This is a genomic window from Pantoea sp. X-Soil-YNGN-785 (assembly GCF_059730585.1).
This window is the reverse complement of the sequence record NZ_AP035942.1, coordinates 2,754,334-2,869,676: the sequence shown is the minus strand read 5'-3', so window position 1 is coordinate 2,869,676 and position 115,343 is coordinate 2,754,334. Positions and strand designations below refer to the sequence as shown.

Genomic DNA, 115,343 nt, shown 5'->3' with positions numbered 1-115,343 from the left:
TTGCCCAGGATATCTTTATAGGCGATGAAGTTTTCTGACTGCCCCAGTATCAGAGAACTCACGGCGTTGAAAGATTCCAGTTTTCCCATGCCATTCACTTTCGACAGCACGGTACCGATACCGCGGATCACCCACGGCAGGATACGGAAGTGCTGCAGAATACCGATCAGGGCAGAGATAAAGACGATTGGGCACAGTACGTTGAGGAAGAAGAAGGCCAGACCTTTGTCGCTCATGTTGCCGAAGACAAAGTTGGTTCCCTGAGCCGCATACTTCAACAGATGATCGAAGAAGCCCGCGAAGCCTTTGACGAAACCCAGTCCCGCTTCTGAGTTCAGGAAGAACCAGGCGAGCACAATTTCAATCACCAGTAGCTGTATAATGTAGCGAATGCGAATGCTTTTACGATCGTGACTGACCAGCAAGGAGAGTATCCCGACCACCACCAGTGCTAAAAGAAATTGCAAAATATGGGACATGGTTGCTCCAAATTTGAGGAGGGTTGTATTTTGTTGCGTATTCTATGTAACGCGTTACTTAAAAACGAGATCTGAACCACAATATAAGTATTCGCTATCGCTATATTTTCCAGAAAAGTTCCAGAGATCACGTCCTGTTTACAAATTATTCACGCCAGATAACCACATAATTATTGTCTATATTTTACACGGGGCGTAGAGTGACACTATTGCTCACATTTTTAGCAATCACCTCCTTTACTGTAAGATATAGCAATGGCTATACTTTATAGCAGCATCTATTACACCGATAACAATAAACGAATTTCACTTGCACATGCTAACCCCTAAGCTGGCGGGGCAGGCAAATGTTCAGACAGGGTACCGGATATGTTTGAAAGTCGTACCGCCGAGCGCGCCGCTCGCGGAGTCAGAAAAGTCAAACTCGCACTGCTGGGCCCCGCCTTTATTGCCGCTATCGGCTATATCGATCCGGGCAATTTTGCGACCAACATTCAGGCGGGCGCTGCTTACGGCTACAAATTGCTGTGGGTGGTGGTGTGGGCCAACATCATGGCCATGCTGATCCAGCTGATGTCCGCTAAGCTGGGTATCGCCACCGGCAAAAATCTCGCCGAGCATATCCGCGATCGCTTTCCTCGTCCCGCCGTCTGGTTTTACTGGGTGCAGGCAGAAATTATTGCGATGGCCACCGACCTTGCGGAGTTTATCGGCGCGGCGCTGGGCTTCAAGCTGTTGCTCGGTATCTCACTGATGCAGGGCGCGGTGCTGACCGGCATCGCCACGTTCCTGATATTGATGTTACAGAGCCGCGGTCAGAAACCGCTGGAGCTGGTAATTGGCGGACTGCTACTGTTTGTGGCGGCGGCCTATATCGTCGAACTCTTCTTTTCTCAGCCCAATGTCAAAGAGCTGGTGGTCGGCATGGCGCTGCCCGCGCTACCGACGTCGGATGCCGTTTTCCTGGCAGCCGGTGTGCTGGGCGCGACCATTATGCCGCACGTAATCTATCTGCACTCCGCACTGACGCAGGGCAAAAGTGAGGACAGCAAAGGCCAGCGTTACTCTTCAACCAAACTGGATGTGGCGATTGCCATGACCATCGCCGGATTCGTTAACCTGGCGATGATGGCTACCGCGGCGGCGGCCTTCCACTTCAGCGGCCACAGCAAAATCGCTGAGCTTGACCAGGCCTATCTGACGCTGCAGCCGTTGTTAGGTCAGGCGGCGGCGACGGTATTTGGTCTGAGCCTGGTGGCTGCCGGACTCTCCTCAACGGTGGTCGGCACGCTGGCGGGACAGGTGGTGATGCAGGGCTTTATCCGTTTCCATATTCCGCTCTGGGTGCGGCGAACTGTCACCATGCTGCCTTCCTTTATTGTTATCTGGGCAGGATGGGATCCAACAAAGGTGCTGGTGATGAGTCAGGTGCTGCTGAGCTTCGGTATTGCGCTGGCGCTGATTCCGCTGCTCTCCTTTACCGGCAACCGCGAGCTGATGGGCGATGATATGGTGAACTCGCGCCTGATGCAGAACACCGGACGACTGATCGTGTTGCTGGTCATTGCGCTGAATCTTTACCTGCTGGTGGGCGAAGCGCTGGGGCTGTAAGGGTTTCTGGAAACAAAAAAACGCCCGTCATTTGCCGGGCGTTTTTTGTTAGTGGCGATCGTGTCCGTGATGATCGGGACCACCAGGCCCAAAACCACGCGGGCCTGGCCCGCGACGGTCATGACGAGCCCAGTCACGATCGCGGCGATGCTGATGTTCCCAGCGGCGCTCACGGTCGCGCTCATGCCAGCGACGTTCACGCTCCCACTGCTGCTGACGACGCCACTCTTCGTGTCGCCACCAGCGGCGTTCGTTATAGGAATAACGATCATTCCACCAGCGCGGTTCACGCCAGCGACCGCCATCCCAGTAATAACCACGATTGTCGCGATCACCCAGATTCAGCGTAACGCCGGGGGCCAGAGTAATAGAGGCACTGGAGGCCTCAGCTGTGTGGTTTGCCAGCGGCGACAACACCGCCAGCAGGGCAGCAAAAATAAGAGCTCTTTTCATTATATTCTCCTCATCAACAGTCTGATGCTGTTGCGGCGCAGTGATTATGCCTGCGTAATGCTGTCGTTACCGCATCATTGTGTCGGAAGATTGTGAGGAAATTGGGGAGAGAAAGGGGATTGAGACTATTCTGGCGAGAAAACACCCGGCCTGCGCCGGGCAGGGAAAAATTACAGCAGGGCCGCGTCAATCGCCGCTAACTCCGTGTCGCTGAACTGACGTCGGGCGAGCATGGCCACCGCGTCATCGATCTGGGCCGTTTTACTGGCCCCTATCAGCACGGAGGTGACGCGATCATCGCGCAGCACCCACGCCAGCGCCATCTGCGCCAGCTTCTGCTCACGCTGCTGCGCAATCACGTTCAGCTTTCGGACCTTCTCCATCTTCTCATCCGTCAACTGATTCTCCGTCAGGAATTTGCTGCCGCTGGCCGCACGCGAATCTTCCGGAATGCCCTGCAGATAGCGATCGGTGAGCACGCCGCCCGCCAGCGGCGAGAAGGCAATACAGCCGACGCCCTCATCACCCAGCGTCTGAATCAATCCCTGTTCAGGCGTTCGCTCAAACATCGAATAGCGCGGCTGGTGGATCAGACAAGGCGTGCCGAGATCGCGCAGGATAGCAATTGCCCTGGCAGCAAGATCGGCCGGATAATTAGAAAGGGCAGCGTAAAGCGCTTTGCCCTGGCGCACCACATGATCCAGCGCGCGCATGGTTTCTTCCAGCGGCGTTTCCGGATCGGGGCGGTGATGATAGAAAATATCCACATACTCCAGCCCCATGCGCTTCAGGCTCTGATCCAGGCTGGCAACCAGATACTTGCGCGAACCCCAGTCGCCATACGGCCCCTGCCACATGGTATAGCCCGCTTTAGTGGAGATAATCAGCTCATCACGATGGGCACGAAAATCTTCCCGCAGAATACGCCCGAAATTCTCCTCCGCTGAGCCCGGTGGCGGGCCGTAGTTATTCGCTAAGTCGAAATGGGTGATGCCAAGGTCAAACGCATGACGCAGCAGCTCACGACTGTTATCGACCCGGGTGCTGTCACCAAAGTTGTGCCATAGTCCCAGCGAAATGGCGGGCAGTTTAATGCCGCTGCGGCCGCTGCGACGGTATTCCATCTGTTGATAGCGATCGGGATGGGGGAAAGAGGACATTCAGAGCTCCTGAGTAAAAACGGGGATATGTGCCAAAAGTCTATCAGTGTATACGGTTACACTCAGTGACAGCGCGCAGCAGATCGCGTTTTTACAGAATATTCCGCCAGCGTAACGACGGCTTTCCAGCCATTGTGGCTGGCGGAAAGCGTGGCACTCCTCGCTAATTTCATCGGCTGTCAGATACTTAACCCAACTCTTCCCTGAAAGGATTGCGCAATGTCCACATTCACTGTTGGAGACTACCTGCTGACCCGTCTGCAGGAGATGGGTATAAAGCATCTGTTTGGCGTGCCGGGCGACTATAACCTGCAGTTTCTTGACTGCGTTATCGACCATCCGGAAATCAGCTGGGTTGGCTGTGCCAATGAGCTTAATGCCGCTTATGCGGCGGACGGTTACGCACGCTGCAACGGTGCTGGCGCGCTGTTAACGACTTTTGGTGTTGGCGAACTCAGTGCGATTAATGGCATTGCAGGCAGTTTTGCCGAGTATCTGCCGGTGATCCATATCGTTGGCGCGCCAGCGACTTCAGCGCAATTACAGGGTGACTGTGTCCACCATTCGCTGGGCGATGGCGATTTCCGGCATTTCATACGCATGGCTGCCGAAGTCAGTGCCGCAACGGCGCAACTTACTGCCGACAATGCAACTGCTGAAATTGACAGGGTAATAGAGCACGCGTTACAGGCCCGTCGTCCCGGCTATCTGTCGCTGGCCGTTGACGTGGCAGCCATTGAGGTGCAGCCACCTGTTCAGCCCCTGAACCGTCATCAATCCTCTTCGCCCGCTGCGCGCCGCGCTTTCCGCGACGCGGCGGAGCAATTGCTGGCACCGGCAGAGCGCGTTTCACTGCTGGCCGATTTTCTGGCGCTGCGCTGGCAGCAGCAATCTGCCCTGGCCGCGCTGCGTGAAAAGAGTGCGATTCCCTGCGCCAGCCTGCTGATGGGCAAAGGCGTACTGGACGAGCAGCAGCCGGGTTATGTGGGGACTTATGCCGGTGAAGCCAGTGCGAGTCAGGTGTGCGGACAGATTGAGCTGGTGGATGTGGCGATCTGCGTCGGGGTGCGTTTCACTGACACGATTACAGCAGGATTTACGCAGCAGTTTGCGCCTGAGCGACTGATCGATCTGCAACCCTTCAGCGCCAGCGTGGGCGGTGAGCATTTTGCACCGCTGTCGATGGCGGATGCGCTGAGCGAGCTGCAACCGCTGTTTGAACACTACGGCCAGCAGTGGCAGCCCGCCATAGCACCCTCTGCCGTGCAACCGGCTGAACCGGCCGCCGTGATCAGTCAGCAGGCTTTCTGGCAGGCGATGCAGGCTTTTCTGCAACCCGGTGACCTGATTCTGGCGGAACAGGGGACAGCCGCTTTTGGTGCCGCTGCGTTGCGACTGCCCTCGCAGGCGCAGCTGGTGGTTCAGCCATTGTGGGGATCAATCGGCTATACTCTTCCGGCAGCGTTTGGCGCACAGACCGCTGAACCCGATCGCCGGGTTATCCTGATTATCGGCGACGGTTCGGCACAGCTAACGATTCAGGAACTGGGTTCAATGCTGCGGGATGAGCAGCGACTGACACTCTTTTTGCTGAATAATGAAGGCTATACCGTCGAACGGGCCATTCATGGCGCAACACAGCGTTATAATGATATTGCTCAGTGGAACTGGACGGCCTTACCGCACGCACTGAGTCTGCAGGGCCAGTCGCAGAGCTGGCGCATCAGTGAAACGGTGCAGTTAGACGAGGTGATGGCGCGACTTTCCGCACCTCAATGGCTGTCCCTGGTTGAGGTGGTCATGCAGAAAGAGGATTTGCCGCCACTGTTACGAAAAGTCACCGCCTGCCTGAATCAACGCAACGGCGGCTAAGATTCAGATAGTTGCCGCTGTGCAGGGTGGACTATCGCGGTTAGGCTGTAGCACACCTGAGTAAGACGCTCACCAATCGCACCGGTGAGCGTTGTTGTTTTATGGGCAGAAATTTATAGTGTCCTCCAACTCTTAAGACCCCAAGCGGAGCAACAGAAGAATGACAACCTATGCCTTGGTCGGCGATGTCGGCGGTACTAACGCACGCCTCGCCCTGTGTGAGGTGGAAAGCGGCAGCATCACCCAGGCCAAAACATTCTCAACATCAGAATACGACAGCCTCGAAGCCGTCATCCGCCACTATCTTGATGAACAACAGCAGGATGTTAAGGATGGCTGTATCGCTATCGCCTGCCCGATTACCGATGACTGGGTTGAAATGACCAACCATGACTGGGCGTTTTCTACGCGCAAGCTCAAAGAGAACATCGGTTTTGAACACCTGGAAATCATTAACGACTTCACTGCGGTATCCATGGCGATTCCGATGCTGACCGCCGACAACGTGATTCAGTTTGGCGGCACAGCCCCGGTGAGAGACAAGCCTATCGCGATTTATGGTGCCGGTACCGGATTAGGCGTCAGCCATCTGGTGCACGTGGACAAACGCTGGGTCAGCCTGCCAGGTGAGGGCGGTCATGTCGATTTCGCCGCTAACAGCGAAGAAGAAGATCAGATTCTGGAAGTGCTGCGTGAGGAGCTGGGCCATGTTTCAGCAGAACGTATCCTGTCCGGTGCCGGTCTGGTTAACCTCTATCGTGCGATTGTTAAAGTCGATAATCGTGTGCCGGAAAACCTGAAGCCAAAAGATGTCAGCCAGCGTGCGCTGGATGATAGCTGCATCGACTGCCGTCGTGCGCTGTCGATGTTCTGCGTCATCATGGGCCGTTTCGGTGGCAATCTGGCATTGAACCTCGGCACTTTTGGTGGCGTCTACATTGCGGGTGGCATCGTGCCACGTTTCCTGGAGTTCTTTAAGGCGTCAGGTTTCCGTGCCGCTTTCGAAGACAAAGGCCGCTTTCGTGACTATGTTGCCAGCATACCGGTCTATATGATCACGCACGATCAGCCTGGCCTGCTGGGCGCGGGCGCGCATCTGCGTCAGACGCTGGGTCGCATTATCTGATTCAGTTACACCTCGCACGCACGTCCACTTTGCGCGCGTTTGATTTTCCTGGCCTGCCTGCTTCAGCTGGGCGGGTTCGGGAAATCATCCTCGGCTTCGCCACACGTTCTCCTGAAACATTCACCACTCCAGCGCTACAGGCGCATCAGTTGCCGAAACTGCTTCACCTTGCTGCGGCTCACCGGCACCTGAAACTCCAGATCGCGCAGCTTCAGCAGATAGGTGTTGTTAAACCATGGCTCAATTTCGCGGATCTTGCTGAGGCTGACGCAGTAAGAGCGGTGGCAGCGGAAGAACTGCTGCTCCGGCAGACGTGAACAGAATTCGGTAATATTCATCGACATCACGTAAGACTCGCGCCGCGTGTACACAAACGTCAGCTTTTCATGGGCTTCTACGTAGTAAATGTCATTCACGTCCGTGACGATAATGCGCTCATCTTTAATCAGGTTGACCGTCTGCGGGGCTGGCGTGGCGCTGAGATGGCTGACCGCCTGCTGCGCCTGCGCCGTGGCTTCCAGCTTGTTCAGCATGGTGACAATCCGCGACTCCTGATAAGGCTTGAGAATGTAGTCAAACGCCTCCAGCTCAAACGCCTCCACCGCATGCTCTTTCCACGCGGTGATAAAGACAATCAGCGGCTTGTGCGCAAACTGATGGATATTCTGTGCCAGCAGCATGCCATCCAGCGAAGGAATGTTGATGTCGAGAAAAATTACATCGACCCGATGCTGTTGCAGATACTTCAGTACGTCGAGGCCATCGTCAAAGCAGGCTTCAATCTCGATTTTGCTGTGATGCTGAATCATCCAGCTCAGCTCCTGCTGCGCCAGGAATTCATCTTCCACAATAATGGCTTTCATAACAGATTCTCCGCCAGGCGCTGGCCATTCTTACTCAGCGTAAAGGAAATCTCGGTGCCCGGCTGGTGCCGCACAATGTTCAGTCCCTGACCCGACAGAAGTTTTACCCGATGATGCACATTGAGCAGGCCAATTTTGTTACCGGGCATCTCATTGCGTGCTACTCGCTCCATCACCTGGTCACTGATGCCCTGGCCGGTATCCCGAACTGAAACCCGCACCCGATCGCCCAGATCCCGCACGCTCAGCGTCACCACGCCTTTACCTTTACAGGGCTGGATGCCATGCACAATCGCATTCTCCACCAGCGGCTGGATCAGCAGACTCGGCAGCAGAAAATGCAGATCTTCGTCGACGTCATAGATCATCGTCAGCTTATCGCCAAATCGCGCCTGCTCAATGGCGATGTAATCTTTGACCTGCCATAGCTCCTTACGGATATCGATCAGCTCATCATCGTTCAGCTCCAGGTTATAGCGCAGGTAGCGTGACAGGTTAATCACCAGCTGGCGGGCGGTATCGGGATTAAGCCGGATAGAAGAGGAGATGGCATTCAGGGCATTGAACAGGAAATGGGGATTTATTTTACTTTGCAGCGCGCGCAGTTCCGCTTTATTGGCCATCTCACGTAGCTGCTCGGCGCGCGACACTTCAAGCTGGGTAGAGATGATTTGCGACAGGCCGATGGCCATTTCCTTCAGCGAGCCGGTAATACGGTGCGCGCGGCGATAGTAGATTTTCAGCGTGCCGGTGACTTTGCCTTTTTCCCACAGCGGGATGACGATCATCGAATGGATATCTTTGGTGCGGTGCGCTTCGTCGTTGTTTTTAATGATAATTTTACCGCTGGCGATCGACTGCGCCGTGGTGGGGCTGATGCCATCATCCCCATGTTGATAGTTATGTTCGCCATAGCCGACGTAGGCCAGAATCTGTTTTTTGTCGGTCATCGCCACCGCATCGGCTTTGATCTCCCGCCGGATAATGTCACAGATGTTGCGCAGCGAGTCGCTGTTCACCTGACGAAACAGCGGCAGGGTTTTGTTGGCGATCTCCAGCGCCAGCTTGGCCTGACGGGCGGCAATTGCCTCTTTCTCTCCCTCGACGCTCTGCACCAGCAACACAATGATACCGATGCTGGAGGCACCGAGGATCATGGGCAGCGCAATCTCCGACACAATCGCCAGCCCGAGTGAGGTTGGGCGCGCCCACAGGACGATCAGCACCATCGTCAGGGCTTCACACAGCATGCCGCCGACGATACCGGCACGCCAGCGATGCTCTTTCAGCACCCGGCGATTAATGCCGCCCGCGACGATACCGGCGATGATGCTGGTAATCAGACAGGGCACCGAGGTCACGCCGTGAATATCGATCAGAAAACGGTGCAGCCCCGCAATCACACCGGTGGCGATGCCAACCCAGGGACCAAACAGAATGCCGCCCGCCATCACGGCAATCACCCGCACATTCAGCAGCGAACCGTCGACATTAACGCCAGACCAGGTACTGAACAGCGCAAACAGAGAAAAGATGGCCGTTACCGCCACTTTCTCCGCGCGGGTATGTTCATCTTTTTGCAGCAGCTGACGAAACGGGCGGGTGCGCGTCAGGAAGAACAGGCAGATCAACATCAGGGCGGCGCGGTCAAATACTGCCAGTAACATCGTGAAGTGGGAGGACACAGGCGGCTCGTCGGCAATGGAAAGTGTCCCTATGATAAAAAATGTGATCGCGAACCGCTAGCGCCCCGCACAATCACGCCGGGACTTCGTGTTTAAGATCAATTTTTATGGCCTGGGCATAAAAAGAGGAAAGGTTGAGTGCAATAAAGGGGAACACTTTTCATCCTGCCAGTGCTGGTCGCTGTGATGCCGTTTTGCTATGTTGCGCGATGACGCGCGCCAGCGACCGCTGGAAAACCGCGCCCATCGGGAGCAGCAGATGCAACTTGTCACCGCCAGATTAACCCTGAATAAATTACAGCCAGAAGACTGGCAACTGTTTCGTGCCGTCCATGAAGATCGTGACACCATGACCTGGGTGAGCGAGATCCCCGATGAAGCGGATATTCGCCAGCGCTTCACCGAGCGTCTGGCTCCGTGGCAGCCAGGCAGTTTTCATATGCTCTGCCTGGTGGCACGACGACGCGACAGCGGTGAGCCGATTGGCCTGTTTGGCTGCAGCCCGGAATGGGAGCCACACCGTCAGGCCGAGGTGGGTTATATGCTGCTGCATCGCCACTGCGGACAGGGCTATGGCAGCGAGGCGCTGGCGGCGCTGTGTCAGTTTCTGCTCGAAGCCGACTTCCATAAACTCAAGGCGATGGTGGTTGAAGGTAACTGGGCGTCACGCCGGATTCTGGAGAAAAACGGCTTCCAGCTGGAGGGCACGCTACGGGATAATTATCTGCTGAACGGCTGCTGGGTGAACGATTGGCTGCTGGGACGACTGAATCCGCAAAAATAAAAATATTTTCTGCCCCCTCGACAAAATGATCCTCACCGCGTTATGTTCGTAACGGGTCACCGCAGTGACCCGCGTCGCTCGGACGGTCCGGGCGCTTACGTAATCCAGAGGACATCATGGCTGATAACAGCACACCCCGTCGTTTCTCACGTATTGAACGTTTACCCCCTTACGTTTTCAACATCACTGCTGAACTGAAGATGGCTGCGCGCCGGCGCGGCGAAGATATCATCGACTTTTCAATGGGCAACCCTGATGGCCCGACTCCGCCGCACATCGTCGAAAAGTTATGCCAGGTAGCGCAGCGCGACGACACCCACGGTTATTCCACATCACGCGGCATTCCGCGTCTGCGCCGGGCGATCTCGCGCTGGTACGCCGATCGTTACCAGGTGGAGATCGATCCTGAATCTGAGGCGATTGTGACTATCGGCTCCAAAGAGGGGCTGGCGCACCTGATGCTGGCGACGCTGGATCATGGTGATACCGTGCTGGTACCGAACCCCAGCTATCCGATTCATATCTACGGTGCGGTGATTGCCGGAGCGCAGGTACGCTCGGTGCCGCTGGTGGCAGGTGTCGACTTCTTCAATGAGCTGGAACGCGCCATTCGTGAGAGCTACCCCAAGCCAAAAATGATGATCCTTGGCTTCCCATCCAATCCCACCGCACAGTGTGTGGAACTCGACTTTTTCGAGCGGGTGATTGCGCTGGCAAAACAATACAACGTGCTGGTGATCCACGATCTGGCCTATGCCGACATCGTCTACGATGGCTGGAAAGCGCCGTCGATTATGCAGGTGCCAGGTGCGCGTGATGTTGCTGTCGAGTTCTTTACCCTGTCAAAAAGCTACAACATGGCGGGCTGGCGCATCGGTTTTATGGTGGGCAACAAAGAGCTGGTCGCCGCGCTGGCACGGATCAAAAGTTACCATGACTATGGCACCTTTACGCCGCTGCAGGTGGCAGCTATTGCCGCGCTGGAAGGGGATCAACAGTGTGTTCGCGACATTGCAGAGCAGTACAAACGACGTCGTGATGTGCTGGTCAAGGGATTGCATGAAGCGGGCTGGATGGTCGATAACCCGAAAGCCTCAATGTACGTCTGGGCAAAAATTCCGGACCACTATGCGCATCTGGGGTCGCTGGAGTTTGCCAAACATATGCTGCAGGAGGCGAAAGTCTGTGTTTCGCCCGGTATCGGGTTTGGCGACTATGGTGATACGCACGTGCGTTTTGCACTGATTGAAAACAGCGATCGCATTCGTCAGGCAGTACGGGGAATTAAAGCGATGTTTCGCGCCGATGGCGTATTGCCAGGCAGCATGAAAACAGAAGAAGAGCACTGACAGCCAGCAGGGGCGACGCAATGGTCGCCCCTTAGCGGCACTGTCACGCCATTACTTCAGCAGCAGAACAAAGGTTCCGAACCAAAGTAACGCGAAAAAAGATATTCCCATCAAGGCATATTTCACAAAGCAACTCCTCTGAGCGGTTACGATGATGGCGATCCCAAACCAGTGCAACGCGAACAGCTGTGGAAAAGAGATCGCCATTTCAGTAATGGTCTGCTCATTTCCGGGTCGATCTGAATAACTCAGAACAGGATCAGGCGCTAATTTACGCGTAATCCTGCCTAAATGAAATAGGTCCGTTCTGAGATATTGCTCACAATTTTACGGCACCTGGATTTCCGGGATCGCCGACATGCCGACACGTAACTGAGCCAGATGCTGTTGGTCACTATCCAGCACAATTTTAACCGGCAGACGTTGAACGACTTTAGTGTAGTTGCCGGTGGCGTTATCGGGAGCAATTGCGGAAAAAGTTGCGCCGGTGGCCGGTGCGATACTGTCCACATGGCCGGTAAAGGTCTTGCCTGGCAGGGCATCGATGCGGATTTGCACCCGCTGACCCGGACGCACATCGCTTAACTGCGTCTCAAGGTAGTTAGCCGTAATGTAGGTCTGCTGCAGGGGCACTAGCGCCAGCAGACGGGTTCCGGCTGACACATAAGCGCCGATCCGCACTGAGCGCTGACCGACCATGCCGTCAACGGGCGCCGTGATTCGCGTGTAGGAGAGGTTCAGCCTGGCCTGATCGACGCTGGCTTTAGCCGCTGCGACATCCGCTTCCGCTGAACGCACCGCAGCCTGTAACACGCCGACCTGTTTCACTGCCGACGCCAGCGCAGCCTGACTCTGATGCACTGCTGCCAGCGCCGAGCGCTGGTTAGCGCTGGATTTCTGTTGATCGTCGGCGGCTACGGTGCCGCTTTTATAAAGTCGGTTGTAGCGATCGGCGCTCTGTCCGGCATACTGCGCGGACGCCTGGCTGGCCGCGACGCTGGCTTTCTGCTGATCAATCACCGACTGCTGCTGTTCAAGCTGGGCCTGGCTACTCAGCAGTTTCGCCTGACTCACCTGCAGGTCAGCCTCGGCACTCTCCAGCGCCACACGGTAGTCACGGTCGTCCAGCGTTGCCAGCAGCTGACCGGCTTTGACCTGCTGATTATCCTGCACCTGCACATTGCTGATGTAGCCGGAGACTTTTGGCGCGACCAGAGTGTAATCCGCATTGACGTAAGCGTCGTTGGTGCGGTGATCGTTGCCGCTCATCAGTGACCAGACTGCAAAAGCGATGGCCAGTAACACCAGCAGCAGCAGGGTAAGCACCAGAGTTCTTTTCATTTCGAAAGCACGCATATTCAGTTATTCCGGGAGGGGTTTTGAAGCAAAGTTTGAGGCGGCCAGACCCGTTTTGGCAGGATGGCGGTAAGCAATAACAGGCAGGCGGCAAAACCGGTCAGCATCAGCCAGCTGTCGCTCAGACTCAGAACCGTAGCCTGATGACGAACCAGCGTGGCGAATCCGCTGAGGTTATCGCTGGCGCTGATGCTGCCGTCCGGCAACAGCGGCAGGCTGCGACTGGCCTGATCGGCCGCTGGCGCGGTCATCAGCCAGCTGCGGCTGGCGGCCTGATCAATCAGAACACTGGAGTGAAACTGCTCACGGTGGGAGAGGAAAACCTCAACCAGCGTGGAGGCGGTAATGCTGGAGAAGCCGCGTACCGTATTGAACATCGCCGAGGCAAACGGGCCTTCTGGCGGGGCTACCACGCTGGTGGCGCTCATCAGTATCGGCAGAATAATCATCGGTTGCCCGAACGCCTGAAGAATCTGCAGCAGCCAGAAGTTCTGGCGCGCCCACTCACTGGTGATTTGCGAGCCCAGCAGACAGGACGTTACCAGCAGGCCGACGCCCGCCGTCAGCATCCAGCGGCAGTCAATCCAGCGAATATTCAGCAGGGCCGCAATCAGCGGTGCGATCAGCAGTTGCGGCAGGCCGACCGTCAGCGCCAGCGGGGCAAACTCCAGGGTACGAAAGCCGCTGACCTGCGCAAAATAGGCCGACGGCAGGGCGGAGCCTGACAGACCAAGGATGAGCACGCAGGCCAGTCCCAGCAAGCCGTGCGCCAGATTGGGCCGCCGCAGCATCTGCAATTTAAACAGGGGCAGCGGGTGAAACCACTCATTAATCAGGAAAACCAGCAGCAGCGGCAGCGCGGTCAGCAGCATACCGGCGATCAATGGCGAGTTCAGCCAGTCGAGACGCTCACCCTGAGTCAGCACCAGAACCAGCAGCGCAACCGCGCTGCAGCCGGTCACCATGCCAAACAGATCGATCTGCTGAAAGCGTTCCGGACGCAGCGGGTCCTGCGGTATCCCCCAGCTAATCAGCACCATGGCAATGAGCATGAATGGCACGACCTGCCAGAACACCATCATCCAGCTGACATGATCGGTCCATAACGACGCCAGTGAGGCCGCCATATTGGGGCCAAACGTCGCGGTCAGGGCATAGCCCGCCAGGCCAAACAGCTTAAAAGGCGGCGGCAGGAAGCGCAGGGCGACGGTCATCAGCATTGGGGGCAGTGCGCCACCGAACAGACCCTGCAGTACGCGCAGGCTGATAAAAAGCGTCGGATCCGGCACCAGCGGCAGCAGAATGCCGGTCAGCATAAATCCTGCCGATACGCCAAGGGTGAAACGCCGCAGCGACAGAGTGACGGCAAACCAGGGCGCGATCATCATGGCAGCGACTTCTGCCGCCTGATAACCGGAAATAATCCAGCTACCCTGATCGTAACCGATGCCGATAGCAGCCCGGATATCTGCCAGCGCGATATCACTGACGCGATCGTTCAGCCCGGAGGTCAGGGCAGCAATGAGCACGCCGACCAGCCCAAGCGCCAGTCGCAGTGTAAAAGGATGAGGGGCCGGCGCGGCGGCAGGCTTAGCGTTCATTGCAGGCGATCTCGTTATTATGATGCAGTGTACTGCGATGTGATACAGGGCGTAATATTACATCCCGGTATGCTGTATTGCAATGTGGTACAGACTGTAAAAAGTGCGGCTTTCGCGCTACAGTAAGGCAGCTCAAACAGGACGACGCTATGGCACATCAACCCTCCAGCCGTGAGGATGAAAAAACGGGCGGCATTCAGGTCATCGCCCGTGCGGCAAAAATTCTTAACGCGCTGGGCGAACAGCCGGGCGGCATGAGCCTCGGCGAGATAGCTCAGGCAGTAGAACTGCCCCGTTCAACGGTGCAGCGCATCGTTGCCGCGCTCGACAGCGCCGAGCTGGTGCGCAGCAGCGGGGCAGGCGGACTGCGCCTGGGGCCGGCACTGTTAAAACTGATTTCCAGCGTGCATACCGATGTGGTCGATCTGGTCAGTCCGTTGCTGGAAAAACTCTCTTCCGACACCAATGAGACGGTTTCACTGGCGCGTGCCAGCGGCAGCCAGCTGGCGATTATTCATCACGTGGTGGCGTCGCGGGAGCTGCGGGTCGTTCCACATATGGGACTCAATCTGCCGCTCTACAGCACCTCCGGTGGACGGGCACTGCTGGCGCTGGAGTGTGAAAAAGATGTGCGGACGATCGTCGGTGACGCCTGGCAGGAGTTAACCGATATGACGGTGAAAACCCTGCCGCAGCTGCTGCAACTTATCAGGGAAGTGCGCGAAACCGGTATCGCCGTGGATCGCGGTGAAACGCTGGAAGGTATTTCTACCATGGCGTTTGCGCTGGATACGCTGTTTGGTCGCTTTTCTGTCTCTTTGCTGGTGCCCTCTGCACGTTTTCTGCGTCACGAAGCCCGTTTTCGTGACGAGATGCTGAAGTGCAAAGAGGCGCTGGTGCGTGAAATCGGCAAAGTCGCCGCGATAGAAGGATAAGCATCTGATGAAAACCCTGCTGATGGCCATTGATCACTCTCCGGTGGCGGAGAAAGTGGTTGCCTTAACTATTGAAGAAGCGCTGGCGCATCGCGCTGATGTAGTGGTGCTGTGCTGCGTGGATCCTGCCTACTCCTCGTGTAATCAGCCGATGGAAATCGATGCGGGTGAAGATCCGGCCGATTTTGTGGCGGCGCAGGATGAGCAGAATACGGCGGAAATGGTGGTGCGCCATGCGCTGGCACCGTTATTGCGCGCGGGCATTAATGCGCGTGGCATGATCCTGGCGGGGGACGCAGCAGACACCATCGTTGCCCAGTCGCAACAGCTTAAGGCCAGTATGATTATCATGGGACGTCGCCATCTCTCCTCTTTTAATCGGCTATTAAAAGGCTCGGTTAGCGCATCAGTTATTGAGCGTGCTCACTGCCCGGTGCTGATCGATGTGCGTAAGGATTGATCCCGCAGCATGAATTCTCTGCTTTTTATTACGCTGGCTGCGTTTGCGCTGCCGGCGCTGATCGTCATTGTGCTGATCAAAACCACCCGGCTGCGTTTGTGGCAGGGGCTGATCCTCTTTCTGCTGCCACTGATACTGGCAAATCTGCTCTGGTTCAGCTGGGTCGCGCCGCATCAGCAGCAGACTGCTCAGCATGAGCAGGCGGTGAATCAGCTGGCAAAGATGCCTGGCTATCGGGTATTGCAGACGCAGGAACCGGCATTATGGCTGTTGCTGACTCAGGAACTGACCCGGCGGATCCGTGCGGGCGAGCAGCCTGACAGGGCGACAGGTGAACTGCGTGGCTGGCTGATTGAGGTGATCAATCAGCGACTGATGCGCGGAACCGATGCGGCGGTCGTTAACTATATCAGCATCTCGGTGGAAGAGATGCGGGCGCTGAACCACATCGATCCGGGCCTCTGCTTCCGTTATCTCTATCCGCAGGTGAGTGGTGGCATCAATTTGCAGACCACACTCCCAGCGTCGCTGAATCGCAAAGAGGCCGATGCCATGGAGCTGCTGCTGCTCAATAGCCCGCCGCCCGAACAGCCCCTTGATAAGACGCAGGCGCAGGATGATCTGCAAAAGATTGTCGGCCGGCTTTATCTGAAGTGGGGCGACAAACTGCAGCAGCTGAATATGCCTGCCGACACGGCGGTGGATCGCTCTTCGCTCTGTGCCATGTCGATTGACCTCTACAGTGCCATTCTGGCATTACCTGACAAGCGCGCCGCTAACCTGTTACGTAGAATGGTGGCACTGACCGGTCAGTAAACCCGCTCTTAGCAGGCGAAAAAAAGCCCGCTAAGCGCGGGCAGGGAAGAGAGAGGAACAGATTTTTATTTTTGGCATTTCCTGGTGTGGTGCAGTCTTCGTTTGGTCTGATTACATCCTGTCACTTCCGGCATGATAGTGATAGCCGTTTAATCGTATTACATTAATTGGTAAAAGCTTCTCAAGTTTTGATTTTCGCGCATTAATCCTATGGATGCGTGGCATGCTGCGTCATACACTGCGCGGCAACGTGAGGATAACTAAATGAAAAAATTAATTACCGGCGCACTGGCGCTGATTCTGCTGAGTGGATGTACTGCCAGCAAACCCGGGGCATTTGAACGCGTTGATGAAGATCCCAGCTCGAATACCGTGCAGTACCGTTTTGACCCGGCAAAGGTCAATCGGGATGCAATGGATATCGATCTGGCGAATTACTGCAGTAATAAAGGATTTGATAAAGTTGAGGCACTGCCTGCCCAGGAAAGTCATATTCCGGGGCTGAAGAAAGTCTGGTTCCAGTGTAATTATGCGCTGAAAAGCTAAATGAAACGGGCGGGATAATTATCCCGCCCTTAAAGTTTACTGCTTTTATTTTATGCTGTGTGACATCTTTGCCCATTAGTGGCGATGGTGACCGCCATGATACCCACCGTGATAACCTCCGTAGTAGCCCCCATGATATCCGCCGTCCCCCCCGCGGTGCCAGCCATCGTCGTGTCTGGGGCTGATGATACAACCGCTTAGTAATGTCATCAGCGCAACCACCGAAGCGACTTTAATTAATCTCTTCATCGGAAGCCTCTCCTCTTTTTCAATGACTACGACACTACGCTGGAAAAGTGGAGTGAAGATGCAGGCTTTGTAGAGTTATTTAAGAAGATATGACGGAATATTTCAGCGTGCTGTATTTTTCCTCGGCGGGAATTAAGAAAATCGGAATGAGCTGAATAATAAATACTATCAAAGAGAATAGTCTTAAAATCAAGCGAAAATAATTCTCATTTGAAAGTTTTTACCACTACATTATTAGCATGTCATTTCAATGGGAGAGAAACATGGCGCATAACGTAAAAAATATTCTGGCGTTACAGGCTGAACTGGGGGAATGCCCGCTCTGGTCATCAGAAGAACAGGTGCTCTATTGCGTCGATATTCTGGCGCCGGCCATTCACCGTTTTGATCCGGTCAGCGGTGAATTGCAGACCTTCCCGCAGGCGGAAGAGGTAGGGTGCATCGGTCTGCGTGAGCAGGGCGGGCTGATAGCCGCATTGCGCAATGGTGTCTGGCTGCTGGATGCGCAGGGTAAACCAGAGAAAAAGATCGCAGAGAATCCCGGTGTGGCCGCGCAAAGTCGCTTTAATGATGGCCGTGTGGATCCGTGGGGTAACTTCTGGTGCGGCAGCTTGTGGGAACCGCAAGATAAAAATGGCGGTCTGTTATGCCGCGTGACGCCTGACCTGAAGCTGGAAGTGAAGGCGCAGGACATTAAAATTTCCAACGGACTGGCATTCTCTCCGGACCGGCAATGGATGTATCACAGCGATACGCCGAATGAGGCGCTCTATCGTTATCCGTTAAGCGAGCAGGGCGAACCGGGTGAGCGCACGCTGTTCCGTCGTTTTGACGCGAAAGGGGGTTTACCGGATGGTGCCGCGGTGGATAGCGAAGGTTTTTACTGGTCAGCACAGTTTGATGGCGGACGCGTGGTACGTATCGATCCGCAGAGCAGCGAAATCGTTGATGAGATCCTGCTGCCGGTGAAGTGGCCAACCATGGTGGCCTTTGGCGGTGCCGATCTTAAAACGTTGTTTATCACCAGTTCACGGGAAGATCGCACGGAAGAGGAACTGGCACGCTATCCGCAGTCAGGCGATATCTTTGCCGTGGACGTCGCGGTGGCGGGAATAGCAGAGCCGCTATTCCGCGGCTGAATGTTAACGGGCCGCGCAATGGCGGCCCGTGGTCGTTGTCCGTGAAGTTAGTGGCGCTGCAACACCGGCTCTGCTGTGACGGAACTCTGTGGCAGTCGGATGGTGAGCGACAGGAACAGGGAGATGACCAGCAATGTCATAATCAGGCTGAAGGTGACAGTGAAACCACCAAACAGTGAGGCGACCAGCGAACCCAGCACGCTGCCGATACCAAAGCCCAGGTAGAGCAGGCCATAGTTTTTTGTCAGGTTGTTGAGGCCGAAAAAGTCACTGACCAGTGATGGGAACACCGTGATGGTCCCGCCAAAGCTAAAGGCCACACAGGCGAGTGACAGGAAGAAGGTGACCTCATTCATCCGGGTAAACAGCAGCACACTCATCCCGATCAGCGACACAATTTGCGCCAGCGAAATGACCCGGATACGCAGCATTTTGTCGGAGAGCACACCCAGCACCAGACGACCACTCAGATTGGCAATCGCAATCACCGTTACCGCGCTGGCAGCAGTCTGCGTGGAGAGATGCACCAGACCTTCGCCGATATCTTTGGCAACCCCTATCACATAGAGGCCGCTCATACAGGCGGTCAGGAACATCAGCGCCAGCATCCAGTACTGCGGCAGACGCACTGACTGTGCCAGCGTGTAATCCCGCACATGTTGCTGACCTTGGGCGGTGGTCCCGGTCTGCTGCAGTGGCGCTTCACGCATCAGCAGCGCACCGAGAATAATCATCGACATGGCCAGCACGCCCCAGATCATAAAGGTCTGCTCCAGACCGACCGTTGCCAGCAGTGCTCCGCAGATAAACTTGAATCCCAGACTGCCAAGGCCGTAAGCGCCAATTGCACAGGCCGAGATCATCCCCTTACGTTCAGGGAACCATTTCACGCAGTTTGACAGCGTCATCAGGTAACCGGCACCATCGGCCAGACCGACCAGCAGCCCGGCACTGAAGTAGAGCATCATCAGGTTATTTGCGTGCGCGGTGAGCCAGAAGCCCAAAGCCATCAGTACACCCGCACCAATTGTGACGCGGCGTACGCCAAAACGTTCCTGTAATTTTCCGGCCAGTGAAGAGGCGATAGCCAGACCTAAACTCAGCAGGCCAAAGGAAAATGCGACCTGACTGATCGGTGCATCAAGCTTCTGTGACAACTGGCCGTTGAACAAACTCCATGTATAAACTGACCCCAGCGCAAACTGAGTGATTACCGTTCCGAACAATGTAAGCCAGCGGGAACGCTGGTAAGACGCCTGTTGAGTCTGGTTCATAATTTATCTCTCCCGTTCGGGAATCTGGAAACTGCGGTCAGAATAAAGCAGTGGTTCGCGCGCGTGAGCAACAAAGGTATGAACGGAACGTCTCAGGGAATGAAATGCCATTCAGGCGGTATGAATGACACAACGCAGGTCTGCAGCAATAACGCAGCGTTGCGTTAAAAGTAACCAAAGCGGCAGCTTAATAAATAAGCGTAACCACCCGTAATAGAATGTTTCAGCGAGCCGGTTATGTGAGCAGCCTTCCGGATCTTTTGCCAGGCTGATAGTTCACTTATCAGGAGGAAATATGAAAGACCGGACATATGAATCCACCACCAGTGAGGACGAAGTTTGCTGCATCATCGGTCAGGCGGTGATTGAACTCAGTACAGAACAACAGCCTGTGACCAAATCGACGCTGGCATTAAAACTGCTGTCGATGGCCGATCGTGATAGTGACGATGAGCGTGTTCTGCTCTACTGGATTGCGCGTAAAGCGATCAATCAACCACAGAAACTTCTTCAGCAGCAGTGGGCATAATGCCTGTTCGGACGCGGGCCGGAGCCCGCCTCCGCGTCAGATGATTATCCGGCGACGGCTTGCCGGCCAGCGGGCAAACATGACGATATTGCCCAGCAGAATCATGACAAGGCCAGGGATGGCGCTGACATGCCACTCATACCCCTCAAAGCGGGTCGAGAGTGCCAGCGCAACCAGTGGAAACAGAACCGTTGTATAGGCAGCCCGACTGGCGCCGATACGTTCCACCAGTGTAAAGTAGGCACCGAAACCCATCACCGATCCCACGATAGCCAGATAGGTTAATGCGCCAATCCACTGGACATTCCATATTGGCTGTAGTGAAACACCCTGTAGCAGTGAGACCAGTGCCATCATCAGCGCGCCATACAACATGCCGTAGCTGTTAGTTGTCAGTACGTCGCGTTGCAGACGCTGATGCCGCTGACTGATCATATTGCCAAATGAAAATCCCAGCGTGCCCAGCGCACTTAAACCAATGCCCCACATCAGCCCGGCAGAGGCCTGCGTGCTGCGCAGATCGTGCCAGAACAGCGCAACGATGCCTGCCATACCCAGCACGATCGCCGGAATCAGACGCGGGGAAGGGCGCTGATGGAAAAAGATCCAGCTGTTTATCGCATTGTACATCACCGCCATAGAGAAAATGACCGACTCCAGTCCGCTGCTGATATAGCCTGAAGCGTAATAGAAACAGACAAAATTGAAGCCAAAGACGCAGCAGCCTTGCAGCATGCAGAAAAGATGATCGCGCAGCGTCAGCCTGTGCAGTCGTTTTATCAGCTTAAGCAGCAATAACATGACCAGTGAAGCCAGTAAAAATCGCCAGAACACGGCAACAGTCACGGCCCCCATGCCAGCAGTCTGTTGTGCATAGATCGCAATCCAGGTTGTGCCCCAGATGAGCACGACAGAGAGATACAAAAACAGGTTCATTGCCAGGTTCTCCACCACAAAACGCCGAGTCTGCACTGGTAACGCGCATGGGTCTTGCTGCGGATTGCGCCGGGTTTGCAAAATCTTGCGCATTTTTATCCTCCGTCCCGATGTGACCTGTTTTCTGTCCCCTGTAATCCGTAAACTGGCCCTCTGTTTATCTGAACTGATACATCCGATGCGTACCTATCAGACCTTTGAAATGCTGCAACGCCACAAAGCACAACTGCGCGATCAGGTACAACTCAATAATGGCATTCAGCTGGCCGCCTGGTTTAATAGTGGCGATCGCGTTACCAACCTGAGCGATCATCACACGCTGAGTCTTTATGTGGCGGGCGGCTACGATACCTGGCATAAAACAGTGCACGGCTGGCGTAACGGTGGCGCACCGGATCGCTTCTGTCTGATGCCCGCAGGCACGGAATCAACCTGGGATTTGCGTGCCGACCTCGCTTTTGTTCATCTCTATTGCAGCGAGGATCAGCTGCGGCATCTGGCCGAACAGGTCTGGGACCGCAGCCCGGCGCAGTTAAATCTGCATGAGAAAGTCTTTTCCGCTGATGACCGCATTACCCAGCTTTATCGGCACTTTCTGCTGAGCAGCGACTGGCAACAGCCTGCCAGTCAGCTGACGCTGAGCAGCGCATCAACCCTGCTTCTGACCCATCTGTTGCAGCACTACAGTGAGGTTAAATGGCAATTGCCACAGGTGCGGGGCGGACTGGCTCCTGTGGTGTTACGGCGTGTTCTGGAATTTATTGAAACCCATCTCGACCAGCCATTAACCCTGTCTGTGCTGGCGCAGGAAGCGGCATTGAGTGAGTTTCACTTTGCCCGTATGTTCCGTCATACCACTGGCGAAGCGCCGCACCAGTTTGTGATGCGTCGTCGTATGGATCGTGCGCGAACATTGCTTGCTCGGCCCGACCTGACGCTGACTGAGATAGCGCTTCAGTGTGGTTTTCACTCTTCTGCGCATTTCAGCCATCGTTTCCGGCAGGTTTATGGCATGACGGCTTCGGTGTGTCGGCGGGGGAGTCGATGAAATTTCTGAACTTGCCGTTATAAATACTGATATCAAGCCGAATAAACTATCTGATTTTCGAATTAACATTGAACCATTGTTCAATGACTTTTTCAGAGCATAAAAATTTATTCTAACTTTGTCCTAATATGTTATTTTTAACTTTTATAATGATTAATAAATTTCTTTAAGGCTGTCTTATCGTATTAATAATTATAATTTTAGAGACGTAATTACTGCCTGATAAAATACGAAGGTGCCATTTTTTTAATGACACCTTAAATAAATAACAAGATTTAGCATGAGCTAAAATACCCAGCGTTCCTGAGATATTACAGTTCTTTGTTACCTTTAATATCCCACCCTGACTGAGTTTCAGCGCCTTTGCCGCCACTCGCTGACTGTTCCCAATACTGTGTCCTGACTTTTGATGCCTGGAACTGATATGAGACTCCGATCAGATCACGATTTGTAGTGCCATTGAAAACCACATTGGTGATGAGGACGTCTTCAAGCGTAATGCGACAGTACTCAATTTGGCTTCCTCCGGCTTTACATACCGAAAGCTCAACCTTGCCTACATGCTTGCCGTTGGATACATAGCGCATAATTGCTGGAGTAGCTTTGTCAATGAGTGCCTGAACTGATAGGTCGCGATACTGAACCTTTCCTGCACCACCGCCACCCCCAACCGACATGTTCCCTGGCTGGTTTGCACCCCACGTGAAAGATTCAATAGCAATCCAGCCTTTATGGTTGCTGTCCTGTGATTCGCCTGTAATGCCGTCGATTTTTAAGAAGAGATCTGTACTCATAGCTGGCCCTTTTGCTTTCCCTGAGAAGGGTAATCTGATTAAATAAACTTAATGATACTTATAATGACATAAAGGCACAGTCATGGACTACTGGAAACCAGACCGATTCAAGGATTACTTTCTGACTATGGCTAATGCTGAGGCTAATCAGCTGCTAAGCAATGCTAATCACCTTTCTCACATCTACCTTAAAGACGGATTTAATAGGTTACAGTTCCAGGATAACGTTAAAGCTTTTGTTAACGCTCAGCTTAACGTCATACGTTCTGACTCAACTGATGATCAATGCCAGGAGTGCATCCAAAATCTCAAAAAGGAAAACGAGTACCTTACGATTCAGGACAGAATGCTCAGAGCAGGGACAGCTGCGGTTCACGCTTCGGTACAGTTGGTCAGGAATGGAGATTTTTGGGGCTATGTGATTAATGGCGTTGGGGTAGTGCTAAGCGGTATGCAGGTAATAGCCGGTGTATCAGTGATCGGTGCTTCCCTTGCGTCAGGGACAATCATAGGTTCTGCCTTTGGAGGAATGTTGGTTCTGCATGGACTCAACGGCTTTCAGGAGTCTGTTGAGAACCTGGTGTATGGCAAAACTGATAGTGTTGGGTTACTCAAACAGGGTTATGTAGCAACAGCTGAGTTTTTGGGGTTCGATCAGAGGGTTGGGCAGTTAGCATACAGTTCAATGGACCTGGCACTGTCTCTCTATGGCATCGTGCGTCTGGTACAAAAACCTGAGGCCTGGCGGCTCTACTATTTTCTTAATACCGACTACGTTCGCGGTATTAAGGAAATGAGCAGAAAAGAGCTATTCATAGAAGTCTATAATGACGCTTCAGCCATTAAATCAATCTCTGATACTTACAAAGAGTGACCATGTTTTTTCATGAATCTGTAAGCTTTAAATGCAGGTTTCAAAGGTACAAATATATATAAAATAACGAAACCTGCTACAAGCGTGATTGAATACGAAACAAGGTTTTCTTGTGTACCACTGCGAATGGTATAGATGAGTCCTGCGAGAAGGATTGCTATTAATATCATTGCAACTATGAATCTTTTCTTTAACTGTGAAAGGAGCCAGGGATAAGGATAGCCGTCTTTCTCAGCATGCTGACGTATCACAGAGACTTCTTTTGGTGTAAATCCCTCTTTTACAAGCATTTCTTCGATTTGCATTTTGTTCATAATAAGCGTCATTCATTTGTCTTACGATAATCTGATTGTAACTCATTACCTCAGCCCTATACAAACCGGACAGGCCTATGAAAGGCGCCTTGTTTTTTTATTTTTTAGAAATGCTTCCCTTACGCTAATACTTGAGCTCAAAGTATGAACTTTGAAGTTTCGATGAAAACTTAGCGTGTTAATTATTGGACTTAATTAAGGTGACACTTTCCAGTTACCATGATTTTTAGTGAATTTGAATTTAGCTATAGTGTGCTTTTCTCCATGTTATGGCATGGTAACGTCTGTATCAATTTTACAGAAGTATATATGTAAATATCCCTGCATTATCGAACCAAACATACCAACAATTGTACCAGCATGACGCTATGGATTTTGTGAGCCTGCTGGAGACTCAGGTGAGTTATGAAACTAAGTTAAATGACTGGATGTAATAGATAAAGCAGACTTTGAGAGACTAATATTTGGTGTCCCCTGCAGGAATCGAACCTGCAACTAGCCCTTAGGAGGGGCTCGTTATATCCATTTAACTAAGAGGACTGCGGCGCGCAGTATAGCGCAAACAGGCTATGAGATTCACTACATCGCCGTCTGTTTGCTCATTCCGTCAGCAATCCGGCTTTCTGAACTCGCGAACATTACGTACAGAAAGCGGAAAGCAGTTAGTCTGAAGTCCAGGATGCCACCCAGACTGAAGCGGCACCCCGGCTCTGAATCTTCACTTCCGGTTACAGCAGACACTCCAGTAAACGTTTTTCAGCCGCCCGCATAGCATATTGCCTTTAGCCAACAGACCTGAAAGGCAGACAGAGTTAATTATCTGCCTTGCCATCTACTCCGTGCCTTCCTGCTCTTCGCGCTGGCGGCGTTTCTCCTGCTTGCGCTTTTCAGCTTTCGCTTTCGCTACCGCCGCTTCACTCATGTCATTGCGAATCTGCGCATGGCTGATCAATGCAAAAATCAGGGTGCCGCCGGTAATGTTGCCGAGCAGCGTCGGCAGGGCAAACGGCCACAAAAATTCATGCCAGCTGATACTGCCGTTAAACACCAGATAGAGCACTTCGACCGAGCCCACCACGATATGCGCCAGATCGCCCAGCGCAACCAGCCAGGTCATCATCACAATGACCAGCAGTTTAGCGCCGCCCGCAGACGGGAACATCCAGACCATGGTGGCGATAATCCAGCCGGAAATCACCGCATTGGCAAACATCTCGCCAGGGGTATGTTCCATCACCTTCATACTGATATGGGTAAAGGCCTGACGGGTGGCATCATCAAATATCGGCATCTCATTAAACGCCAGCGCACCCAGCGCGGTACCGATCAGGTTACCCAGCAACACAATGCCCCATAGCCTTAACAGCAGACCCGCATTACTCCAGGTCGGTTTGTGCATCACCGGTAAGACGGCGGTAACAGTGTTCTCGGTAAACAGCTGCTGGCGCGCCATAATGACGATAACAAAACCAAAGGTGTACCCGAGGTTTTCCAGCAGAAACGCACCGGGTACGCCATCAAGATGCACCTGGAATATTCCCTTAGCCATCAGCGAGGCACCCATGGACAAGCCTGCCGCAATGGCTGACCAGAGCAGCGCCATCCCGTCGCGCTCCAGCTCCTTTTCACCATCCTGACGAATCTCTTCATGGATCGCCGCAGCGCGTGAGGGTAATGCCTCCTCATCGACTTCGATGTCAGTGCCCTTGTCCTTCTCTTCGCTCTCTACGTCGTTAGGACCCTGTTCATTACCTGATGAAGGCTTCATATTTTCTCCTGGTGATAGTGCTGTAGCGTAATAAGCGTAGCCGTTTTTTATTTGCTGATAATGTAACGACCAGTGCGAATAAGCGTAACAACGTTTTTCGGAACTGCATTTTTATTCAGACTTCCGTCGATACCGCACGAATAAGCTACTGACAGCGAAACTGAGCGTTGGCTCACACTTCGGCCCACAGCAACATTGTGGTAATATCCCGGCCACTTTTAGCTGGTGCGATTCCCCCCTCGATGCTGGAAATCATTACGCTTACTTGTGCATACGACGAACGATCGCTGTTTCGGCGGCTCTCTTTTCGCGTCTCTGCTGGTGACATTGTGCAGATTGAAGGCCCCAACGGTGCCGGAAAGACCTCGTTATTGCGCCTGCTGGCGGGTCTGAGCCGTCCGGAAGAGGGTGAAATACGCTGGCAGCAGCAGTCGATCCTGCGACAGCGTGAAACCTGGCATCAGGCGATGCTCTATCTGGGCCACTGTCCCGGTATCAAAGGCGTGCTCACGCCGCTGGAAAATCTGCGTTTCTACCATCCCGATTGCACTGATGCGCAGATCTTTGCAGCACTCGAAAGTGTCGATCTCACGGGCGATGAAGAGGTACCAGTCAGCCGCTTGTCGGCAGGTCAGCAGCGTCGGGTGGCGCTGGCGCGGCTGTGGCTCAGTCAGGCCCGCATCTGGATTCTCGACGAGCCACTGACCGCCATCGACAAAGCGGGAATTGAACAATTAATGGCGCAATTCGCCCGTCATGCCGATAACGGCGGTGCAGTGATCCTGACAACTCATCAGGATTTACCTGCGGATGCGGCGCGGGTGCGTAAAATTCGCCTTGGCGACGTGGAGACAGAGTGATGCTGTTTCGCCTCATCCAGCGTGAATTGCGCATTGCCTTTCGCGGCGGTGCGGATGTGGTTAATCCGCTCTGGTTTTTTCTGATTGTCATCACTCTGTTTCCATTGGGCATCGGACCGGACCCGCAACAGCTGGCGCGCATTGCACCGGGCGTGGCCTGGGTTGCTGCGCTGCTGGCGTCACTGCTGGCACTCGAGCGGCTGTTTCGCGATGATTTCAGTGATGGCTCGCTGGAGCAGCTGGTACTACTGCCGACGCCACTGCCGGTAACGGTCATAGGAAAAGTGGTGGCGCACTGGCTGGTCACCGGCGTGCCGCTGATCATTCTGTCGCCACTGGCCGCGCTGCTGCTGTCGCTGGATTTTAATGGCTGGCGGGCGATGGCCCTGACGCTGCTGTTCGGCACGCCAACGCTGAGTTTCCTTGGTGCGATTGGCGTGGGTCTGACGGTGGGATTGCGGCGCGGCGGCGTGCTGCTGAGCCTGCTGGTGCTGCCGCTGGCGATTCCGGTATTGATCTTCGCCAGTGCGGCGATGGAGGCGGCCAGTCAGGGATTGCCGATTGGTGGCTATCTGGCGATTCTCGGCGCGATGCTGCTGGGCAGCGCCACGCTCGCGCCGTTTGCCACGGCAGCGGCGCTACGCATTACTTTGCAGTAACCGGCTTGTATCCACCGCGCGTAAAAGACGCGGCAATACTCTTTTATCGTTAATGTGAGCATCTGATATGTGGAAAGCGTTACATCAGCTGGCCAGGCCCGAACGGCTTTATCAATTTTCGGGGCGACTGGTGCCCTGGTTTGCCGTTGCAGGGCTGGCATCGTTGCTGCTGGGCTGGGTCTGGGGATTCGGATTTGCCCCTGCTGACTATCAGCAGGGCGACAGTTTTCGCATCATGTATATTCATGTACCCGCCGCGATGTGGTCGATGGGCATCTATGCCTCCATGGCTATCGCCGCCTTTACTGGTCTGGTGTGGCAGATGAAGATGGCCGATCTGGCCTCAGCCGCCATGGCTCCCGTAGGCGCGGTTTTTACCTTTATTGCGCTGGTCACCGGTTCCGCATGGGGCAAGCCGATGTGGGGCACCTGGTGGATTTGGGATGCGCGTCTGACGTCGGAGCTGGTGCTGCTGTTCCTCTATATGGGCGTGATCGCGCTTTATCACGCTTTTGATGATCGCCGCACCGCAGGCCGGGCCGCCGGAATTCTGATTCTGGTTGGCGTGGTCAATCTGCCCATCATTCACTTCTCGGTGCAGTGGTGGAATACCCTCCATCAGGGTTCGTCAGGCATTCTTCAGCAGGCGATTGCGCCGGTCATGCGCACGCCGCTACGCTGGTCGATCCTCGGTTATCTGCTGCTGTTTATTACGCTGACCCTGATGCGGCTGCGCAACCTGATCCTGTTAACTGAACGTCATCGTCCCTGGGCGATAGATGTGGCGAAGCAGGGAGAGCAGGCATGACCCCGGCATTTACCTCCTGGCACGCCTTCTTTGCGATGGGCGGTTACGCCTTTTACGTCTGGCTGGCGGTTGCCTGCACGCTGCTTCCGCTTATCGGTCTGACGCTGCATACCCTGTTGCTGCGCCGACGCCTGCTGGCTGAGATCCGCCAGCGTGATGCACGGGAACGTCGCATCCGGGCGGCGAAAACGAAAAAAGCCGCGGCTGAAGCGGCAGGAGAGACACTGTGAATATCCGTCGACGCAACCGCCTCTATGCGGCAGTGGCGATCCTGCTCGGCCTTGGCCTGGCGACTGCGCTGGTGATGTATGCGCTGCGCTCAAACATCGATCTGTTCTATACCCCGGGTGAAATCCTCTACGGCAAAGGCGAGGCGCACGAGAAGCCTGAGGCGGGCCAGCGACTGCGCGTCGGTGGCATGGTGATGCCCGGCAGCGTCCGGCGCGATCCCAATACGCTGGCGGTATCGTTCAAACTTTATGATGCACGCGGCGTGGTCAGCGTCAGTTTTGAAGGCATCCTGCCGGATCTGTTCCGGGAAGGGCAGGGCGTTGTCGCGCAGGGCGTGCTGACGACGGGCAACCAGGTTATCGCCAAAGAAGTGCTGGCGAAACATGATGAGAAATACACGCCGCCGGAGATTGAAGACGCGATGAAGAGTAATCACACCGACCCGCAGTCGCTCTATCAGGCGGGAAATAAATCATCATGATGCCTGAAATCGGTACCTTTCTGCTCTGCCTGGCGCTAGGGTTTTCCCTGTTGCTGAGCAGTTATCCGCTGTGGGGCGCAGTACGTCAGGATGCCCGTCTGATGGCGATGGCCCGTCCGCTGGCCTGCGGCTTATTTATCTGCATCGCGGCGGCGTTTGCGCTGCTGGTCTGGGCTTTTATCAGCAACGACTTTACCGTTGCTTATGTCGTCACGAACTCCAACAGTCTGCTGCCGGTCTACTATCGCATCGCTGCCACCTGGGGCGCACACGAAGGTTCACTGCTGCTGTGGGTGCTGCTGCTCAGCACATGGACACTGGCGGTAGCGATCTTCAGCCGCGGGATGCCGCAGGATGCGCTGGCCCGCGTGCTGGCCGTCATGGGAATGATTAATCTTGGCTTCCTGCTGTTTATCCTGCTGACCTCCAATCCGTTTGGCCGCACGCTGCCGGACTTCCCGATAGACGGGCACGACCTGAATCCGATGCTGCAGGATATCGGCCTGATTTTCCATCCGCCGCTGCTCTATATGGGCTATGTCGGCTTTTCGGTGGCGTTTGCCTTCGCCATCGCCTCATTAATGGCCGGACGGCTCGATACCGCCTGGGCGCGCTGGTCGCGTCCCTGGACGACGGCGGCCTGGGTCTTTCTGACCATCGGGATTGTCCTTGGATCTGCCTGGGCCTATTACGAACTGGGCTGGGGCGGCTGGTGGTTCTGGGACCCGGTTGAAAATGCTTCGTTTATGCCATGGCTGGCGGGCACCGCCCTGATGCACTCGCTGGCGGTCACCGAAAAGCGCGGCACCTTTAAGGCCTGGACCGTGCTGCTGGCGATTACGGCATTTTCGCTGAGCCTGCTCGGGACATTCCTGGTGCGATCCGGCGTGCTGGTGTCGGTGCACTCCTTTGCCTCCGATCCGGCGCGCGGCATGTTTATCCTCGCATTTCTGGTGATTGTCATCGGCAGTTCACTGCTGCTCTACGCTATTAAAGGTGGGCAGGTGCGTGGCCGGGTTCAGAATGAAACCTGGTCGCGGGAATCGTTCCTGCTGGGTAATAACGTGCTGCTGATTGCCGCGATGCTGGTGGTGCTGCTCGGCACGCTATTGCCGCTGGTACACAAGCAACTGGGGCTGGGCAGCATTTCGGTCGGTGAACCCTTCTTCAACACGATGTTCAGCTGGCTGATGGCACCGTTTGCGTTGCTGATGGGGATCGGGCCGTTGGTGCGCTGGCGTCGCGATGAACCGCAGAAGCTGGCAAAACGGCTGGCGCTGGCGCTGATGGTGACACTGGCCTGTTCCATGATCATTCCGTGGTGGCTGCAGGATCGTATTGAAGCGATGACGGTGGTTGGTCTGCTGATGTCACTCTGGATTATCGTGCTGACGCTGCTGGAACTGCATGAGCGCGCCACCCATCGTCATCCGTTCTTTGCGGGTTTACGTCATCTGTCGCGCAGTCACTGGGGCATGGTGCTGGGCCATCTGGGGGTCGGTGTCACGGTGATTGGCATTGCGTTCAGCACGCAGTACAGCGTCGAACGCGATGTGCGGATGAAGGCGGGCGATAGCGTCGATATTCATCATTATCACTTTGTCTTCCGTGGCGTGCAGAATCTGCAGGGGCCAAACTACAGCGGCGGCATGGGTATCATTGATGTCACGCGCAATGGCAGACATGAAGCGACGCTGCAGGCGGAAAAACGCTTTTATACCGCCGCCCGCACCATGATGACCGAAGCGGCGATCGATGGCGGTTTCAGCCGCGATCTCTACGCGGCGCTGGGCGAAGAGCTGGAGGATGGCGGCTGGGCTGTGCGCATCTACTACAAACCCTTTGTCCGCTGGATCTGGTTCGGTGGCGCGCTAATGGCGGTGGGCGGGCTGTTCTGCCTGTTTGATCCCCGTTACCGTTCGCGCAAAAAAGCAGAAACGGAGGTGCGGACATGAACAAGAAAATTCTGTTTATTCCCCTGATGCTGTTTCTGCTGCTGGCGGCGGCGCTGCTGTGGCAGCTGACGCGCAATGCCGATGGCGACGATCCGACCCGCCTCGAATCGGCCCTGATTGGCAAACCGGTGCCGCTGTTCCGGCTGGAAGCACTGGATCAGCCGGGCAAAACTTATGATCAGCGCGTGCTGACCGATGGCAAACCGATATTGCTCAACGTCTGGGCGACCTGGTGTCCGACCTGCCGCGCTGAGCATCACTATCTGAATACGCTGGCAGAGCAGGGCATTCGTGTCGTCGGGCTGAACTACAAAGACGATCGTCAAAAGGCGGTTAACTGGCTGAATACGCTGGGTAATCCGTATGCGCTGAGTCTCTACGATGGCAACGGCATGCTGGGACTGGATCTCGGCGTTTATGGCGCGCCGGAAACCTTCCTGATCGACGGTAAAGGGATCATCCGTTATCGCCATGCGGGCGATCTGAATGCGCGCGTCTGGGAGCAGGAAGTGAAACCCTTGTGGATGAAATACAGTGCGGAGGCGGGATCATGAGAATGCTGTTACTGCTCTGCGGCCTGCTGTTCAGCATTAACCTGTGGGCAAGCATCGACACGCTGCAATTTGACTCGGAGGCCCAGGAAGAGCAATACCGCGACCTGACCGCGTCACTGCGCTGTCCGAAATGCCAGAACAACAGCATTGCCGATTCGAATGCGATGATTGCCGCCGATATGCGGCTGAAAGTCTATCAACTGATGAAGCAGGGCCAGAGTCGCCAGCAGATTATCGGCTACATGGTGGCGCGCTATGGCAACTTCGTCAGCTATTCGCCACCGGTCACGCCTTCAACCCTTATTCTGTGGGCGGGTCCGGCGCTGTTTGCGCTGCTGGGTGGCGTGGTGATCATCCTGCGTAGCCGTCAGCGCAAAACCCGCAGTGAGCTGGATGAAGATGAGCAACAGCGTCTTAATGCGCTACTGAATTCAGACAGGAAGCCGTAATGAGTGCATTCTGGATCACCCTTTTTCTGTTACTGCTGGCGGCCTGCACGCTGTTCCTAGCGGCGGGCTGGCGGCAGCGTCAGGCCAGCGCAGGCGATCGCGATCGCCTTAATCAGCGTTTCTACCATCAGCGGATAGAGGAGCTGGCGCAGGATGAAGCGCAGGGCGTCGTTGCTGAGCGTCCGCTGATGGAACGGGAACTACAGCAGACGCTGCTGGCAGATATCCCGCCGGCACAGACGCTGCAGTCACACAGCAGCCGCCGCTGGATTCTGCTGCCAGGCCTGATTGTGCTGGTTGCGGTTTCGCTGGGCACTTATCTGAAAACCGGCGGCCTGGCACAATTCACCGGCTGGATGCAGGTGCAGCAGGCGTATCCTGAGCTACGTGCCCGCCTGATGGATCCCGGCGCAAAACCGCTGAGTATGGAGGAGCTGGCGCGTTTACAGCTCGGATTGCGTACCGCGTTGCAAACCGAACCGGATAATCTGGCCGACTGGACGATGCTGGGACGGCTCGGCATGGTCCTGAATAATGCGGAGATCGCCAGCCAGGCCTTTGAGCGTGCACTTCAGCTGTCGCCCAACGATCTGGCGCTGAAGCAGGATTATGCAGAGGTGCTGACAAGATCCTCCGATCCGCAGGATAACCGTCAGGCATCACTGTTGCTGCAGTCATTGCTTAAAGTGGATCCGCAAAACCTGCGGACGCTGAGCCTGCTGGCGTATAACGCTTACGGACAGCAGCACTACGATCAGGCTATCAACGCATGGCAGACCCTGCTGGGTCTGTTGCCTGCCGGTGATTCGCGACACGCGATGATCGCCCGCAGCATTGAAAAGGCCCGAAGTGATGCGGGGCAGCAGAGTCGTCAGCTGGCGCTGACAGTGACGCTGACGCCAGAGGCAGAAAAAATGTTACCTCAGGACGGAGTGTTGTATATTTCGGTTTCTGACGGGGATTCACCGGTACCGGTTGCGGTTAAGCGTATACCGCTCAGCCACTTCCCGCTGTCGCTGACGCTGGATGACAGCAATGCCATGATGCCGGATCGCCTGCTTTCGGCGCAGCATCAGGTTGAGGTTCGGGTGCGGATTTCCCGCGATGGCAGCGCCAATCCGCAGCCGGGTGACTGGCTGGGTCTGAGCGCGGTGACGCCATGGGATGGCCATCAGCCGATCGCGGTGGAGATCAATAAGCAGCTACCCTGAACGTCAAAATTGATAACGTTAAAAATGATGCGTGCCATTGCCTGCTGCCTCTGGCACAAAGTCAGCTATGCTCATCGGATAAGCCGATACGACAGGGCGGTGACCTGAACGATGGGCTGATCTTTTTCATCCGCACAGGGAGATTGGAATGAATTATCGCCTGACCAGCCTGGCTATGGCCAGCGTCCTTCTGGTGGGTTGTGCCAGTTCAAAGCCGGCGAATAGCGATCCTGCGCAGCGCAGCGATCCATTCGAAGGCTTTAACCGCACGATGTTTAACTTTAACTACAACGTGCTGGATCCGTACGTGCTTCGTCCGGTCGCTGTCGCATGGCGTGATTATGTGCCGGTCCCGGCACGTACCGGCCTGAGCAATTTCCTCGGCAACCTGGAAGAGCCAGCCAGTATGGTCAACGCCATTCTGGTCGGCAACGGACGTGATGCGGGCATTCACTTTACCCGTTTCTTCCTGAACAGCGTGCTGGGACTGGGCGGTTTCATCGACGTTGCCGGTAAAGCCAACCCGGAACTGGCGCGTGAAGAGCCGCATCGTTTCGGTACCACGCTGGGTCACTATGGCGTCGGCTACGGGCCTTATGTTGAACTGCCTGCTTACGGCAGCTTCACGGTTCGTCAGGATGGCGGCGACTATGTTGATACGCTCTATCCGATCCTCGGCTGGCTGACCTGGCCAATGTCGATTGGTAAATGGACGCTGGAAGGTATCGAGACCCGCGCTCAGTTGCTGGATTCTGATGCCATCCTGAAACAGCAGAGCGATCCATACGCCTTTATCCGTAACGCCTACTTCCAGCGTCACGACTTCCTGGCGCGTGGCGGTAAGCTCAAGCCGGAAGACAATCCTAACGCAGCCGCGATTCAGGATGACCTGAAGGATATCGATTCGCAGTAAGCGATCCGCAGTGACAAAAAGGGCGACTTATCATAGTCGCCCTTTTTGATCCCGCCCGACAATCAGAACTTGTAGTTAAAGTTCGCGCCGTAAAGCCAGGCCTTACCTTCAGAGGTAAAGGTATAAGGACCTTCTTTCACCGTCACTTTCTGGCCATGCATATAAGAGATGCCCAAATCGACCGAGGCATCATCGTTAAAGGCATAGGATGTACCGGCACTCAGCCATAAACGATCCTGGTCCGGAATAGAGATAGAACGCTTGTCAGCCGGTACCGGGCTATCATCAAACGCGATACCGGTGCGGAAAGTCCAGTTCTTGTCGTAGGAATAGGTGGTGCCCAGGGCAATGCGATAAGCATCGCGGAAGCTTTCATCTTTATAGAATAGCGTCTGGCCATTTGAACCCGTGGCTTTCAGCTCCTGGAACTGGCTCCAGCTGGTATACGCCATGCTGTAGTGAACCGCCCACTGCGGAGCCACTTTATGCCAGCCCGATACTTCCCACATCTCTGGCAGATTCAGGGTTAATGCACCTGGAACGGTGGTGCCGTTGGTGCCAAACGGCACGCCTGATACTTCCGGGTTATTCACCGCATTCAGCCGGGATGAAAGGCTGCTCTTGTAATCGCCATCAAAGTCGACTTTCACTTCGGAACGATAGGTAAAGCCGAAGCGGTTATTCTCATCTACTTCATAAAGAATACCGGCGTTCCAGCCATATCCCCACTCATCGCCTTTCAGATGGGCAACCTGCGTATCAGCCGGAACGCCCAGTCTTGCGCCTGACTCACCGGCATAGCGTTCAATTTTAGCTTTCGCATAAACCGCATCAAAACCGACGCCAAAACTAAAATGTTCATTTAAGCGGTACGCGGTGCTGAGATTAAAATTGCCGGTTACCAGATCGGTTTTACCGCCGTAACCCCCCGCGGTGTAACCATTATTAAACTCTGTTGCTAAGCCATAGTTAGAGGTTGCAGACGCGCCGATCCACCACTGATCGTTGATGGGCTGAACATAATGAATATTGGGGACCCACTGATTCGGTGCAATATTATTAGCATCCAGGCTGCGTCCGCTGGGACTGCGACCACTGATATTGACGTCTGGCGCAATATAAACCGCACCGATAGAAAATTCCGGACGATCCATCAACGCCATCGTCGCCGGGTTACGGCTGGCTGATGCCGCCGTATCACCCATTGCCCCTTCGCCTGAATATGCGCGACCTAAACCAATCGTAGAAAACTCATTTAACTGAAATCCAGCTGCGTAAACGTGTGAAGAGACAAGCGCCACTGCAGCCGCCACGGCTGACTTTGCAAACAGGTTTTTATGGTTCATGACCACAACCTCATGTGAATTATTATTTAACGCTATAACGTCGCGTAACAAAGGACGGCGGATTGTAGGGACTGATGTAAAACGCACATATCAGACCAGTGCGGAGAGTATAGGTCCGACCTGTGTGCATGTTGCAATATTGTTTTTAAAATATTTCAGGGTTGATCGCTTAAAATTCGATCTGCATAACAAAACTGCCCTGATTCTGCACAGCATACCGATTCCAGTTTGTTCTGGATCAATTTTTATTGTGATATTCGTCACTTAGCGCCGTGTACATGGCGCATCTTTACGCGAGCAGGTAAAATTTCGGTCATAAAATCGCTCAACCCACCAGATCGCTGGTCAGGAGAATGAAATGACTGATGCCATTAAAAAATGCAGTGCGACCGAAACAGCAGCCTGCTGTTGTGTTGATGTGGGCACGGTAATGGATAATACCGATTGCACCGCCAGCTGGTCGGAGTGGTTTGCTCAGCGTGCCGATGCGGAAGCCAAATTAGCGCTCCTCACCGAACGTGCACGTGAAGTTGAATCGGAACCCTGTGTGATTGAGTCGCGCTTCAGTGAAGTGGATCAGGGTATGCAGCTGGATATCGATTTTACTTTCAGCTGCCAGGCTGAAACGTTGATTTTTCAGCTCGGTTTGCGTTAAGTCTCATAACGCCGCGTTAATGCGGCGTTTTTCATTTTCGTGTCTCCCTTCGCACTTTTTCCTTTCCGGTATTGGCGGCTCACCCGCTTGTGGTTAACACTGATCAGGTCAGACCTCTTCAGGCAATGATGCCACAGTCCCAGCCACAGGTGAGAACAATGAGCAAAGCGCAGCCGCTGCTGACGCGTGATGGTGAACGCATCGCAATAACCCACGGGTTACGCACCCCTTTTTTGCGCCAGGCGACCGGCTTTCATGGCATTCCCGCCATTGAGCTGGGGCGGATGGTAATCAGCGAATTAATGGCGCGCAGTGAACTGCCGGCTGAGGTAATCGAGCAACTGGTCTTTGGTCAGGTGGTGCAGATGCCGGAAGCGCCGAACATTGCGCGTGAGATTGTACTGAGCAGCGGCCTTGATGTGCACACCGATGCCTATAGCGTCAGCCGTGCCTGCGCCACCAGTTTCCAGGCGGTAGCGAATGTGGCAGAAAGCCTGCTGGCTGGCACGATTTCTGCTGGCATTGCCGGAGGCGCAGACTCCTCTTCAGTGCTGCCAATCGGCGTCAGTAAAACACTGGCCCGCGCGCTGGTGGATCTCAATAAAGCCCGCAGCCTTGGGCAAAAACTGCACATCCTTAAACGTCTGCGTCCGCGCGATCTGCTGCCGGTGCCGCCCGCGGTGGCCGAGTATTCAACCGGCCTGCGCATGGGTGACACCGCCGAGCAGATGGCAAAGAGTCATAGCATCACCCGTGAGGCACAGGATGCGCTGGCGCTGCGATCTCATCAGCATGCCGCCCGCGCCTGGCAATCCGGGGTACTCAATCAGGAAGTGATGGCAGCCTTTGTGCCGCCGTGGAAAACCGCTATCGACCAGGACAATAACGTCCGCATGAACGCCAGAGCAGAGGATTATGCCCGCTTACGCCCGGCGTTTGATCGTCAGCACGGCAGCGTCACGGCGGCCAACAGCACGCCACTCACCGACGGTGCGGCCGCCGTGATTCTGATGCGCGAAGGCCGCGCCCGTGAACTCGGTGTCACGCCGCTGGGCTATCTGCGCAGCTACGCGTTTACCGCGATTGGTGTACAGCAGGATATGCTGCTGGGCCCGGCGTACTCCTCCCCGCTGGCGCTGGATCGCGCCGGGATTACGCTGTCCGATCTGACGCTAATCGATATGCACGAAGCGTTTGCGGCCCAGACGCTGAGCAATCTGCAACTGTTTCGCGACGAGCGCTTTGCCCGTGAGGTGCTCAATCGTCCGCATGCGCTGGGCGAAGTGAATGAAGAGCGCTTTAACGTGCTGGGTGGTTCAATCGCCTATGGTCATCCTTTTGCTGCCACGGGCGCGCGTATGATCACCCAGACGCTGAATGAATTACGCCGTCGCGGTGGCGGGTTAGGACTGGTCACAGCGTGTGCGGCGGGCGGTCTGGGTGCGGCAATGGTTCTGGAGGCCGAATAATGGAGCAGAATGCGTTTCACCTGAAGATGCGACTGGATCACGTTGGCATCATTACAATCGATGTCCCTGGCGAGAAGATGAACACCCTGAAAGCAGAATTTGCCGGGCAGATTACCGCCATCATTGCGGAGGCGCGACGCGATCCTCAGCTGGCAGGACTGGTGCTGATTTCTGGCAAAGCGGACAACTTTATCGCGGGCGCCGACATCAGCATGATTGATCGCTGTCAGAGCGCGCAGGAAGCCGAAGCGCTGGCAAAACAGGGGCAGGAAGTGATGGCTGCGCTTGATGCGCTGCCATTCCCGGTAGTGGCCGCAATCCATGGTGCCTGTCTGGGCGGCGGGCTGGAACTGGCGCTGGCCTGCGATGCGCGCATCTGCTCGCTTGATGATAAAACCCGTCTCGGATTACCGGAAGTGCAACTCGGCTTACTGCCCGGCTCCGGTGGCACTCAGCGACTGCCGCGGTTAATTGGCGTGCAGCAGGCGCTGCCGCTGATTCTGACCGGCAAAACGCTGCGGGCGAAACAGGCACGTAAGCTGGGAGTGGTCGATGACGCGGTACCTCAGGCGATTTTGCTGGAGACGGCTATCGCACGGGTGAAAAAGGGCAAAGTCAGCGGTCGAACGCTGCCGCTGCGCGACCGTCTGCTGCACGGTCCGGTGGGTCGTCAGGCGCTGTTTGCGCTTGCGACCCGGCAGACTGCAGCCAAAACTCAGGGTAACTATCCGGCAGCAAACCGCATTATTGAGGTGGTGCGCATCGGGCTGGAGCAGGGCAGCCGGGCCGGACATGATGCTGAAGCGCGTGCCTTCGGTGAACTGGCGATGACGCCGGAATCTGTTGCTTTGCGCGGGATCTTTTTCGCGACCACCGCCATGAAGAAGGAGCGGGGTGGTGAGGCGGAACCCGCTGCGGTGAAGCGTGTCGCGATTCTCGGCGGCGGTCTGATGGGCGGTGGCATCGCCAGCGTCACCGCAATCAATGCCGGGTTGCCGGTGCGCATCAAAGATATCAGCCTGGAAGGCGTTAACCATGCGTTGAAAACCAGCTGGGAACTGCTGAGCAAAAAGGTCAAACGACGCCAGCTCACTCCGGCACAGCGTCAGCAGCAGATGGCCCGGATCACGGGCGGCATCGATTATCAGGGTTTCTCACAGCGCGATGTGGTGATCGAAGCCGTGTTCGAAGATTTAGCACTCAAGCAGCAGATGGTCAGCGAAGTGGAAGCCCACTGTCAGCCGCATACGCTGTTTGCTTCTAACACCTCTTCGCTGCCGATTGAAGAGATTGCCGCCAAAGCACAGCGTCCGCAGAACGTCATCGGGCTGCACTACTTCAGCCCGGTCGATAAAATGCCACTGGTGGAAGTGATTCCCCATCTGAACACCTCCGCCGCAACGGTAGTAACGATTGTGGCGCTGGCACGCAGCCAGGGCAAAACGCCGATAGTGGTGGCGGACAAGCCTGGCTTCTATGTTAACCGCATCCTGACACCTTATATAAATGAAGCGATGCGTTGCCTGCTGGAGGGCGAGCCGATTGACCATATTGATCGGGCGCTGGTGAAGGCTGGTTTTCCGGTCGGTCCGATTCAGCTGCTGGATGAGGTAGGCATCGACGTCGGCAGCAAAATCAGTCCCATCCTGCATCAGGCTTATGGTGAACGCTTTGCCGCGCCCGCTGCTTTTGATGCAGTGCTGAAAGATGGCCGCAAGGGTCGTAAAAACAGCAAAGGCTTCTATCGCTATGACCAGCCGCGCTGGCAGCGTAAAAAGCCGGACACCTCACTGTATACGTTGCTGAAGGTCACGCCGCAGGCCAGGCAGAGCGAAGCGCAGATTGCGGAACGCTGCATGATGATGATGCTGAACGAGGCGGCACGCTGCCTTGATGAGCAGGTCATTCGCTGTGCCCGCGATGGCGATATCGGTGCAGTGTTTGGTATCGGCTTTCCGCCTTTCCTGGGGGGGCCGTTCCACTATATGGACAAACTGGGTGCGGCGGAGGTGGTCAACCGATTAACCCGCCTCACGCAGCAGCATGGCGAGCGATTTACGCCCTGCGAAGCACTGATTGAAGCGACCAGGAAGTAGACGAAATTTTACATTTCTGCTGTAAATGGAATAACCAATCCGATTCAGCGGGTTAGAAAAGCGCCGCCAGAGTGTGCGGCGCAGCATGATTCTGAGAAGCGCTTATTTAATAAACAACCGGTTGACTATACTGAAGCCATTAGGGTAAAACACAGCGTTCATTCGCAGAGTGAAGAGTCAGGCGCCAGGCGTCGGGCGATGTCGACAAACAACAGCGGTGCTTTATGCAAGTTTTTATCATGCGTCACGGCGATGCGGCTCTGGAAGCAGCCAGTGATTCAGTCAGGCCTTTAACCTTATGTGGCTGCAATGAATCACGCCAGATGGCCAACTGGCTCAACAGCCAGACGCCGGACATAGAGCGTGTCCTGGTGAGTCCCTATTTACGCGCGCAGCAAACCCTCGCGACCGTGCGTGAAGCTTTTCCACTGCCGGAAAACCAGGATGTTCTGCCGGAGTTAACGCCGGGCGGCGATCCGGAAATGGTCGGGTGCTATCTGCAGACCCTGGCAAATGAAGGCGTGAAATCGGCGCTGGTGATCTCTCACTTACCGCTGGTGGGGTATTTAGTCTCTGAACTGTGCCCGCAGGAAGCCCCCCCTATGTTTGCCACTTCCGCTATTGCCTGCGTGGAATTCGATCCGGCACAGCATGCCGGTAAACTCCTGTGGCAGGTTAGTCCCAAAAAGCTGGCGAAAGCGATCTGACGTCTGTGGGCCGATCCTCCGGCCCCTTTCAGGGCAACTCAGGCGGTTGCCACTCCTCAATCTCAATCAAAACCAGCAGTGCGGCATCACCGCCAAACAGCTTCGGTGCCTGGTGAAAAGCCATCACCCACGGGTGCTGGGCCAGCCACAGCGGCGTCTGCTGCTTCAGAATATGCTTTCCATGACCGGTCATGACGCTGGCGCAGAACAGATGTTCACGGCGGCAGGCGGCGATCAGTGCGCCCAGTTCCTGCTTGGCCTGCTGCTGCGTTAAGCCATGCAGATCGAGGAAAATCTCCGGCGTATAGTCGCCACGACGCAGTTTTTTCAGCTCAAAGTGGCTGACATCGGCGCGCACATAACGGGTGGCCCCTTCGGTGGAGAGCAGCGGCTGAAACTCATCCGAAAAGTAATGGCTGTTGTCCGCCTGCTCTGAAAGCAGACGTTTTACCGGCAGTTCGCGGGTTTTAACCGGTAATTTGTGCACGAAAGTATCTTGTTTCAACTGACGTGTGCCAGTCATTAACTGTCGGAACAGCGCCTGGTCATCCGGGCTTAAGGGTGTTTTTTTACTCATGACGGGTCAGTTATCTAAGAAAAGTCTGCTACACAGCATAGGCGATACCTTACCGATTAATGTCATTAAATGTCAGCTTTTTCACCTTGCTGCGCTGAATTCTCCCCGGCTTCATGGCACACTACTGGCCGATTTAGCAAAAGGCCTGCGGAGGGCTACGTGGACAAAATTTTCGTCGATGAGGCAGTGAACGAACTGCACACCATTCAGGACATGCTGCGCTGGGCGGTAAGCCGCTTTTCCGCTGCCGGAATCTGGTACGGACATGGCACAGACAATCCCTGGGACGAAGCCGTTCAACTGGTCCTGCCGTCACTCTGGCTGCCGCTGGATATTCCTGAAGACATGCGCAGTGCGCGTCTCACCGCCAGCGAACGTCTGCTGATCGTTGAGCGTGTCATCCGTCGTGTTAACGAGCGTATTCCGGTTGCTTATCTGACCAATAAAGCCTGGTTCTGCGGGCACGAATTCTTTGTCGATGAGCGCGTGCTGGTACCGCGTTCACCGATTGGCGAGCTGATTGAGAACCGCTTTGCCGGTCTGGTCAGCACACCACCGCGTCATATTCTGGATATGTGTACCGGTAGCGGCTGTATCGCGATTGCCTGCGCTTATGCCTTCCCGGAAGCCGAAGTGGACGCCGTGGATATCTCCACCGGTGCGCTGGCGGTAGCCGAACAGAACATTGAAGAGCATGGACTCATCCACCAGGTGACGCCGATTCGTGCTGACCTGTTCCGCGAACTGCCACAGCTGAAATATGATCTGATCGTCACCAATCCGCCGTACGTTGATGCGGAAGATATGGACGATCTGCCGAACGAATATCGCCACGAACCGGAGCTGGGTCTGGCGGCGGGCAGCGACGGCCTGAAGCTGGTGCGCCGCATTCTGGCCTGCGCGCCCGACTATCTTAGCGAGCAGGGCGTACTGGTCTGCGAAGTGGGCAACAGCATGGTGCACATGATCGAGCAGTATCCCGATGTGCCCTTTACCTGGCTGGAATTCGACAACGGCGGCGACGGCGTCTTCACGCTGACGCGCCAGCAGATTGTCGACGCACAACACCATTTCTCTTTTTACAAAGACTAAAAGTGGGGCGAAGCCTCGCCCGCCGAACTCTGACAAGGAAACAGCATGGCCGGAAACAGCATCGGGCAATTTTTTCGAGTAACGACCTTTGGCGAGTCCCACGGTCTGGCACTGGGCTGTATCGTTGACGGTGTGCCGCCAGGCATCCCGCTGACTGAAGCAGATATTCAGCATGACCTCGATCGCCGCCGTCCGGGCACGTCGCGCTATACCACGCAGCGCCGCGAGCCGGATCAGGTGAAAATTTTGTCCGGTGTCTTTGAGGGTGTGACCACCGGCACCTCGATCGGCCTGCTGATTGAGAACACCGATCAGCGCTCGCAGGATTACGGTGCCATCAAAGATCTCTTCCGTCCGGGCCATGCTGATTACACCTACGAGCAGAAATATGGTCAGCGCGACTATCGTGGCGGTGGTCGCTCATCGGCGCGTGAAACCGCGATGCGCGTGGCGGCTGGTGCGATTGCCAAGAAATATCTGCAGATGAAACACGGTGTCGTGGTACGTGGCTATCTGTCACAGATTGGTGATGTCGCCTGTGAGCTAAAAGACTGGAGCATCGTGGAAGAGAACCCGTTCTTCTGCCCGGATGCCGACAAGCTCGAGGCGCTGGATGAACTGATGCGCGGCCTGAAAAAAGAGGGCGACTCCATCGGTGCCAAAGTCACGGTTATGGCAGACAACGTGCCGCCAGGCCTGGGCGAGCCGGTCTTTGACCGACTGGATGCCGATCTGGCGCACGCGCTGATGAGTATCAATGCGGTGAAAGGCGTCGAAATTGGCGACGGCTTTGCGGTGGTTAACCAGCGCGGCAGTCAGCACCGTGACGAGATCCGCCACGATGGTTTCCAGAGCAACCACGCCGGCGGCATTCTGGGCGGCATCAGCAGCGGGCAGACCATCAGCGCTAATCTGGCGATGAAACCAACCTCCAGCATCACCGTGCCAGGTAAAACCATTACCCGCGACGGCGAAGAGGTTGAGATGATCACCAAAGGTCGCCACGATCCCTGCGTCGGGATCCGCGCTGTGCCGATCGCCGAGGCGATGATGGCGATCGTCCTGATGGATCATCTGCTGCGCCAGCGGGCGCAGAACGGTGACGTCAACAGCTCTGTACCGCGCTGGTGATGGCATGAAGGCTATTTTGCTTACGCTGAGTGCGCTGCTGATCAGCGCCTCCAGCCTGGCCGCAACGCCGTGGCAACAGATTCAGCAGCCGATCAGTGGCGCACCGCAGTCAATTGGTGGCTTCGCCAACGGCTGTATCGTCGGCGCACAGGCACTGCCGCTGAATTCACCGCACTATCAGGTGATGCGTCAGGATCAGCGGCGCTACTTCGGCCATCCCGATCTGATTCAGTTTATTCAGCGGCTCAGCACCCAGGTGCATAATCTGCAACTGGGTAACGTGCTGATTGGCGATATGGGCATGGCGGCCGGCGGACGCTTCAGCAGCGGTCACGCCAGTCACCAGACCGGGCTGGATGTCGATATCTGGCTGCAACTGCCAAAAACACGCTGGAGCGCGCAGCAGTTGCTGAAGCCGCAGCCGCTGGATCTGGTCGGGCCGGGTGACAAAAATGTGATTGCCCGCCACTGGCAGCCGGAAATTGACAGCCTGATCAAACTCGCGGCGAAAGATGACGATGTTACGCGCATCTTCGTTAATCCGGCGATTAAAAAGCAGCTTTGTGCTGATGCGGGTAACGATCGCGACTGGCTGCGGAAAGTGCGCCCGTGGTTCGCGCATCGTGCCCATATGCATGTGCGACTGCGCTGCCCGGCGGGCAGTATCGGCTGTGAAGATCAGCCTGCACCGCCAGCTGGCGATGGTTGTGGCGCCGAGTTGCAGAGCTGGTTCCTGCCGAAACAGCCTGGGTCAGGCGCACCGGTGAAACGTGAGCCGCCGCCATTACCGCCTGCCTGTCAGGCTCTGCTGGATAAACATCTACTGTAAGGGATTCCATGGAGTGGTTTGTTGTCAGCCCGCTGCTGGTCGGGCTGCTGTTTTTAATCGCCATGCTGGCTGGTTTTATTGACTCCATCGCCGGTGGCGGGGGGTTACTGACGGTACCTTCACTGCTGGCAGCGGGCCTCTCTCCGGCGCAGGCGCTGGCGACCAATAAACTGCAATCGGTCGGCGGCTCGTTTTCCGCAAGCCTCTACTTTGTGCGGCGCGGTGCGGTCAATCTGAATGAGCAGTGGCTGAACATCGCCATGACGCTGCTGGGGTCCATTCTGGGCGCGATACTGATTCAGCGCCTGCAGGCTGACTTCCTGCGCCAGATGCTGCCGCTGTTTTTGATCGCGATTGGCCTGTGGTTCCTGCTGATGCCAAAACTGGGCGAAGTCGATCAGGCGCGCCGCCTGCATGGCCTGCCTTATGCGCTGGTGGGCGGCGGGGCAGTAGGATTTTATGACGGATTTTTCGGGCCGGGCGCAGGCTCGTTCTATGCGCTGGCTTTCGTTACCCTCTGCGGCTACAACCTGGCCAAAGCGACCGCGCATGCCAAGGTACTCAACTTCACCTCAAACATGGGCAGCCTGCTGTTCTTTATGTTCGGCGGCAAAGTGGTGTGGGGAACCGGTCTGATCATGATGCTCGGTGCCTTCTGTGGTGCGCGTCTGGGCGCACGGCTGGTGCTGAGCCGCGGACAGAAACTGATCCGCCCGATGGTGGTGATTGTTTCTGCCGTCATGAGCATTAAATTATTGTGGGATAGCCACGGCAGCGAAGTTATGGCCTGGCTTGCCACGCTGCATTCGTAACCTGAAACGCGATACCGTCATGAACCCGACCCATCATTATGAACAGCTGATCACGCTGTTTGATCGCTGCTTCAGCGATGAATTTCAGACCCGCCTGATTAAAGGCGACGATGAACCGATCTATCTTCCTGCTGATGCGGAGTCGCCGTGGAACCGTGTGGTCTTTGCCCACGGCTTTTACGCCAGCGCCCTGCATGAGATCTCTCACTGGTGCATTGCCGGTGAAGCACGCCGCAAACTGGTCGATTTTGGCTACTGGTACTGCCCGGATGGCCGCGATGCGCTGACCCAGAGTCAGTTTGAAGCGGTTGAAGTGAAGCCGCAGGCACTGGAGTGGATGTTTTGTATGGCGGCAGGCTTTCCCTTCAACGTGAGTTGTGACAATCTCGACGGAGATTGTGAGCCGGATCGCATTGCGTTCCAGCGTAAAGTGCATGCTCAGGTCATGAGCTATCTGACGTCGGGCATTCCCGACCGTCCCGCGCGTTTTATTACCGCTCTGGCGGAATTTTATGGCAGGCCTTCACTCACCGCGTCGCAGTTTCCCTGGCCGGACGATCTGTGATGCAGGAAGGCATTATTAATAGAGGAATTGAGATGATCGCAGAATTTGAAGCGCGTATTCTGGCCCTGATTGACGACATGGTCGAGCATGCCAGTGACGATGAGCTGTTCGCCAGCGGTTATCTGCGCGGGCATCTGACACTGGCTGTGGCCGAAGTGGAGCAACTGGGCGAACATACGCCAGAAGCGCTGCAGATTCAGGTCTCCCGCAGCCTGCAAAATGCTATCGCTGCCGGAGAACTTTCACCGCGCGACCAGGCATTAGTGGTCGGAATGTGGGACAATTTGTTTGTTCAGGCACGCCAGCTCTCCGCATAACGTTGCAGGGCGGCGTGCCGCCCTCAGCATCGGCTAAACTGCTTTTCCCTTCAGTAATTTCCTCACCCAGTAACGATTCGGATTAAGCGCTGCCAGCGTACTCGCGTCCAGCGGCTGCGGCTCGCCCGTCAGCTGGGCTGCCAGCACTTCGGCTGCCAGCGGCGCACTGCACAGGCCGCGCGATCCCAGCGCACCAAACAGATACAGGCCCGCCAGATCGGGTGCATCAGCGATATCGTGACTTGCGGCCAGCTGAGCCGGTAAATCAGCGTACTGCAGAAGCGTAGCGTCATAATCCGGCACGCCGCCCACCATCGGCAGGTGATCCCGCGTGGCGCAGCGCACACCCATTCTCGCCTCGCCGCTACTGACATCCACGCTCTCTGCCCAGCGACGGTCAGGCAGGCAATCCAGCAGTCGGCTGCGGTTCTCCTGCTGATCCTCTTCCCGGTAATTCGTTGCGGTATCGCCACGATGATAGCTGGCACCAATACAGTGGGTGCCGAACTGCGGGCTGACGGGCGTCAGATAGCCGTCGTAACAGAGCACGGTCTGCAGCGCGTCGAGGCCCGGGGTTGACGGAACATGGCTCACCTGACCGGCCACCGGATAGGTCGGCAGCGGGGCGCTCTGCGCAACGTCGGCAATCGCATGTCCGTTAGCCAGCACCACCGTCGGATGACGGACCGCCGGGCGATCGCTGAACGTCAGCGTCCAGTGATCATCATCCCGTGAAAGGCTGCTCACCCTGTGCAGCCAGTGAATGCGTAAGCCCTGGGTTTCGCCATAAGCCAGCATCGCGGTGGTCAGCTCGGCCGGTGAGAGCCAGCCACCTTCAGGGTAGAAAATGCCGCTACAGCCATGGTCAACATTCGCCAGTTTCTCCGCCTCTGCGACATCCACGCCACGAGCGATGGATTCGGGCAAACCCATCGCCAGCATCTGATCAATCTTCTTACGGCTTTTCTCATCCCAGCCCAGTTGAAGCACGCCGCTCCAGTGATGCTCATAGGTGACGGTTAACTGATCGTAGAGCCGACGGGCGAAGCTGAAGGCTGCCGGGAAAAAGGTGGCGAGCGCCGGGTCGTGCTGATTGAGCAGCGGATAGAGCGCGCCCTGACGATTACCGGACGCGCCCAGCGCGGGGGCTTCGTCGGCACAGTAAAGGGTGACCCGCCAGCCACGACGTAGCAGCGCCAGCGCTAAAGTGGCACTGGCGACGCCGCCGCCAATCAGGGCAACATCACGCTGCTCCGCAGATTGACGATGATACCAGGGCTGCGGGCTGGGTAACGGAGGCGCATCCTGCAATGGTCCGCACAGCATTTCGCGCTTCGGTCCAAATCCCTTGCGGCGGATGACGGTAAAGCCCGCCTCCTGCAGACCCCGCCGGACGATGCCTGCGGCGGTAAAGGTCGCGAAGGTCCCTTGTGGACGCGCCAGCTTTGCCATCATGCCGAACAGTTCCGGCGTCCACATATCCGGGTTCTTCGACGGCGCGAAGCCATCCAGGAACCAGGCATCCACCTGACGATGCAGGCTCTCATCCAGCTCTCCCATCAGCTGGTTAATATCGCCGAGCCACAGGTCGAGCGTGATGCGTCCGCCGTCAAACAGCAGGCGCTGACAGCCGGGCAGGGCCGCAGGCCACTGCGCCTGCAGCGCTTCGGCCCAGGGAGCCAGTTCCGGCCAGTGCTGCTGCGCAGCAGCCAGGTCTTCACGGGTTAACGGAAATTTCTCAAAGCTGATGAAGTGCAGACGTTTTAACGTGGTATCGGGCTGTTCGCGCTGAAACGCATCGAACGCCTGCCACAGCGTCAGAAAGTTGAGGCCAGTGCCAAAACCGCTTTCCGCCACGATCAGTAGATCGCGCGGATGCTCTGCAAAACGCTGGGGAAAACCGTTGCCGCCAAGGAAGACATAGCGTGTCTCTTCCAGACCATTGTCATTAGAGAAATAGACGTCGCCAAACGCTCGGGAAACAGGTGTACCCTGTTCATTCCAGTTCAGCTGTGCATGTTCAACCGGGGTTAATTTCACGGTAAAGGCTCGTTTTTCAGGCAGTGGCGCGATTCTAACGACCCACGTGACATGACGCAAATTTACAAAAGGAAATAGCTGATCGGACTTGTTCGGCGTACAAGTGTACGCTAGAGTGCATGCCAATTAAGAAGAAGTGGATGAGGAAGATTGAATGAAACGTGCTGTGATTACTGGCTTAGGGATCGTTTCCAGTATTGGTAATAACCAGCAAGAGGTGCTGTCATCTCTGCGTGAAGGACGCTCTGGCATCACCTTTTCTGAAGAGATGAAAGATTCCGGCATGCGTAGTCACGTCTGGGGTAACGTTAAATTAGATACCACCGGCCTCATCGATCGCAAAGTTGTGCGTTTTATGAGTGATGCGTCCATCTATGCTTATCTTTCCATGGAAGAAGCGATTAAAGATTCCGGCCTCACCACTGAAATGTATCAGAGCAACCCACGCGTGGGTCTGATTGCGGGTTCAGGCGGCGGTTCTCCACGCTTCCAGGTGTTTGGCGCGGATGCGATGCGCAGCCCACGCGGCCTGAAAGCGGTTGGCCCCTATGTGGTCACCAAAGCGATGGCATCTGGCGTTTCTGCCTGCCTCGCCACGCCATTCAAAATTCATGGCGTAAACTACTCGATTAGCTCCGCCTGTGCCACCTCTGCGCACTGTATCGGTAATGCCGTTGAGCAGATTCAGCTCGGCAAACAGGATATCGTTTTTGCGGGCGGCGGCGAAGAGCTGTGCTGGGAAATGGCCTGTGAGTTCGACGCCATGGGCGCGCTCTCTACCCGTTACAACGACACGCCAGAGAAAGCGTCACGTACTTATGACAATGAGCGCGACGGCTTTGTTATCGCCGGTGGCGGCGGCATGGTGGTGGTTGAAGAGCTGGAGCATGCGCTGGCACGTGGTGCGCACATCTATGCCGAAATCGTTGGTTACGGCGCGACGTCAGACGGTGCAGATATGGTTGCCCCATCAGGTGAAGGCGCAGTGCGCTGCATGAAGATGGCGATGAACGGTGTCGATACGCCAATCGACTATCTGAACAGCCACGGAACCTCTACTCCGGTAGGTGATGTGAAAGAGCTGGGTGCGATTCGTGAAGTGTTTGGCGATAACACGCCTTATATTTCAGCGACTAAAGCGATGACCGGCCACTCACTGGGTGCCGCTGGTGTGCAGGAAGCGATCTACTCGCTGCTGATGCTGGAGCATGGTTTTATTGCGCCAAGCATCAACATCACCTCGCTGGACGCGGCTGCAACCGGTATGAACATCGTCACTGCGCCGATGGAAAAAGAGCTGACCACCGTGATGTCTAACAGCTTTGGTTTCGGCGGCACCAACGCCACCCTGACCATGCGTAAATATCAGGCATAATCATTACGTCAGTACGCTGAAGGGCCGGCTTGCCGGCCCTTTTTGTTTTTCAGCTCCTCTGCGTGACCTCGTTTACCCCTCGGTATTAAGCCTCCCGCAGCAGCAGCCGCAGCAAGGTATCGCATCCTGCCACAATCTCGTCAGGCGTCAGCGCGGCAAAGCCCAGTATCCAGCCTTGCTGCGACACTGATCCTGCATAGAGCGGACTGAGACGCGGCAGCAGCAAACCCTCTTGTGCCGCCAGCGCGGTTAAGCGCGCTTCATCCTTCTGCAATTTCACCGTCAGCTGTAATCCACCGCCGCTGGCTATCGGCGTGAGCCATGGCGAGAGCCGCTGCTCAATCTGCTCAAGTAACCGATCGCGACGGCTGCGATAGAGCTGACGCATCAGCCGCAGATGGCTGGCGAAATGTCCCTGCTGCAGGAAGGCGGCAGTGACGGCCTGTGGCAGCAGGGCGCTATGCCCATCGAGCACGCTGCGTGCCTGACCAATGGGCGTAATCAGCGCAGGCGGCACCACCATCCATGCCAGACGCAGAGAGGGAAAAAGCGACTTCGAGAAGGTGCCCAGCGTGATCACCCGCTGTTGGCGATCCAGTCCCTGCAGCGCAGGAACAGGCCGTTCGTCGTAATGAAACTCACTGTCGTAGTCATCTTCGATTAACCAGCACTGGTTGCGCTGCGCCCAGTCGAGCCATGCCAGACGCCGGGGCAGGCTGAGCGTGACGCCGGTTGGATAATGATGCGAGGGCGTCAGATACATCAGCTTCGGATTGCCGCTGGCAGGGATAGCACCTTCGGCATCGACCGCAATCCCGTGCACCTGTGCACCTGCGGCCATAAAGGCATTACGTGCTCCGGGATAGCCTGGTTCCTCCATCCATACCTCATCACCAGGATCGACGAACATCATCGCCAGCAACTGCAGCGCCTGTTGTGAACTGGTCAGAATGATGACCTGCCCCGGCTGGCACGTTACGCCTCGTGAGAGCGCCAGATAATCAGCGAGTGCGCTGCGCAACGGCAGATAGCCGCAGGGATCGCCGTATCCCATTGCCGCGCTGCCCAGTGAACGCTGCACGCTGTTGCTCAGGCGCCGCCAGGTATCGTGAGGAAAAGCGCGTAACTCCGGTGAACCGGCGGCGAATGCGTGCGGAAAAGGGGGATCCTGACAGCCGCCGGTTGCCAGCACCTGCTGGCCCCGCGCCGAAAAGCGGGCGGGCTGAGGCCGTACCGGTGCGGATAGGGGACTGGCAGGGATAACGATAGCGACAAAAGTTCCTCGGCCGGTTTCGCGTCGCAGGTAGCCCTCACTCTCCAGCTGGCCGTAGGCCGCTTCTACCGTCACACGAGACACCTGCAGATCCTGCGCCAGCTGCCGGCTGGAGGGTAATTGCTGACCGGCGTGCAGATGGTGCCGGTTGATCGCCAGCCGCAGGGTAGAGCAGAGCCGCTCACGCACGCCGCCACTGGCCTGGTGCTGGAAAAGTTGTAACAGTGGTGAAGGCATATGGGTCTTAACCCTGCTGGATAATGGGTATCAGTAAGCAGTCCACTTTGCCGTAAACTGCGACTTCACCACAACAGGAGAATCGCTATGTCATCGGTTTTACAGATTCCGGCCGCCACGCCGCAGCAAAGCCTCGACTATCTGCAGGCAAAACTCGCTTATTACACCGACGCCTGGGATCTGGCGGAAGATCTGGCCCGTCAGGCACCAGAAATTGTGGTGATCGATGCGCGTGCCCCGGAGGCTTATCGCGCCGGTCATATCTGCGGCGCGATAAACTTTCCGCATCGCGGGATGGACACCACCACGACGGCGCGGCTTGACCGCAGCAAAGTGTTTGTCACCTATTGTGACGGCATTGGCTGTAACGGGTCGACGAAAGCGGCCTGGAAACTGGCATCGCTGGGATTTCAGGTGAAGGAGTTAATTGGCGGGCTGGATTTCTGGAAACGTGACGGTCATCCGCTGACCTGGGGTGATGCAGCGGGCGAATGGCCTGCCGCCGCGCCCATAGCATCCTGCGGCTGCTGACTCAGAGTACCAGCCAGAGTAAAAGGGTGATGACAACCAGTGCGACAAAGAATCCCAGCAGGGGACGCTGCGCCAGCGGCTGTATCGCGGGCGGCAGCGATGCAACAAACGGCGACCAGATTGGCTGAGGTTTAATCTCGCTGGGTGCCAGCGGCTGCTCGAGAAGTTTTTCTGCCCGGTCAGCGCGACGGCTGAACAGGAAGTTCAGCAGATCCTGCGTCTGTGCCGTAGTCAGAACCATTTGCGACGTCACCTGAAAACGCTGCTGGCTGTAATCCTCCAGCTGCTGCCGTTCCTGCTGATCGAGCGGCTGCTTCAGGGACGCTTCCAGCAGTTGCAGCGTCGGTGCACTGTGCTGACTCAGCGTCTGACGTACCTGCAGGTATTGTGTCAGCAGCGGGAAGTGGCGTGAGGGAATCGGGTCGCCGCTGGTCAGATTCACCAGTTTCAGCGCCGCCGACCACAGCTTACCGGTGGATTCGCCGGTGGCGGCGGCCAGACGCACCACCTGCTGATTCAGGGTATGGTGCTCGGCAGGCAGCAGCGTGCGATCGCTGACGCGGATCTGCTGCGGCTGGGGAATTGTCATCTGGCCGTTCTGCAGCATCGTCAGCACCTGGCGCAGCTGATCCTGGCTCAGCGCGCTCAGAACGGTCTGACCAAACTGCTGACGGATAAAATCGCTGACGGCCTGGCGGTTATTACCTTTCGGCAGCAGCTCGGTGAGCTGAGTCATCAGCTGGCGGGTGCCATGCCCGTTCTGCGCCTGCGTCAGGCGACTATTCAGATACTGTTCTGCCGCCGGAAAATGACGCGACTGTAACTCGGCTTCACTCTTTACACCCACTTCATGACGGACGCCCGCCCAGAGTTCAGGCGCTTTAAGATTGCTGAGCGATAAGATACGCACGATCAGGCGCTCTAGCGTCGTGCGCTGGGCAGGGGAGAGAGGTTGTTCGCCCGCCACAGAACCGTGACGGGGCACGCCGGTTTGCGGATTGACTGATGAACGATCGACCGGCGCACCGGGGCCGCTGAGAGGTTGCATGGCGGATTCCTTGGGAAAACAGAACAGCGTGGGGTGCGCCGGAAAACGAATAGGCCATGATAGCAAAACCCCCCGGGAAATCCCACGGGGGACTCGCGTTTCGGCGCGAGATTTACGCTTCAGTTGTGAACCTCAGCCGCCTTTATTTACTACTACCTTCAGCTGCATCTTTACTCACCGCAGCCATCTTCCGTCATCCGCAGAGGGTGCGATTCAGGATGGTGGCTGAGTTACCGGTTTATGCCGGGTTAAAGGTGTACGCAGCCGCTGCGCCAGTATCACACCGCCTAGCGTCAGACCCCCGCCAATCCAGTGGTAACTGTGCAGTTGTTCATGCAGAAACAGCACGGCGATCAACGCGGTGAACAGCGGCGTCAGATTCATAAAAATGCTGGTAGTGCTGGCCCCCAGGCGCTGCACGCCGTGGATCCATAAAAAGGGCGCGATGATGGAGGCGAACAGTCCGGCAAATGCCACCAGTGGCAGGTTATGCCAGTTTAGCGACACGTCTGGTGCCAGTAAAAAGCCGGGCAGCAACAGCAGTACGCCAAATACGATCTGCACATAGAGACTCTGCCAGATTGGCAGTGGCAGCGCCCAGCGTTTCGTCAGGACGCCATACAGCGCATAGGAGGTGGAAGCGGCCAGCATCATCAGTTCACCTTTTCCCATGCCGTGATTCAGCAGTTGCATCACGTCACCCTCACTGACCAGCCACACCAGCCCGCAAAAAGAGATGACACTGCCGAGCAGGATACCGAGCGTTGGCGCAATTCGCAGGATAACCACGCTCAGCAGTACGGTGAGCAGCGGGATCAGCGCGCCGATAATGCCCATAAAGAGCGCGCTGACGCTGTGCGCCGCGTAATAGGCGAGGCTCTGATAGAGCACCATGCCGAGCAGCCCAAGGATCGCCAGCCGCCAGAGGTGCGGTCTGATGATCTTACGCATGCGCCACACCCCAGGCAGCACAAAGGGGGTCAGCACCAGCAGCGCCAGCAGCCAGCGATAGAAGGAGATCGCTGCCGGATCGATCGCACTGGCCGACAGTTTGCTGACAATTGAGTTGATCGACCAGATCATCACCGCAAAGAGTGGGTACAGGAAAAACATGCTGACTCTCCATACATCATCACACACCATTAATGAGGCGCAGTGTACGCTTGTCCGGATTTATCCAGATAGTTAATATCGGACAAAATGAGCAAATGAGCGGACAGAATGAGCCTGAAAGTGACCTACCAGCCGCCAGTGAATGCACCGCAGCTACGCTACTTTATGCGCTATGAACAGGCCAATGCCCGCACCGAATATCTGCCACATTCACATGCCTGGGGCCAGCTGATCATGGTGAAAAGTCACGTGCTGGAGATGCAGGTCGAGGGCGAGCGCTTGCTGACGCCCGCCGACATTCCGGTCTGGATCCCGCCAGGTCAGTTGCACAGTAGCTATAACCATCGTCAGGCGCAGTTCCGCACCTTTAATCTGGCGGCCTCGCTCTGCGCCGATTTACCCCGGCGCGCCTGTCTGATGCTGGTGGATCCCATTGCACACGCCATCATGGACGATTTCGCTGAGCAGCAAATCGAGCAACCCGCAACGGATGCGCAGTGGCGGCTGTGCGAGGTGTTGCGCGATCGCCTGCAGGTGGCGCAGGTGCAGGAGAGCTATCTGCCCACCTCGCAGGATAAATTTCTCGCACCGGTGTTACATGCACTGGAAGCGCATCCTGGCGATAACACCACGCTGGCGGGCTGGGCGGCGCGGGTCTTTACCACCGAACGGACGCTGGCGCGGCGCTGCCAGCAGCATCTGCATATGACATTTGGTGAGTGGCGGCAGCGCCTGCGGTTTCTGCGCGCCATCGTGCTGCTGGAGCAGGGAGAAAGCGTGCAGAGTATCGCCCATGAGCTGGGATACAGTTCCGCCTCGGCGCTGATTGTGATGTTCCAGCAACAGGCAGGCACCACGCCCGATCGCTACCGTGCGCGGTTAGGCTAACGCGTCGCTTTGTGCCAGAATAATTGCCTCACATGTAACAGACAGGAAAGCCGTGGTGAAAATTCTGGTCGATGAAAATATGCCTTATGCCCGTGAGTTATTCAGCCGCACCGGCGACGTGATCGCGGTGCCAGGGCGTCCGCTGCCGGTGGCTGAACTGGCCGATGCCGATGGCCTGATGGTGCGCTCTGTCACCCAGGTGAATGAATCGCTGCTGGCTGGAAAGCCGGTGAAATTTGTCGGCACCGCGACGGCGGGCACCGATCATATCGACGAGAACTGGCTGCAGCAGGCGGGCATTGCGTTCTCTGCCGCTCCCGGCTGTAACGCCATCGCGGTGGTGGAATATGTTTTCTCTGCGCTGCTGCTGCTGGCGGAGCGCGATGGTTTTGAGCTGCGTGACCGCACAGTCGGCATTGTCGGCGTCGGTAACGTTGGCGGGCGGCTGCAGAAGCGGCTGGAAGCCTGGGGCATCAAAACCCTGCTGTGCGATCCGCCACGCGCCGATCGCGGTGATGAAGGCGATTTCCTGTCACTGGAGGCGGTGACAGAGCAGGCAGATATTCTGACCTTCCACACGCCGCTGTTTAAAGACGGCCCCTACAAAAGCTGGCATCTGGCGGATGCCGCGCTGCTGATGGCGCTGAAGCCCAACACCATCCTGATCAACGCCTGTCGCGGCCCGGTCGTGGACAACGGCGCGCTGCTGGAGGTGCTGAAAATGCGCCACGACCTCAGCGTGGTGCTGGACGTCTGGGAGCCGGAGCCGGATCTCTCGCTGGCGCTGCTGGATAAGGTCGACATCGCCACGCCGCACATTGCGGGCTACACGCTGGAAGGCAAAGCACGCGGCACCACCCAGGTCTTTGAAGCCTGGTGTGACTTTATCGGTCAGCCGCAGGAGGTGCCGCTCAGCACCTTACTGCCGGAGCCGGAATTCAGTGAAATTACCCTGAATGGCCCGCTGGATCAGCCAACACTGAAACGCCTGGCGCATCTGGTGTATGATGTGCGCCGCGATGATGCCCCGCTACGTAAAGTGGCGGCGAAACCCGGCGAGTTTGATCGCCTGCGCAAGCAGTATCTGGAGCGCCGCGAATGGTCTTCGCTGCAGGTCAACTGTGATGACGCCTCAACGGCTGAGATGCTGAACCAGCTGGGCTTTAACGCAATCTACTCTCCGAAGTAACGGGCGCTGCAGGCATGGCACCGTTTTCTGCACTGAATCAGTCGGTGACCAGAAAACGCGCCTAATCCATGCCTGCCAGTGTGGCGGCAGGTTTCGGGGGGGGATAAATCTGAATCCCTGGGCGGTGAATATCACCGCCTTCTGTTTTTATGTCATTGTCTGGAGTAAACCAACATGTCTGACGGCTGGAATATTGCGCTACTTGGCGCGACAGGCGCAGTAGGGAACGCTGTACTGGAACTGCTGGCGGAACGCCAGTTCCCGGTTGGTGAATTGTATTTGCTGGCCAGCGAAAACAGCGCGGGCGAAATCAAGCGTTACGAGGGCCGCTCGGTGCGGGTCGATAATGCAGAGACCTTCGACTGGTCACAGGCGCAGCTGGCCTTTTTCGTGGCAGGCCGTGACGCCTCGGCACGTTTTGCCGATGAAGCGGCCAATGTGGGTTGTCTGGTGATCGACAGCAGTGAGCTGTTTGCGCTGGAACCTGATGTGCCGCTGGTGGTGCCGGATGTGAACCCGCAGGTGCTGGCCGATTATCGTAATCGCAACATCATCAGCGTGGCGGACAACCTGGTGAGCCAGCTGCTGACCGCAATTAAACCGCTGGTAGATGCTGCCGGGCTGAGCCGTTTACAGGTGACGAATCTGATCTCGGTTTCCAGCTACGGCAAAGTGGCGGTCGATGCGCTGGCGGGGGAAAGTGCCCGCCTGCTGAATGGTATTCCGGCTGATGAACATCACTTTGGTCGTCAGCTCGCGTTTAACCTGATGCCACAACAGGCCGACGCAGAAGGCAGCGTGGAAAGTGAACGCCGACTGATTGATCAGGTGCGCAAAGTCCTGCAGGACGAAGGCTTACCGATTGCGGTCAGCAGCGTTCAGGCCCCGGTGTTCTACGGTAATGCGCAGATTGTGCATATCGAAAATCTGCGCCCGCTCTCTGCGGAAGAAGCACGTGCCGAGCTGGCGCTGGCGTCAGATATTCGTCTGAGCGAAGAAGATGACGTGCCGACGCCGGTGACGGATGCTTCTGGCAACGGCGAACTGAGCATCGGCGCAGTGCGCAACGACTACGGTATTCCGGAGCTGCTGCAGTTCTGGTCAGTGGCGGACAACATTCGTTTTGGCGGCGCGCTAATGGCGGTGAAAACCGCTGAGAAACTGGTTCAGGAGTATCTGTAAGCATGTCCGATGGTCAGACGCAAAAACTGGCGCTCGGCATTGAGTATGACGGCAGTCGTTACTACGGCTGGCAGCGCCAGAATGAAGTCCGCAGCGTGCAGGAGAAGGTAGAGCGCGCGCTGTCGAAAGTCGCCGATCATCCGGTCAGCATTTTTTGCGCTGGCCGCACCGATGCGGGCGTGCACGGCACAGGGCAGGTGGTCCATTTCGAAACCACCTCGCAGCGGCCTGATGGTGCCTGGACACTGGGCGTCAACGCCAATCTGCCGGCAGATATTGCCGTGCGCTGGGTGAAAGCGGTGCCGGATGAGTTCCATGCCCGCTTCAGCGCCACGGCCCGACGCTATCGCTACCTGATCTACAATCAGCGTCTGCGTCCGGCGGTGCTGGCGCAGGGCGTGACGCACTTCTACCATCCACTGGATGCAGAGAAGATGCAGCGCGCCGGGCAATGTCTGTTAGGCGAGAATGATTTCACCTCATTCCGCGCGGTGCAGTGCCAGTCACGCACACCCTGGCGCAACGTGATTCACCTCAACGTGACGCGTCAGGGTCCCTACGTGATTGTGGATATTAAAGCCAACGCGTTTGTGCATCACATGGTGCGCAATATCGTGGGCAGCCTGATGGAGATAGGCTGCGGCAATAAGCCGGAGTCATGGATGGCAACGCTGCTGGCGGCGAAGGATCGGACATTAGCCGCAGCCACAGCCCGGGCAGAGGGGTTGTATCTGGTGGCGGTGGATTACCCATCTCACTTTGCGTTACCACAGCCGTTGATGGGACCGTTGTTCCTCGCGGATTAATTCACTTTCAGGACTTAAAAGGGCGCGCTATGGAGTTTCTCCATTTTCTGGTCGATTTTATTCTGCACATCGATGTGCATCTGGCCGAGCTGGTTGCACAGTACGGTATCTGGATTTACGCTATTTTGTTCCTGATTCTGTTCTGCGAAACCGGGCTGGTTGTGACGCCATTCCTGCCAGGCGATTCGCTGCTGTTTGTGGCGGGTGCACTGGCTGCACTGCCGGGTAACGATCTCAATGTGCATGTGATGGTGGCACTGTTAGTAGTGGCCGCGGTACTGGGCGATGCAGTGAACTACACCATTGGCCGCCTGTTTGGCGAGCGGTTGTTCAGTAACCCGAACTCGAAGATTTTCCGTCGCAGCCATCTGGATAAAACCCATGCGTTTTATGCCCGTCACGGCGGAAAAACCATTATCCTGGCGCGCTTTGTGCCGATTGTCCGCACGTTTGCGCCGTTTGTTGCCGGTATGGGCCACATGTCCTATCGCCACTTCGCGCTGTTCAACGTGACCGGTGCGCTGTTATGGGTACTGCTGTTCTCCTATGCCGGCTACCTGTTTGGCGATCTGCCAGTGGTGCAGGAAAACCTGAAGCTGCTGATTGTGGGCATTATCCTGGTCTCGATTCTGCCGGGTGTAATTGAAGTCTGGCGTCATCGCCGTCAGGCGAAGCAGCAGAAGCTGCCGTAAGGCTTCGCTCAGGGGTAAGACCAGATTTTTATCCACAGTCTGAACAGGTTGTGGTTTAATGAGCGACATTTACCGTCTGCTGAAGCGGTTTTCAGCAGTATCAAGACGACTGGACCAGGTCAGTTTTAAACAGAAAGGTCATCAATGAGCTGGATTGAACGCATTCTTAATAAAAGCACCACGACGCCAACGCGCAAAGCCAGCATCCCGGAAGGGGTCTGGACCAAGTGCGACAGCTGTGGCCAGGTTCTCTACCGCGCCGAGCTGGAGCGTAATCTTGAGGTTTGCCCGAAGTGTGACCACCACATGCGCATGCACGCGCGTGAGCGCCTCGGCAGTTTCCTCGATCAGGGAACGATGGTTGAGCTTGGCAGTGAACTTGAACCCAAAGATCTGCTGAAGTTTCGCGACTCCAAGAAGTACAAAGATCGTCTGGTCGCCGCACAGAAAGATACCGGCGAGAAAGATGCGCTGATCGTGATGAAAGGTCAGCTGCACAGTATGCCGGTGGTTGCGGCAGCTTTTGAATTTGCCTTTATGGGCGGTTCAATGGGCTCTGTCGTCGGTGCACGTTTTGTACGTGCAGTTGAGCAGGCGCTGGAAGATAACTGTCCGCTGATCTGCTTCTCCGCCAGCGGCGGTGCCCGTATGCAGGAAGCGCTGCAGTCGCTGATGCAGATGGCGAAAACCAGTGCGGCTCTGGCCAAAATGCGCGAGCGCGGTCTGCCCTACATTTCCGTGCTGACTGACCCGACCATGGGCGGTGTTTCGGCCAGTTTCGCCATGCTGGGTGACCTCAACATCGCGGAGCCTAAAGCGCTCATCGGCTTTGCCGGCCCACGCGTTATCGAGCAGACCGTGCGTGAAAAACTGCCGCCGGGCTTCCAGCGCAGTGAGTTCCTGATTGAGAAGGGCGCGATTGATATGATCATCCGCCGTCCGGAAATGCGCTACAAACTGGCAAGCCTGCTGGCTAAAATGATGAACCTGCCGGCACCGCTGCATGACGGTGAACCGTCCGCTCCCGCGACGACTGAATCGGAAAGCAACGAGGCCTGACAGGAGATAGAGAGGCGCGCCTGTCGCGCCTCTTACCAATGCACCGTATACCGCAGCACCAGTCTGCCAGGTATAAATAAGCAAAACGGGACATATGGACAATCTTCACCTTCCTCAAGCCACGTCGCCTTTGGCCACGTGGCTTTATTATCTTGAGCACCTGCATACTCAGGCCATCGAACTGGGTCTGGACCGTATTCGTCAGGTAGCACTTCGTCTCGACCTGCTGAAACCCGCTCCGTTTGTCTTTACCGTGGCCGGAACTAATGGCAAAGGCACCACCTGTCGCACCCTGGAAACGCTGCTGATCGCTGCGGGTTACCGCGTTGGCGTCTACAGCTCGCCGCATCTGGTGCGTTATACCGAACGCGTCCGGGTCCAGGGCAAGGAGCTGAGTGAAGCGCAGCACTGCGCCAGCTTTGCGGAGATTGAAGCCGGACGGGCTGATATTTCGCTGACCTACTTCGAATTCGGCACGCTCTCCGCGCTGAATCTGTTCCGCCAGGCGCAACTGGATGTCGTGATCCTCGAAGTCGGCCTCGGCGGACGACTGGATGCCACCAACATTGTGGATGCCGATGTCGCCGTGGTCACCAGCATTGCGCTGGATCACACCGACTGGCTGGGCCCGGATCGCGAAAGCATCGGGCGCGAGAAAGCGGGTGTCTTCCGGGCAGGGAAACCGGCAGTCGTCGGTGAACCCGATATGCCACACAGCATCGCTGTGGTCGCGCAGGAAAAAGGCGCTCAGCTGTTACAGCGCAACCGCGACTGGTCCTGGCATGCCCAGGCCGAAAGCTGGTCGCTGCGTGATGCGCAGGGCGAGCTGAACGATCTGCCACTGCCTCAGGTGCCGCTGCCTAACGCGGCGACCGCGCTGGTGGCGCTGCGGGTCTCAGGGCTTGAGGTCAGTGAGATGCAGATTCGCGCCAGCCTGCCGCTGGCGATGCTGCCAGGGCGATTCCAGACGATAAGTGAATCACCGCGCGTGATTCTGGATGTCGCTCATAACCCGCACGCGGCAGGCTATCTGGCGTCGCGTCTGGCGGCGCTGCCGAAACGCGGCAAAGTGCATGCCGTGGTGGGCATGTTGCATGATAAAGATATCGCCGGAACGCTCGCGGCATTGGCTCCAATGGTTGATGCCTGGTATTGTGCACCGCTTGACGGTCCGCGCGGTGCCAGTGCAGAGCAGCTGCTGGATGCGCTGCCGCAGGGCGAGGCCTTTGATTCGGTTGAACTCGCCTGGCAGCAGGCGCGCGAGCGGGCTGCGCCGCAGGACACTGTGCTGGTCTGTGGTTCATTCCACACGGTGGCACAGGTCATGGAATCGATTGAAACGGAGAAAGGACGTGGCAAGTAAGTTTCAGAACCGTTTAGTCGGCACCGTTATTCTGGTCGCCGTTGGCGTGATTGTGCTGCCAGGGCTGCTGGATGGTCAGAAAAAGCATTACAAAGAGGAGTTCGCCGCCATTCCGCTGGTGCCGAAACCTGACGATCAGCAGGACAGCGAAATGGTGCCGCCGGTAACCCAGTCGCTGCCCGCTCAGCCGCCGGAAGGCGCAGGCAGTGCCGTCAATAGCAGCAATGGCAATGGTAAAACCAACGCCACGGCGGAGCAGGGACGGACGCAGCCGGATGAAGAGAGCGATCCGGTCGTGGTCTCGCCGCCGCCGGTTCATCAGTCTGTGCCTGCGCAGACGGTGACGAAGCCGAAAGCGGCAGAGCAGCAGAAACCGAAGGCCACCGAGCAGCCTAAGCAGAAGCCGGTTGAACAGCAGAAGCCAAAAGTCGTGGAGCAGCCTAAACCGAAGCCGGTTGAGCAACCTAAAGCGGTTGAGCAGCCGAAGCAGGAAGAAGCGCCAAAAGCGGCAGAGACCACGGCTCCGGCGGGGCAGGCTTATGTGGTGCAGTTAGGTGCGCTGAAGAACGCCAGCAAAGTAAATGAGATTGTCGCGCAGTTGCGGCTGTCGGGCTATCGCGCCTTTACCGTGCCGTCAACGCCGGTTCAGGGGCAGATTACCCGTATCTACGTTGGCCCTGATGCTTCGAAAGCTAAAATGCAAGGCGCGGTGGGTGAACTGAAAAGCATCTCAGGACTGGGCGGTGTCGTTAAGCCGTACAGCGCCCGTTAGCGCGATGATTGGCGCTGCCGATAGCAGTAACAGGCAGCGTCTTTTGCCGGGCAGGCAGTACGCTTAACGCGCACTGCCGCATAAAATAGTGACGATTTTCAACGGCCTGTCCGGCTGAGAATCACCCGGGCGATTGCGGTTTTTTTCATCGCCTTTTTTATGGATGCAGAAAAAGAAAACCGCTACGCAAACGTTTTCTTTTTCTGTTAGAATGCGCCCCGAACTGGATGCAGGGGTGCAATTGCACTGGCGCTGGAAGAGTTCATGATCTGGATTGATTACGTCATTATTGCGGTAGTTGGTTTTTCGGCTCTGGTCAGCCTGGTTCGTGGGTTTGTCCGGGAAGCCTTATCTCTCGTTACCTGGGGATGCGCGTTTTTTGTCGCCAGTCATTACTACGCCTACCTTGCAGTCTGGTTTACAGGTTTTGACGACGAACTGGTTCGTAACGGTATTGCCATCGGTGTGCTGTTTGTGGCGACCCTGATTGTGGGCGCCATTGTGAACTACGTTATCGGCACGCTGGTGGAAAAAACCGGCCTGTCGGGAACCGACCGGGTGTTGGGCGTCTGTTTCGGGGCGTTGCGTGGTGTGCTGATCGTAGCCGCTTTGCTGTTCTTCCTTGATACATTCACTGGCTTTTCCAAAAGTCCGGACTGGCAACAGTCTCAACTCATTCCCGAGTTCAGTTATATCATCAGGTGGTTCTTTGATTACCTGAAAAGCACGTCGAGTTTTTTACCCCGGTGATGTGACCGGGTGTGCGGCTAAATGAGGAAATGACAACATGTGCGGTATTGTCGGTATCACCGGTTTCATGCCGGTCAACCAGTCGATCTATGACGCGTTAACGGTGCTCCAGCACCGCGGGCAGGATGCCGCAGGCATTTGTACTATCGATGCGCTGAAATGTTTTCGCCTGCGAAAGGCAAACGGCCTGGTCAGCGACGTTTTCGAAGCACGCCACATGCAGCGACTGCAGGGCAATATGGGGATCGGTCACGCGCGTTATCCCACCGCGGGCAGCTCCAGTGCCTCTGAAGCGCAGCCATTCTATGTAAACTCCCCGTATGGCATCACCCTGGCGCACAACGGTAACCTGACCAACGCCCATGTGCTGCGTAAGCACCTGTTTGAAAAGGGTCGCCGTCACGTTAATACCACTTCAGATTCTGAAATCCTGCTGAATATCTTTGCGCAGGAGTTAGATCGTTTTCAAAACGATCCGCTGGAAGCTGACAACATTTTTGCTGCGGTGGCTGCGGTACATCAGCAGGTTCGCGGTGCCTACGCCGTCGTAGCGATGATTATCGGCCACGGCATGGTGGCCTTCCGCGACCCTAACGGCATCCGTCCGCTGGTGCTGGGCAAGCGCGTTATCGCCGATGGCCGCACCGAATATATGGTCGCCTCTGAGAGTGTCGCGCTGGATACGCTGGGCTTTGAATTCATCCGTGACGTTGCACCGGGTGAAGCAGTTTATGTCACTGAAGCCGGCCAGCTTTCGACCCGCCAGTGTGCTGAAAACCCGAAAAGCAATCCGTGCCTGTTCGAGTATGTCTACTTTGCGCGTCCGGATTCCTTCCTGGACAAAATCTCCGTCTACAGCGCCCGTGTCCGCATGGGCACCAAGCTGGGCGAGAAAATTGCCCGCGAATGGGAAGATCTGGATATTGATGTCGTGATTCCGATTCCGGAAACCTCCACCGATATCGCGCTGGAAATCGCCCGTATTCTCGACAAGCCTTATCGTCAGGGCTTCGTGAAAAACCGCTACGTTGGCCGTACCTTTATCATGCCGGGACAGCAGTTACGTCGCAGCGCGGTACGCCGTAAGCTCAACGCGAACCGCGCTGAATTCCGTGATAAAAACGTGCTGCTGGTGGATGACTCTATCGTGCGCGGTACGACTTCAGAGCAGATTATTGAGATGGCACGTGAAGCGGGTGCAAAACGCGTTTACCTGGCCTCAGCGGCACCGGAAATTCGTTTCCCGAACGTCTACGGCATCGATATGCCGAGCGCCACGGAACTGATTGCGCACGGCCGCGAAGTGGAAGAGATTCGCCAGCTGATTAAAGCCGATGCACTGATTTTCCAGGATCTCGACGATCTGATCGAAGCGGTGCGTGAAGAGAATCCGGACATTGCACAATTTGAGTGCTCGGTGTTCAACGGCATTTACGTGACGAAGGATGTCGACCAGCAGTATCTGGAGTATCTGGAGTCGCTGCGTAATGATGATGCCAAAGCGCTTCAGCGCCAGAATGAAGTCGAAAATCTTGAGCTGCACAACGAAGGCTGATACCCATCCATAGTCGGGCAGCATAGAACAGGGCGGGAGCAATCCCGCCCTGTTTGTTTTCAGAAACCCGCTGGCCGCGTATGATGGCGCATTGGCTGACATAAGGTTGGAATATGAAACGACTCATCATTGGCATCTCTGGCGCAAGCGGGGTGATCTATGGCGTGCGCATGCTGCAGGTGTTGCAGCAGGTGGAAGAGGTAGAAACGCATCTGGTCATGAGCCAGGCGGCACGTCAGACGCTGGGGCTGGAGAGCGATTATTCGCTGCGTGATGTGCAGGCGCTGGCCGATGTGGTGCATGACGTGCGCGATATTGCAGCAAATATCTCGTCGGGATCGTTCAAAACGCTGGGCATGGCGATTTTACCCTGCTCGATGAAAACGCTTTCAGGTATTGTGCACAGCTACAGTGACTCATTGCTGACCCGTGCGGCTGATGTGGTATTAAAAGAGCAGCGTAAGCTGGTGTTGTGCGTACGCGAAACCCCGCTGCACGTCGGCCACCTGCGGATGATGACCACCGCGGCTGAACTGGGTGCCATTATCATGCCGCCCGTGCCGGCGTTTTATCATCGGCCTGAAACCATCGATCAGCTCATCGACCAGACCGTGAATCGGGTAATCGATCAGTTCGATATCGAATTACCGGAAGATCTCTTTATGCGCTGGCAGGGTGCATAAAGTTCCGCTGGCGCACTTATTTAGTGCATAAGCGCGCCTCGGATAACTCTTCGTGCATTTGACGCACCAAAAGTTAACAACGTCGCTTTTTCTCTTTTACTTCACTGCTATATTCCCCTCACAAACACAGCGTTTTCGCCTGTCTGTCATCACGTTAACGGCGTGGATAACTTGCAGAACTGGCATGAAACATGCAAATTACTTTGCGCAAACACATCACGAACCACATAACAAAAAGCACTTCACTTGAGGGTAATCTATGAAAAAGCGTGTTCTGGCTCTTTCCCTGATGCTGGGCTTAACCAGTGCTGCCAGCGTCTTCGCGGCAGTTCCGGGTTCAATCCGTATCGGCACAGATCCAACTTACCCACCGTTTGAGTCGAAAGACGCGCAAGGCAAGTTAGTGGGCTTCGATATCGACCTCGCTAACGAAATCTGTAAACGCATTCATACCCAATGTACCTACGTTGAAAGCGACTTTGATGCGCTTATCCCTTCCCTGAAAGCGAAGAAAATTGATGCCATCATCTCCTCACTTTCCATCACAGCAAAACGTCAGGAAGAGATCGCCTTCTCGGAAAAACTTTACGCCGCTAACGCGCGTTTAGTGGCACCGAAGGGATCGAAAATTCAGCCGACTATTGAGTCACTGAAAGGCAAAAACATCGGCCTGCTGCAGGGCACCACGCAGGAAACCTATGCCAATCAGAACTGGCGGCCAAAAGGGGTTAACGTCACCCCTTATGCTAACCAGGATCTGGTGTATCAGGATCTGAACGCCGGTCGTATTGATGCAGCCTTCCAGGATGAAGTGCAGGCCAGCGAAGGTTTCCTGAAACAGCCAGTCGGTAAAAACTACGCTTTCGCGGGTCCTTCGGTGAAGGATGACAAAATCTTTGGCGTCGGAACCGGGATGGGACTGCGTAAAGATGACAGCGAACTGAAAGCCGCCATCGACAAAGCCTTTGCTGACATGCGTAAAGATGGCACCTACGACAAGATTGCGAAGAAATACTTCGATTTCAATGTGTACGGCGACTAACCATCCTGTCGCTTTACCCTCTGTGTCCGTTTTACCGGGACTGAGCCGGTTCTGCCTGGTGCAGAAACCGGCTCAGTCCCGCTAATGGCGGATGGCATCTGCAACGGAGAGGTAAAGCTAAACTGCCCGTCTCGCTGGCGGGCAGCGTTTCGTTTTCACCCCACGACAGGACCCTCTCAATGCTGTATGGCTATTCTGATGTAATTCTTCGGGGCACGCTGGTGACGCTGGAGCTGGCGCTCACTTCCGTCGTGCTGGCAGTGCTGCTGGGCCTGATTGGCGCAGGCGCGAAACTGTCGCGCAGCCGGCCACTGGCGATGATTTTTGAAGGCTACACCACGCTGATTCGTGGCGTGCCAGATCTCGTACTGATGCTGCTGATCTTCTACGGTCTGCAGATTGTCCTCAACCAGGTTACCGACGCACTGGGCATGGCGCAGTTTGATATCGACCCGATGGTCGCCGGTATCATCACGCTCGGCTTTATTTATGGTGCCTATTTCACCGAAACATTCCGCGGCGCCTTTATGGCGGTGCCAAAAGGGCAGATTGAAGCGGCCACTGCGTTTGGCTTTACTGGCGCGCAGGTGTTCCGCCGCATTCTGTTTCCGGCCATGATGCGCTATGCGCTGCCGGGCATCGGAAATAACTGGCAGGTGATCCTGAAAGCCACCGCGCTGGTTTCGCTGCTGGGACTGGAAGATGTGGTGAAGGCGACGCAGCTGGCGGGGAAAAGTACCTGGCAGCCGTTCTACTTCGCCATCGTCGCCGGTGTGATCTATCTGGTGTTTACCACGCTGTCGAACGGCGTGCTGTGGTGCCTGAACCGTCGCTATACGGTCGGAGTGAAGAGGGCGAGTTATGATTGAGATTATTCAGGAATACTGGAAATCGCTGCTCTGGACGGACGGTTATCGTTTTACCGGTGTGGCGATCACCCTTTGGCTGTTAATTCTCTCAGTCACCATTGGCGGCTGTCTGGCCATTCTGCTGGCGATAGCCCGGGTTTCGCCAAACCGGTTTATCAGCTTTCCGGTCTGGCTCTTTACCTACGTATTTCGCGGCACGCCGCTCTATGTGCAGCTGCTGGTCTTCTACTCCGGCATGTATACGCTGGAAATTGTCAAAGGCACAGAACTGCTGAACGCCTTTTTCCGCAGCGGCCTGAACTGTACGCTGCTCGCCTTTACCCTGAATACCTGCGCTTACACCACGGAAATCTTTGCGGGTGCGATTCGCTCGGTACCCCACGGTGAGATTGAGGCAGCGCGGGCTTACGGCTTCTCCACCTTCAAACTCTATCGCTGCATTATCCTGCCTTCCGCGCTGCGTACGGCTCTGCCCGTCTACAGCAACGAGGTGATTCTGATGCTGCATTCCACGGCATTAGCCTTCACCGCCACGGTGCCGGATCTGCTGAAAGTCGCACGAGATATTAACTCAGCAACTTATCAGCCGTTTACCGCCTTTGGTCTTGCGGCAGTGTTGTACCTGATTATCTCTTACGTGTTGATCAGCCTGTTCCGCCTGGCGGAACGTCGCTGGCTGGCCCACGTGAAACCCTCTTCATCGCATTGAGTAGAACTATGGCTGACAATAAATTAAGCGTCACCGAATTGCATAAACGTTACGGTGAACATGAAGTGCTGAAAGGGGTCTCGTTAACTGCGAAAGCGGGCGATGTGATCAGTATCATTGGATCGTCCGGTTCAGGGAAAAGTACCTTTTTACGCTGCATCAACTTCCTCGAAAAACCGAGTGAAGGCACCATCGTGGTCAATAACCAACACATCACGCTGGTCCGTGACAAAGATGGTCAGCTGAAAGTCGCTGACAAAGAGCAGTTGCGCGCATTGCGCACCAGTCTGACTATGGTGTTCCAGCATTTCAATCTCTGGAGCCACATGACGGTGCTGGAAAACGTCATGGAAGCGCCGATTCAGGTGCTGGGGCTGAGCAAAGCGGAGGCGCGTGAGCGGGCCATCCGCTACCTCGATAAAGTGGGCATTGATGCGCGGGCGCAGGCGAAGTATCCGGTGCACCTCTCCGGGGGTCAGCAGCAGCGTGTGTCGATTGCGCGCGCACTGGCGATGGAGCCGGAGGTGTTGCTGTTTGATGAGCCGACCTCGGCGCTGGATCCGGAACTGGTCGGTGAAGTGCTGCGCATCATGCAAAAGCTGGCGGAAGAAGGCAAAACGATGGTGGTGGTAACGCATGAGATGGAGTTTGCCCGTCACGTCTCAAATCACGTGATTTTCCTTCATCAGGGTAAAATCGAAGAGCAGGGGCCACCTTCGGAGGTGTTCGGCAGCCCGAAAAGCCCGCGTTTACAGCAGTTCCTCAAGGGATCGCTGAAGTAATCCAGCGCCCGCGTCTGACAGGCGCGGGCGTCAGGTTAATGCTTCACCACATCCTGCAACGCCTGTTGCAGATCGTACCAGCGGAAGCTAAAACCTGAGGCTTCCAGCCGCTTTGGCAGCACATGCTGTCCTCCCAGCACCAGCACCGACGATTCGCCCATCATCAGTTTAATGGCGCTGGCTGGCGTGCGCATAAAGGCCGGGCGGTGCATAACCTGGCCCAGCGTGGCGGCAAACTGCTCATTGCGCACGGCGTAAGGCGCGACCATATTGAATGGACCACGCAGATCATCATGATCCAGCAGCCAGATAATGGCGTTAAGCATGTCATCAAGGTGGATCCACGGCATATATTGCTTGCCACTGCCGATAGGTCCGCCGATGCCGAGCTTAAAGGGCAACTTCATTTTGCTGAGTGCGCCACCTTCGGGGGCCAGCACCACGCCGGTCCGCAGCAGGCAGACGCGGGTGCGCTCACTTTCTGCTGCAAGCGCCAGCTGCTCCCAGCGGGCGCAGAGCTGATGCGTAAACTCATCCTGCCCCTGATCCTCTTCAGTCAGCACCAGATCGCCGGTATTGCCATAAAAGCCGGTTGCCGAACCTGAGATCAATACAGAGGGCGGCGTGGCGCTGGTGTTGATTAGTGAAGCGATCTGCTCAGTGATCTGCCAGCGGCTTTCGCACAGCTGCTGTTTATGCGGCTCCGTCCAGCGCTTGTCGGCGATAGGTTCTCCCGCCAGGTTAATCACCGCATCGATGTTATCCAGATTCGACTGTTGTGCCAGGCCTGACCAGAGTGCGACGTTCTCGCCCAGTTTTTCACGCGCGCTGACCACATCACGTGTCACCACGCTAATCTGATGCCCCAGCTGCTGCAGGCGCGGGATCAGGTGACGGCCAATCAGTCCCGTGCCACCGGTAATTAGAATGTGCATGTTGCGGCTCCCTTGATGTTTTTGTTATTTGCACTTTTCAGCATAGAAGAGTCGAGCCATTCCAGAGTGAGTTGCGTCGCGCTTTCTGCTTCCGGTGGCAGAGATCGGAGCAGCTCAGCGTTGCCTTCGCAAAAAAAAATCGGTAAACATGATGCAACCCTGACAGCCAATTGAGGTAACCGATGAATTATCCGTCCATCACCCTGTGGTCAGATTCATCATTTTTCAGTCCTTACGCTATGTCTGCCTATGTTGCTCTTACCGAAAAAGGGATCCCTTTCCAGCTGAAACGTGTCGATTTGTCGCAGAATCAGCAATACGCCGCAGCATACCGCGAGCTGTCGCTGACCTGCCGCGTGCCGACTCTCCAGATTGATGACTTCCTGTTAAGCGAATCCTCGGCGATTACCGAATATCTCGAAGAGCGTTTTCCGGCACCCGAATTTGAGCGCCTCTATCCGCGCGACCGGGAAAAGCGCGCCCATGCCCGTGAGATTCAGGCCTGGCTGCGCAGTGACTTCCTGTGGATCCGTCAGGAGCGTCCCACAGAAGTGCTGTTTGCCGGTGAACGTTTTGCGCCACTGACTGCGTCAGCGCAGCAGGCGGTGGATAAACTGGTTACCGCTGTCGATCGTCTGCTGCCTGAGGGGCAACAGAACCTGTTTGGTGAGTGGTCCATTGCGGATACCGATCTGGCTGTAATGCTTAACCGGCTGGTGTTACATGGCGATCCTTTGCCCGTCCGTCTGCGGCATTATGCTGAGTTTCAGTGGCAGCGAGCCTCGGTACAACTGTGGTTAGCAGAAAGTGGTAAAAATCGGTAACAGCCAGGGCTTGCTCAGGCTGTCGGAAGTGATTACCTTACGCCACATAAAAATAACGACGTGGCAAACTGCGTACATAACTGTACGCCAAACAGGAAAGGGTTACTGATGGTGGATCAAACTGCGGGTGACGGCATCGAGTGGGTCGATATCGTAAACGAAGAGAATGAAGTCGTTGCTCAGGCGACACGTGCGCAGATGCGTGCTCAGTGCCTGCGTCACCGCGCTACCTATATTGTGGTTCATGACGGTATGGGTAAGATTCTGGTACAGCGTCGCACCGAGATAAAAGATTTTATGCCGGGCAAACTGGACGCAACCGCGGGCGGCGTGGTGCAGAGCGGTGAAGATATGCTGGAATCTGCGCGACGTGAAGCAGAAGAGGAGTTAGGGATTGCCGCGGTGCCGTTTGCTGAACATGGCAAATTCTACTTCGAAGATCAGCACTGTCGTGTCTGGGGCGGTCTGTTCAGTTGTGTATCACACGGGCCATTCGCCATGCAGGAATCGGAAGTCGATGAGATTATCTGGATGACGCCCGATGAGATTACCTCACGTTGTGATGAGTTCACCGACGATTCGCTGAAAGCGCTCTCCCTGTGGATGAGCCGCAACGGCGATAACCGGGCCTGAAAACAGGCATTTTAATTCAGGTTATTCATCCGCATCAGACAGAGCCGCTTTGTTACCGGCGAAAAAAAGGCATGCTCTGGGGCATGCCTTTTTCGTTATGACCAGCCGCTTAGCCCTCAGCCTGCTGGGACTGAATCGCCGTCAGGGCGATGGTATAAACGATGTCATCCACCAGCGCACCGCGAGACAGGTCGTTGACCGGCTTACGCATACCCTGCAGCATCGGTCCGATGGAGATCAGATCGGCTGAACGCTGTACCGCTTTGTAGGTGGTGTTACCGGTGTTGAGATCCGGGAAGATAAACACAGTAGCGCGGCCGGCAACCTGAGAATTCGGCGCTTTGGATTTCGCCACATCTTCCATGATCGCGGCGTCATACTGCAGCGGACCATCGATCACCAGATCTGGCCGTTTCTCCTGCGCAATGCGCGTTGCTTCACGCACTTTCTCAACGTCGCTGCCCGCACCTGACGTGCCGGTAGAGTAGGAGATCATCGCAACGCGCGGATCGATACCAAAGGCGCTGGCAGAATCGGCTGACTGGATAGCGATCTCAGCCAGCTGCTCCGCGGTCGGATCCGGGTTAATTGCGCAGTCACCGTAAACCAGCACCTGCTCCGGCAGCAGCATAAAGAACACCGAGGAAACCAGTGAGCTGTTAGGCGCGGTTTTGATCAGCTGCAGCGGCGGACGAATGGTATTGGCCGTGGTGTGAACTGCACCTGACACCAGGCCATCCACTTCGCCGCTCTCCAGCATCATGGTGCCAAGTACCACATTATCTTCCAGCTGCTCCTGAGCAACCACTTCGGTCATGCCTTTGCTCTTACGCAACTCAACCAGACGCGGCACGTAGTTTTCGCGAACCTGTTCCGGGTCTACAATCTCAACGCCTTTGCCCAGTTCAACACCCTGAGCCGCAGCGACACGCTGAATCTCCTCCGGGTTGCCTAACAGTACGCAGGTCGCGATACCGCGCTCGGCACAGATAGCGGCCGCTTTAACCGTACGCGGCTCATCGCCCTCTGGCAGTACCACGCGTTTGCCCGCTTTACGTGCCAGCTCGGTAAGCTGATAGCGGAAGGCAGGTGGTGACAGGCGACGGCTGCGCTCAGATGTGGCGGTCAGTGACTCAATCCACTCTGCATTAATGTAGCTGGCGACATATTCCTGCACTTTCTCGATGCGCTGCGTGTCATCAGCAGGCACTTCAAGATTAAAGCTCTGCAGGCTCAGTGAGGTCTGCCAGGTATTGGTTTTCACCATAAACACCGGCAGGCCGGTCTGGAAGGCACGGTCGCAGAGACGGGCAATGCGATCGTCAATCTCGTAGTTACCGGTCAGCAGGATTGCGCCAATCTCAATGCCGTTCATCGCAGCCAGACAGGCGGCGACCAGCACATCCGGACGGTCAGCCGAAGTCACCAGCAGTGAGCCAGGACGGAAATGCTCCAGCATGTGCGGGATACTGCGGGCGCAGAAGGTAACGGATTTAACCCGGCGGGTCTGAATCTCACCTTCGTTAATGATGCGTGCATCCAGGTGGCGGCACATATCGATCGCGCGGGTGGCTATCAGATCAAAGCTCCACGGCACGCAGCCCAGCACGGGCAGCGGGCTGTCTGAGAACAGCTGCTTAGGATCAATGTTGGCGATGCTGGCTTTTGAGGAATCATCAAAGATTTCTGACAGGTCAGGGCGGGTACGTCCCTGATCGTCGACCGGCGCGTTGAGTTTGTTGATGATCACGCCAGTGATGTTTTTGTTCTTCTGACCGCCGAAGCTGCTTTGCGTCAGCTCAATGCGCTCTTTCAGCTGCGCCGGAGAGTCATTGCCCAGCGCCATCACGAAGACGATTTCCGCGTTCAGGGTTTTGGCGATTTCATAGTTCAGCGCGTTGGCAAACTGATGCTTACGGGTTGGCACCAGACCTTCAACCAGCACCACTTCCGCATCCTGGGTGTTGGCATGGTAACGGGAGATGATCTCTTCCATCAGTACATCCTGCTGGTTGGAACCCAGCAGTGACTCAACACGTGACATCTGCAGCGGTTCTGCGGCAGGAATCGAGGAGTTCTTACGGATGATGGTAGTGGTTTGATCCGGGGTATCGCCGCCAGCACGTGGCTGAGCAATCGGCTTAAAGACGCTAAGGCGAACACCTTTGCGTTCCATGGCGCGGATAACGCCAAGGCTGACGCTGGTCAGGCCGACGCTGGTGCCGGTCGGAATGAGCATAATTGTACGTGACACGTTTGAACCTCTCAGTAATGGCAGGGTGTCAGAAACAACTCCGTCAGCCTGAGCTGACGGAGAGAAGTGTTTTACGCAGTCAGACGCGCGGCGTCCTGGGCGATGACCAGCTCTTCGTTGGTCGGAATCACCAGCGCCGGGCGGGTGCCTTCTTTATTGATGTAGCCTGATTTGCCGAAACGGGCTGCCAGGTTGCGCTCGTGGTCGACGTCGAAGCCCAGCAGTGCCAGTTTTTTCAGTGAAAGTTCACGGACCATCGCGGCGTTTTCACCGATGCCGCCAGTGAACACGACGGCGTCAAGGCGGCCATCCATCAGCGCGGTGTAGCTGCCGATATATTTCGCCAGGCGATGACAGAAGACATCCATTGCGCGCTTCGCATCTTCTTTGGTGGTGTAGTTGTCTTCTACGTAGCGGCAGTCGCTGGTAACTTCGGTCAGCCCTAACAGGCCAGACTCTTTGGTCAGCAGTTTATTGATGGCGTCAACGCTCATACCCAGCGTATCGTGCAGGAAGAAGATGATGGCCGGATCGATGTCGCCACTGCGGGTTCCCATCACCAGACCTTCCAGCGGAGTCAGACCCATAGAGGTGTCTACGCACTCGCCGTTACGAATAGCAGAAACTGAACCACCATTACCGAGGTGACAGGTGATAATGTTCAGTGACTCAAGCGGCTTGTTAAGCATTTTAGCGGCTTCGTGAGTCACATAGAAATGGCTGGTGCCATGCGCGCCATAGCGACGAACGCCATGCTCTTTATATAATTTGTACGGCAGCGCATAGAGGTAAGACTCTTCCGGCATTGTCTGATGGAAAGCCGTGTCGAATACCGCGACATTCTTATCTGACAGGTGTGGGAAGTTTTTCATCGCTTCATCAATACCGATCAGATGAGCCGGGTTGTGCAGCGGTGCAAAAGAAGAGGCGTCCTTGATGCCCTGTACCACGTCTTCAGTAATGATGACTGACTGAGTCAGCTTCTCGCCGCCATGAACGATACGATGGCCGATTGCAGCAATTTGTGCCGAAAGCTCAGGTTTTTGTGCCAGAATGGTTTTAACAATGAAGTTCAGCGCTTCGCTATGCGCTGCGCCAGCACCCAGAGGCGCTTCCTGTTTTTCGCCTTCCAGCTTCCATTTGATGCGGGCCTCAGGAAGGTGGAAACATTCCGCAAGGCCTGACAGGAATTCTTCACCGCTGGCAGGGTTGAGAATGGCAAACTTCAGGGAAGAGCTGCCACAGTTCAGAACCAGAACTAACTTACTCGACATGGAAGTACCTATTTTTTGAGAGTGGCTAAATAAAACGCAATCAGACTAACAGCGTAGCCCATGAAAGCTGGTAGATTAATGACAAACATCATGCGGTAGACAGAAATCTGTATTTCCGCAAAAAATTTCAGCAATCTTACGCGAAAATTTGAAGATTGCCTTGTCGAAATATGGCTCAGGCCTCTTCCCAACGGCGCATCCCGCGTGCGGAAAGGTGTTAAAACGGCGTCAGAATAGCTGGAGTCATCTTTAAAGACAAAAATAATTGAAGGATGTTACGTAAAGTTGTGTGGTTATAACTATTTTTTAATCTTTGCAGTATTAGTTGAGGTGAGCCATGGCGAATGAATCTGGCAGTACCAGTTGGTTTCGGATGTTTCAGCGCGGCCAGCACTATATGAAGACCTGGCCTGCTGATAAGCGCCTGGCCCCGGTGTTCCCGGAAAACCGCGTTTCATCAGCAACGCGTTTCGCCATTCGCTTTATGCCACCACTGGCCATTTTTACCCTGACCTGGCAGATCGCGATGGGCGGTCAGTTGGGGCCTGCCGTGGCGACGGCGCTGTTTGCCTGCAGCCTGCCGATGCAGGGATTGTGGTGGCTGGGCAAGCGTTCAGTCACGCCGCTGCCGCCGACGCTGCTTAACTGGTTTCATGAAGTGCGTGCCCGGCTGGAAGAAGCGGGGCAGGCGATAGCGCCGGTTGAAGGCAAGCCGACCTATCAGGCGCTGGCCGATCTGCTTAAGCGGGCGTTTAAACAACTCGACCGCACCTTCCTGGACGATCTCTGACTCCTCCCGGGCTGGCGGTAAAATAATTACCGCTAACCTGCGGCCAAATCAAAGAAAGGCGATACGGTGATTTCCGTGTCGCTAACGCTGTGCAATCATTTCTCCATTGTCGATTAAGTGAGCGGTCTCTGACCGGGAGTGAATGATGGAAATGACCCATGCGCAGCGTCTGATTCTTACCAACCAGTACAAAATCATGGCCATGCTTGAGCCGGAAAATGCAGAACGTTTTCGCCGTTACCAGACCATTATCGAACGCGGTTATGCGCTGCAGATGCGCGAGCTGGATAAAGAGTTTGGCGAACTGAGTGAAGCGATCTGCCGGACCGTGATCGATATAATGGAAATGCATCATGCGCTCCACGTCTCCTGGTCGAACCTGAAGGATAAAGGTCAGCTGGAAGAGCGCCGTCTCGCCTTTCTGGGCTTTGATGCAGCAACGGAAGCACGCCTGCTGGGTTACGTCCGTTTTATGGTCAATACAGAAGGGCGTTATACCCACTTTGATTCCGGTACCCACGGTTTTAACGCGCAGACCCCGATGTGGGAAAAGTATCAACGCATGTTAGCTTTGTGGCAGACTTGTCCGCGCCAGTACCATTTAAGTGCAAACGAAATTGCGCAAGTGATTAATGCCTGATGAGGAGGAGCGCGTGACCTACAGAGGTTTTCTATTTGATTTAGACGGCACGCTGGTGGACTCACTGCCAGCGGTTGAACGAGCCTGGAGCCAGTGGGGTGCCCGTCATGGTATCGACGCTGATGAGATCCTGGATTTCATCCATGGCAAACAGGCGATTACTTCTCTGCGTCATTTCATGGCAGGCCAGTCGGAAGAGGCTATTCAGGCGGAGTTTGTCGCGCTGGAGCAGGCTGAAGCGGCAGACACCGACGGTGTGCAGGCGCTGCCAGGCGCCCATGCGCTGCTGAACCGGCTGAACGAGCTGCAGATTCCCTGGGCGATCGTCACTTCAGGCTCGGTGCCGGTCGCTCATGCCCGGCACAAAGCCGCAGGATTACCGAAGCCCGCCGTCTTCATTACCGCTGAGCAGGTCGCTAAAGGCAAACCTGAGCCCGATCCTTACCTGCTTGGTGCAGAGAAGCTGGGATTAGCGGCGACGTCATGCGTGGTAGCAGAAGATGCACCCGCCGGTATTCTGTCCGGCCTGAACGCCGGCTGTGCGGTGATTGCTATTAATCCCCCAGCGGAAACGCCACGACTGGATGAGGTGGCGCTTAAGCTCGACTCACTGGCGTCTCTGATTATCACCCGCGAGTCTGATGGCAGCTTTACCTTCAGCCAGCAGGCTTAAAGATCCGCCCGGCGGCCATGCCGTCGGGTTTACAGTGGCGTATCCTGCGAAATTTCATCCAGCGACAGGCTGAAGCTTGGAATAAACACCTCAACGAAGTAATCCATCTCTGGCGAACGCCGCTGTGCCAGGGTCTTTTCCAGCCGCGCTTTGGCCAGCAGAAATTCGTTATTGCCGGCAGACAGCTCCTCAAGACATTTTACATAGGCACAGAGCGCATCTGCCTGTTTCACCACGGCCTGCTCCTCTTCGCTATGCAGATGCTCGTCGATCAGCGGGCGATAGATCGCCTGAAACTCTTCCGGCAGCATCTCAATCAGTTTCTGCTGGGCAATCTTCTCGATTTTCTTATATTCGTGGGCAATCTGTGCGTTGTAATACTTAACCGGAGTGGGTAAATCGCCGGTGAGCACTTCGCTGGCGTCATGATAAAGCGCCAGCATGGCGATGCGGTCGGCGTTAAGCGAACCACTGAATTTAAGGTTTTTGATGACGGCCAGCGCGTGCGCCACCATGGCGACCTGCAGACTGTGTTCAGAAACATTCTCGGTACGCACATTGCGCATCAGTGGCCAGCGGTTGATCAGCTTAAGACGGGAGAGGTGAGCAAAGAAGTGGCTTTGTGTCATGAGCGTTCCTGTTAGCAGGCAGGGGAGAGACAGGCTCTCCCCAAATAGCGTCAGTATACGCGGGCGTGATTACTGGCGATAGCCTTGCAGGAAGCGACCAAATTTATTAATCGCCATCTCCAGATCATCCACACGAGGCAGCGTAACAATGCGCAGGTGATCGGGCCATGGCCAGTTGAACGCGCTACCCTGTACCAGCAGCACCTTTTCCTGAAGCAGAAAATCCAGCACCATTTTTTGATCGTCAAAAATATTGAATTTTTTGGCGTCAATTTTCGGGAACATGTAGAGCGCGCCCTGCGGCTTCACACAGCTGACGCCGGGAATATCGTTGATCAATTCCCAGGCACGCTGGCGCTGCTCATAAAGACGACCACCAGGCATGATAAATTCGCTGATGCTTTGGTAGCCGCCCAGCGCCGTCTGAATGGCATGCTGGGCCGGTACGTTGGCACACAGGCGCATAGACGCGAGCATCTCCAGCCCTTCAATGTAGCCTTTCGCATGTTTCTTTGGCCCGTTCAGTACCATCCAGCCCTGACGGAAACCGGCTACACGATAGGTTTTAGAAAGGCCATTGAAGGTCACGGTCAGCAGATCAGGGGCCAGGGCTGCGATGCAGTGGTGCTGTGCCTCGTCGTAAAGGATCTTATCGTAGATCTCATCGGCAAAAATAATCAGGTTATGCTGACGCGCAATCTCAACCACCTCTAACAGCAGCTCTTTGCTGTAGACCGCGCCGGTCGGGTTATTCGGGTTGATAATCACGATACCGCGGGTACGCGGGGTGATCTTGCTGCGGATATCATCCAGGTCAGGGAACCAGCCTGCTGACTCATCACACAGATAGTGCACCGCTTTTCCGCTGGAAAGGGAAACCGCAGCCGTCCACAACGGATAGTCAGGCGCTGGCACCAGCATTTCGTCGCCGCTGTTCAGTAACGCCTGCATCGCCTGCACGATGAGCTCTGAAACGCCGTTGCCAATGTAGATATCTTCTACCGTGACATCACGCATGTCGCGCGCCTGATAGTGCTGCATGATCGCTTTTCGGGCGGAATAGAGACCCTTGGAGTCGCAATAGCCCTGAGCACTGGGAAGATTACGAATCACATCGACCAGAATCTCATCCGGTGCTTCGAAACCAAACGGCGCCGGATTGCCGATGTTCAGCTTAAGAACTTTATTGCCTTCTTCTTCGAGGCGCTTCGCCTCTTTCAGGACCGGGCCACGGATGTCATAACAGACGTTATCGAGTTTTCCGGATTTATCTATTTGAAAAGTCATTGTTACCGCCTTAACGGGCAGAATCCTTTTTGGCTGCCACTGAAATCGAACCAGCACAATGTACTCTCCTGTCGGTCACAAATGAAGGGTGCCGCCCCGTTTTGGCGGGTTCAACAACTATTTAGACGGTGAGTAGCGTAAAAAATATTTACTAAGGCGTGAGGTGGTTGATAAAACCAAAAATGATGCATATAGAAATATTTTAAACTATCTAAAGCGGGGCTGAGACAACATATGGCTTGGGTATTGTGAAATGAAATCTGAACGTTATGGAAAGGACGCTTTTCTTTGCACCTGAAATATACACTCAGGTAAATAGTTAAAGGATATTTTATAAACGTTCACTTTGTGGACAATTTTATGACGCGTGCAACGACTACGCCTTAACACTGCTTAAGAGTGGCCTGTTTAAGGCCTTGTGATCGCCGGAAAAGTACCAAATGAAGAGGTGTTTCTGGCACGCTTTTATCAGGATTGTGAGCAGTACTTAACACTTCTTCACTAAATTTCGGAACGCTGAAGGCTTAAAAAGTGATCAATAATGTGGCATAAGGGTCCGGAAATGCCTTTAGCACAAAATTTACAGCGCTTTTCACAAAATCATTTCCATTTTGAAGTCAAAAATGATTAAGTATAATTTATTATTTAATGCACATAGCCGCTTCGTCTTGCTGGCCTGAAAAGTGCGATTTTTATCCCGCCCGATAATTTCTGGTGGGAATAAGACAACTACGCAGCTTCCTGCATTTGCGCACCCCAGCGCCATCGGTTCAGAAGTTGTATCTGTCTTGAGAGCACCGTGACCCTTTCAGTTGAGTCAGTAGTGCCGGTTCCAGATGAATTTTTTTTGTGTCAGTCTTCACACAGGACTGTCATTAAGCACCATTACTGCTTATCACTTTGATAAGCTTGTAATAACACCAGGGTAGTAGTTCGTAAAAATCTTATAAGTGAAGAAAAAACATGACTAATGCAAATCGTCCGATACTCAATCTCGACCTCGATCTGCTGAGAACTTTCGTTGCCGTTGCGGATTTGAATACCTTTGCAGCGGCCGCTGCAGCGGTCTGCAGAACCCAGTCAGCAGTCAGTCAGCAGATGCAGCGTCTGGAACAATTGGTAGGTAAAGAGCTGTTTGCCAGACATGGACGTAATAAGCTGTTAACAGAGCACGGGATCCAGCTTTTAGGCTATGCCAGAAAAATCCTTCGTTTCAACGACGAAGCCTGCACTTCGCTGATGTACAGTAATATTCAGGGCGTGCTGACCATTGGTGCCTCTGATGACACCTCTGACACTATTCTGCCTTTCCTGTTAAACCGGGTAACCTCGGTTTATCCGAAACTGGCAATCGATGTTCGGGTTAAACGTAATCCGTTTATGATGGAAATGCTCAATCAGGGTGAAGTGGACCTGGTTGTGACGACCTCAAGCCCGGGTAACTTTACCTATCAGGTACTGCGTACTTCACCTACCTTGTGGTACTGCGCAGCGGATTATATCTTCCAGCGCGGCGAAGCTATTCCATTGGTGCTGCTGGATGAGCCAAGTCCTTACCGCGATATGGCGATTGATCATCTCAATGAAGCTGGCATACCGTGGCGTATCTCATACGTCGCTTCCACACTGGCTGCAGTACGCGCCGCGGTGAAAGCGGGACTGGGCGTGACAGCGCGTCCGGTAGAGATGATGAGCCCGGAACTGCGTGTTATGGGTGCGGCGGAAGGGCTGCCGGTATTGCCGGATACGCAATATCTGCTGTGCCGCAATCCTGACAGCGATAATGAGCTGGCACTGGCTATCTTTAACGCCATGCAGTCCACCAACGACCCGTATAACCTGAGCAATAATCCAGACGGTACGCTGTTGCTGGATGACGAAGAGTAATTTCGCTAACGTGTTGTACTCAACACAGGCATAGTTGCCTTAACAAACGCTTATTAATAGGCCTCTCATTCCCTGAACAGAACGAGAGGCTTTTTTGTGTCTGCGCCTCGCCCGACTCTCCTCACCAGCTCTTCTCCCTGACGTTACCCTCCTGAATAATTTCATCCTGCAATGAACTGAAACGTAAAGACCGAAAAAACGAACCATTTGTTCTGGATCGCTGTTTCAAGTGGATAAAATTAGCGCATAAAGGACAGAAGTGTGTTCTGGATCAAGAAAATACCCCTGAGAAGGGGAAGGAAAACAGGATGATACCTGTCAAAATATGTTTGTTAAATGCACGATCCATGCATGTGAATACCCGCTACACTAAAATTAACCCTACAGACTGAAGCGATTTAGCTGGAAAGCGGGGCATCATTTGTTAATAATATGATGCAGGTGTGAAATAATGTTTGGATACTTTTGTCAAAGTTGACAAAAGGTTATAGAAAGGAGTAAAAAACCCCATAAAATGGCTGCTTATTACCTGATAACAGCAACATTTAAAAGGTTTTTACCCTTCCCTTGAATCGATGTGGTCAGTTTGCTGCGGGAAACGCGTGCAGGATGCCAGCGCCACTTTTGATGAGTAAGCAATGAGTATGTCAACTACCACCGAAATCATCGCTCAGCACTGGGCGTTTATCGTATTTATCGTTATTGCCTTTGGCCTGTGTGCTTTCATGCTGACCGGAGGATGGCTGCTTGGCGGCAGAGCGCGCGCCCGCTACAAAGATACGCCATTCGAATCGGGCATCGAATCCGTTGGTGATACCCATATCCGCCTGTCGGCGAAATTTTATCTGGTTGCGATGTTTTTCGTCATTTTCGACGTCGAAGCCCTCTTTTTATACGCATGGGCGACTTCAATCCGCGAAAGCGGTTGGATCGGCTTTGTGGAAGCCGCAATTTTCATTTTGGTGCTCCTGGCGGGGCTGGTCTATCTGGTACGCATTGGCGCACTGGACTGGGCGCCAGCTCGTCGTCGCGTGGTGGTGAAAACCACTACGGTCAGCCACACCAATCCTCATAAGCAGTAAAAGAGAGGCAATAAGATGGACTATACGCTCACCCGCATAGACCCGAACGGTGGTGAGAACGACCGTTATCCTCTGCAAAAGCAGGAAATCGTCAGCGATCCGCTGGAGCAGCACGTTCATCGCAGCGTTTATATGGGCAAACTCGAAAATGCCCTGCATGACATGGTGAACTGGGGACGTAAAAACTCCCTCTGGCCCTACAACTTCGGCTTGTCCTGTTGTTACGTAGAGATGACAACGTCGTTCACCGCGGTTCACGACGTGGCGCGTTTTGGTGCGGAAGTTATGCGCGCCTCGCCACGTCAGGCGGATTTCATGGTTATTGCCGGTACGCCGTTTACTAAAATGGCCCCGGTCATTCAGCGTTTGTACGATCAGATGCTGGAGCCAAAGTGGGTGATTTCTATGGGTGCCTGCGCCAACTCGGGCGGCATGTATGACATCTATTCGGTGGTGCAGGGCGTCGATAAATTCCTGCCGGTCGATGTTTACATTCCTGGCTGCCCGCCACGTCCTGAAGCCTACATGCAGGCACTGCTGCTGTTGCAGGAGTCGATCGGCAAAGAGCGCCGTCCGCTTTCGTGGGTTGTCGGCGACCAGGGCGTTTACCGCGCCAACATGCCTTCAGAGCGTGAAAGAAAACGCTCAGAGCGCATCGCAGTCACAAACCTGCGCAGCCCGGACGAAGTTTAAAACCGTATGGATGGAAAACCGCGCCTGCAGCAGAACATCACAATTTAATGCATGGCCCCATCCTGACGCCTTCATTTGAGTGCCTGAGACCAGGCCGGAATGGTGAGTAACGTATGACAGATTTGACCACGCAAGATCTCGCTCAGCCTCTATGGCAAACCCGTGATCACCTTGATGACCCGGTGATCGGCGAGTTGCGTAACCGTTTTGGGCCGGATGCCTTCACTGTACAGCCAACCCGCACCGGCATTCCGGTGGTCTGGGTTAAGCGTGAACAGATACTGGAAATTACCGAGTTCCTGCGTAAATTACCCAAGCCTTACGTCATGCTGTATGACCTGCATGGCGTGGATGAGCGTTTGCGTACCCACCGTGCAGGCCTGCCTGCGGCGGATTTTTCCGTTTTCTACCACCTGCTGTCGATTGAGCGTAACCGCGACATCATGCTTAAGGTGGCACTCTCTGAAAACGACATGCATCTGCCGACCATCACCCGTCTTTTCCCGAATGCCAACTGGTATGAGCGTGAAACCTGGGAGATGTTTGGTATTACCTTTGATGGCCACCCGCACCTGACCCGCATCATGATGCCGTCGACCTGGGAAGGCCATCCGCTGCGTAAGGATTACCCGGCGCGCGCCACCGAATTCGATCCTTTCACGCTGACTAAGCAGAAAGAAGATTTAGAGATGGAGGCGCTGACCTTTAAGCCCGAAGACTGGGGCATGAAGCGCAGTACTACCAACGAAGACTTCATGTTCCTCAACCTCGGGCCTAACCACCCGTCGGCGCACGGTGCATTCCGCATCATTCTGCAGCTGGATGGTGAAGAGATTGTCGACTGCGTGCCTGACATCGGTTATCACCATCGTGGTGCCGAAAAGATGGGTGAACGTCAGTCGTGGCACAGCTACATTCCTTACACAGACCGTATCGAATACCTCGGCGGTTGCGTAAACGAAATGCCGTACGTGCTGGCAGTGGAAAAACTGGCCGGTATCGTGGTGCCCGATCGCGTTAACGTGATCCGTGTCATGCTCTCTGAGCTGTTCCGCATCAACAGCCATCTGCTCTATATCTCCACCTTTATTCAGGACGTCGGTGCCATGACACCGGTGTTCTTTGCCTTTACCGATCGCCAGAAAATCTATGACGTAGTTGAAGCCATTACCGGTTTCCGTATGCATCCGGCCTGGTTCCGCATCGGTGGCGTCGCACACGACCTGCCGCGTGGCTGGGAACGTCTGCTGCGTGACTTCCTGGACTGGATGCCGAAGCGTCTGAAGGAATATGACAAAGCTGCACTGCGTAACACCGTGCTGATTGGTCGTTCTAAAGGCGTGGCTGCGTACAACATGGAAGAGGCGCTGGCGTGGGGCACGACCGGTGCCGGTCTGCGTGCAACGGGTCTCGACTTTGACGTGCGTAAATGGCGTCCCTATTCAGGCTACGAAAACTTCGATTTCGAAATCCCGGTCGGCGACGGCGTCAGCGATGCGTATAGCCGCGTTCAGCTGAAGATGGAAGAGATGTGGCAGTCGCTGCGTATTCTTGAGCAGTGTCTCAATAATATGCCAGAGGGGCCGTTTAAAGCGGATCACCCGCTGACCACGCCGCCGCCGAAAGAGCGCACGCTGCAGCACATTGAAACGCTGATTACCCACTTCCTGCAGGTGTCCTGGGGACCGGTGATGCCAGCCAATGAATCGTTCCAGATGATTGAAGCGACGAAAGGGATCAACAGCTACTACCTGACCAGCGATGGCAGCACCATGAGCTACCGCACCCGCGTGCGTACGCCGAGCTTCCCGCATCTGCAGCAGATTCCTTCCGTAATCCGTGGCAGCCTGGTATCCGACCTGATCGTATATCTGGGTAGTATCGATTTTGTTATGTCAGACGTGGACCGCTAATTATGCACGATCAACACATTGCCATTAAAACGATCGACCCTAACGAGGTCTTCGTGCTGAGCGCGGAAGAGCATCACGCTATTGAGCACGAAAAACACCACTACGAAGATGCGCGTGCAGCCTCAATTGAAGCGCTGAAGATCGTGCAGAAACAGCGTGGCTGGGTGCCGGACGGCGCGATCAACGCGATCGCGGATGTGCTGGGTATCCCGGCAAGCGACGTTGAAGGTGTGGCGACGTTTTACAGCCAGATCTTCCGTCAGCCGGTTGGCCGTCATGTGATCCGTTACTGTGACAGCGTGGTCTGTCACATCACCGGTTATCAGGGCATCCAGTCCGCACTGGAGCAGCAGCTCAATATCAAACCGGGTCAGACCACGGCTGATGGCCGCTTTACGCTGCTGCCAACCTGCTGTCTGGGCAACTGCGACAAGGGCCCAACGATGATGGTGGATGAGGATACGCATGTGCATCTGACGCCGGAAGGCATTCCTTCTTTGCTGGAGCAGTATCAATGACAATTAAACAGATCATTCGTACTGCTGAAACCCATCCGCTGACCTGGCGGATGCGTGACGACAAGCAACCTGTCTGGCTTGATGAATACCGCAGCAAAAACGGCTATGCCGGTGCGGAAAAAGCGCTGAAAAGCATGTCACAGGATGAAATCGTCGCGGCAGTGAAAGATTCCGGCCTGAAAGGGCGTGGCGGTGCAGGCTTCTCTACCGGTCTGAAGTGGAGCCTGATGCCGAAAGATGAGTCGATGAACATCCGTTACCTGCTGTGTAACGCCGATGAGATGGAACCTGGCACCTATAAAGACCGCCTGCTGATGGAGCAGATGCCTCATCAGCTGGTGGAAGGGATGCTGATCAGTGCCTTTGCACTGAAGGCTTACCGTGGCTATATCTTCTTACGTGGCGAATACATTGAAGCCGCGGTGCATCTGCGCCGTGCGATTGCTGAAGCGACGGAAGCGGGTTATCTCGGCAAAAATATTCTTGGCACCGGCTTCGATTTTGAGCTGATCGTCCACACCGGCGCAGGGCGTTATATCTGCGGCGAAGAGACGGCACTGATTAACTCACTGGAAGGCCGTCGTGCTAACCCGCGTTCCAAGCCGCCATTCCCGGCAAGTGCGGGCGCGTGGGGCAAACCGACCTGCGTGAACAACGTGGAAACCCTCTCCAACGTCCCGGCGATTCTGGCCAATGGCGTGGAGTGGTACAAAAACATCTCTAAAAGCGAAGATGCCGGTACCAAAATGATGGGCTTCTCAGGACGGGTGAAAAATCCTGGCGTCTGGGAGCTGCCATTCGGTATCACCGCGCGTGAAATCCTGGAAGATTATGCGGGCGGCATGCGTGACGGACTGAAGTTCAAAGCCTGGCAGCCGGGTGGGGCAGGGACCGACTTCCTGACCGACCAGCACCTGGATCTGCCGATGGAGTTTGCCAGCATCGGCAAAGCAGGCAGCCGTCTCGGCACCGCGCTGGCGATGGCGGTCGATCACGAAATCAATATGGTCTCGCTGGTGCGCAACCTGGAAGAGTTCTTTGCCCGTGAGTCGTGTGGCTGGTGTACGCCGTGTCGTGATGGCCTGCCGTGGAGCGTGAAAATTCTGCGTGCGCTGGAGCAGAAGCAGGGTCAGCCAGGGGACATCGAAACCTTACTGCAACTTTGCCGTCAGCTTGGCCCGGGTAAAACCTTCTGTGCGCATGCGCCGGGTGCGGTTGAGCCGCTGCAGAGTGCGATCAAATATTTCCGTGAAGAGTTTGAAGCTGGCATGGCACCGCAGGTGTTTGGCAATACCCGCGCCATTGGCGGGATCCAGCCAAACCTGCTGAAAGCGCGCTGGTAATTCGCCGCAGCACACGGAACAGGCCTGGTGCCGCCGCCCGGACAATGTCGTGCGTCGGGGCAAGAATATGATTAACGCTCGTCTCTGACGAGCCTTACGGAAGCATGTCACTATGGCTACAATTCATGTAGACGGTAAAGAGTATGATGTGAACGGAGCGGACAACCTGCTACAGGCATGTCTCTCTCTGGGCCTTGATATTCCTTACTTTTGCTGGCATCCGGCGCTGGGAAGCGTTGGGGCCTGCCGCCAGTGTGCGGTAAAGCAATTCCAGAATGCCGAAGATACCCGCGGCCGTCTTGTCATGTCCTGCATGACGCCGGCCTCTGACGGCACATTCATCTCCATCGATGATGGCGAAGCGAAAGAGTTCCGCGAAAGCGTGGTGGAGTGGCTGATGACCAACCACCCGCACGACTGCCCGGTGTGTGAAGAGGGCGGTAACTGTCACCTGCAGGATATGACAGTCATGACCGGCCACAGTTTCCGCCGCTATCGCTTCACTAAGCGTACCCACCGTAATCAGGATCTCGGCCCGTTCATCTCCCACGAGATGAACCGCTGTATCGCCTGTTACCGCTGCGTGCGTTACTACAAAGATTATGCCGATGGCAAAGATCTGGGTGTCTACGGCGCGCACGACAACGTCTACTTTGGTCGCCCGGAAGATGGCACGCTGGAGAGCGAATTTTCCGGCAACCTGGTTGAAATCTGCCCGACCGGCGTCTTCACCGACAAAACCCACTCCGAACGCTATAACCGTAAATGGGATATGCAGTTTGCGCCGAGCATCTGCCAGCAGTGCAGCGTTGGCTGTAACACCAGCCCGGGTGAACGTTATGGTGAGTTACGCCGTATCGAAAACCGTTATAACGGCACTGTAAACCACTATTTCCTGTGTGACCGTGGCCGCTTTGGCTATGGCTACGTGAACCGTAAAGATCGCCCACGTCAGCCGATGCTGCTGCGCGGCAACGACTGGGTCACACTGAACGCAGAGCAGGCGGTTAACGCTGGTGCAGATTTGCTGCGTCAGGCGAAGAAAGTGATTGGTATCGGCTCGCCGCGCGCCAGCATTGAAAGTAACTTCGCCCTGCGTGAACTGGTGGGTGCAGAGAACTTCTCAACCGGCATGGCAGCGGGCGAACAGGCTCGTCTTGAACTGATGCTCAACGTCCTGCGCGAGGGCGGTATCTATACGCCATCGCTACGTGAAATTGAAAGCTACGACGCGGTGCTGGTGCTGGGTGAAGACCTGACACAGGTGGGCGCACGCGTGGCGCTCTCTGTGCGTCAGGCAGTGAAAGGCAAAGCGCGTGATATGGCCGCTGCGCAGAAAGTCGCAGACTGGCAGATCGCCGCCATCATGAACATCGGTCAGAACGCCAAACATCCGCTGTTTGTTACCCACGTTGATGAAACCCGTCTGGATGATATCGCGGCATGGAGCTATCGTGCGCCGGTTGAAGATCAGGCGCGCCTCGGCTTCGCTATCGCCAGTGCACTGGATGAGTCTGCACCTGCGGTCACCGATTTCGACAGCAAACTCAGCGGGAAAATGGATGTTGTCGTGCAGGCGCTGGCCGGCGCGAAAAAGCCCTTAATTATCTCCGGTACCCACTCAGGCAGCAGCGCAGTGATTGAAGCCGCGGCTAACGTGGCGAAAGCCCTGAAGGCACGCGGTGCAGATGTCGGCATTACTCTGCTGGCAGGTCACGCGAACAGCATCGGCCTGGGCATGATTGGCGGCAATCCGCTGGAGCAGGCGCTGGAGCAGCTGAGCAACGGTGAAGCCGATGCGCTGGTGGTGCTGGAAAATGACCTTTATCGCCATGCGCCGAAAGCACTGGTAGATGCGGCACTGGCTCAGACCACTAACGTGATTGTGGTTGATCATCAGCGTACTGCAACGCTCGAGAAAGCGGGTCTGGTGTTATCTACCGCCAGCTTTGCTGAAAGTGATGGCACCTCGATTAACCATGAAGGCCGCGCTCAGCGCTTCTTCCAGGTTTACGACCCTGCCTATTACGACAACAACATTGTGATGCTGGAAAGCTGGCGCTGGCTGCACTCGCTGCACAGCACGCTGGAAAGCCGTCATGTGGACTGGACGCAGCTCGATCATGTGATCGATGCGGTAGTCACCCGTCTGCCACAGCTCGCGGGTATTAAAGAAGCCGCACCTGACGCCAGCTTCCGCATCCGTGGTCAGAAACTGTCACGCTCTCCGAACCGTGCCAGTGGACGTACTGCCGCGCGCGCGAATATCAGCGTTCATGAACCGCGTCAGCCGCAGGACCAGGACACGATGTTCGCCTTCTCAATGGAAGGTAACAACCAGCCCTCTGCACCACGCTCACAGATTCCGTTTGCCTGGGCACCAGGCTGGAACTCACCGCAGGCGTGGAACAAGTTCCAGGCGGAAGTGGGCGGCAAACTGCGTCATGGCGATCCGGGCGTGCGCCTGTTTGAAGCCAGCGCAGGTGAGTTACCGTGGTTCACTAGCGTGCCAAAAGCCTTTATCAGTGATGCGCAGTGGCGTGTGGCACCTTTATATCGGCTGTTCGGCAGCGAAGAGATGTCACAGCGTTCACCGGTCTTCCAGCAGCGTATGGCTGAGCCTGCGCTGGTGATTAACCCGGAGGATGCGGCAAAACTGGGCGTCAACAATGGCGCGGCGGTGGAGTTCAGCTGTGCCGGTGAGACAGTGCGTCTGCCGGTCCGTTTCTCGGCGTCACTGCAGGCGGGACAGATTGGTCTGCCGCTGGGTATGCCGGGCGTTCCGCCATTCCTGGCGAACGGTAAAATCGACACTCTGCAGGAGGCGGCGCAATGAGCTGGTTAACACCGGACGTTATCGACATTCTGCTGGCCATTGTTAAAGCCATCGTGATTCTGCTGGTGGTGGTGGCCTGCGGCGCGTTCATGAGCTTCGCCGAGCGTCGTCTGCTCGGCCTGTTCCAGAACCGTTATGGGCCAAACCGCGTAGGCTGGGGCGGCTCGCTGCAGCTGGTGGCGGACATGATCAAAATGTTCTTCAAAGAGGACTGGGTCCCGCCGTTTACCGACCGCTTTATCTTTACCCTTGCACCGGTTATCGCCTTTGTTTCACTGCTGCTGGCTTTTGCTATCGTGCCGGTTTCGCCCACCTGGATGGTAACAGACCTGAATATCGGTCTGCTGTTCTTCCTGATGATGGCGGGCCTTGCGGTCTACGCGGTGCTGTTTGCTGGCTGGTCGAGTAACAACAAATACTCGCTGCTGGGTGCGATGCGCGCCTCGGCGCAGACCCTGAGCTACGAAGTGTTCCTGGGTCTGTCGCTGATGGGTGTGGTAGCACAGGCGGGCTCGTTCAATATGAACGATATCGTCAACAGCCAGACGCATCTGTGGAACATCATTCCGCAGTTCTTCGGTTTCGTGACCTTCTGTATTGCGGGCGTGGCGGTGTGTCACCGTCATCCGTTTGACCAGCCAGAAGCGGAGCAGGAACTGGCGGACGGCTACCACATTGAATATGCCGGTATGAAGTTCGGCCTGTTCTTTGTCGGCGAATATGTGGCGATTACCACCGTTTCAGCGCTGATCGTAACGCTGTTCTTTGGTGGCTGGCACGGACCTTTCCTGCCGCCGTTCATCTGGTTCGCCCTGAAAACGGCGTTCTTTATGATGATGTTCATCCTGATCCGTGCTGCGCTTCCGCGTCCACGCTACGACCAGGTGCTGTCATTCGGCTGGAAAGTGTGTCTGCCGTTGACGCTGTTGAACCTGCTGGCGACTGCCGCAGTGATTCTCTACACAGCGCCGTAAGGGGTTAACAAATGACTTTGAAAGATATTGTCGTAGGTTTCGGCACGACAGTTCGCAGTATCTGGCTGATTGGGCTGCATGCCTTCGCCAAACGTGAAACGCAGATGTACCCGGAAGAGCCGGTTTATCTGCCACCGCGCTATCGTGGCCGTATCGTGTTAACCCGCGATCCGGACGGCCAGGAGCGTTGCGTTGCCTGTAACCTGTGTGCGGTTGCCTGTCCGGTTGGCTGTATTTCACTGCAGAAAGCTGAAACCAAAGATGGCCGCTGGTACCCGGAGTTCTTCCGCATCAACTTCTCACGCTGCATCTTCTGTGGCATGTGTGAGGAAGCCTGTCCGACCACGGCGATTCAGCTGACCCCGGATTTCGAACTGGGTGAGTTTAAGCGTCAGGATCTGGTGTATGAGAAGGACGATCTGCTGATTTCGGGGCCGGGTAAATATCCGGAGTACAACTTCTACCGCATGGCAGGTATGGCGATTGACGGTAAAGATAAGGGCGAAGCGGAAAACGAAGCGAAGCCTATCGACGTCAAAGGCTTATTACCTTAAGGAGCAAGGCATGGAATTTGCGTTTTATCTTTGCGGACTGGTGGCGGTGCTGACGACGTTGCGCGTCATTACCCACACTAATCCGGTACATGCGTTGCTGTACCTGATCGTTTCGCTGTTGTCGATTGCGGGCGTCTTCTTCTCGATGGGGGCCTATTTTGCCGGTGCCCTCGAGATCATCGTCTACGCCGGGGCCATCATGGTGCTGTTCGTCTTCGTGGTCATGATGCTGAACCTGGGCAAACAGACCGAGAAGCAGGAGCGTGAGTGGCTCAGTCCGTCGCTATGGATTGGACCGGGCATCGTTTCATTACTGCTGCTGGTGGTAATGATCTACGCCATCCTGACAGCCAATGACCAGGGCATTGATGGCACCATCATCGACGCCAAAGCGGTCGGCATCAGCCTGTTTGGTCCTTACGTGCTGGCGGTTGAACTGGCTTCGATGCTGCTGCTGGCGGGTCTGGTCGTGGCGTTCCATATCGGTCGTGAAGAGCGTCAGGGCGAAGTCCTGAGTAACCGTAATGCTGACGCCGCTCAGGTGAAAAAGGAGAACGCATGATCCCGTTACAACATGGATTGATTCTTGCTGCCGTGCTGTTTGTCCTTGGACTGACGTCGCTGGTGATACGCCGCAATCTGCTGTTTATGCTGATCGGCCTTGAAATCATGATCAACGCCGCCGCTTTAGCTCTGGTGGTTGCCGGGAGCTACTGGGGTCAGGCCGATGGACAGGTGATGTATATCCTGGCTATCAGCCTGGCGGCAGCGGAAGCCAGTATTGGTCTGGCACTGCTGCTTCAGCTCTATCGTCGTCGTCAGACGCTGAACATTGATACTGTGAGCGAGATGCGCGGATGAATCTTCTCTATTTAACTGTCTTGTTTCCGCTGATCGGCTTTCTGCTGTTAGCGTTTTCCCGCGGTCGCTGGTCAGAGAACCTGTCGGCCACGGTGGGTATGGGATCGGTGGGTCTGGCAGCACTGACTACGGCAATGATCGGTTTCGACTTCTTCGCCAATGGCCAGCAAGCTTACACCCAGGCACTCTGGACGTGGATGCATGTCGGCAATTTCGACATGAAGGTGAATCTGACGCTGGACGGCCTGTCGCTGACCATGCTGTCGGTCGTAACCGGTGTCGGCTTCTTCATTCATATGTTCGCCTCCTGGTACATGCGTGGAGAGGAGGGCTACTCCCGCTTCTTCGCCTACACCAACCTGTTTATCGCCAGCATGGTGGTTCTGGTGCTGGCCGATAACCTGATGCTGATGTATCTGGGCTGGGAAGGGGTAGGGCTCTGCTCTTATCTGCTGATCGGTTTCTACTACAGCAATCCGGAAAACGGCAAAGCGGCGATGAAAGCGTTCATCATTACCCGCGTGGGCGACGTCTTTCTGGCATTCGGTCTGTTCATTCTCTACAACGAGCTGGGCACGCTGAACTTCCGCGAGATGATGGAACTGGCTCCGGCGCACTTTGCTGCAGACAACCATATGCTGCAGTGGGCGACGCTGATGCTGCTGGGTGGCGCGGTCGGTAAATCGGCACAGCTGCCATTGCAGACCTGGCTGGCCGATGCGATGGCGGGTCCGACACCGGTTTCGGCGCTGATTCACGCCGCGACCATGGTGACGGCGGGTGTTTACCTGATTGCCCGCAGCCACGGTCTCTTCCTGCTGACGCCGGAAGTGCTGCATCTGGTCGGCATCATCGGGGCGATTACCCTGGTGCTGGCGGGCTTTGCCGCGCTGGTGCAGACCGACATCAAACGCGTTCTCGCTTACTCTACCATGAGCCAGATTGGCTACATGTTCCTGGCGCTGGGCGTTCAGGCGTGGGATGCGGCGATTTTCCATCTGATGACGCACGCCTTCTTTAAAGCATTACTGTTCCTCTCCTCGGGTTCAGTGATTCTGGCCTGCCATCACGAGCAGAACATCTTCAAAATGGGTGGCTTGCGTAAGAGCATTCCGCTGGTCTACACCTGCTTCCTGGTCGGTGGCGCGGCGCTGGCGGCACTGCCGCTGATTACGGCGGGCTTCTACAGTAAAGATGAAATTCTGTTTGGTGCGCTGGCTAACGGCCACATTAATCTGATGGTAGCGGGTCTGGTCGGGGCGTTCCTGACCTCCATCTATACCTTCCGCATGATCTTCATCGTGTTCCATGGCGAAGAGAAAATTCATGCACACGCCGGTAAAGGCATTACCCATCATCTGCCGCTGATTGTGCTGCTGCTGCTCTCCACCTTTATTGGTGCGCTGATTACGCCACCGCTGGCGGGTGTACTGCCAGCCAATGAGTTCGGTGAAGCGGGCAAAGTGGGACTGGAAATCACCTCGGGCGTGGTCGCGATCGTTGGCATTCTGATCGCAGCCGCACTGTGGCTGGGCAAACGTGAGCTGGTAACCCGTATCGCAAAAAGTGCACCGGGCCGCTTCTTCGGCACCTGGTGGTTTGCGGCATGGGGCTTCGACTGGCTCTACGATAAAGTGTTCGTCAAACCTTACCTGGGTATTGCGTGGCTGCTGAAGCGCGACCCACTGAATGGTCTGATGAACCTGCCTGCGCTGCTGTCACGCATTGCCAATAAAGGTCTGGTGGTCAGTGAAAATGGCTACCTGCGCTGGTACGTGGCGTCAATGAGTGTGGGTGCCGTGCTGGTGCTGGCTCTGCTGCTGGTGATTTAAAGATTGATGAGCGGGGCAGGTTAGTTAACCTGCCCATTGAGAATGTCAAAAATTGTCCTGAGCAAGGGCGTTATCGTCGCAGCCAGTTTGGTTACCGCCAGCGCGCAGCAACCGGAGCATACCGAGGTATGTGAGGATTGCGAGCACTGCCGGGAAGCAAAATGGCAAGTAAGATAGCCCGAACTAAGACAAAGAAAAGGGAAGTGTGCCGTGTTATTACCTTGGCTAATTATCATACCCTTCGTCGGCGGTCTGATCTGCTGGCTTACTGAGCGCCTTGGCGCGAAGGTGCCACGCTGGATTGCGCTGATCACCATGGGGCTGACGTTGGCGCTTTCACTGCAACTCTGGTTGCAGGGAGGCTATTCACTGACGCAGGCAGCGGGCATTCCGCAGTGGCAGTCAAGTTTCTCCGTTCCGTGGATCCCACGCTTCGGCATTAGCTTCCATTTAGCCATCGATGGCCTTTCGCTGCTGATGGTGGTGCTGACCGGCCTGCTCGGTCTGATGGCGGTGCTCTGTTCATGGAATGAGATCTCAAAGTATCAGGGCTTCTTCCATCTGAATCTGATGTGGATCCTGGGCGGCGTAATCGGTGTGTTCCTCTCCATCGACCTGTTCCTGTTCTTCTTCTTCTGGGAAATGATGCTGGTGCCGATGTACTTCCTCATCGCGCTCTGGGGTCATAAAGCATCGGACGGTAAAACCCGTATTTCCGCTGCGACCAAATTCTTCATCTATACCCAGGCTTCGGGTCTGGTGATGCTGATTGCGATTCTGGGCCTGGTGTTTGTCCACTACAACGCGACCGGCGTCTGGACATTCAACTACGAACAGCTGCTGCAGACGCCAATGTCGAGCGGTGTTGAATATCTGCTGATGCTGGGCTTCTTTATCGCCTTTGCGGTCAAGATGCCGGTTGTGCCATTGCACGGCTGGCTGCCGGATGCGCACAGTCAGGCACCCACAGCCGGTTCTGTTGACCTGGCGGGTATCCTGCTGAAAACCGCGGCTTACGGCTTACTGCGTTTCAGCCTGCCGCTGTTCCCGAACGCGTCAGCCGAGTTTGCGCCAATCGCCATGTGGTTAGGCATCATCGGTATCTTCTACGGTGCGTGGATGGCCTTCTCGCAGACCGATATCAAACGTCTGATTGCCTATACCTCGATTTCGCACATGGGCTTTGTGCTGATTGCCATCTACACCGGCAGCCAGCTGGCGCTGCAGGGTGCGGTGATTCAGATGATTGCACACGGTCTGTCCGCTGCGGCACTCTTCATTCTGTGTGGTCAGCTGTATGAGCGTCTGCATACCCGTGATATGCGTCAGATGGGTGGCCTGTGGTCGCGCATCAAATGGATTCCGGGTCTGTCGCTGTTCTTTGCAGTCGCCAACCTCGGTATGCCGGGCACCGGTAACTTTGTCGGCGAATTTATGATTCTGACCGGCAGCTTCCATGTGGTGCCGATGATTATCATCATCGCGACCTTTGGTCTGGTGTTCGCTTCGATTTACTCGCTGGTGATGATGCAGCGTGCTTACTACGGCGAAGCGAAATCGAAAGATCCGCTGCCAGGCATGTCACCGCGTGAGTTTATGACCATCGGTGTTCTGGTGGTGCTGCTGGTGCTGCTGGGCGTCTATCCACAGCCGATTCTGGATACTTCGCACGCTGCCATGAGCAATATTCAGCAGTGGTTTACCGCTTCAATTTCAACTACAAGGCCGTAATTCGCCATGACAATAACTCCTCACCAATTGATTGCGTTGCTACCGCTGTTAATCGTCGGATTGACGGTGGTGGTTGTGATGCTGTCCATTGCCTGGCGACGCAACCACTTCGTTAACGCCACGCTAACGGTAGTTGGCCTGAACCTGGCGCTGCTCTCGCTCTACTTTGTCGGTCAGGTCGGGGCAATGGATGTCACGCCGCTGCTGCGCGTCGATGGCTATTCGATGTTTTACACCGCGCTGGTGATGCTGGCGAGCCTGGCGACCTGTACCTTTGCCTATCCATGGCTGGCGGGTTACCCGGACAACAAAGATGAGTTCTACCTGCTGGTGCTGATTGCGGCGCTGGGTGGCATCGTGCTGGCCAGTGCTAACCATCTGGCTTCGCTGTTCATCGGCATTGAGCTGTTATCGCTGCCTCTGTTTGGTCTGATTGGTTACGCTTTCCGCCAGAAACGCTCGCTGGAAGCGGCGCTGAAATACACCATCCTCTCAGCGGCAGCCTCCTCATTCCTGCTGTTTGGTATTGCGCTGATCTACGCCGACTCCGGTAATCTGAGCTTCGTGGCGCTGGGTCAGAGCCTGACGGACAGCATGATTCACGAGCCACTGCTGCTGGTGGGTCTGGGCATGATGATCATCGGTCTTGGCTTCAAGCTCTCACTGGTTCCGTTCCACCTCTGGACGCCCGATGTTTATCAGGGGGCGCCTGCACCGGTTTCAACCTTCCTGGCCACCGCCAGCAAGATTGCCATCTTCGGTGTCATCATGCGTCTGTTCATGTATGCGCCGGTGACTGACAGCGAAGCGGTGCGAACGGTACTGGCCATGATCGCGTTTGTGTCGATTCTGTTCGGTAACCTGATGGCGATTTCGCAGAGCAACATCAAGCGTCTGCTGGGTTACTCCTCTATCGCCCATCTCGGTTATCTGCTGGTCGCGCTGATTGCGGTGAAAGATCATCAGCTGTCGCTGGAAACCTCGGGTGTTTACCTGGCGGGTTATCTGTTCAGCAGCCTGGGTGCCTTTGGTGTGGTGAGCCTGATGTCCAGCCCGTATCGTGGCCCGGATGCCGACTCACTCTACTCTTATCGTGGCCTGTTCTGGCATCGTCCTGTCCTGTCAGCGGTGATGACAGTGATGATGCTGTCGCTGGCAGGTATCCCGATGACGCTGGGCTTTATCGGTAAATTCTACGTTATCGCGTCAGGTGTCAGTGCTCACCTGTGGTGGCTGACCGGTGCCGTGGTCGCGGGCAGCGCGATTGGCCTCTATTACTATCTGCGCGTGACGGTCAGTCTCTACCTCAGCCCGCCGGAACTGCACACCCGTGACACCCCGGCTAACTGGGCATTTACCGCCGGTGGTGTGGTCGTGCTGATCTCCGCCATTCTGGTGCTGCTGTTAGGGGTTTACCCGCAGCCGCTGATCAGACTGGTGCAGATGGCTCAGCCGCTGATGTAAGCAGGTATCTGCAACTGATGAATCAGGCCTCCGGGCCTGATTTTTTTTGCCTTTAAGACGAGGTAACCCTGCCGATGCTGGATGGCGGCACCGTTCTGATGTAGCGTGTTGTGATTAGCAAGGAGAGACCATGAACATTGACTGGCAGGATAAACACCATAGCGAACTCACCGCCCGGGAACTTTATGACTTACTGGCATTGCGCAGTGCCGTGTTCGTCGTGGAACAGCAGTGCGCGTATCAGGATGTGGATGGCAAAGATTTGCAGGCAGGAAACCGGCATCTGCTGGGGATAGCGGATGGCCAGTTGGTGGCCTATGCGCGACTTCTCTCGCCGGAAGATAAGACCAGCCCGGTAAAAATCGGACGGGTGATTGTGTCCGATCGGGTGCGTGGTGCGCGGCTGGGCAGCCGTCTGATGGAGAAGGCGATCAGCCGTTGTCAGCTGCACTGGCCGGGTCACGATCTGTTTCTCTCCGCTCAGGCACATCTGGAAAATTTTTACGGGCAGTATGGCTTTGTGGCGGCAGGGGAGAGCTACCTGGAAGATGGCATTCCGCATATTGATATGGTGAAAACTGCGCTATAAAAAAGGCGAGGCCTGAGCCTCGCCTGTTTCCATCAACCCACCGTCATCTGACGGTCATCGACATATTTGCGCTGATCCGGCGCAGGCGGGAAATACTGATAAAGCCACGTTTCGCTCAGCGTTTCATCCTTGCTACGCAGGAACAGACGCATCTCCACCGGCTGGGTGGAATCACTGTTCGGATACCAGTCAAACAGAATGCGGTATCCCTTCAGCGGATCGACATACAGAATTTCAACCTGCTTCACGCTGCCCGATGAGACAGTAATCACCGGCTCAATGCCTTTCGGCGCGGCAGCCTGCAGATCACCACCAATAAAATCGATGGCGAAGCGACGGCACCAGGTTTCAGGGAAGTGCTCGCCAGGCGCCCAGCCTTCCGGGAAGCCACCGATACCGGTACGGGTGGCATCCACACGCGCCAGACCGCTTCGCACTGGCGGCAGACCACTCCAGTAGAGTTTGTAGGAGAAGTTCAGCTCACTACCCGCTTTGACCGGTTCCGCCGGTTGCCAGAAGCAGACGATGTTATCCAGCGTTTCACCCGTGGTTGGGATCTCCATCAGGTTGATCGCGCCTTTGCCCCACTTGCCAACCGGCTCAACCCACAGGCTCGGACGTTTGTCATACCAGCCAATCACATCCTGATAATCTTTGAAGTCGTGATTCAGCTGCAGCAGGCCAAAGCCACGTGGATTCTCATCTTCATAGGCGTTGAACTGCAGACGCTGCGGATTATTCAGCGGGCGGGCAATCCATTCGCCTTTACCGGTCCACATTGCCAGACGATCGGAGTCGTGGATCTGTGGATGGTAAGTGTTGCACATGCGACGTTCGTTGGTGCCACAGCTAAACATGCTGGTCATTGGCGAGATGCCGATCTGACGGATCTCTTTACGGGCAAACAGGTGGTTTTCTACTTCCATCACCACGCGTTTCTCTTCGCAATGAATGATGAACTTATAAGCACCGGTAAGGCTGGCACCATCCAGCAGGGCGTAACAGGTGAAAGTGGTATCTTCCGCTTTTGGCGTTTCAAACCAGAAGGCGGTGAAGTCCGGGAACTCTTCCTGACCGTTGCTGAAAGTGTTAATCGCCACGCCACGCGCCGAGAGACCGTACTGGAAGGTATCGTCAACGGCACGGAAGTAGCTTGCGCCGAGGAAAGAGACGATGTCGCGACGGGCCAGCTCCGGCTTTTTAAAGGCGCGGAAACCGGCGAAGCCGAGGTCAGTTTTGCCCTCCAGCTGCTTTGTATCCACGTGGGCGTTGTTGTAGTTGAATAGCTCGGGGCGGAAATGAATTTCGCGCGCCTCGCGGCTTGCGCCGTCAACAGAGAACATACGGATGCGACGCTTAAAGCCCATACCAACATGGAAGAACTGCACATCCAGTTGACGGTCAGGCAGGTTATTCCACAGCGAGTGGTTAGCGTCATACTGAATTTCGTTGTACGCCTGCGGGGTCAGTGTAGCCAGCGTCTCCGGCAGCGCGCCTGGTGCACCGCCCCAGGGTTTTTTAGCCAGCGCGGCCGCGTTTTTCTTCAGTACGTCAAAATCGAAGCGTACGGCGGTTCCGTCAGCAATGCCATCTTCTGCCCATGCGGATTGCGCAAACAGCGTTGACAGGCCGGTCATGCCGCTGACGGCGGAGAAGGCCATTGACGCTTTCATAAACATTCTTCGATTCATGCCAGAGATCATTCCTTAGCTGTTCGAGGGTGTCGTGACTGTTGTGCCAAATGCACTTTTATGGCCCGATAATCACAGGCAACAGAGGGGTACGACAGTAGTGTTACTGGAAAATTCAGTCCCGACAAAATTTATCAGATTAATCAAAGAAGCGAAGCGAAATTCGGCGGTTGCCGTGGCGTCTTACACTTCTTTGCGCAGCGAAACGGCGCACCGCCTGAGTTGAGCAACTTTAGCAGATGAAAAATCAGGTGATTCCTGGAACAGGAAAACAGCAGAGCGCCAGATTATGACTATAGTTAATGAACTGCTTTGCAATTCACACGGAGGAAACGATGGTAAACCAGACAAATCAATTCGAAACGAACCTCGATGACGATATTGCGTTACTGACCGAAACGCTGGAAGAAGTGCTTAAGGCATCAGGCGATCCGGCCGATCAGAAGTACATTGAGCTCAAAAGCAAAGCCGAACAGGCGCTGAACGATGTGAAATCCCGTGTCAGCCAGGCGTCAGATAGCTATTACTATCGCGCTAAACAGGCGGCTTACCGCGCTGACGATTACGTGCATGAAAAACCGTGGCAGGGCGTCGGTATTGGCGCAACTGCCGGTCTGGTGCTCGGTCTGCTGCTGGCCCGTCGCTAATCGCGACCTGCTCATTCAGATGTAGCAGACAACTGCAGTGAAAAACGGCGGGGAAATCCCGCCGTTTTTGTTGACTTCTTACTGCCCTGAATTCACTCATCTGCGCCATTGAATCCCGCTCAACCCTCTGACATTTAAGCGCAACGTGCTGCCTTAGCCGCAACAATCACAATCGCTGGTCATGCCGATTGTGTTTCCCGGGTGGACTTCATACAGTGAAGCAAACGTGAAAAGGAGAATCCGACGTGATTAGAGTAGAGATGCTGTCAACCGGGGATGAGGTGCTGCATGGCCAAATCGTCGACACCAATGCAGCCTGGCTGGCGGATATGCTGTTCCAGCAGGGTTTGCCCATGACCAGTCGCACCACGGTAGGGGATTCACTCGAGTCGCTGATCGCTACGCTGCAGGCGCGCAGTCATGAAGCCGATGTGCTGATCGTCAACGGCGGTCTGGGGCCAACCAGTGACGATCTGAGTGCGCTGGCTGCAGCCCGCGCCTGTGGGGTTGAACTGGCGATGCAGCAGGAGTGGCTGGAGCAGATGGAAGCCTGGTTTGCCAGTCGCGGGCGGATAATGGCGGCCAGCAATCGCAAGCAGGCTGAAATCCCGGTCAATGCGGAGCTGATTGATAATCCGGTCGGAACCGCCTGTGGCTTTGCCCTGCAACTCAATCGCTGCTGGATGTTCTTCACGCCTGGCGTGCCGTCTGAATTTAAAGTGATGGTGGAGCAACAGATCATTCCGCGTCTGAAAACAAAATTCTCGCCGCCCGAACCGCCGGTTTGTCTGCGGCTGACCACCTTTGGTCGCGGTGAAAGTGATATAGCCGCCGAACTGGAGCCACTCGCCCTGCCGGAAGGGGTGGTGATGGGGTATCGCTCATCGATGCCAATCATCGAGATCAAGCTTACCGGCCCGGCCAGCCAGCGGGTGGCGATGGAGCAGGTGTGGCAGCAGGTGCGTCTGCTTCTGGCGGAGTGCACCATTTTTGAAGGCACCGAAGGTCTGCCGGCACTGCTGGCCCGCGAGCTGGAGCAGCGCGGTGAACAACTGGCGGTCAGCGAGCAATACACCGCCGGTCTGCTTTACTGGCAACTGGCGGCCGCCAGCGTGCCGTTGCGTGGCGCGGACATTCTGCCACCAAAGTTGGAGACGCTGGAGCAGCAGGTGAGCCGCACCCGCGATCTTGCCGCGCAGCAGCAGGCAGCGCTGGCACTCTCTGTTGGCAGCCTGGAGCAGGAAGAGATTTCGGTGGCGTTGCATACGCCAGAGGGCAGTTTTGGTCAGCGCGTGAAGTTCAGCACCGGTCGCTATAACCTTGAAACGCGGCAGAAGGTGGTGGCGATGATGGCGATGAACATGCTGCGTCGCTGGTTGCACGGCAGTGAAGTGAGCACCGGTCACGGCTGGATTCATGTGGTTGAAACTGTCAGACAGTAATGTCAGTGAAAATAAAACGGGCGCCTGAGGCGCCCGTTTTGTATGTGGACAAAGGTAGTCGCAGCTCGCTGTAATACCCAGCCTGCGAAGGGAACACGGTCAGATCGGAAAGACGCAAAACCCGTCATCCCTGACCTGCTCTACCCACGCCATCCATGGCGTGGGACGCTTTCCTCCTCTGACCGTATTCCCTGCGCTTCGTACTAATTCATTGCGGTTAAATTTATCCGGATTTGAATTTGTCAGCAGAATGAAAGACGCCTGCTGCAGTTATAACTCAAGCTCAATCTCGCCTTTAGCTTTGCAGCAGCAGGGCAGGATCTCATCCTGCTGCACAAAGGCCAGCGGCCGCTGTGGGTAATGCACTTCGCCTTTCAGCAGCCGCATCCTACAGGAGCCACAGTAGCCTTCGCGGCACTGAAACTCCACGCAGAGATTGTTGGCTTCCAGCAGTGTTAGCAGGTTGGTATGCTCGTCTGTGCATTCCAGCCGGGTGCCGGAAGTGCGCAGAATAACAACGTCACGGCTCATGATTAAAGCTGGAAGTCGTCGAAGTCGTTAGCGCCTACTTCAGAGTCGATCTGACCGACCAGATAAGAGCTCACTTCCACTTCCTGCGGCGCGACCTGAACGTTGTCAGACACCAGCCATGAGTTGATCCATGGAATCGGGTTAGAGCGCGTCTGGAAGGGCAGATCAAGACCCACCGCCTGCATACGGATATTGGTGATGTACTCAATGTACTGGCAGAGAATGTCTTTGTTCAGGCCGATCATCGAGCCGCCGCTGAACAGATATTCTGCCCACTCTTTCTCCTGCAGCGCCGCCTTCTTAAACAGCTCGAAGCACTCTTCACGGCACTCTGCCGCAATCTCTTTCATTTCCGGATCGTCTTCACCGCTGCGCAGCAGGTTCAGCATGTGCTGGGTGCCGGTCAGGTGCAGCGCTTCATCGCGGGCGATCAGTTTGATGATTTTAGCGTTGCCTTCCATCAGCTCGCGCTCGGCGAAAGCGAAGGAACAGGCGAAGCTGACATAGAAACGGATTGCTTCCAGCGCATTGACGCTCATCAGACAGATATAAAGCTGCTTCTTCAGCGCACGCAGGCTGACGACAACCTGCTTATCGTTGACCTGATGGGTGCCTTCGCCCAGCTGATGCCAGTAGTTGGTCATCTCAATCAGATCGTCGTAATAGCGTGAGATATCCTGAGCACGCGCCAGAATCTGCTCATTGGTGACGATATCGTCAAACACCACCGCGGGATCGTTCACGATGTTACGGATGATATGGGTGTAAGAACGGGAGTGAATCGTCTCAGAGAATGCCCAGGTTTCAATCCAGGTTTCCAGTTCAGGAATCGAGATCAGCGGCAGCAGGGCAACGTTCGGGCTGCGACCCTGAATCGAATCCAGCAGCGTCTGATACTTCAGGTTACTGATGAAGATATGCTTTTCGTGGTCCGGCAGCGCCTGGTAGTCGATACGGTCGCGCGAGACGTCCACCTCTTCCGGACGCCAGAAGAAGGAGAGCTGCTTTTCGATCAGCTTTTCAAAGATGTCATATTTCTGCTGGTCAAAGCGCGCCACGTTGACTGACTGACCGAAAAACATCGGCTCTTTCAGCTGATCATTTTTGTTCTGTGAGAAAGTGGAGTAAGCCATAAAAGTTGTCCAAAAGTAGACGAAGCCAGGCCTCGTGAAATGAATGAGGCGGGAGAATCTCCCGCCTGACCATTAGATCTTACAGGCGCCGCTTTCGCAGCCATCATCCTGGATAGAAGGTGCCAGGTCATCCTGCGCATCTTCCGCACCGTCACGGGTGTTCTGATAGTAGAGCGTTTTCACGCCGAACTTGTACGCCGTCAGCAGATCTTTCAGCAGCTGTTTCATCGGCACTTTACCGTTGGCAAAGCGTGACGGATCGTAGTTGGTGTTGGACGAAATCGCCTGGTCGATGAATTTCTGCATCAGACCCACCAGTTGCAGGTAGCCGTCGTTGTTCGGCATTTCCCACAGCAGCTCGTACTGATCTTTCAGACGCTCATACTCCGGCACTACCTGACGCAGGATGCCATCTTTCGATGCTTTGATGCTGATGTGGCCACGTGGCGGCTCAATGCCATTAGTGGCATTGGAGATCTGCGACGAGGTCTCAGACGGCATCAGCGCAGACAGGGTCGAGTTGCGCAGGCCGTGCGTTTTAATCTCTTCACGCAGACTCTCCCAGTCGAGATGCAGCGGTTCGTTGCTGATTGCGTCCAGGTCTTTCTTGTAGGTGTCGATTGGCAGAATGCCCTGCGCATAGGTGGTTTCATTGAACCACGGGCAGGCACCTTGCTCTTTTGCCAGCTCGTTTGACGCTTTCAACAGGTAGTACTGAATCGCTTCAAAGGTTTTGTGGGTCAGGCCATTAGCACTGCCATCGGAGTAGCGCACACCGTGCTTCGCCAGATAGTAGGCGTAGTTGATGACGCCGATACCCAGGGTACGACGACCCATGGCACCACGCTGGGCAGCCGGAATCGGGTAATCCTGATAGTCGAGCAGGGCATCCAGTGCACGCACCGCCAGGGTAGCCAGCTCTTCCAGATCGTCCAGGCTTTCGATGGCACCGAGGTTAAACGCAGAAAGCGTACAAAGCGCGATCTCACCGTTTTCGTCGTTAACATCTTCCAGCGGTTTGGTCGGCAGGGCGATTTCCAGGCAGAGGTTAGACTGGCGAACCGGCGCGATGCGCGGATCAAACGGGCTGTGGGTGTTGCAGTGATCGACGTTCTGAATGTAGATACGGCCAGTTGAAGCACGTTCCTGCATCATCAGCGAGAAGAGATCGACCGCTTTAACACGCTGCTGGCGGATGCTCTTATCCTGCTCATATTTGGTGTAGAGACGCTCAAACTCATCCTGATCGGCGAAGAACGCGTCATAGAGGCCAGGGACGTCAGACGGACTGAACAGAGTAATGTCTTCGCCTTTCAGCAGGCGCTGATACATCAGCTTGTTAAGCTGAACGCCGTAGTCCATGTGACGCACGCGGTTGCCTTCAACGCCACGGTTGTTTTTCAGCACCAGCAGGCTTTCGATTTCCAGATGCCACATCGGGTAGAACAGTGTCGCTGCGCCGCCACGTACGCCGCCCTGAGAACAGGACTTCACTGCGGTCTGGAAATGCTTATAGAACGGGATACAGCCGGTGTGGAACGCTTCACCACCGCGAATCGGGCTGCCCAGCGCACGGATACGACCGGCGTTGATGCCGATACCGGCACGCTGAGAGACATATTTCACAATCGCACTGGAGGTGGCGTTGATGGAGTCCAGGCTATCGCCGCACTCGATCAGCACACAGGAGCTGAACTGACGTGTCGGGGTACGCACGCCCGACATGATTGGCGTCGGCAGCGAGATTTTAAACGTGGAGATCGCATCATAGAAACGCTTGATGTAATCCATACGCGTGTCGCGCGGGTAGCCAGAGAACAGGCAGGCAGCAACCAGAATGTAGAGGAACTGCGCGCTCTCGTAGATTTCGCCCGAGACGCGGTTCTGGACCAGATATTTGCCTTCCAGCTGCTTTACCGCGGCGTAGGAGAAGTTCATGTCACGCCAGTGGTCGAGGAACTCGTCCATCTGTGCGAACTCTTCCTGGCTGTAATCTTCCAGCAGGTGGCGATCGTATTTGCCCATGTCGACCATCTTAACGACCTGGTCATAAAGCTTCGGCGGCTCAAACTGACCATACGCTTTTTTGCGCAGGTGGAAGATCGCCAGGCGGGCAGCCAGGTACTGATAGTCAGGGGCATCGCGAGAGATGAGGTCTGCTGCGGCCTTGATGATGGTCTCATGAATGTCAGAGGTTCTGATGCCATCATAGAACTGAATGTGGGAGCGCAGCTCCACCTGTGAAACTGAGACGTTGTTCAGCCCTTCAGCTGCCCAGTCCAGCACACGGTGAATTTTGTCGAGGTCAATGCGCTCCTGGCGGCCATCGCGTTTAGTAACGAGCAGACTCTGGTTCATGTCGCGTTTTTACCTTTGCGTGAGTATCCAAAAATTAAAAGAAATCCCGGCTTATGCACAGCATATTCATTGTGAATAATGTGTGGATAAACACTACATCTTGGGGGTGATGGGAAGTACCATAACTACATGGGGGCTTATTTTAGTATTTTACGGCCGCTTAACAAGAGCAAAAAATGATGGATAGAGGGGTTGTATTTTTGGCGAAAATTCTTAGGCCATGCCTTGTAAGGCCTGGCAACATGTCAACCAGATCACACTTTTTTTTCTAACTTTGATCGGACGCGTATTTCTTATTCAATCCTCCCTTTTCGGCCCTGAAGGGGAGGAAAAAAGGCGAAAAGAGACTACCTGCCCAGGGCGTTGCCAGATGGCGCGGACTGAAATCTGAGGCAGAAGAGAGTGGGTGTGACGTAACCCACTGGCAGATAACACTATGCCTCTGTTGCGGATGATTTTGGGGTCAGCAGGCGATGAAAAGCGGAAAGGGAAGAGCAAGCCCGCCCTGATTCAGGCGGGCCGATCACTTATACGGCGCGATGGGTATGCACCATATAATTGACATCCGTACCCGGGGCCAGTTTGAAGCGGTTGGTCACAGGATTGTAGTGCAGGCCGATGATATTACGTTCACGTAGCGTCGTTTCATCGACCCAGCCCAGCAGTTCGGAAGGGCGGATGAATTTCTTCACGTCATGCGTACCGCGTGGCAGCATGCGGAGCACATATTCTGCGCCAAAGATCGCCAGCAGCCAGGCTTTAGGGTTGCGGTTCAGCGTAGAGAAAAAGACTTCGCCGCCGGGTTTGACCAGTTTCGCACAGGCGTGAATCACCGAGCGCGGATCCGGCACATGCTCCAGCATCTCCATGCAGGTCACCACATCATATTTTCCGGTGTGCTGTTCGGCATGCTCTTCAACGGTCTGCTGTACGTAGTCCAGCGTCACGCCGCTCTCAAGGGCATGCAGGCGTGCCACGGCCAGCGGTTCAGCGCCCATATCCAGGCCCGTCACCACTGCGCCTTCACGCGCCATGCTCTCCGCTAAAATGCCGCCGCCGCATCCCACGTCGAGCACGGTTTTACCAAACAAACCGTTGCTGTGCTGCGCGATATAGCCCAGGCGCAGCGGGTTGATGCGGTGCAGCGGTTTAAATTCACCCTCCAGATCCCACCAGCGCGAGGCCACCGCCTCAAACTTGGCAATTTCCTGCGCATCGACGTTCTGCTGATGATTCTGCGGTTGTGCATTCATTGAATCGTAACTCCTGACAAAATGTGCCCACAGTATAAACGCTTAACCGCGGATGGCACACCTTTCAGGCGTAAGGAAAAGCGGGCGATATCGGTGGTTAACGTTCACCCGGGCATTGCAGTGTGATATACTTTCGCACCTTTAAAATCCGGGATTAAGTAGAGGGATAGCGGCTCCATGAGCGACCTTGCGAGAGAAATTACACCGGTCAATATCGAAGAAGAATTAAAAAATTCTTACCTCGGTTACGCCATGTCGGTCATCGTTGGCCGAGCTTTACCCGATGTGCGTGATGGCCTGAAGCCGGTTCATCGTCGCGTACTCTATGCGATGAGCGTACTGGGTAACGACTGGAACAAACCCTATAAAAAATCTGCCCGCGTCGTCGGTGACGTTATCGGTAAATATCACCCGCATGGTGATTCTGCCGTTTACGATACCATTGTACGTATGGCCCAGCCTTTCTCCCTGCGTTACATGCTGGTGGACGGACAAGGCAACTTCGGTTCCATCGACGGCGACTCCGCTGCAGCGATGCGTTATACCGAAATTCGCATGTCGAAAATCGCCCACGACCTGTTAGCTGACCTGGAAAAAGAGACCGTCGATTTCGTACCGAACTATGACGGCACTGAGCAGATCCCTGAAGTTCTGCCAACCAAAATCCCTAACCTGCTGGTGAACGGTTCGTCCGGTATCGCCGTGGGTATGGCAACCAACATTCCACCGCACAACCTGCGTGAAGTGATCAACGGCTGCCTGGCGTACATTGAAGATGAGAACATCAGCATTGAAGCGCTGATGGAGCATATTCCGGGGCCTGATTTCCCGACCGCCGCCATCATCAATGGTCGCCGTGGCATCGAAGAAGCGTACCGCACCGGACGCGGCAAGATTTACATTCGCGCGCGTGGCGAAGTGGAAGCCGATGCGAAAACGGGCCGCGAGACCATCATCATTCATGAGCTGCCGTATCAGGTGAACAAAGCCCGCCTGATTGAGAAGATTGCGGAGCTGGTGAAAGAGAAGCGTGTCGAAGGCATCAGCGCACTGCGCGATGAGTCTGATAAAGACGGCATGCGCATCGTGATTGAGATCAAGCGTGATGCGGTCGGTGAAGTGGTCCTGAATAATCTCTATTCACTGACCCAGCTGCAGACCTCGTTTGGTATCAATATGGTGGCGCTGCATCAGGGCCAGCCGAAGATTATGGCGCTGAAGGAGATTCTGGACGCCTTCGTTCGCCATCGTCGTGAAGTCGTAACGCGTCGTACCATCTTTGAACTGCGCAAGGCCCGTGACCGCGCGCATATCCTGGAAGGTCTGGCGATTGCGCTGGCGAACATCGATCCGATCATCGAGCTGATTCGTCGTGCGCCAAATCCGGCAGAAGCAAAAGCGGGTCTGATTGCCCAGGCGTGGGATCTCGGTAACGTATCAGCGATGCTGGAGCGTGCAGGTGATGACGCCGCGCGTCCTGAGTGGCTGGATCCGCAGTACGGCATCCGTGACGGGCAGTACTATCTGACCGAGCAGCAGGCTCAGGCGATTCTGGATCTGCGTCTGCAGAAACTGACCGGCCTTGAGCACGAGAAGCTGCTGGATGAGTATAAGGCGCTGCTGGAGCAGATCGCTGAGTTGCTGCACATTCTGTCAAGCGCCGAGCGTCTGATGGAAGTGATCCGCGAAGAGCTTGAGCTGATGCGCGATCAGTTTGGTGACGATCGTCGTACCGAGATCACCGCAAACACCGCTGATATTAATATCGAAGACCTGATTAATCAGGAAGATGTTGTCGTGACCTTGTCGCATCAGGGCTATGTGAAGTATCAGCCGCTGAGCGACTATGAAGCGCAGCGTCGTGGTGGTAAAGGCAAGTCAGCCGCGCGTATCAAAGAAGAGGACTTCATTGATCGTCTGCTGGTGGCCAATACTCATGACACGATTCTTTGCTTCTCAAGCCGTGGCCGTCTGTACTGGATGAAGGTTTATCAGCTGCCAGAAGCAAGTCGTGGCGCGCGTGGACGTCCAATCGTCAACCTGCTGCCGCTGGAAGCTAACGAGCGTATTACGGCGATTCTGCCGGTACGTGAGTATACCGAAGGCTTCAATATCTTTATGGCGACCGCGCTGGGTACCGTGAAGAAGACGGCGCTTAAAGAGTTCAGCCGTCCACGCAGCGCCGGTATTATTGCCGTGAATCTGCGCGATGACGATGAGCTGATCGGCGTGGCGCTGACTAATGGCAACGATGAAGCGATGTTGTTCTCCGCAGCCGGTAAAGTGGTTCGCTTTGCAGAGTCCGCAGTTCGTGCCATGGGCCGTACCGCTTCTGGCGTGCGCGGCATCAGGCTGGCTGAAGGCGATCGTGTGGTGTCGCTGATTGTGCCGCGTGAAGAAGGTGCCATTATGACCGTGACGCAGAATGGTTACGGTAAGCGTACGGCCAACAGCGAATACCCGACGAAGTCGCGTGCGACGCAGGGTGTTATCTCAATCAAAGTGACCGAGCGTAATGGTCCGGTGATTGGCGCGGTTCAGGTTGTCGATGGCGATCAGATTATGATGATCACCGATGCCGGTACGCTGGTGCGTACCCGCGTGTCAGAAGTGAGCGTCGTGGGTCGTAATACCCAGGGTGTGATTCTGATTCGTACCGCTGAGGATGAGAACGTAGTCGGACTGCAGCGTGTTGCCGAGCCGGTTGAAGAGGAAGAGCTGGATTCAATCGACGGCAGCGTGGCGGAAGGCGAAGATGATATTGCGCCGGAAGCTGAGATCGACGATGAAGAGATTGCACCGGAAGCAGATGCAGTAGACGAAGACGACGCAGCAGAAGACGAAGAGTAATTTGTCTGATGTAAGCTGAGGTTCGTTGCAGAAACGGCAGGTCAGGGGAAACCCGGCCTGCCGTTTTTTTTTGAGGTCGGGTGTGGGTGGCTGTGAGTCGGGAGCCGACGAAAGACCCGCTATGCCCGATCGCAAAGGATTCCCGCATCCCTGCGGATCGGCCACGCCATCCGTGGCGTGGACGCTTTGCTCTTCGGGCATAGCCAGCCTTTCTCGTTAGAATTACGGTGTCGCTTTGAGTGGAGGCAGGGTAGCAGAGAATGGGCGTCGGAAGCCGGTGGCTGCGGGATGGGAGCCGCCGAAAGGCCCGCTATGCCCGATCGCAAAGGATTCCCGCATCCCTGCGGATCGGCCACGCCATCTGTGGCGTGGACGCTTTGCTCTTCGGGCATAGCCAGCCTTTCTCGCTGGGATTACGGTGTCGCTTTGAGTTCTTACGGGCAAGCCTGTACGCAAGCCTTCCTGTTCACTGATAGCTGGCTGCTTTCGCTATCTTAAAAGATTCCCAAACCTTCCGCTAAGCCTGCGGCTGGCTGGCTTTTTTCGCCTGATAAAGCTAGTGTATGGGCATTAAAAATCGATGATGCGACTAACCTTGCCAACTGCGAGTTACCTTTGAAATATCCTGTCTCTTTCCGCACTACGCTTCGCATCTCGCGCTATCTTTTCCGCGCGCTGGCGCTGCTAATCTGGACGCTGGGCGCTGTTCTGACGGCGTTTTACATCATCAGCGTGCTGCACAATAAAGAGACGCAGGTCCGGCAGGAGTTCGCCAGCAACTACGGCACGATTCAGTGGTATGTGCGCCATTCGGCGGACATGATGCGTGAGCTGAAATATATCACCGAGAACCGCCTGACCAACGCCAGCAGTGGTCTGGATGTGCTGACCGGCATGATGCCGGGCAAAACTACGCAGCCGCAGTTTACGCCACTCTTTTCGGATGGCGACTGTACTTCAATGAGCAATACCTGGCGCAACTCGCTCGATTCCCTCAGCTACTACATCAATTACTGGAAGAGCAACTTCGCCTCGTCATATGAGCTTAATCGGGTGTTCTTTATCGGTGGCGAGAGTCAGTGTCTGGCGGACTTTACCATTGGCAGCAGTAATGCCGATCGGGAACGCAGCCTGAAATCGCTGCGTGAGAATGTACTGCGCTATCGCAATAGCAGCGAAGAAGATCGCCGCAATCCGATGTACTGGATCAATAGCAGTGCGCAGCCCGGCGTCGGCACCTTCTATATGGTAGTGCCGGTTTATGTCGCCAATAAGTTACAGGCGCTGCTGGGTGTTGAGCAGAACATCCGGCTGGATGAGTTTATTCAGCCGGGCAGCCTGCCGATTATTGCGTCTATTACCGACGAAAATTACCGTCCACTGCTTAACTCGCGGCGCGGCGGGCTGGGCTTCTCGCTTGATAATCTGCCGGATGATAAAACCTGGTTTGGTTATCTGAATGGGTATCGTCAGCTGGTGCTGAAGAAACCGCTGCCGCCGTCCGATCTTAACGTGGTGTGGTCGATACCCACCGACGTCATGGTGGATCAGCTTAAGCTGATGATTATCAATGCGCTGCTGCTTAATATTTTCAGCGCCGTGATCCTGTTTACTCTCGCATGGGTGTTTGAGCGACGGATGTTCCTGCCGGCGGAGGAGAATGCCCACCGGCTGGAAGAGCATGAGCAGTTTAACCGTAAGATTGTTGCCTCTGCGCCGGTCGGGATCTGTATCTTACGTACCAGCGACGGCACCAATATTCTGAGTAACGAGCTGGCGCACAACTATCTGACGTTGCTGACGCAGGAAGATCGTCTGAGACTGAATGAGATTATTGGCGGGCAGCAGGTCAACTTTGTCGATGTGCTGACCGGCAGTAATACTAACCTGCAGATCAGCTTTGTGCATTCGCGCTATCGTAATGAGAACGTGGCGATTTGCGTGCTGGTCGATGTTTCGGCGCGCGTACGAATGGAGCAGTCTCTGCAGGAGATGGCCCACGCGGCAGAGCAGGCCAGCCAGTCTAAATCGATGTTCCTGGCTACCGTCAGTCACGAGCTGCGCACGCCGCTGTATGGCATTATCGGTAATCTCGACCTGTTACAGACCAAAGAGCTGCCCAGCGGCATCGACTCGCTGGTGACGGCGATGAACAACTCCTCCAGCCTGCTGCTGAAGATCATCAGCGATATTCTCGATTTCTCGAAAATTGAGTCCGAGCAGCTGAAAATTGAGCCGCGTCCGTTTGCACCGCGCGAAATCGTCACCCACATCGTCGGTAACTATCTGTCGCTGGTGGTGAAGAAGCGGCTGACGCTCTACTGCTTTATCGAACATGATGTGCCGCAGGTGCTGGATGGCGATCCGCTGCGCCTGCAGCAGGTGATCTCGAACCTGCTGAATAACGCGATTAAGTTCACGCACACCGGCTGTATTATCCTCCACGCCTGGGTTGCCGAAGGCTATCTGGCCTTCCGCGTCCGTGATACCGGCGTCGGCATCCCGGCGAAAGAGCTGCCACGTCTGTTTGATCCTTTCTTCCAGGTAGGCAGTGGCGTGCAGCGTAATTTCCAGGGCACCGGGCTGGGACTGGCGATCTGTGAAAAGCTGATCAATATGATGGACGGTGACATTGAAGTTGACTCAGAGCCAGGCATGGGTAGCCAGTTCATCGTCCGTATTCCGATCTACAAAGGGCAGAAGCCGTCACTGATGCTGCTCGAGGATTTGAAAGAGAACAAAGTCTGGCTGGCGATGCGTAACGACTATCTTGCGGAGTTTATTACCCGCCAGATTCAGCAGCAGGGCATTGAGGTCGCGGAATATAATGGTAAGCCGGGTCACGACGATGTGGTGATGACCGATTACGACCTGGAAATCGACTTACCGCTGCGGGCGCTGATCACCTTCGATGGCTCGCATGTGGATATGCCGCGTGAACGTCAGCCGGGACGCTGGATCCACTCAACAGCCACGCTGCACGAGGTGCCGGCGCTGCTGGCGCGCATCTACCGTATTTCGCTGGGCCACGATGCGGCGGATGCGTTGCTGCTAGCCGCGCCGGTCGAAGAGAAAGTGCATAACGATGACATCATGGTGCTGATTGTCGATGACCATCCGATTAACCGCATGCTGCTGTCGGAACAGCTTGGCACGCTGGGCTATCAGGTGAAAACCGCGCAGGATGGCGTTGATGCGCTTAACGTGCTGAGTCGTAATGAAATCGACATCGTGCTGACTGATGTGAACATGCCAAACATGGATGGTTATCGCCTGACGCAGCGGTTGCGTCAGCTGGGCCATCTCTTCCCGGTCGTCGGCGTGACGGCGAATGCGCTGGCGGAAGAGAAACAGCGTTGTATGGATGCGGGCATGGATAACTGCCTGTCAAAACCGGTGACGCTGGATGTGTTGAAAGTGACGCTGGCCATCTATGCTGATCGGGTGCGCAAAACGCGGATAGGATAGGGCAGGATAAAGCAGGATAGGGCAGAGGTAAGGCGGTGCAGGCTGCACCGCCTCAGAAGTAACTTAGTCTCTTTCGACCTGAGTCTGGCTGACAGACGACAGGTAGTTCAGCAGCGCGATATCATTATCCACGCCCAGTTTCATCATCGCTGATTTCTTCTGGCTACTGATCGTTTTGATACTGCGGTTCAGTTTCTTGGCGATTTCCGTTACCAGGAAACCTTCAGCGAACAGACGCAGTACTTCGCTCTCTTTTGGTGACAGACGCTTGTCGCCATAACCACCTGCGCTGATCTTCTCCAGCAGTTTCGCAACGCTTTCCGGCGTATATTTCTTGCCTTTCTGCAGTGCAGCCAGTGCTTTCGGCAGATCGGTAGGCGCGCCCTGTTTCAGGACAATCCCTTCGATATCGAGATCAAGCACAGAACTCAGAATCGCCGGGTTATTGTTCATGGTCAGAACAATAATCGACAGATCCGGATAGTGGCGTTTAATGTATTTAATCAGCGTGATGCCATCGCCATACTTCTCACCTGGCATAGAGAGGTCGGTGATCAGGACGTTAGCGTCGAGCTTGGACAGATTATTGATCAGTGCTGTTGAGTCTTCGAACTCACCTACAACGTTGACCCATTCAATTTGTTCCAGAGACTTTCGGATACCGAAAAGGACAATTGGATGGTCATCGGCAATAATTACGTTTAAGTTATTCATCTTATTGGTTACCTTGCTGCAGCAGTTGATTGACGTAAGCGTCAATATCACTGGTGGTATTTGTAATGTTTGAATCGTCACACGCTTTAATGTGGTGTTCTAACTCTTCACAAAGCTGTTTGCCGGGAGTCAGATTGAGCATGGCAAACACGCCCTTTAGGCGATGCGCTGTCTGAGCAAGCGAGGCGTAGTCCTTTTCCGCCGACTCAGTATACAGTCTCTTCACATCAACCGGTACTGTCTCCGTAAACAGCTGGAAATAGCCGCCGCTCATCAATGGCGTGGCCGTGTCGTCTTCCATGTCATTATCCATCACATCATGCGACAGTTGCTTCTCAATCAGGGCCAGTAAGGCATCCAGCATCGCATTACTGAGATTGAAATTGACCCGATACTGCTGGTCGTTCAGTGCATGATGACCCAGTTCATCTTCCGCCAGCAGCAGTGCCCAGCCGCTAAGCTTTGAGGGATCGTCGGTCACCAGCACATCGTGATCCTGACCGGAAATGCGCTCATCGGGTGTCAGACACCGTGCGCCCCAGTTCTCCAGATGACGGCAGACGATTTTATGCACGTCCTCCACGGTGATCTCCACCAGCGCGGTCACACCATCCAGAATCTTTTCCTCTTCTTCTTCGTGCTTCTGCTCCAGCACCAGCGGCAGCTGCATGTTATAGCGCGTGCCGATATCCGCTTTTGCCACGATATCGAGGCTGCCACCCATCTGCTTGCAGAGCTGCTTACACAGGAAGAACGCCATGCCGGAAGCCTGTCCGTAGCGATCCTGACTGGTATCGCCCAGGAACGGGAAGTCGACATTCGCCAGCTCATCCACCGTCAGGCCCGCACCGGTGTCCACCAGTTCGATGATCACTCTATCGGCCTGTTTGTCCGCAGCCTTAACTTCCAGGGTGATTTTTCCCCAGCGGGTGGTGGTCAGAGCATAGTGCATCAGCGTGGTCAGCACTTTGCGCAGGGCGCGACGGTCGCCAAAGCGCGTCTCGTCATTCGCCAGATGATTATTCACCACCAGCGACAGCCCTTTGCGACGCATCAGCGGCAGGCTTTCCAGTGCGATTTCGTCCAGCAGCTCCTGCAGGTTAAAGACGGTGGCATCCGGTGACCAGTCATGCGCCTCAAGCCGGTTCAGCAGCACGATATCATCCACCAGTCGCGCCAGCCCCTGGCTCTCATCGAGCAGGTCCAGCACAGTCTCATCGGCGTCACGCTGGCTGAGCTGCACCAGCTGCGTCACCATCTTCTCCAGTGGCTGATTCAGCGCATGTCCCAGATTGTGCAGCAGCTGCTGACGCATCTGATGGTTGCGGTCCAGCACCTGCTGTGCTTTCTGTAGTTTCTTGTTCACCAGCAGCTCACGATCCTGGTCACGCATCATAAACAGCTGGGTATGTGGCGACAGCACGCTGCGGGCGTGGCGAATTTCATACACTTCGTTATTGATAGTGGCCTGCAGCACGCCCTGATGCTGGTCGGACATATTAATAATCTTCTGCAGATTGAGGTGAGGCAAAAGATGTTCAGCAATCTTATTGCTCAGCAGGGTGCGGTTGCTGGCAAAGTCATACACCAGCAGGCCGACCGGCAGGCTGGCGACAATCTCCTCATTCAGTACCCGTAGCGAGTCGAGTTCAGCGCTCTGATTCTCGCTGGGACGCAGCGATTGCTGGCGCAGCAGCACGATACCCGCCAGCGACAGCAGGAATAGCAGCAGGTTGATCAGCAGCGGCCAGAGCAGGTTGTGCAGGCTGTCGATAATCAGGCGGGTAATCGGCACCTGATAGACCAGCTGCAGCGACGTGCTGGGCAGGGTGGCCGTAATCTCAATATTGGGATTCACCAGCGTGATGCGGGTGTTTTCCACCTCCTGCTGATCGGCTGTCGTGGCAGGCATTGAGCTGTCCTGACGCAGCTGGAAGTTTTCCAGCGGCATGTTCTGCGGAACAATATCGTTAACCGGCAGATCAAAGGCGACCACCGTGGCCAGATGGCCCGGCTGATTAAAAGTGGTGCGCAGCGTGAAATAGTGGTCGTTCTGGAAGGCGAGGTGGCGCAGCGGCGAGAAGCTCTCGCGTTCATCCAGCGCATTAGCCTGTTGCAGCATCTCCGCGCGGCGGCTATCCACCATTGCGCTGATAGCGCTCTCTTTATAGCGCGTCGCCATATCTTTCAGCGGCAGGGTCGAGATCATAATCAGGCTGTTGTCCTGACCATTTAAAAAATACATCGACCAGGTGGGATTTTCTGCGCCCCACAGCGTGTCGAGATAGTTCGACATCCGCATGGTCATATCCAGCGTGCTGCTGTCGTGTGAACCGAAAATCAGCGCTTCGGTTTTACGGCGGGTTTTTTCCAGGTAATAGACGTCAGGACGCAGCCGCGTCTCCTGCAGATTGCTGCCGGGTGTGGCGCCTGCTGCACTGGTGGAGAGATTTTCATAGATCTGCCAGGTGGCAAAGCGGTAGGCGTCGATGCGCTTCTGCACGTCACGCGCCAGATCGTCCATGGCATAGCGTTTGCCGGTCAGCCAGGCATTGACCGAGTTATGCACCATAAAGCCCAGCGCCAGCAGCAGCACCAGATTGAAAACCACAAAAAAGCGGGTGACATTGCCGGAGGTCAGTGGAAACTTATACAACATAGCGTGTCAGGTACCTGAATTATCGCGCAACTTTTCGCGCACTGGCGGCTACCGCTAACAGCAACAGCGCGATCATTAAAAATGCGCCGCTGAGGCTGATCCATTGCGAAATGAATCCGATTAAAGCCGGACCTGAGAGAATACCCGCATATCCCAGCGTTGTCATGGCAGAAATCGCCAGGTTCGCAGGCATATCCTGTTGATTCCCGGCAGCATTGAACAACATCGGCACCGTATTGGACAAACCAAAGCCCACCAGCAGAAATGCCAGCAGGGCGATCTCCGGCCACGGCAGCCAGACTGCCAGCGTCATACCCGCTGCGGCAGTCAGTGCGCCCGTCAGCATCACCGGATAGCGGCCAAAACGCTGGATGATCTTATCGCCGCTAAAACGGCCCAGCGTCATCGCTACTGAAAAGACCGCATAGCCCAGACCCGCATAAGCGGGTGACATCGCCGGATTCTGCAGCAACAGCAGTGCGCCCCAGTCCAGCACCGCCCCTTCCGCCAGGAACAGGATAAAGCAGAGCAGGCCAAGAAATGCGACCCAGCCGCGTGGGATCACTAGCCAGGGCTGATCGGGCTGATGCAGGCGCTGATTCATTAACACCGGCAGTCGCCACAGCAGCAGTAACAGCATCACGGCCATCACTACCAGGGTCGCGTGCAGCGGCGTAAACGCGCG

106 protein-coding genes and 1 tRNA gene (2 of these 107 only partly in view) are annotated in these 115,343 nt (G+C 55.5%); 74 read left to right on the top strand and 33 right to left on the bottom strand.

The annotated features are described in order from the left end of the window. Nucleotides 1-479, bottom strand: partial view of a NupC/NupG family nucleoside CNT transporter gene (locus tag AC6I8E_RS13245; RefSeq protein WP_497824090.1) — the start only. Its footprint begins 712 nt before the window's first position; the window shows 479 of its 1,191 coding nt (coding positions 1-479); the start codon lies at nt 477-479; its stop codon lies beyond the left edge, outside the window. Between the two features lie 369 nt (nt 480-848). On the opposite strand from AC6I8E_RS13245, the gene AC6I8E_RS13240 reads away from it, so the two are divergent. Continuing rightward, complete coding sequence (locus AC6I8E_RS13240; protein WP_013358645.1) at nt 849-2,090, top strand: Nramp family divalent metal transporter; 1,242 nt, start codon at nt 849-851, stop codon at nt 2,088-2,090. A gap of 48 nt (nt 2,091-2,138) precedes the next feature. Here the strand turns inward: AC6I8E_RS13240 and AC6I8E_RS13235 are convergent, their stop codons facing one another. Then, nucleotides 2,139-2,543, bottom strand: a complete 405-nt coding sequence (locus AC6I8E_RS13235; RefSeq protein ID WP_497824089.1) for a DUF2502 domain-containing protein — start codon at nt 2,541-2,543, stop codon at nt 2,139-2,141. Nucleotides 2,544-2,713: 170 nt separating this feature from the next. Continuing rightward, nucleotides 2,714-3,703, bottom strand: a complete 990-nt coding sequence (mgrA, locus tag AC6I8E_RS13230; protein ID WP_013358643.1) for an L-glyceraldehyde 3-phosphate reductase — start codon at nt 3,701-3,703, stop codon at nt 2,714-2,716. 219 nt (nt 3,704-3,922) lie between these two features. On the opposite strand from mgrA, the gene ipdC reads away from it, so the two are divergent. Both ipdC and glk read left to right on the top strand, forming a co-directional pair. Next, nucleotides 3,923-5,575: an indolepyruvate decarboxylase gene (ipdC, locus tag AC6I8E_RS13225; protein WP_497824088.1), complete on the top strand. Its 1,653-nt coding sequence runs from the start codon at nt 3,923-3,925 to the stop codon at nt 5,573-5,575. A gap of 160 nt (nt 5,576-5,735) precedes the next feature. Beyond that, nucleotides 5,736-6,701 (top strand): glucokinase, encoded by a 966-nt coding sequence (gene glk / locus AC6I8E_RS13220; protein WP_497824087.1) that lies wholly within the window; start codon nt 5,736-5,738, stop codon nt 6,699-6,701. Nucleotides 6,702-6,835: 134 nt separating this feature from the next. On the opposite strand, the gene AC6I8E_RS13215 is transcribed toward glk, so the two are convergent. Further along, nucleotides 6,836-7,564: a LytR/AlgR family response regulator transcription factor gene (locus AC6I8E_RS13215; RefSeq protein WP_003848909.1), complete on the bottom strand. Its 729-nt coding sequence runs from the start codon at nt 7,562-7,564 to the stop codon at nt 6,836-6,838. Continuing rightward, nucleotides 7,561-9,231, bottom strand: coding sequence for a sensor histidine kinase (locus AC6I8E_RS13210; RefSeq protein WP_013358640.1), 1,671 nt, complete (start codon nt 9,229-9,231; stop codon nt 7,561-7,563). The genes AC6I8E_RS13215 and AC6I8E_RS13210 overlap by 4 nt, the downstream gene beginning before the upstream one ends. A gap of 277 nt (nt 9,232-9,508) precedes the next feature. Here AC6I8E_RS13210 and AC6I8E_RS13205 point away from each other — a divergent pair, with 277 nt between their 5' ends. Continuing rightward, nucleotides 9,509-10,033 carry a GNAT family N-acetyltransferase gene (locus AC6I8E_RS13205; RefSeq protein ID WP_033733799.1) on the top strand — a complete coding sequence of 175 codons (525 nt, stop codon included), beginning with the start codon at nt 9,509-9,511 and terminating at the stop codon, nt 10,031-10,033. A 116-nt stretch (nt 10,034-10,149) separates the two neighbouring features. Next, complete coding sequence (alaC, locus tag AC6I8E_RS13200) at nt 10,150-11,382, top strand: alanine transaminase (protein ID WP_013358638.1); 1,233 nt, start codon at nt 10,150-10,152, stop codon at nt 11,380-11,382. 51 nt (nt 11,383-11,433) lie between these two features. Here the strand turns inward: alaC and ypdK are convergent, their stop codons facing one another. The 3 genes from ypdK to AC6I8E_RS13185 all read right to left on the bottom strand — a co-directional run bounded on the left by ypdK (nt 11,434) and on the right by AC6I8E_RS13185 (nt 14,339). Then, nucleotides 11,434-11,508, bottom strand: a complete 75-nt coding sequence (gene ypdK / locus AC6I8E_RS13195) for a membrane protein YpdK (RefSeq protein ID WP_099257831.1) — start codon at nt 11,506-11,508, stop codon at nt 11,434-11,436. Nucleotides 11,509-11,709: 201 nt separating this feature from the next. Continuing rightward, the gene (locus AC6I8E_RS13190; protein WP_497824086.1) at nt 11,710-12,738 is read right to left on the bottom strand and encodes an HlyD family secretion protein; all 1,029 of its coding nucleotides are present in this window, start codon (nt 12,736-12,738) and stop codon (nt 11,710-11,712) included. Between the two features lie 2 nt (nt 12,739-12,740). Continuing rightward, a complete protein-coding gene (locus tag AC6I8E_RS13185) occupies nt 12,741-14,339 on the bottom strand; it encodes an MFS transporter (protein ID WP_195857798.1) in 1,599 nt (532 codons plus the stop codon). 149 nt (nt 14,340-14,488) lie between these two features. Here AC6I8E_RS13185 and AC6I8E_RS13180 point away from each other — a divergent pair, with 149 nt between their 5' ends. The 5 genes from AC6I8E_RS13180 (at nt 14,489) to AC6I8E_RS13160 (ending at nt 18,484) form a co-directional block, all read left to right on the top strand. Continuing rightward, nucleotides 14,489-15,274, top strand: coding sequence for an IclR family transcriptional regulator (locus tag AC6I8E_RS13180; RefSeq protein ID WP_010257875.1), 786 nt, complete (start codon nt 14,489-14,491; stop codon nt 15,272-15,274). Nucleotides 15,275-15,281: 7 nt separating this feature from the next. Continuing rightward, nucleotides 15,282-15,734 (top strand): universal stress protein, encoded by a 453-nt coding sequence (locus tag AC6I8E_RS13175; RefSeq protein ID WP_013358635.1) that lies wholly within the window; start codon nt 15,282-15,284, stop codon nt 15,732-15,734. Between the two features lie 9 nt (nt 15,735-15,743). After that, complete coding sequence (locus AC6I8E_RS13170; protein ID WP_497824085.1) at nt 15,744-16,550, top strand: hypothetical protein; 807 nt, start codon at nt 15,744-15,746, stop codon at nt 16,548-16,550. A gap of 264 nt (nt 16,551-16,814) precedes the next feature. Continuing rightward, nucleotides 16,815-17,096 (top strand): putative periplasmic lipoprotein, encoded by a 282-nt coding sequence (locus tag AC6I8E_RS13165; RefSeq protein ID WP_013358633.1) that lies wholly within the window; start codon nt 16,815-16,817, stop codon nt 17,094-17,096. Between the two features lie 512 nt (nt 17,097-17,608). Beyond that, a complete protein-coding gene (locus tag AC6I8E_RS13160) occupies nt 17,609-18,484 on the top strand; it encodes an SMP-30/gluconolactonase/LRE family protein (RefSeq protein WP_033733433.1) in 876 nt (291 codons plus the stop codon). Nucleotides 18,485-18,531: 47 nt separating this feature from the next. Here the strand turns inward: AC6I8E_RS13160 and AC6I8E_RS13155 are convergent, their stop codons facing one another. Further along, nucleotides 18,532-19,758, bottom strand: coding sequence for an L-lactate MFS transporter (locus AC6I8E_RS13155; RefSeq protein WP_312215803.1), 1,227 nt, complete (start codon nt 19,756-19,758; stop codon nt 18,532-18,534). A 295-nt stretch (nt 19,759-20,053) separates the two neighbouring features. Here AC6I8E_RS13155 and AC6I8E_RS13150 point away from each other — a divergent pair, with 295 nt between their 5' ends. Beyond that, nucleotides 20,054-20,287 carry a hypothetical protein gene (locus tag AC6I8E_RS13150; RefSeq protein ID WP_033733431.1) on the top strand — a complete coding sequence of 78 codons (234 nt, stop codon included), beginning with the start codon at nt 20,054-20,056 and terminating at the stop codon, nt 20,285-20,287. A 36-nt stretch (nt 20,288-20,323) separates the two neighbouring features. Here AC6I8E_RS13150 and AC6I8E_RS13145 read toward each other — a convergent pair whose 3' ends face one another. Continuing rightward, entirely contained in the window at nt 20,324-21,223 is a 900-nt protein-coding gene (locus AC6I8E_RS13145; RefSeq protein WP_497824084.1) for a DMT family transporter, read from the bottom strand. Nucleotides 21,224-21,401: 178 nt separating this feature from the next. Between AC6I8E_RS13145 and AC6I8E_RS13140 the strand changes: the two genes are divergently transcribed. Next, nucleotides 21,402-22,271 (top strand): helix-turn-helix domain-containing protein, encoded by an 870-nt coding sequence (locus tag AC6I8E_RS13140; RefSeq protein ID WP_497824083.1) that lies wholly within the window; start codon nt 21,402-21,404, stop codon nt 22,269-22,271. Nucleotides 22,272-22,582: 311 nt separating this feature from the next. Here AC6I8E_RS13140 and AC6I8E_RS13135 read toward each other — a convergent pair whose 3' ends face one another. Continuing rightward, on the bottom strand, nt 22,583-23,065 hold the full coding sequence (locus tag AC6I8E_RS13135; protein ID WP_041457006.1) for an Hcp family type VI secretion system effector: 483 nt from the start codon (nt 23,063-23,065) through the stop codon (nt 22,583-22,585). A gap of 82 nt (nt 23,066-23,147) precedes the next feature. On the opposite strand from AC6I8E_RS13135, the gene AC6I8E_RS13130 reads away from it, so the two are divergent. Beyond that, complete coding sequence (locus tag AC6I8E_RS13130; RefSeq protein ID WP_041457005.1) at nt 23,148-23,939, top strand: DUF4225 domain-containing protein; 792 nt, start codon at nt 23,148-23,150, stop codon at nt 23,937-23,939. Here AC6I8E_RS13130 and AC6I8E_RS13125 read toward each other — a convergent pair. The 3 genes from AC6I8E_RS13125 to AC6I8E_RS13115 all read right to left on the bottom strand — a co-directional run bounded on the left by AC6I8E_RS13125 (nt 23,927) and on the right by AC6I8E_RS13115 (nt 26,021). Next, a complete protein-coding gene (locus tag AC6I8E_RS13125) occupies nt 23,927-24,253 on the bottom strand; it encodes a hypothetical protein (RefSeq protein ID WP_148235575.1) in 327 nt (108 codons plus the stop codon). The two genes, AC6I8E_RS13130 and AC6I8E_RS13125, sit on opposite strands and share 13 nt — an antisense overlap. 465 nt (nt 24,254-24,718) lie before the next feature. Next, nucleotides 24,719-24,793, bottom strand: a tRNA-Arg gene (locus AC6I8E_RS13120). 292 nt (nt 24,794-25,085) lie between these two features. After that, complete coding sequence (locus AC6I8E_RS13115; protein ID WP_013358627.1) at nt 25,086-26,021, bottom strand: formate/nitrite transporter family protein; 936 nt, start codon at nt 26,019-26,021, stop codon at nt 25,086-25,088. Nucleotides 26,022-26,263: 242 nt separating this feature from the next. Here AC6I8E_RS13115 and ccmA point away from each other — a divergent pair, with 242 nt between their 5' ends. The 10 genes from ccmA to mlaA all read left to right on the top strand — a co-directional run bounded on the left by ccmA (nt 26,264) and on the right by mlaA (nt 34,142). Next, complete coding sequence (gene ccmA, locus AC6I8E_RS13110; RefSeq protein WP_312215937.1) at nt 26,264-26,881, top strand: cytochrome c biogenesis heme-transporting ATPase CcmA; 618 nt, start codon at nt 26,264-26,266, stop codon at nt 26,879-26,881. Beyond that, on the top strand, nt 26,881-27,540 hold the full coding sequence (gene ccmB / locus AC6I8E_RS13105) for a heme exporter protein CcmB (RefSeq protein ID WP_312215749.1): 660 nt from the start codon (nt 26,881-26,883) through the stop codon (nt 27,538-27,540). Before ccmA ends, ccmB begins: the two co-directional genes overlap by 1 nt. Nucleotides 27,541-27,607: 67 nt before the next feature. Beyond that, on the top strand, nt 27,608-28,348 hold the full coding sequence (locus tag AC6I8E_RS13100; protein ID WP_312215747.1) for a heme ABC transporter permease: 741 nt from the start codon (nt 27,608-27,610) through the stop codon (nt 28,346-28,348). After that, nucleotides 28,345-28,578, top strand: a complete 234-nt coding sequence (gene ccmD / locus AC6I8E_RS13095; RefSeq protein ID WP_013358623.1) for a heme exporter protein CcmD — start codon at nt 28,345-28,347, stop codon at nt 28,576-28,578. Before AC6I8E_RS13100 ends, ccmD begins: the two co-directional genes overlap by 4 nt. Further along, on the top strand, nt 28,575-29,060 hold the full coding sequence (gene ccmE, locus AC6I8E_RS13090; protein WP_312215745.1) for a cytochrome c maturation protein CcmE: 486 nt from the start codon (nt 28,575-28,577) through the stop codon (nt 29,058-29,060). The genes ccmD and ccmE overlap by 4 nt, the downstream gene beginning before the upstream one ends. After that, complete coding sequence (locus AC6I8E_RS13085; protein ID WP_497824082.1) at nt 29,057-31,015, top strand: heme lyase CcmF/NrfE family subunit; 1,959 nt, start codon at nt 29,057-29,059, stop codon at nt 31,013-31,015. Before ccmE ends, AC6I8E_RS13085 begins: the two co-directional genes overlap by 4 nt. Next, nucleotides 31,012-31,569, top strand: coding sequence for a DsbE family thiol:disulfide interchange protein (locus tag AC6I8E_RS13080; protein ID WP_013358620.1), 558 nt, complete (start codon nt 31,012-31,014; stop codon nt 31,567-31,569). Before AC6I8E_RS13085 ends, AC6I8E_RS13080 begins: the two co-directional genes overlap by 4 nt. Beyond that, the gene (locus tag AC6I8E_RS13075) at nt 31,566-32,018 is read left to right on the top strand and encodes a cytochrome c-type biogenesis protein (RefSeq protein ID WP_497824081.1); all 453 of its coding nucleotides are present in this window, start codon (nt 31,566-31,568) and stop codon (nt 32,016-32,018) included. The genes AC6I8E_RS13080 and AC6I8E_RS13075 overlap by 4 nt, the downstream gene beginning before the upstream one ends. Continuing rightward, nucleotides 32,018-33,229 (top strand): c-type cytochrome biogenesis protein CcmI, encoded by a 1,212-nt coding sequence (ccmI, locus tag AC6I8E_RS13070; protein ID WP_497824080.1) that lies wholly within the window; start codon nt 32,018-32,020, stop codon nt 33,227-33,229. Before AC6I8E_RS13075 ends, ccmI begins: the two co-directional genes overlap by 1 nt. Nucleotides 33,230-33,377: 148 nt before the next feature. After that, nucleotides 33,378-34,142, top strand: a complete 765-nt coding sequence (gene mlaA / locus AC6I8E_RS13065) for a phospholipid-binding lipoprotein MlaA (RefSeq protein ID WP_013358617.1) — start codon at nt 33,378-33,380, stop codon at nt 34,140-34,142. A 62-nt stretch (nt 34,143-34,204) separates the two neighbouring features. Here the strand turns inward: mlaA and fadL are convergent, their stop codons facing one another. Then, nucleotides 34,205-35,488 (bottom strand): long-chain fatty acid transporter FadL, encoded by a 1,284-nt coding sequence (fadL, locus tag AC6I8E_RS13060; RefSeq protein WP_013358616.1) that lies wholly within the window; start codon nt 35,486-35,488, stop codon nt 34,205-34,207. A 358-nt stretch (nt 35,489-35,846) separates the two neighbouring features. Here fadL and AC6I8E_RS13055 point away from each other — a divergent pair, with 358 nt between their 5' ends. From AC6I8E_RS13055 to sixA, 4 genes are all read left to right on the top strand, one after another. Next, complete coding sequence (locus AC6I8E_RS13055) at nt 35,847-36,143, top strand: YfcZ/YiiS family protein (RefSeq protein ID WP_312215736.1); 297 nt, start codon at nt 35,847-35,849, stop codon at nt 36,141-36,143. Between the two features lie 158 nt (nt 36,144-36,301). Next, nucleotides 36,302-37,612, top strand: coding sequence for an acetyl-CoA C-acyltransferase FadI (gene fadI, locus AC6I8E_RS13050; RefSeq protein WP_195857814.1), 1,311 nt, complete (start codon nt 36,302-36,304; stop codon nt 37,610-37,612). Continuing rightward, nucleotides 37,612-39,708 (top strand): fatty acid oxidation complex subunit alpha FadJ, encoded by a 2,097-nt coding sequence (gene fadJ / locus AC6I8E_RS13045; RefSeq protein WP_312215734.1) that lies wholly within the window; start codon nt 37,612-37,614, stop codon nt 39,706-39,708. Before fadI ends, fadJ begins: the two co-directional genes overlap by 1 nt. Before the next feature lie 224 nt (nt 39,709-39,932). Then, the gene (sixA, locus tag AC6I8E_RS13040) at nt 39,933-40,415 is read left to right on the top strand and encodes a phosphohistidine phosphatase SixA (RefSeq protein ID WP_013358611.1); all 483 of its coding nucleotides are present in this window, start codon (nt 39,933-39,935) and stop codon (nt 40,413-40,415) included. A gap of 28 nt (nt 40,416-40,443) precedes the next feature. Here sixA and smrB read toward each other — a convergent pair whose 3' ends face one another. Then, nucleotides 40,444-40,992, bottom strand: a complete 549-nt coding sequence (gene smrB, locus AC6I8E_RS13035; protein WP_013358610.1) for an endonuclease SmrB — start codon at nt 40,990-40,992, stop codon at nt 40,444-40,446. 159 nt (nt 40,993-41,151) lie between these two features. Between smrB and prmB the strand changes: the two genes are divergently transcribed. Genes prmB through AC6I8E_RS13005 form a run of 6 tightly spaced genes read left to right on the top strand, consistent with a single transcriptional unit; the run spans nt 41,152 to nt 45,738 of the window. Beyond that, nucleotides 41,152-42,084: a 50S ribosomal protein L3 N(5)-glutamine methyltransferase gene (gene prmB, locus AC6I8E_RS13030; protein WP_033783751.1), complete on the top strand. Its 933-nt coding sequence runs from the start codon at nt 41,152-41,154 to the stop codon at nt 42,082-42,084. A 45-nt stretch (nt 42,085-42,129) separates the two neighbouring features. Continuing rightward, nucleotides 42,130-43,215: a chorismate synthase gene (gene aroC, locus AC6I8E_RS13025; protein WP_013358608.1), complete on the top strand. Its 1,086-nt coding sequence runs from the start codon at nt 42,130-42,132 to the stop codon at nt 43,213-43,215. 4 nt (nt 43,216-43,219) lie between these two features. Then, nucleotides 43,220-44,044, top strand: coding sequence for a penicillin-insensitive murein endopeptidase (gene mepA / locus AC6I8E_RS13020; protein ID WP_061063025.1), 825 nt, complete (start codon nt 43,220-43,222; stop codon nt 44,042-44,044). 8 nt (nt 44,045-44,052) lie between these two features. Further along, complete coding sequence (locus AC6I8E_RS13015; RefSeq protein ID WP_013358606.1) at nt 44,053-44,856, top strand: sulfite exporter TauE/SafE family protein; 804 nt, start codon at nt 44,053-44,055, stop codon at nt 44,854-44,856. 19 nt (nt 44,857-44,875) lie between these two features. Next, complete coding sequence (locus AC6I8E_RS13010; RefSeq protein WP_041457001.1) at nt 44,876-45,421, top strand: elongation factor P hydroxylase; 546 nt, start codon at nt 44,876-44,878, stop codon at nt 45,419-45,421. 32 nt (nt 45,422-45,453) lie between these two features. Continuing rightward, nucleotides 45,454-45,738 carry a YfcL family protein gene (locus tag AC6I8E_RS13005; protein WP_003854283.1) on the top strand — a complete coding sequence of 95 codons (285 nt, stop codon included), beginning with the start codon at nt 45,454-45,456 and terminating at the stop codon, nt 45,736-45,738. Nucleotides 45,739-45,771: 33 nt separating this feature from the next. On the opposite strand, the gene mnmC is transcribed toward AC6I8E_RS13005, so the two are convergent. After that, a complete protein-coding gene (mnmC, locus tag AC6I8E_RS13000; RefSeq protein ID WP_497824079.1) occupies nt 45,772-47,778 on the bottom strand; it encodes a bifunctional tRNA (5-methylaminomethyl-2-thiouridine)(34)-methyltransferase MnmC2/FAD-dependent 5-carboxymethylaminomethyl-2-thiouridine(34) oxidoreductase MnmC1 in 2,007 nt (668 codons plus the stop codon). 154 nt (nt 47,779-47,932) lie between these two features. On the opposite strand from mnmC, the gene fabB reads away from it, so the two are divergent. Beyond that, the gene (gene fabB / locus AC6I8E_RS12995) at nt 47,933-49,153 is read left to right on the top strand and encodes a beta-ketoacyl-ACP synthase I (protein ID WP_033783746.1); all 1,221 of its coding nucleotides are present in this window, start codon (nt 47,933-47,935) and stop codon (nt 49,151-49,153) included. 85 nt (nt 49,154-49,238) lie between these two features. Here fabB and pdxR read toward each other — a convergent pair whose 3' ends face one another. Then, complete coding sequence (gene pdxR, locus AC6I8E_RS12990) at nt 49,239-50,663, bottom strand: MocR-like pyridoxine biosynthesis transcription factor PdxR (RefSeq protein WP_497824078.1); 1,425 nt, start codon at nt 50,661-50,663, stop codon at nt 49,239-49,241. 87 nt (nt 50,664-50,750) lie between these two features. Here pdxR and AC6I8E_RS12985 point away from each other — a divergent pair, with 87 nt between their 5' ends. After that, nucleotides 50,751-51,194 (top strand): rhodanese-like domain-containing protein, encoded by a 444-nt coding sequence (locus tag AC6I8E_RS12985; RefSeq protein ID WP_497824077.1) that lies wholly within the window; start codon nt 50,751-50,753, stop codon nt 51,192-51,194. A 1-nt stretch (nt 51,195) separates the two neighbouring features. Here the strand turns inward: AC6I8E_RS12985 and flk are convergent, their stop codons facing one another. Both flk and AC6I8E_RS12975 read right to left on the bottom strand, forming a co-directional pair. Then, a complete protein-coding gene (gene flk / locus AC6I8E_RS12980; protein ID WP_497824076.1) occupies nt 51,196-52,242 on the bottom strand; it encodes a flagella biosynthesis regulator Flk in 1,047 nt (348 codons plus the stop codon). 213 nt (nt 52,243-52,455) lie between these two features. Beyond that, on the bottom strand, nt 52,456-53,355 hold the full coding sequence (locus tag AC6I8E_RS12975; RefSeq protein ID WP_013358599.1) for a DMT family transporter: 900 nt from the start codon (nt 53,353-53,355) through the stop codon (nt 52,456-52,458). A gap of 108 nt (nt 53,356-53,463) precedes the next feature. Between AC6I8E_RS12975 and AC6I8E_RS12970 the strand changes: the two genes are divergently transcribed. From AC6I8E_RS12970 to hisP, 15 genes are all read left to right on the top strand, one after another. Beyond that, entirely contained in the window at nt 53,464-54,243 is a 780-nt protein-coding gene (locus AC6I8E_RS12970; protein ID WP_013358598.1) for an AraC family transcriptional regulator, read from the top strand. A gap of 55 nt (nt 54,244-54,298) precedes the next feature. Beyond that, nucleotides 54,299-55,432, top strand: a complete 1,134-nt coding sequence (gene pdxB, locus AC6I8E_RS12965) for a 4-phosphoerythronate dehydrogenase PdxB (RefSeq protein WP_497824075.1) — start codon at nt 54,299-54,301, stop codon at nt 55,430-55,432. Between the two features lie 174 nt (nt 55,433-55,606). Continuing rightward, the gene (locus AC6I8E_RS12960; protein WP_497824074.1) at nt 55,607-56,614 is read left to right on the top strand and encodes an aspartate-semialdehyde dehydrogenase; all 1,008 of its coding nucleotides are present in this window, start codon (nt 55,607-55,609) and stop codon (nt 56,612-56,614) included. 2 nt (nt 56,615-56,616) lie between these two features. Next, nucleotides 56,617-57,420, top strand: a complete 804-nt coding sequence (gene truA / locus AC6I8E_RS12955) for a tRNA pseudouridine(38-40) synthase TruA (protein WP_013358594.1) — start codon at nt 56,617-56,619, stop codon at nt 57,418-57,420. A 29-nt stretch (nt 57,421-57,449) separates the two neighbouring features. Beyond that, on the top strand, nt 57,450-58,112 hold the full coding sequence (locus tag AC6I8E_RS12950; RefSeq protein ID WP_033783739.1) for a DedA family protein: 663 nt from the start codon (nt 57,450-57,452) through the stop codon (nt 58,110-58,112). Between the two features lie 144 nt (nt 58,113-58,256). Beyond that, complete coding sequence (accD, locus tag AC6I8E_RS12945; protein WP_013358592.1) at nt 58,257-59,171, top strand: acetyl-CoA carboxylase, carboxyltransferase subunit beta; 915 nt, start codon at nt 58,257-58,259, stop codon at nt 59,169-59,171. A 94-nt stretch (nt 59,172-59,265) separates the two neighbouring features. After that, the gene (folC, locus tag AC6I8E_RS12940) at nt 59,266-60,534 is read left to right on the top strand and encodes a bifunctional tetrahydrofolate synthase/dihydrofolate synthase (RefSeq protein ID WP_497824073.1); all 1,269 of its coding nucleotides are present in this window, start codon (nt 59,266-59,268) and stop codon (nt 60,532-60,534) included. Beyond that, nucleotides 60,524-61,306, top strand: coding sequence for a cell division protein DedD (gene dedD / locus AC6I8E_RS12935; RefSeq protein ID WP_147789461.1), 783 nt, complete (start codon nt 60,524-60,526; stop codon nt 61,304-61,306). Before folC ends, dedD begins: the two co-directional genes overlap by 11 nt. 264 nt (nt 61,307-61,570) lie before the next feature. Further along, nucleotides 61,571-62,056, top strand: a complete 486-nt coding sequence (gene cvpA / locus AC6I8E_RS12930; protein ID WP_003854265.1) for a colicin V production protein — start codon at nt 61,571-61,573, stop codon at nt 62,054-62,056. Between the two features lie 37 nt (nt 62,057-62,093). After that, nucleotides 62,094-63,611 carry an amidophosphoribosyltransferase gene (purF, locus tag AC6I8E_RS12925; protein WP_013358590.1) on the top strand — a complete coding sequence of 506 codons (1,518 nt, stop codon included), beginning with the start codon at nt 62,094-62,096 and terminating at the stop codon, nt 63,609-63,611. Nucleotides 63,612-63,724: 113 nt separating this feature from the next. Beyond that, nucleotides 63,725-64,294: a UbiX family flavin prenyltransferase gene (locus tag AC6I8E_RS12920; protein WP_013358589.1), complete on the top strand. Its 570-nt coding sequence runs from the start codon at nt 63,725-63,727 to the stop codon at nt 64,292-64,294. A 259-nt stretch (nt 64,295-64,553) separates the two neighbouring features. Further along, nucleotides 64,554-65,336: a lysine/arginine/ornithine ABC transporter substrate-binding protein ArgT gene (gene argT / locus AC6I8E_RS12915; protein ID WP_095706851.1), complete on the top strand. Its 783-nt coding sequence runs from the start codon at nt 64,554-64,556 to the stop codon at nt 65,334-65,336. 179 nt (nt 65,337-65,515) lie between these two features. Next, nucleotides 65,516-66,205, top strand: coding sequence for a histidine ABC transporter permease HisQ (locus tag AC6I8E_RS12910; protein WP_497824072.1), 690 nt, complete (start codon nt 65,516-65,518; stop codon nt 66,203-66,205). Continuing rightward, a complete protein-coding gene (locus tag AC6I8E_RS12905; RefSeq protein WP_013358586.1) occupies nt 66,198-66,914 on the top strand; it encodes an ABC transporter permease in 717 nt (238 codons plus the stop codon). Before AC6I8E_RS12910 ends, AC6I8E_RS12905 begins: the two co-directional genes overlap by 8 nt. An 8-nt stretch (nt 66,915-66,922) precedes the next feature. Then, entirely contained in the window at nt 66,923-67,696 is a 774-nt protein-coding gene (gene hisP, locus AC6I8E_RS12900; protein WP_013358585.1) for a histidine ABC transporter ATP-binding protein HisP, read from the top strand. 35 nt (nt 67,697-67,731) lie between these two features. Here hisP and AC6I8E_RS12895 read toward each other — a convergent pair whose 3' ends face one another. Then, nucleotides 67,732-68,631: a TIGR01777 family oxidoreductase gene (locus AC6I8E_RS12895; protein WP_497824071.1), complete on the bottom strand. Its 900-nt coding sequence runs from the start codon at nt 68,629-68,631 to the stop codon at nt 67,732-67,734. Between the two features lie 182 nt (nt 68,632-68,813). Between AC6I8E_RS12895 and yfcF the strand changes: the two genes are divergently transcribed. After that, nucleotides 68,814-69,455 carry a glutathione transferase gene (yfcF, locus tag AC6I8E_RS12890; RefSeq protein ID WP_497824070.1) on the top strand — a complete coding sequence of 214 codons (642 nt, stop codon included), beginning with the start codon at nt 68,814-68,816 and terminating at the stop codon, nt 69,453-69,455. 108 nt (nt 69,456-69,563) lie between these two features. Next, nucleotides 69,564-70,088 carry an NUDIX hydrolase YfcD gene (gene yfcD / locus AC6I8E_RS12885; protein ID WP_497824069.1) on the top strand — a complete coding sequence of 175 codons (525 nt, stop codon included), beginning with the start codon at nt 69,564-69,566 and terminating at the stop codon, nt 70,086-70,088. Between the two features lie 109 nt (nt 70,089-70,197). Here the strand turns inward: yfcD and pta are convergent, their stop codons facing one another. Together pta and ackA are read right to left on the bottom strand one after the other, a co-directional pair. After that, the gene (pta, locus tag AC6I8E_RS12880; RefSeq protein WP_033733375.1) at nt 70,198-72,327 is read right to left on the bottom strand and encodes a phosphate acetyltransferase; all 2,130 of its coding nucleotides are present in this window, start codon (nt 72,325-72,327) and stop codon (nt 70,198-70,200) included. An 86-nt stretch (nt 72,328-72,413) separates the two neighbouring features. Further along, nucleotides 72,414-73,616, bottom strand: coding sequence for an acetate kinase (gene ackA, locus AC6I8E_RS12875; RefSeq protein ID WP_033733374.1), 1,203 nt, complete (start codon nt 73,614-73,616; stop codon nt 72,414-72,416). Between the two features lie 337 nt (nt 73,617-73,953). On the opposite strand from ackA, the gene yfbV reads away from it, so the two are divergent. The 3 genes from yfbV to AC6I8E_RS12860 all read left to right on the top strand — a co-directional run bounded on the left by yfbV (nt 73,954) and on the right by AC6I8E_RS12860 (nt 75,719). After that, entirely contained in the window at nt 73,954-74,406 is a 453-nt protein-coding gene (gene yfbV, locus AC6I8E_RS12870; protein ID WP_013358580.1) for a terminus macrodomain insulation protein YfbV, read from the top strand. Between the two features lie 145 nt (nt 74,407-74,551). Further along, the gene (locus AC6I8E_RS12865; RefSeq protein ID WP_033783734.1) at nt 74,552-75,046 is read left to right on the top strand and encodes a YfbU family protein; all 495 of its coding nucleotides are present in this window, start codon (nt 74,552-74,554) and stop codon (nt 75,044-75,046) included. Between the two features lie 13 nt (nt 75,047-75,059). After that, nucleotides 75,060-75,719: a sugar phosphatase gene (locus AC6I8E_RS12860; RefSeq protein ID WP_095707703.1), complete on the top strand. Its 660-nt coding sequence runs from the start codon at nt 75,060-75,062 to the stop codon at nt 75,717-75,719. A gap of 29 nt (nt 75,720-75,748) precedes the next feature. Here AC6I8E_RS12860 and yfbR read toward each other — a convergent pair whose 3' ends face one another. After that, the gene (gene yfbR / locus AC6I8E_RS12855) at nt 75,749-76,348 is read right to left on the bottom strand and encodes a 5'-deoxynucleotidase (protein ID WP_013358577.1); all 600 of its coding nucleotides are present in this window, start codon (nt 76,346-76,348) and stop codon (nt 75,749-75,751) included. Between the two features lie 69 nt (nt 76,349-76,417). After that, nucleotides 76,418-77,635 (bottom strand): pyridoxal phosphate-dependent aminotransferase, encoded by a 1,218-nt coding sequence (locus tag AC6I8E_RS12850; RefSeq protein WP_033733369.1) that lies wholly within the window; start codon nt 77,633-77,635, stop codon nt 76,418-76,420. A gap of 963 nt (nt 77,636-78,598) precedes the next feature. On the opposite strand from AC6I8E_RS12850, the gene lrhA reads away from it, so the two are divergent. From lrhA to AC6I8E_RS12775, 15 genes are all read left to right on the top strand, one after another. After that, nucleotides 78,599-79,522 (top strand): transcriptional regulator LrhA, encoded by a 924-nt coding sequence (lrhA, locus tag AC6I8E_RS12845; protein WP_013358575.1) that lies wholly within the window; start codon nt 78,599-78,601, stop codon nt 79,520-79,522. Between the two features lie 638 nt (nt 79,523-80,160). Continuing rightward, nucleotides 80,161-80,604 carry an NADH-quinone oxidoreductase subunit A gene (locus tag AC6I8E_RS12840; protein WP_010258058.1) on the top strand — a complete coding sequence of 148 codons (444 nt, stop codon included), beginning with the start codon at nt 80,161-80,163 and terminating at the stop codon, nt 80,602-80,604. A gap of 15 nt (nt 80,605-80,619) precedes the next feature. After that, nucleotides 80,620-81,297, top strand: a complete 678-nt coding sequence (locus AC6I8E_RS12835; protein ID WP_013358574.1) for a NuoB/complex I 20 kDa subunit family protein — start codon at nt 80,620-80,622, stop codon at nt 81,295-81,297. Nucleotides 81,298-81,410: 113 nt separating this feature from the next. Beyond that, nucleotides 81,411-83,210, top strand: coding sequence for an NADH-quinone oxidoreductase subunit C/D (gene nuoC, locus AC6I8E_RS12830; protein ID WP_013358573.1), 1,800 nt, complete (start codon nt 81,411-81,413; stop codon nt 83,208-83,210). A 2-nt stretch (nt 83,211-83,212) separates the two neighbouring features. Continuing rightward, nucleotides 83,213-83,728, top strand: a complete 516-nt coding sequence (gene nuoE / locus AC6I8E_RS12825) for an NADH-quinone oxidoreductase subunit NuoE (protein WP_003854243.1) — start codon at nt 83,213-83,215, stop codon at nt 83,726-83,728. Between the two features lie 2 nt (nt 83,729-83,730). Then, the gene (gene nuoF / locus AC6I8E_RS12820; protein WP_175501446.1) at nt 83,731-85,071 is read left to right on the top strand and encodes an NADH-quinone oxidoreductase subunit NuoF; all 1,341 of its coding nucleotides are present in this window, start codon (nt 83,731-83,733) and stop codon (nt 85,069-85,071) included. 112 nt (nt 85,072-85,183) lie between these two features. Further along, nucleotides 85,184-87,907 (top strand): NADH-quinone oxidoreductase subunit NuoG, encoded by a 2,724-nt coding sequence (nuoG, locus tag AC6I8E_RS12815; protein ID WP_497824068.1) that lies wholly within the window; start codon nt 85,184-85,186, stop codon nt 87,905-87,907. Further along, nucleotides 87,904-88,881 carry an NADH-quinone oxidoreductase subunit NuoH gene (nuoH, locus tag AC6I8E_RS12810; protein ID WP_003854240.1) on the top strand — a complete coding sequence of 326 codons (978 nt, stop codon included), beginning with the start codon at nt 87,904-87,906 and terminating at the stop codon, nt 88,879-88,881. Before nuoG ends, nuoH begins: the two co-directional genes overlap by 4 nt. Nucleotides 88,882-88,892: 11 nt before the next feature. After that, the gene (gene nuoI / locus AC6I8E_RS12805) at nt 88,893-89,435 is read left to right on the top strand and encodes an NADH-quinone oxidoreductase subunit NuoI (RefSeq protein WP_003854239.1); all 543 of its coding nucleotides are present in this window, start codon (nt 88,893-88,895) and stop codon (nt 89,433-89,435) included. 10 nt (nt 89,436-89,445) lie between these two features. Beyond that, entirely contained in the window at nt 89,446-89,997 is a 552-nt protein-coding gene (nuoJ, locus tag AC6I8E_RS12800; RefSeq protein WP_003854237.1) for an NADH-quinone oxidoreductase subunit J, read from the top strand. Further along, the gene (gene nuoK, locus AC6I8E_RS12795) at nt 89,994-90,296 is read left to right on the top strand and encodes an NADH-quinone oxidoreductase subunit NuoK (protein ID WP_003854236.1); all 303 of its coding nucleotides are present in this window, start codon (nt 89,994-89,996) and stop codon (nt 90,294-90,296) included. Before nuoJ ends, nuoK begins: the two co-directional genes overlap by 4 nt. After that, complete coding sequence (nuoL, locus tag AC6I8E_RS12790; protein ID WP_497824067.1) at nt 90,293-92,128, top strand: NADH-quinone oxidoreductase subunit L; 1,836 nt, start codon at nt 90,293-90,295, stop codon at nt 92,126-92,128. The genes nuoK and nuoL overlap by 4 nt, the downstream gene beginning before the upstream one ends. Before the next feature lie 210 nt (nt 92,129-92,338). Continuing rightward, the gene (nuoM, locus tag AC6I8E_RS12785) at nt 92,339-93,859 is read left to right on the top strand and encodes an NADH-quinone oxidoreductase subunit M (RefSeq protein ID WP_497824066.1); all 1,521 of its coding nucleotides are present in this window, start codon (nt 92,339-92,341) and stop codon (nt 93,857-93,859) included. Between the two features lie 6 nt (nt 93,860-93,865). Then, on the top strand, nt 93,866-95,323 hold the full coding sequence (gene nuoN, locus AC6I8E_RS12780) for an NADH-quinone oxidoreductase subunit NuoN (RefSeq protein WP_013358569.1): 1,458 nt from the start codon (nt 93,866-93,868) through the stop codon (nt 95,321-95,323). A 130-nt stretch (nt 95,324-95,453) separates the two neighbouring features. Next, entirely contained in the window at nt 95,454-95,912 is a 459-nt protein-coding gene (locus tag AC6I8E_RS12775) for a GNAT family N-acetyltransferase (RefSeq protein ID WP_013358568.1), read from the top strand. A 32-nt stretch (nt 95,913-95,944) separates the two neighbouring features. Here AC6I8E_RS12775 and AC6I8E_RS12770 read toward each other — a convergent pair whose 3' ends face one another. Further along, a complete protein-coding gene (locus AC6I8E_RS12770; protein ID WP_013358567.1) occupies nt 95,945-97,603 on the bottom strand; it encodes a glucan biosynthesis protein D in 1,659 nt (552 codons plus the stop codon). Nucleotides 97,604-97,938: 335 nt separating this feature from the next. Between AC6I8E_RS12770 and elaB the strand changes: the two genes are divergently transcribed. Beyond that, on the top strand, nt 97,939-98,250 hold the full coding sequence (gene elaB / locus AC6I8E_RS12765) for a stress response protein ElaB (RefSeq protein ID WP_013358566.1): 312 nt from the start codon (nt 97,939-97,941) through the stop codon (nt 98,248-98,250). 245 nt (nt 98,251-98,495) lie between these two features. Continuing rightward, nucleotides 98,496-99,692, top strand: coding sequence for a nicotinamide mononucleotide deamidase-related protein YfaY (locus AC6I8E_RS12760; RefSeq protein WP_497824065.1), 1,197 nt, complete (start codon nt 98,496-98,498; stop codon nt 99,690-99,692). A gap of 270 nt (nt 99,693-99,962) precedes the next feature. Here the strand turns inward: AC6I8E_RS12760 and yfaE are convergent, their stop codons facing one another. The 4 genes from yfaE to ubiG all read right to left on the bottom strand — a co-directional run bounded on the left by yfaE (nt 99,963) and on the right by ubiG (nt 104,967). Further along, entirely contained in the window at nt 99,963-100,223 is a 261-nt protein-coding gene (gene yfaE, locus AC6I8E_RS12755; protein WP_013358564.1) for a class I ribonucleotide reductase maintenance protein YfaE, read from the bottom strand. A gap of 2 nt (nt 100,224-100,225) precedes the next feature. Beyond that, nucleotides 100,226-101,356 carry a class Ia ribonucleoside-diphosphate reductase subunit beta gene (nrdB, locus tag AC6I8E_RS12750; RefSeq protein ID WP_013358563.1) on the bottom strand — a complete coding sequence of 377 codons (1,131 nt, stop codon included), beginning with the start codon at nt 101,354-101,356 and terminating at the stop codon, nt 100,226-100,228. Between the two features lie 72 nt (nt 101,357-101,428). Beyond that, on the bottom strand, nt 101,429-103,714 hold the full coding sequence (nrdA, locus tag AC6I8E_RS12745; RefSeq protein WP_013358562.1) for a class 1a ribonucleoside-diphosphate reductase subunit alpha: 2,286 nt from the start codon (nt 103,712-103,714) through the stop codon (nt 101,429-101,431). A 527-nt stretch (nt 103,715-104,241) separates the two neighbouring features. Beyond that, complete coding sequence (ubiG, locus tag AC6I8E_RS12740) at nt 104,242-104,967, bottom strand: bifunctional 2-polyprenyl-6-hydroxyphenol methylase/3-demethylubiquinol 3-O-methyltransferase UbiG (RefSeq protein WP_201252805.1); 726 nt, start codon at nt 104,965-104,967, stop codon at nt 104,242-104,244. A 177-nt stretch (nt 104,968-105,144) separates the two neighbouring features. Between ubiG and gyrA the strand changes: the two genes are divergently transcribed. Continuing rightward, a complete protein-coding gene (gyrA, locus tag AC6I8E_RS12735) occupies nt 105,145-107,817 on the top strand; it encodes a DNA topoisomerase (ATP-hydrolyzing) subunit A (protein WP_147789452.1) in 2,673 nt (890 codons plus the stop codon). A gap of 615 nt (nt 107,818-108,432) precedes the next feature. Beyond that, nucleotides 108,433-111,285, top strand: a complete 2,853-nt coding sequence (gene rcsC / locus AC6I8E_RS12730; protein ID WP_013358559.1) for a two-component system sensor histidine kinase RcsC — start codon at nt 108,433-108,435, stop codon at nt 111,283-111,285. Nucleotides 111,286-111,348: 63 nt separating this feature from the next. On the opposite strand, the gene rcsB is transcribed toward rcsC, so the two are convergent. The 3 genes in view from rcsB to AC6I8E_RS12715 are tightly spaced (at most 19 nt apart) and all read right to left on the bottom strand, a layout consistent with a single transcriptional unit that may run on beyond the window. Beyond that, complete coding sequence (gene rcsB, locus AC6I8E_RS12725) at nt 111,349-111,999, bottom strand: response regulator transcription factor RcsB (protein WP_009089068.1); 651 nt, start codon at nt 111,997-111,999, stop codon at nt 111,349-111,351. Between the two features lies 1 nt (nt 112,000). Continuing rightward, nucleotides 112,001-114,658: a phosphotransferase RcsD gene (gene rcsD / locus AC6I8E_RS12720; protein WP_013358558.1), complete on the bottom strand. Its 2,658-nt coding sequence runs from the start codon at nt 114,656-114,658 to the stop codon at nt 112,001-112,003. A 19-nt stretch (nt 114,659-114,677) separates the two neighbouring features. Beyond that, a protein-coding gene (locus tag AC6I8E_RS12715; RefSeq protein ID WP_497824064.1) for an MFS transporter crosses the window boundary here: on the bottom strand, nt 114,678-115,343 show its 3' portion. The gene runs 489 nt beyond the window's last position; 666 of the gene's 1,155 nt are visible here — the last part of the coding sequence; the start codon falls outside the window, past its right edge; its stop codon occupies nt 114,678-114,680.

Bases quoted from the DNA above. Each gene is read 5' to 3' on its own strand.
- AC6I8E_RS13240 (WP_013358645.1), top strand. From the start codon at position 849: ATGTTTGAAAGTCGTACCGCCGAGCGCGCCGCTCGCGGAGTCAGAAAA.
- AC6I8E_RS13235 (WP_497824089.1), bottom strand. From the start codon at position 2,543: ATGAAAAGAGCTCTTATTTTTGCTGCCCTGCTGGCGGTGTTGTCGCCG.
- mgrA (WP_013358643.1), bottom strand. From the start codon at position 3,703: ATGTCCTCTTTCCCCCATCCCGATCGCTATCAACAGATGGAATACCGT.
- ipdC (WP_497824088.1), top strand. From the start codon at position 3,923: ATGTCCACATTCACTGTTGGAGACTACCTGCTGACCCGTCTGCAGGAG.
- glk (WP_497824087.1), top strand. From the start codon at position 5,736: ATGACAACCTATGCCTTGGTCGGCGATGTCGGCGGTACTAACGCACGC.
- AC6I8E_RS13215 (WP_003848909.1), bottom strand. From the start codon at position 7,564: ATGAAAGCCATTATTGTGGAAGATGAATTCCTGGCGCAGCAGGAGCTG.
- AC6I8E_RS13210 (WP_013358640.1), bottom strand. From the start codon at position 9,231: ATGTTACTGGCAGTATTTGACCGCGCCGCCCTGATGTTGATCTGCCTG.
- AC6I8E_RS13205 (WP_033733799.1), top strand. From the start codon at position 9,509: ATGCAACTTGTCACCGCCAGATTAACCCTGAATAAATTACAGCCAGAA.
- alaC (WP_013358638.1), top strand. From the start codon at position 10,150: ATGGCTGATAACAGCACACCCCGTCGTTTCTCACGTATTGAACGTTTA.
- AC6I8E_RS13190 (WP_497824086.1), bottom strand. From the start codon at position 12,738: ATGCGTGCTTTCGAAATGAAAAGAACTCTGGTGCTTACCCTGCTGCTG.
- AC6I8E_RS13185 (WP_195857798.1), bottom strand. From the start codon at position 14,339: ATGAACGCTAAGCCTGCCGCCGCGCCGGCCCCTCATCCTTTTACACTG.
- AC6I8E_RS13180 (WP_010257875.1), top strand. From the start codon at position 14,489: ATGGCACATCAACCCTCCAGCCGTGAGGATGAAAAAACGGGCGGCATT.
- AC6I8E_RS13175 (WP_013358635.1), top strand. From the start codon at position 15,282: ATGAAAACCCTGCTGATGGCCATTGATCACTCTCCGGTGGCGGAGAAA.
- AC6I8E_RS13170 (WP_497824085.1), top strand. From the start codon at position 15,744: ATGAATTCTCTGCTTTTTATTACGCTGGCTGCGTTTGCGCTGCCGGCG.
- AC6I8E_RS13165 (WP_013358633.1), top strand. From the start codon at position 16,815: ATGAAAAAATTAATTACCGGCGCACTGGCGCTGATTCTGCTGAGTGGA.
- AC6I8E_RS13160 (WP_033733433.1), top strand. From the start codon at position 17,609: ATGGCGCATAACGTAAAAAATATTCTGGCGTTACAGGCTGAACTGGGG.
- AC6I8E_RS13155 (WP_312215803.1), bottom strand. From the start codon at position 19,758: ATGAACCAGACTCAACAGGCGTCTTACCAGCGTTCCCGCTGGCTTACA.
- AC6I8E_RS13150 (WP_033733431.1), top strand. From the start codon at position 20,054: ATGAAAGACCGGACATATGAATCCACCACCAGTGAGGACGAAGTTTGC.
- AC6I8E_RS13145 (WP_497824084.1), bottom strand. From the start codon at position 21,223: ATGAACCTGTTTTTGTATCTCTCTGTCGTGCTCATCTGGGGCACAACC.
- AC6I8E_RS13140 (WP_497824083.1), top strand. From the start codon at position 21,402: ATGCGTACCTATCAGACCTTTGAAATGCTGCAACGCCACAAAGCACAA.
- AC6I8E_RS13135 (WP_041457006.1), bottom strand. From the start codon at position 23,065: ATGAGTACAGATCTCTTCTTAAAAATCGACGGCATTACAGGCGAATCA.
- AC6I8E_RS13130 (WP_041457005.1), top strand. From the start codon at position 23,148: ATGGACTACTGGAAACCAGACCGATTCAAGGATTACTTTCTGACTATG.
- AC6I8E_RS13125 (WP_148235575.1), bottom strand. From the start codon at position 24,253: ATGAACAAAATGCAAATCGAAGAAATGCTTGTAAAAGAGGGATTTACA.
- AC6I8E_RS13115 (WP_013358627.1), bottom strand. From the start codon at position 26,021: ATGAAGCCTTCATCAGGTAATGAACAGGGTCCTAACGACGTAGAGAGC.
- ccmA (WP_312215937.1), top strand. From the start codon at position 26,264: ATGCTGGAAATCATTACGCTTACTTGTGCATACGACGAACGATCGCTG.
- ccmB (WP_312215749.1), top strand. From the start codon at position 26,881: ATGCTGTTTCGCCTCATCCAGCGTGAATTGCGCATTGCCTTTCGCGGC.
- AC6I8E_RS13100 (WP_312215747.1), top strand. From the start codon at position 27,608: ATGTGGAAAGCGTTACATCAGCTGGCCAGGCCCGAACGGCTTTATCAA.
- ccmD (WP_013358623.1), top strand. From the start codon at position 28,345: ATGACCCCGGCATTTACCTCCTGGCACGCCTTCTTTGCGATGGGCGGT.
- AC6I8E_RS13085 (WP_497824082.1), top strand. From the start codon at position 29,057: ATGATGCCTGAAATCGGTACCTTTCTGCTCTGCCTGGCGCTAGGGTTT.
- AC6I8E_RS13080 (WP_013358620.1), top strand. From the start codon at position 31,012: ATGAACAAGAAAATTCTGTTTATTCCCCTGATGCTGTTTCTGCTGCTG.
- AC6I8E_RS13075 (WP_497824081.1), top strand. From the start codon at position 31,566: ATGAGAATGCTGTTACTGCTCTGCGGCCTGCTGTTCAGCATTAACCTG.
- ccmI (WP_497824080.1), top strand. From the start codon at position 32,018: ATGAGTGCATTCTGGATCACCCTTTTTCTGTTACTGCTGGCGGCCTGC.
- mlaA (WP_013358617.1), top strand. From the start codon at position 33,378: ATGAATTATCGCCTGACCAGCCTGGCTATGGCCAGCGTCCTTCTGGTG.
- fadL (WP_013358616.1), bottom strand. From the start codon at position 35,488: ATGAACCATAAAAACCTGTTTGCAAAGTCAGCCGTGGCGGCTGCAGTG.
- AC6I8E_RS13055 (WP_312215736.1), top strand. From the start codon at position 35,847: ATGACTGATGCCATTAAAAAATGCAGTGCGACCGAAACAGCAGCCTGC.
- fadI (WP_195857814.1), top strand. From the start codon at position 36,302: ATGAGCAAAGCGCAGCCGCTGCTGACGCGTGATGGTGAACGCATCGCA.
- fadJ (WP_312215734.1), top strand. From the start codon at position 37,612: ATGGAGCAGAATGCGTTTCACCTGAAGATGCGACTGGATCACGTTGGC.
- sixA (WP_013358611.1), top strand. From the start codon at position 39,933: ATGCAAGTTTTTATCATGCGTCACGGCGATGCGGCTCTGGAAGCAGCC.
- smrB (WP_013358610.1), bottom strand. From the start codon at position 40,992: ATGAGTAAAAAAACACCCTTAAGCCCGGATGACCAGGCGCTGTTCCGA.
- aroC (WP_013358608.1), top strand. From the start codon at position 42,130: ATGGCCGGAAACAGCATCGGGCAATTTTTTCGAGTAACGACCTTTGGC.
- mepA (WP_061063025.1), top strand. From the start codon at position 43,220: ATGAAGGCTATTTTGCTTACGCTGAGTGCGCTGCTGATCAGCGCCTCC.
- AC6I8E_RS13015 (WP_013358606.1), top strand. From the start codon at position 44,053: ATGGAGTGGTTTGTTGTCAGCCCGCTGCTGGTCGGGCTGCTGTTTTTA.
- AC6I8E_RS13010 (WP_041457001.1), top strand. From the start codon at position 44,876: ATGAACCCGACCCATCATTATGAACAGCTGATCACGCTGTTTGATCGC.
- AC6I8E_RS13005 (WP_003854283.1), top strand. From the start codon at position 45,454: ATGATCGCAGAATTTGAAGCGCGTATTCTGGCCCTGATTGACGACATG.
- fabB (WP_033783746.1), top strand. From the start codon at position 47,933: ATGAAACGTGCTGTGATTACTGGCTTAGGGATCGTTTCCAGTATTGGT.
- pdxR (WP_497824078.1), bottom strand. From the start codon at position 50,663: ATGCCTTCACCACTGTTACAACTTTTCCAGCACCAGGCCAGTGGCGGC.
- AC6I8E_RS12985 (WP_497824077.1), top strand. From the start codon at position 50,751: ATGTCATCGGTTTTACAGATTCCGGCCGCCACGCCGCAGCAAAGCCTC.
- flk (WP_497824076.1), bottom strand. From the start codon at position 52,242: ATGCAACCTCTCAGCGGCCCCGGTGCGCCGGTCGATCGTTCATCAGTC.
- AC6I8E_RS12975 (WP_013358599.1), bottom strand. From the start codon at position 53,355: ATGTTTTTCCTGTACCCACTCTTTGCGGTGATGATCTGGTCGATCAAC.
- AC6I8E_RS12970 (WP_013358598.1), top strand. From the start codon at position 53,464: ATGAGCCTGAAAGTGACCTACCAGCCGCCAGTGAATGCACCGCAGCTA.
- AC6I8E_RS12960 (WP_497824074.1), top strand. From the start codon at position 55,607: ATGTCTGACGGCTGGAATATTGCGCTACTTGGCGCGACAGGCGCAGTA.
- truA (WP_013358594.1), top strand. From the start codon at position 56,617: ATGTCCGATGGTCAGACGCAAAAACTGGCGCTCGGCATTGAGTATGAC.
- AC6I8E_RS12950 (WP_033783739.1), top strand. From the start codon at position 57,450: ATGGAGTTTCTCCATTTTCTGGTCGATTTTATTCTGCACATCGATGTG.
- accD (WP_013358592.1), top strand. From the start codon at position 58,257: ATGAGCTGGATTGAACGCATTCTTAATAAAAGCACCACGACGCCAACG.
- folC (WP_497824073.1), top strand. From the start codon at position 59,266: ATGGACAATCTTCACCTTCCTCAAGCCACGTCGCCTTTGGCCACGTGG.
- cvpA (WP_003854265.1), top strand. From the start codon at position 61,571: ATGATCTGGATTGATTACGTCATTATTGCGGTAGTTGGTTTTTCGGCT.
- purF (WP_013358590.1), top strand. From the start codon at position 62,094: ATGTGCGGTATTGTCGGTATCACCGGTTTCATGCCGGTCAACCAGTCG.
- AC6I8E_RS12920 (WP_013358589.1), top strand. From the start codon at position 63,725: ATGAAACGACTCATCATTGGCATCTCTGGCGCAAGCGGGGTGATCTAT.
- argT (WP_095706851.1), top strand. From the start codon at position 64,554: ATGAAAAAGCGTGTTCTGGCTCTTTCCCTGATGCTGGGCTTAACCAGT.
- AC6I8E_RS12910 (WP_497824072.1), top strand. From the start codon at position 65,516: ATGCTGTATGGCTATTCTGATGTAATTCTTCGGGGCACGCTGGTGACG.
- AC6I8E_RS12905 (WP_013358586.1), top strand. From the start codon at position 66,198: ATGATTGAGATTATTCAGGAATACTGGAAATCGCTGCTCTGGACGGAC.
- hisP (WP_013358585.1), top strand. From the start codon at position 66,923: ATGGCTGACAATAAATTAAGCGTCACCGAATTGCATAAACGTTACGGT.
- AC6I8E_RS12895 (WP_497824071.1), bottom strand. From the start codon at position 68,631: ATGCACATTCTAATTACCGGTGGCACGGGACTGATTGGCCGTCACCTG.
- yfcF (WP_497824070.1), top strand. From the start codon at position 68,814: ATGAATTATCCGTCCATCACCCTGTGGTCAGATTCATCATTTTTCAGT.
- yfcD (WP_497824069.1), top strand. From the start codon at position 69,564: ATGGTGGATCAAACTGCGGGTGACGGCATCGAGTGGGTCGATATCGTA.
- pta (WP_033733375.1), bottom strand. From the start codon at position 72,327: ATGCTCATTCCGACCGGCACCAGCGTCGGCCTGACCAGCGTCAGCCTT.
- ackA (WP_033733374.1), bottom strand. From the start codon at position 73,616: ATGTCGAGTAAGTTAGTTCTGGTTCTGAACTGTGGCAGCTCTTCCCTG.
- yfbV (WP_013358580.1), top strand. From the start codon at position 73,954: ATGGCGAATGAATCTGGCAGTACCAGTTGGTTTCGGATGTTTCAGCGC.
- AC6I8E_RS12865 (WP_033783734.1), top strand. From the start codon at position 74,552: ATGGAAATGACCCATGCGCAGCGTCTGATTCTTACCAACCAGTACAAA.
- yfbR (WP_013358577.1), bottom strand. From the start codon at position 76,348: ATGACACAAAGCCACTTCTTTGCTCACCTCTCCCGTCTTAAGCTGATC.
- AC6I8E_RS12850 (WP_033733369.1), bottom strand. From the start codon at position 77,635: ATGACTTTTCAAATAGATAAATCCGGAAAACTCGATAACGTCTGTTAT.
- lrhA (WP_013358575.1), top strand. From the start codon at position 78,599: ATGACTAATGCAAATCGTCCGATACTCAATCTCGACCTCGATCTGCTG.
- AC6I8E_RS12840 (WP_010258058.1), top strand. From the start codon at position 80,161: ATGAGTATGTCAACTACCACCGAAATCATCGCTCAGCACTGGGCGTTT.
- AC6I8E_RS12835 (WP_013358574.1), top strand. From the start codon at position 80,620: ATGGACTATACGCTCACCCGCATAGACCCGAACGGTGGTGAGAACGAC.
- nuoC (WP_013358573.1), top strand. From the start codon at position 81,411: ATGACAGATTTGACCACGCAAGATCTCGCTCAGCCTCTATGGCAAACC.
- nuoE (WP_003854243.1), top strand. From the start codon at position 83,213: ATGCACGATCAACACATTGCCATTAAAACGATCGACCCTAACGAGGTC.
- nuoG (WP_497824068.1), top strand. From the start codon at position 85,184: ATGGCTACAATTCATGTAGACGGTAAAGAGTATGATGTGAACGGAGCG.
- nuoH (WP_003854240.1), top strand. From the start codon at position 87,904: ATGAGCTGGTTAACACCGGACGTTATCGACATTCTGCTGGCCATTGTT.
- nuoI (WP_003854239.1), top strand. From the start codon at position 88,893: ATGACTTTGAAAGATATTGTCGTAGGTTTCGGCACGACAGTTCGCAGT.
- nuoJ (WP_003854237.1), top strand. From the start codon at position 89,446: ATGGAATTTGCGTTTTATCTTTGCGGACTGGTGGCGGTGCTGACGACG.
- nuoK (WP_003854236.1), top strand. From the start codon at position 89,994: ATGATCCCGTTACAACATGGATTGATTCTTGCTGCCGTGCTGTTTGTC.
- nuoL (WP_497824067.1), top strand. From the start codon at position 90,293: ATGAATCTTCTCTATTTAACTGTCTTGTTTCCGCTGATCGGCTTTCTG.
- nuoN (WP_013358569.1), top strand. From the start codon at position 93,866: ATGACAATAACTCCTCACCAATTGATTGCGTTGCTACCGCTGTTAATC.
- AC6I8E_RS12775 (WP_013358568.1), top strand. From the start codon at position 95,454: ATGAACATTGACTGGCAGGATAAACACCATAGCGAACTCACCGCCCGG.
- AC6I8E_RS12770 (WP_013358567.1), bottom strand. From the start codon at position 97,603: ATGAATCGAAGAATGTTTATGAAAGCGTCAATGGCCTTCTCCGCCGTC.
- elaB (WP_013358566.1), top strand. From the start codon at position 97,939: ATGGTAAACCAGACAAATCAATTCGAAACGAACCTCGATGACGATATT.
- yfaE (WP_013358564.1), bottom strand. From the start codon at position 100,223: ATGAGCCGTGACGTTGTTATTCTGCGCACTTCCGGCACCCGGCTGGAA.
- nrdB (WP_013358563.1), bottom strand. From the start codon at position 101,356: ATGGCTTACTCCACTTTCTCACAGAACAAAAATGATCAGCTGAAAGAG.
- nrdA (WP_013358562.1), bottom strand. From the start codon at position 103,714: ATGAACCAGAGTCTGCTCGTTACTAAACGCGATGGCCGCCAGGAGCGC.
- ubiG (WP_201252805.1), bottom strand. From the start codon at position 104,967: ATGAATGCACAACCGCAGAATCATCAGCAGAACGTCGATGCGCAGGAA.
- gyrA (WP_147789452.1), top strand. From the start codon at position 105,145: ATGAGCGACCTTGCGAGAGAAATTACACCGGTCAATATCGAAGAAGAA.
- rcsB (WP_009089068.1), bottom strand. From the start codon at position 111,999: ATGAATAACTTAAACGTAATTATTGCCGATGACCATCCAATTGTCCTT.
- rcsD (WP_013358558.1), bottom strand. From the start codon at position 114,658: ATGTTGTATAAGTTTCCACTGACCTCCGGCAATGTCACCCGCTTTTTT.